Origin of the sequence: Nocardia sp. NPDC051030 (genome assembly GCF_040683015.1) — a bacterium.
Taxonomy (GTDB): domain Bacteria; phylum Actinomycetota; class Actinomycetes; order Mycobacteriales; family Mycobacteriaceae; genus Nocardia.
The window spans coordinates 1-95754 of the sequence record NZ_JBFBCD010000014.1; the positions used below are offsets into that span (position 1 = coordinate 1).

The window sequence follows — 95754 nt, forward strand, 5'->3', positions numbered from 1 at the left end:
CCCAGGAGGGTCGCAGCATCACCTTCATGGCCAAATACAATGAGCGTGAAGGCAATTCGTGCCACATTCACCTCAGCCTGCGCACTGACGCGGGCGGTCGAAAAGGGTCGCTACCAGCGCGGGCCGCGCTGGATCTCATCCACCTTGGGCCGCACGTCGGCCAGATACACGCCGGTGGCCACAATGGCGATAATGCTGAAAAGGCTCACCGGCACCTGCCCGATCCACAGCCCGACCAGTGCGGCCACCAGAATGCCGATCCAGGCCGGCTTGGTCAGCTTGTCGACAGCCGTGAAGGCATCGGGACGCTGCCGGATCGCGTGAATGAGCGCGAACACCGTCATACCGGCGGCAGCGAGTTGCAGTAGAAAAAGGACCGTCCCAGCTATCCCGTGCGTCACCGGACCCATCATACGAGAAAGCACAGCTGAACTGCCTTTGAACGACTGTGGCCCTCGCGCACGTCAGTACGCGAGGGCCACAAGCACGTTCGTGCCTGACGCTTTTTACTTCTTGGCGGCGGGCGCGGCCTTCTTGGCCGGGGCCTTCTTGGCCGGAGTGGCCTTCTTGGCGGCCGGAGCGGGCGCCGGAGCCGGAGCCGGGGCGTCGGCCGGAGCGGACTCGGTCTTCACGTCGACGACCTCGCCCTCGACGGTCTCGTCCTCGGCGTCGGTGGCGGTGCGGCCCAGCAGCGGCGCGACCTGGTCGGACACCTTGCCGATGACGTCCTGGGTCTGCGAGACGAGGTCGTTGTAGATGCTCTCGACCTGCTCGATGCGACCCTCGAGGGCCGGGTTGGCGCGCAGCTTCTCGACGGTCTCCTCGCCGCGGGCGGCCAGGTCGGCGTACAGGTCCAGCAGCTGCTGGTAGTAGGTGTCGACCAGCTTGCGCAGCTCGTCCGGGGTGGCCTTCTCGCGCAGCTCGGCCAGGTCCTCGGGCAGCTCGGACGGCAGCGCGGAGACGCGCTGACGGAGGGTCTCGACCTGCTCCTTGGCATCGGCCGGCAGGTTGGCGAAGCGCTCGCGGGCCTCTTCGACACGGCCGGAGACGTCGGTCGCGGCCGCGCGCTCGCGGATCTGCGAGACGGCGTCAAGGACGGCGGCGTAGATGGCGTCACCCGCGCCGACGGTCGCGTACAGCGGCTTGGTCACGGTGGTGGTGAGGTTCGTTTCGGTCATGGTTCTTCGCTCTCCTGGCGTGGCGGAACTTCGGTTGTGCGGTGCGGAACCTCGTTGTCCCTGTCTGAGGCTGCCTTGTCGAAAGAGGCGACCCGTTTTCCCCCGGGAACGCCCCCCATCGGGTCCGTCGCGTCCCCTTGCTCCTCGTTCGCGGCGTTTTCACGGCGGAACGATTCGTAGATGTCCAGGAGGACCTGCTTCTGCCGTTCGGTGAGCCCGATATCGGCCAGCAGTGCATCCCGGACGGGACCGTGTTCCCTCTGCTCGAGGTATCCGGCCCGCATGTACAAGACCTCCGAGGAGACCCGCAGACCCTTCGCGATCTGCGCGAGTACCTCGGCGGACGGGTTGCGCAGTCCGCGCTCGATTTGACTGAGATACGGATTGCTCACCCCCGCCAGCTGCGCGAGCTGGCGCAAGGAGACCTGGGCGGCCTCGCGTTGCGCCCGGATGAAGCCCCCGATGTCGTGTGCCGCGTTGGCTACGCGGCCCGCCCGATCTCCGGCGTCGATGGACGTCTCCACCTGTTCGCCTTCGGTCGGTTCGGGAACCTCGGGATCGTGTGTCATCACGCACCTTCCGGCGGTTGTACGGTCAATTCTAAAACCAGGTGCTAGCTATTGCAAGCACTCTGCTAGCACCATTCCGGCAACCGGTCGGCACCACTACTGCGGCCGAACGATCAACCGTTGAACAGCAAATGTGAAATGGCGTAGATCGTCAGCCCCGCCAGGGAACCGACCACCGTGCCATTGATGCGAATGAATTGCAGATCGCGGCCCGCGGCCAATTCGATCTTCTTACTGGCCTCATCCGCATCCCACCGGGCAACCGTATCGCTGACCAGCGTCGCGAACTCGTCGCCATAGTTGGTCACCAGATACCGGACCCCGCGCTCGAGCCACCCGTCCACCTTGTCGCGCATCTCCGGGTCTGTCGAGAGCCGCTCACCCAACTGCTGGACGTTCTCGGAAACCTTGCGGCGCAAGGTGCTGTCCGGATCGTCGGCCGACTCGAGGATCATGCGCTTGGCCACCCGCCAGGTGGTGTGCGCCATGCCGGTGATCTCCTGCCGGCCCATGAGCTCGGTCTTGATCTTCTCCGCCTTCTTGATCATGGCGTCGTCGAATTGCAGATCCCGGGCGAAATCCTCCAGGAATCGATTGGCCGCCAGCCGCACCTCGTGATCGGGCTGGGTGCGCACCTTCCAGGTGAATTCCACCAGTTCGCGATAGATCCGCTCGGCGAGCAGCGAATTCACGAACTTCGGCGCCCAGGACGGGGCGTCCCGGTTCACGATCCGGTCGAGCGTGTCCTGGCTGTCCAGGGCCCACTGGTGCGCGCGCTCGGTCAGCAGATCGACGAGCGGGGCCTGCCGGTTCTCGACAATGAGCTCCTCGAGGATCTTGCCGATCGGCGGCCCCCACAGCGGTTCGGCAATGCGTTTGACGATGGTCTGGTCGATGATCTGCTCGACGTCCTCATCGCGCAGCACCCCGACCACGGCGCGCAGGATGGTGGCGCTTTCGTCCGAGACGCGTTCGGCGTGGGCCGGATCCGCCATCCAGCGCCCTAGACGGAAGGTGATCTGGGCCGAGTTCACCTTGGTGGCAACGGCGTCGGGGGACAGGAAATTGGTGCGGACGAAATCGCCGAGGCCCGCGCCGAGCTGGTCCTTCTTCTTGCGGATGATGGCGGTGTGCGGGATGGGCAGGCCGAGCGGATGCCGGAACAGCGCGGTCACGGCGAACCAGTCGGCGAGCGCGCCGACCATGCCCGCCTCGGACGCGGCCTTCACATAGCCGACCCAGTTCCCGCCATCGCCGCGCGATTCGATCCACGCGCAGACGATGTAGACGACGGTGGCGAAGGCCAGGAAGGCGGTGGCGATGGCCTTCATCCGCCACAGGTCGCGCTTCTTGCCCTCTTCGTCCAGGAGATCGGCGAAGGCGCCACCCGCCGCTGCTGGTGACGCGCCCGCGGTGATGGCCTTCGTAGCCTTCGGCTCGTTCGACTCGAGTACCCCGGCACTGCCGGCAGGTTGCTCCATATGTTCCATTCTGCTGCTTAGTGTGACGAAGTCCCTGCCATCGGGGCCGTCCCGAACGGCGACGGCCGGTCGCATGGGAGGCTTAAGCTGAGTACATCCAGCACAAACCCGCGAACGAGGAGCCTCCGCTGACCACGAAGAGCACCGTGACCGCGGCTGTCGACGCTGCTTCTCCCCGCACCGGCCGTGTGGACGGTCGCAAGCGGCGCTGGCAGCAGCACAAGATCGACCGACGCGAGGAACTCGTGGACGGCACTCTCGCCGCGATCCGCAAGCGCGGCGGCGACGCCGGCATGGACGAGATCGCGGCCGAGATCGGCGTCTCCAAAACCGTGCTGTACCGGTATTTCTCGGACAAGCAGGATCTGACCCGGGCCACCATGGAGCGGTTCATCGAGACCACGCTGATGCCGCGCATCTACGAGGCGATCAGCGATGACCTCGATGAATACCAGCTGGTCCGCAATACCCTCGCCGCCTACGTGCACACCGTGGACGACGACACCGATGTCTATCGCTTCATCATGGGCAACGGCTCCTCCACCGACACCTCCACGCTCGCCGACTTCGAAAAGCTGTTCGCGCAGGTGGTTTCGGCCGTCATCGTGGACAAGTCCTTCGATCGCGGCGTGCAGACCGAGGGGGCGATGCTGTGGGCGTATGTCCTGGTCGGCGGCGTGCAGCTGGCGACGGACTGGTGGATCACCAACCGCACCATGTCCAGTGACGAAATGCTCGACTACCTGACCATGATGGCGTGGAGCGCCATCGAAGGCATGGTGCGCTCGGGCGGCGATCGCGAATGGTTCAACTCCCGGCAGCATGTGCTGCCCGACCCGGAGAACAAGCCTCAGCAAGTCGAGTGACCGACTGAAAACTCGGCGCTTGCATCAGCAAGCAGTACTGGTCCAGAGGTTCGGTGTGTGGTTAGGCTGAACCCCGGCGGTGCCGATCACGGGTTCCGTCGCGTCAGCACCAACGGGGGTGTTTGGCTCAATGGAGGGTCACTGATGGCGAAAGAGCTGCCCACATCCAGGCTCGCTCGGGGGACCAAGCTGGGCATGGCGGTCGCCGGTAATGCCTTGCGCGCTCAGAAGACTCGTCGCTCCATGCGTGGCCGTTCCGAGGCCGTGCGCGAGCGGATGGCCGAGGAATCCATGATCCGGGCGACCGAGCAGATGGTCATGGTGCTGGGCACCATGAAGGGCGTCGCCATGAAGCTCGGGCAGATGCTCTCGGTGCTGGACCTGGATCTGGTGCCGCCCGAGCATCGGGAGCGGTTCCAGCGGCGGCTCGCCGTGCTGCGCGACAGCGCGCCGTCGGTGTCGTTCGAGGTCATGCGGGCGGTCATCGAAGAGGACTTCGGCAAGACCCTCGAGGATGTCTTCAAGGAATTCAATCCGGAACCCATCGCGGCCGCCTCCATCGGGCAGGTCTACCAGGGCACGCTGCACGACGGCCGCGAGGTCGTGGTGAAGGTGCAGTACCCGGGCATCGACTCGGCCGTGCGCGCGGATCTGAAGAACCTGGCCATGTTCCGGCGCATCCTGCAGTCCGCCATGCCGTGGGTGACCCCGGCCGTGCTGGACGAACTGCGGTTGAACCTGGAGAGCGAACTCGACTACGTCGCCGAGGCCAATACCCAGAAACAGATCGCCGCCATCTACGCCGGGCACCCGTTCATCGTGGTGCCGGACACCATGCCGGAGCTGTCCACCACCCGCGTGCTGGTGAGCGAATACTTCCCGGGCCGCGGTTTCGAGGACATCCGGACGCTGCCCGCCGCCGAACGGAATCGAATCGGCGAGATCATCTACCGCTTCTACGTGGGTTCGCTGTTCACCTTCAACGAGTTCTGCGGCGACCCGCATCCGGGCAATCTGCTGCTGGGCGCGGACGGCAAGGTGGCGTTCCTGGATTTCGGGCTCTACAACCGGATGGATCCGGAGCATGTGGAGTTCGAGGCCACCTGCATTCGCGCCGCGGCCGAGGAACGCGCGGAAGACCTGCGGGACTTGATGGTCAAGCGCGGTGTCATCGACTCCCCCGACGAGATCACGCCCGAGGAATGCCTGGAATACGTGCTCGCCGCCTGTGAATGGGCACTCGTGGACGAGGATCTGACCATCACCCCGGAACTGGCCTCGGGTGCCTTTATTTTGGCGGTGGATCCGCGGGCGAGCGAGTTCACCGGCATGAAGCAGCAGAATCTGCCGCCGGAGCACCTGTTCTCGCGGCGCGCGGACTTCCTCACCTTCGGCATGCTCGGGCAGTTGGAGGCCACCGGGAATTGGCATCGCATCTCCCGGGAATGGCTGTACGGGGACGACCCGGCCACCGAACTCGGCCGGATTCATCACGACTGGCTGGCGACGCGGCCCGCGCCGAAGCCGACCACCGGCCCCGCGAAGAAGACTCGCAAACGCGCCGCCAAGGCGTGACCCTCTCTCGGACGGGAAAGATTCATGGCAGACAGGGAATTCGATATCGCGCTATTCGGCGCGACCGGTTTCGTCGGCAAGCTGACCGCGCAGTATCTGGTGGAGGCCGCACCGGCCGGGGCGCGCATCGCCCTGGCGGGGCGTTCGCCGGAGAAGCTGGCCGCGGTGCGTGCCGAGCTGGGGCCGCAGGCGGCGGAATGGCCGCTGGTGCAGGCCGATTCGACCGATCAGGAGAGTTTGAACGCACTCGCCGCGCGGGCCAAGGTGGTGGTCACCACGGTCGGCCCGTACCTGCGCTACGGCTTCCCGCTGGCGCAGGCCTGCGCCGAGAACGGTACGCATTACGCCGATCTCACCGGTGAGCCGCTGTTCATTCGCGACTGCATCGACCGCTTCGGTGAGCGGGCCGTCGAGACCGGCGCGAAGATCGTGAATTCCTGTGGCTACGACTCGATTCCGTCGGATCTGAGCGTGTACCAGCTGTACAAGCGGACCGTCGCGGACAATTCCGGCGAGCTCACCGACACCACCCTGGTGGCCTGGCTCAAGGGTGGGGCCAGTGGCGGCACCATCGATTCCGGCCGCGCCATGATGGAGGCCATCGCGGCCGATCCGAAGAAGGGCGCGATCATGTCGCACCCGTATTCGCTGAGCCCCGATAAATCCATGGACCCGGATGTCGGCCGCCAGAGCGATCAGGCCCTGGAGAAGGCGTCGAATATCGATGCGAGCCTGAACGGCTGGGTGGCGACCTTCATCATGGGCGCGCACAACACCAAGATCGTGCGCCGCAGCAATGGCCTGCTGGGCTGGCCGTACGGCAAGAACTTCCGCTACCGCGAGGTCATGAGCGCGGGCTCCTCCGCCACCGCCCCGCTGGTCGCGGCGGGCATCGCGGGCGGCATCGTGGCCACCATGGCGGCGGGCGCGGTGCTCTCGCGCGTCGGGGCCGGGCGCAGGCTGCTCGACCGCATCGTGCCCAAGCCGGGCACCGGTCCGAGCGAGAAGACCCGTCGCAGTGGCTGGTTCACCATGCGCACCTTCGCGCACACCACCTCCGGCGCGAAGTACGTGTGCACCTTCGCCGGGCAGGGCGATCCGGGCTATCAGGCGACGGCCGTCATGCTCGGCCAGTCCGGCCTGGCCTTGGCCTTCGATACCCTGCCCGAATTGGCGGGCATCCTCACGCCTGCCTCCGCCATGGGTGACGCTCTCACCGATCGCCTGCGCAAGGCGGGGCTGACGATCGAGGTCGAAGCGGCCTGAGGCCCTTACGGTTTCGCACCGTCGAACCCCCGCCCGACTTCGGTCAGGCGGGGGTTCGCTCCATCAGGGCGGTGGCCGCCGCGCGAAGTTCGGGGCGGGCGGCCTCGGAATACAGTTCGGCCAGGGCGGTTTCGGCGACCATGGCGACGATCAGCAGCGCCACGGCGGGGGCGTCGACCCATCCGAGAATGGTCAGGTCGGGCGCGATGAGCTGGGCGAACTGCTGATTGCGCGCGTGCACCTCGTCGAGCAGATCGGTCTCGGTGCGGGATTGGGCGAGAAAGGCCTTGGTGCCGCGAGTCGCCAGGCAAGCGTCGAGGTAGGCGGCGACTCCGATGCGCAGGCGTTCGGGGCCGGGTGTCATGCCGTCGATCGCGGCGAAGATGACCGCCGCCAATTCCTCGTGGTAGCGGCGGTGCAGCGCGACCACATAGCTGCGGCGGTCCGGAAAGTGGTGGTAGAAGGTGCCTTTGGCCATGCCCGCGGCGGCGACCACGGCATTGACCGAGAGCCCGCGCAGTCCGGTGCGGTTCGCGACCTCCACACCCGCGTCGAGCAGGGCGGTGCGGCCGGGTTCGGCGGGGCGCGGCATGACCGGTTGTCCTTTCTGAATTCTTCTCTTCCGGAAGGGTACACACGCGCGCTAACCTATGACCGACCGGTCGGTCACGCCTGACGCGAAGGGGGCGGCAGGGGTCCGGCCGGTCCGAAAACACAGGAGCGGCAATGCGATCGGCGACACTCTGCGCCTTACTCGCCCTCATTCCGGCGGTCCTCGCGGCCGGTCCGGCGGCGGCCGATGAACCGTCCTACAGCTATCCGAGCGGGCTGGCCGCCGAGCTGAGCGAGCCCGGCCAGTCCCCGCCCGGCGCGAACGACTGGCACTGCACACCGTCGGCGGCGCATCCGAATCCGGTTGTCCTGCTGCACGGCCTGAGCAATGACACGATCAGCTGGAACACCCTGTCGCCGGTCCTGGCGAACGCCGGATACTGCGTGTTCACCACCACCTACGGCGTCGGTCTGGCCGGTCCGCTCATCGGCGCGTTCGCCCCGGTCGAGGACAGTGCCCGCCAGATCGCGGACTTCATCGACCGGGTGCGGGCCGCGACGGGCACGGAAAAGGTTGACCTGGTGGGTCATTCGATGGGCGGTGCGGTGCCGTTCTATTACCTGAACCGGTTGGGCGGCGTCGGGAAGATCGATCACTATGTCGCCTTGGCCGCACCGCTGCACGGCACCACCGTGAGCGGTATCGCCTCCCTGCAACCGCTGCTCGAATCCACCGCGTTCGGGCGGGAATTGGTGCAGCAGTGCGGTCCGTGCAGCCTGTCGCCCGGCTCGCCGTTCCTGGACACCCTGAACCCGGACCCGGCGATCGCCCCCGATATCCGCTTCACGACCGTCGTCACGCGCTACGACGAGATCGCCACGCCGTATACGACCGGACTCATGGACGGCCCGAACGTTCGCAATGTGGTGCTTCAGGATCTGTGCGCGACCGATTTCACCGAGCATTACGAGCTGCCGTACGACCCGGTCGCCGTGCGCGTCGTGCTCAATGCCCTGGATCCGGCGCATGCGCAATCGGTCAGCTGCACAGTGGTGTTGCCGTTCGTGGGGCCCGTCGGGGGCTAACTCTGGTCGATCGACCAGAAGTTGTGCGAGAGGCGGCACCCGCAGAAACTCTCCGGTAGGGTCCCAACGGGACGGCGGGTCGTGCCGGAGAGAGGGGGTCGGCCAGGGTGAAATGGATCCTGACCCCGGATGAGTTCACGCTGGTCTGGACCCGTGAAACGGATCTGGAGCGCCGCCCCTATCCCCTCGATACGATCGCGCCCGCGCCGGAGAATCCGAGTGCCGCACCGCGATTGGCGCATCGGTTTCTGCGCCGCACCGATCCCGAGCTTGCGGCCGCACTTTCCCTGTGTGCCCGCACCGATACAACGACCGTCACCTTGTACGGGCAGCGCACCTCCGGTCCGGATCAGCATCGCATTCTCGCCTTCGCGGCGGTGGCGCAGCAGCGGGTCGGGATTCTGGTCGCACTGCCGGATTCGGTGACCGTAATGCTCTGCCCCGCAGACCAATTGGGGCGGGAGCTGGTGGAGATCATCGGTTCCGCACCGGCCGGTCAGGGTGCGGCCATGCGGGAATCGCAGCGGACGGTGCTCTATTCCGCGGAGCCGAGGCCCGAACCCGACACCGAGGAACCCGAACCCGACGAGGCCGACCGCTTCCGCCGCAAACTGCGCGAACCGGTGGACGGCCGCGGATTCATCACCGTCACGGTGGAACCCGCCAATCCACTGTCCCCGCCGACCCGCCACCGCACCTGGCTGGATTTCACCGGCGACGGCCGCTACCTGCTCACCACCGCCAATGATCTGACTCTCGCACCCGTCACCGACGAGGAATTGGCGGAGCATCTGGTGCGGCTAGCCCGTGTTTAGCGACAACTGATCTCGCAAGATCCGGGGTAACTCCAGGGGTACCCCCACAATCGGTTACGCACCTCATCGCACCACGCGTGCACGACAGCGAACGGCACTCTGCCGTGCGCTGAATATGCGGAGAGGCGGGACAGTTTCGGCGAGGTTGCTGACACGAAGCGCGACAGCGTGTTACCCATGTGGGATGGCGAAGGCGACATCCTGGTCGAAACCGGTCACCAAGGCTCTTCGGGCCGACGGTGTGAAGGTCAGCGATCTGAACACATCCGCGACTCCCGGCTTCAAGGGCGATAAGCGCGCCGGGGAAGCCCTGCTCGAGGAACGCAGCGCGGTGCTGTCGGATCTGCAGGAGAGGTTGTACGCCAATGGCCGCTCCGGCGATACCCGCAGCGTGCTGCTCGTCCTGCAGGGCATGGACACCGCGGGCAAGGGCGGCATCGTCCGGCATGTGATCGGCTCGGTGGATCCGCAGGGTGTGCGCCATGCGGCGTTCGGGGTTCCGTCCGCCGAGGAGAAGAAGCATCACTTCCTGTGGCGGATTCGCCGGGAGCTGCCCAAGGGCGGCCAGATCGGCGTGTTCGACCGTTCGCACTATGAGGACGTGCTGGTGGTCCGGGTGCACGAGTTGGTGCCGCCGGAGGTGTGGGGCAAGCGCTACGAGGAGATCAACAAGTTCGAGCGCAAGCTGGTCGACGAGGGCACCATCATTGTGAAGGTGGCCATGTTCGTCTCCCTCGACGAGCAGAAGAAGCGGCTCATGCAGCGGCTGGAACGGCCGGACAAGTACTGGAAGTTCAATCCGAACGATATCGACGAGCGCGCCTACTGGCCCGCCTACCAGGAGGCGTACCAGGCTGTCCTGGATGAGACCAATACCGAGTACGCGCCGTGGAATGTGCTGCCCTGCGATTCCAAGTGGTACGCGCGACTGGCCGTCACCGAACTGCTGATCGATGCGCTGCAGGGGCTGAAGCTGGATTGGCCGGCGGCCGATTTCGATGTGGAAGAACAGAAACGGCGGCTCGCCAAGGGGTGAACTTCCCCCCACCACGCTCCGCGATATCCCAGGTCGTCCGGGCTCGGGCCGCGAGCCGTGCGGTTTCACAAGGAATCTCTCAGGTTCGCGGGCGAAGATGAGCCCGACGATTCGTGACTACGGAAGGCGTGGTGAGCGCACACGTGAGCAACAAACCGGGTGACCGTAAGAACCCGCTTGCGAAGCCGGGCGACCGTTCGAACCCCCTCGCGAAGGCCGCGCGAGCCGACCGCAATCGCAAGATCTTGATCCAGGTCGGCGTGGCCGTCGTGCTGATCGGTCTGGTTGCCGGGATCGGCATCGGCCTGGCGATGAGGAAGTCCGACAAGGACAAGAACAATCCGACCAATACGGCCGCGGGGTTCGCGCCGGTCCTCACCCATGACGCGAGTGCGGGCCCGATCCCGGCCAATCTCACCTCGGGCGGCGCGATCCGCATCGGCAAGGCCGACGCCAAGGTGAAGGTCCAGGTCGTGGCCGACCTACAGTGCCCGGCCTGCCAGATGTTCGAGCACGCCAATTCGGCGGCGCTGGGCAAGGCCGTGACCGATGGTTCCGCGACGGTCGAATACAACATCATCTCGTTCCTGGATCGCGCCTCGGGCGGCAACCAGTACTCCACGCGGGCCGCCAATGCTGCCTATGTGGTGGCGTCGGCCGACCCGTCGAAGTTCCAGGCCTGGCTGGGCACCATGTTCGACAAGCAGCCCGCCGAGGGCGGCAGCGGCATGACCGACGATCAGCTCATCCAGATCGCCACCGAGGCCGGTTACACCGATCCGTCCATCGCACAGGACATTCGGGACAACAAGTACGCCGCCTTCGTGAAGGACGAGACCAAGGCCGTCTTCGACACCGGTCTCAAGTCCACCCCGTCGGTGTACGTGAACGGTGAGCAGGTGTCCGATCCCAAGGCGCTCATGAGCCCGAACGGGATCACCTCGGTGATCGAGGCCGCGGCGAAGTGATCGTCGCGGCTCCACCCCGCTCCGCGTGGCCACTGTTGCTGTGCGGCTTGATCGGCTTCGGCGCGTCGGTGACGCTCCTGATCGACAAGTTCAAGATCCTCACCGATCCCGGCTTCAAACCGCTGTGCAGCATCGACCAGGTGGTCGCCTGCACGACGGTGATGGAGTCGGATCAGGCCGCCGCGTTCGGATTCCCCAATCCGATCATCGGCGTGGTCGGCTTCGCGGTGGTGGTGACGCTCGGCGTGCTGGCCGTGGCGGGTATCGGCTTCCCGCGCTGGATCTGGGGCGGCCTGTGGGTCGGGCTGCTGCTGGGCATCGCGTTCATCGGCTGGCTGTTCTACAACGCCGTCTTCGAGATTCACGCGCTGTGCCCGTGGTGCATGGTGGTGTGGGCGGTGACGCCGGTCCTGCTGGCGATCGTGACGGGCCAGATCTGGGGCAAGTCCCGGGGTTTGGTGCAGATCGCGGTGGAGTGGCGCTGGACCGTGGTCGCGATCTACTACGCGGTCATGATCCTGATCGTCTACATCCAGTTCCAGGATTACTGGCGCGACAAGTTCTAATTCGGCGGGCCGACCGTGAGGACGACGGTCACGGTGCGTTGCGCGCCACCGGAATCGGTGACGTCCAGGCGCACCGCGTCCTCCGGTCTGTGCAGGTTGAGGGCGGCCTTGAGGGTCGTCGAATTGAGGATGGGGCGTCCGTCGAGGGCGGTGATGATCTCGCCGTCGACGAGGCCCGCCGCATAGGCGGGCAGCCCGTAGATGGACACGTCCACGCGCGCACCCGAAGGCTGCGCATCCGAGGTGAGGATGCCGAGCGTCGCGGTGGGGCCGATGTGGACGGTGTCCGTCGGTGTGCCGGAACGGATTTGGCGCACCACGGTCATGGCGGTGTCGATGGGGACCGCATAGCCTTCCGGGCCGCGGCCGAGCGCCTTCTGGAGATCGCCGGAGGCGGCGGTGACCACGCCCACGACCGCGCCGTAGCGGTCCACCAGGGCTCCGCCGGATTGGCCCGCGGCCACGGCCGCCCCCACTTCGATCAAGCCGTGCAAGGACTTTCGCGACAGGTCGGCGGCATTGCGGGCCACGATGGCACTGTCCAATCCGGTGATCGCGCCGCTCACGGCGGTGGGTGAGCCGGTGCCGCCCGCATTGCCGATGGCGAGGAGTTGATCGCCGAGTCGCAGGATCGCGGAACTGCCGACCCGGGCGACGGGAAGGTCACTCGCACCGGAGAGTTCGAGCAGGGCGATATCCGCGCCGGAGTCGTAACCGAGGACTGTGGCCGGATAGACCGCGCCGGTGCCGACATCCGTAACCGTCACGGTGTCAGCGCCTTTGATGACGTGGTGGCTGGTGAGGACCTGCCCGTCGGAGGTGAGCACGATGCCGGATCCGGCCGCGCCGAGACCGTAGGGCCGGATGGCGGCATTGATGTTCACCAGTGCGGGTTCCACCACGCCGGAGACCAGGGTGGCGTCGATCGGCGGCAGCGGCGGGCCGATCAGGGTGGCGGTGGTGGTGTCCTCATGGAAGGCGAAGCGGGGCAGATCGCCGCGATAGCCGAGGAATCCGGCGGCGGCGAGGACTGCGACGAAGAGCAGGATCAAGAAGCGGCGGCCCGCGTGGGAGGGCCCTCGGGCATCCCCCGGATGGGGGGCCGCGCCGCCCGGGTTCACTTCCATGCACCCTCCGACCGCTATTCGCCCGTCGGCTCGAGCGTCTTGTATCTACCGGTGTACCAGTTTCAGTGGCTGAGCGCGGCCACTGCCAACATGAATCCCACTCCGGCCAGGGTGCACAGCAGCGGCCACTTGGAGGGCTTCCCGGCGTGGGCTTCGGGGAGGATGTCGGCGGTGGCGAGGTAGAGCAGGAATCCGGCGAAATAGCCCAGGTACATACCTACCAGTTGGGCCGGAACTTGTACGAGGGTTCCGACGATCGCGCCGAAGACGGGCGCGACGGCATCCGCGCCGAGCAGGATGAGCGCCCGCCGATGCGCGTTCCCGTACAGCGTGGTGATGGTGAAGGTATTGAAGCCGTCCGCGAAATCGTGGCAGATCACCGCCAGGGCCACGGCCGCACCGACCGCCGCACCGGCTTGAAAGCCGAACCCGATGCTGAGCCCGTCCAGGAAACTATGGAAGACCAGCCCGCCCGCCGCCACCAGCCCGACCGAGGCGAAATCATGGTGGTGCGAACCGAATTCCTCTTCATGCCCCACATGCAGGGCCATGGACTTCTCGATGATGTGCACGGTGAAGAAGCCGACCACCGCGGCCAGCAGTGGCACCGGCACACCGAGCGCGATCCGGTCATCCTGCTCGAGCGCCTCCGGCATGAGATCGAAGGCCACCACGCCGAGCATGACGCCCGCCGCCAGGCCCAGCACCAGGCGTTTGCGATCGCCGATGCGGGCCGCGATGAGCCCGCCGATGAGCGTGGAGCACATCGAGACGAGCGCCAGCAGAATGGCCATCACTGCAGCATGCCGATCGGTCGCCGATTGATCGGCGCGCCGCGCCGAGCGTGGCATTCCGGACAAATTCTTGGTGAATCGGCACATGCGCAGGTAGGCATAGAGGCATGAGCACTGCTGCCGCCTATGCCGTCTCCACGCCCGATGGCCGATTCGAGAAGGTCGCGATCGAGCGGCGCGAACTCGGCCCCCACGATGTGCTGATCGACATCAAGTACGCCGGCATCTGCCACTCCGATATTCACACCGCCCGCAATGAATGGCACGGCACCTCCTACCCGTGCGTGCCCGGTCATGAGATCGCGGGCCTGGTCGCGGCCGTCGGCTCGGCCGTGACCAAGCATCGGGTCGGCGATCGGGTCGGCGTGGGCTGTCTGGTCGATTCCTGCGGGCAGTGCGACCCGTGCCTGGCCTCCGAGCAGCAGTACTGCCAGCGCGGCACGGTCTGGACCTACAACTCCCGGGTCCCCGAGGAACAGCAGGCCGGTGGTTACACGCTCGGCGGATACGCCACCCAGGTCGTGGTGACCGAGGGCTTCGTCCTGTCGATTCCGGAGGGCATCGGACTGGATGTGGCCGCGCCGCTGCTGTGCGCGGGCATCACGCTGTTCTCGCCGCTGCGGCATTGGAATGCCGGGCCCGGCAAGAAGGTCGCGATCATCGGCATGGGCGGGCTCGGGCATGTGGGTGTGAAGATCGCCGCCGCCATGGGCGCGGAGGTCACCGTGCTGAGTCACTCGCTGTCCAAGCAGGCGGACGGTGCTCGCTTCGGCGCACACCACTACTACGCGACCAGCGAGCGGCAGACCTTCAAGGATCTGCGCGGGAAGTTCGACCTGATCGTGAACACGGTGTCGGCGGACCTGCCCATCGATCACTACCTCAAGCTGCTCGATCTCGATGGCACGCTGGTGATCCTGGGCCTGCCCGATAAGCCCATGGAGGTCAAGGCCTCCACGCTGGCCGGATACCGGCGTTCGCTGTCCGGGTCCATGATCGGCGGGATCGCGCAGACCCAGGAGATGCTGAACTTCTGCGCCGAGCACGGCATCGGCGCGGAGATCGAGGTGATCTCGGCCGACCGCATCGACGAGGCCTACGACCGGGTGGTGGCCAGCGATGTGCGCTACCGCTTCGTCATCGACACGGCGACCATGTAGATCCCACGGTGAGTAGCACGGCGCGGTTACGTTGGCCGGGTGTCCGAGGATGAAAACCGCACGCCCACCGCGACCGACGAGACGGGGACCCCCGACAAGATCTCCGTCTCGTCGGTGATCCCCGCCTGGCTGCCGCGCGCCTACCTGCTGGCGGCGGCCACGGTCGCCGGAATCGTGGTCACCTTCTGGGCCCTGACCCAATTGAAGGGACTGCTCACCGTTCTGGTGGTGTCGCTGTTCCTGGCGTTCGCCATCGAACCCGCCGTGAACTGGCTGGCGGCGCGCGGCTGGAAACGCGGCCCGGCAACCGGGCTGGTGTTCCTCATCGTGACGGTGGTGCTGGTCGGATTCGTCTGGACCATGGGCGAATTGGTGGTCGATCAGGTCACCAATCTGATCAAGAACGCGCCGCACAATGCGGAGGACGCGGTCACCTGGATCAATTCGACCTTCCACACCGATCTTTCGGTCAGCGACGTCACCGAACGGACCTCGCAGTGGAGTTCGAAGCTGGAGTCCTGGGTGGTCGGAATGGCCGACGATGTCTGGGGCATCGGCACCAGCGCCATCGGCGTGCTGTTCCAGGCGCTGGGCGTGCTGCTGTTCACCTACTATTTCGCCGCCGACGGGCCGCGGTTCCGCAATGCGGTGTGCTCGGTGCTGCCACCCAAGCGGCAGCGTCATGTGCTGCGCGCCTGGGGTATCGCGGTCGAGAAGACCGGCGGCTACCTGTACTCCCGTGCGCTGCTGGCACTCTGCTCGGCCATCGCGCATTACGCGGCCATGCGGGTGCTGGGGATTCCGTCGGCGTTCGCGCTGGCGCTGTGGGTGGGCGTGGTCTCGCAGTTCATTCCGACGGTGGGCACATATCTGGCGGGCGCGCTGCCGGTGCTGGTGGCGCTGGCGCACGAACCGCGGGACGCGCTGTGGATTCTCGGGTTCATCGTGGTCTATCAGCAGTTCGAGAACTATGTGCTGCAACCGCGCATCACGGCCACCACCTTGGATATGCATCCGGCGGTGGCGTTCGGCGCGGTGCTGGCGGGGGCGGCCTTGTTCGGTGCGACCGGTGCGCTGCTGGCCATTCCGGTGACGGCGACCGCGCAGGCCTTCATCGGCGCGTACATCCGGCGCTACGAGGTGGAGACGCCCGGATAGCCCGATCCCGAAGTGTCGGCTCGGATACATTCGCAGGGTCTATCAGCTGACAGAGAATATCGGCGCTGACCAGCAGTATTGCTTGCACGGGAACAAATCCCGAGAGCCAAGCACAAGGAGCCGATCGAATGTCCATCACCGCCAAGCGCATTGTCACCGTCCTGGCCGCCGGCCTGTTCGCCCTCCCGGTGGGTGCGGGCGTCGCCGCGGCCGACAACCACCACAACAACAACGATCGCGGCTACCACTACTACTGCGACCGCGACAGCAGCGGCTGGGACTGGAACTACTGCTGGAACCACTACCGCAGCGAATGGCAGCGCGATCACGGCAATGACCGCGGCGACAACCACGGCAACGACAACCACAACGGCAATCACGGCTGGTGACCCGGCTACGGCCAGAGCAGATGAACCCGAAGACGATCGCAGCGCAGAGGCTGCGGTCGGTGACACCCCCGGTGTCACGAATGATGGTGCGGCAGTAACGGAGCCGACGGCAATGCGGCCGCCGGTCGCTCGATGGCCGAGCATGCCCGCTACTGCCCACCGATTAACGCGCCGGACCCGTCACCCGATTCTCAGTAGTTGGCCGTTCGGCCGGGGCGTACCCTTGCGTCAGCCGCTCGCGTTCGGGGGAGGTGGCCGCCGATGCGGTTGAAGCCGGGCGAAAGATTCGCCGGATATACAGTCGAACGCCAATTGGGCGCCGGCGGAATGGGTGTCGTCTACCTGGCGCGCCATCCCCGGCTCGAGCGCCTGGTCGCGCTGAAGGTCCTCAACGATGTCTTCGCCGACGACGAGAAAGCCCGCGCCCGCTTCGAACGCGAAACGGCGCTGATCACAGCCCTGGATCACCCCAATATCGTGCCCATCTACGACCGCAATTCGCCTGAGGACGAGGTGCTGTGGATCTCGATGAAGTTCATCGAGGGCGGGGACGCCGCGCACCTGCTCACCGCCTCCGGCGGACGGCTCGGCGGGATGCGCGCGGTGCATATGATCGCCGACGCCGCCCGCGGCCTGGACCACGCGCACCGCCACGGCATTCTGCACCGCGATATCAAACCCGCCAATCTGCTGGTGGAACAGGAGGGTTCCGAACGCGCCCTGGTCACCGATTTCGGCATTGCCCGCAGCCTGGAGGACACCGAGACCGGCTCCCGGGTCAGCGCCACCGTCGCTTATGCCGCGCCGGAACGGTTCGGCAGCGATCCGGTCGACCATCGCGCCGATGTCTATTCGCTCGGCTGCACGCTCTACAAACTTCTGACCGGCGACCCACCCTTCCCGCGGCGTGACGAGGCCGCCGTCATGGCCGCGCACTTGCATGCCACGCCGCCGCGGCCGACCGATCAGCGCCCGGATCTGCCCGCGGCCCTGGATGGTGTGCTCGCCACCGTGCTGGCCAAGAATCCCGCGGATCGCTATCCGGACTGCATCACCTTCGCGGACGCCGCCTGCCTCGTGGTGGATCCGAACTGGAAACCGATTGTGCGCGAACAGATGTACGGGACATCCGCCGCGGAAACGGTGATGTTCCCCCCAGTGCCCGCCCCCGAAGTCGAGACCATGATCGGGCTTCCGCCCACGGTGGAGTCGCCGCGGAGTGGGGCGTATCGGAACACCGGCGCGCATCGGCCGAATTCGGCCGGTGGACAACGGCTTCAGCCTCCCGGCGGACAACGACCGGAGTCGCTCGGCGGAACACGGTTCGAACCACCTGGCGCACAACGCCCCCGACCGCAGTCCGGGCAATGGCCGCCGCAGGGCGGGCAGCGGTTCGAGCAGGCAGGCGGAGAGCGTCCCCGATCACCCGATGCACCGGTGTGGCAGCCGTCCGGGCCACAGCGCGGGAGTGCCGATCCGGCGAGTGCCGGTGGACCGGATATCGGCGGGCGGCAGCGCTTTTCGCGTCGCCGCCTGCTGATCGGCGGGGTCGCGGCGCTGTCGGTGGGAGCGGCCGGAGCCGTCACGGCGGCGGTGACGCTGTCCGGCAATCGATCCGAGTCGAAGTCGAGCGGAAGTTCTCCCCAATCATCCACAGGCCCTGTGGAATTACAGGCGGGCACGCAGGTGCTGGCGCTGACATTCTCCCCGGACAGCAAGTTGCTGCTCACCGGCGGCAAGGACAATGCGGCACAGATGTGGGAGGTCGCCACCGGCAAGCAGGTGGGCAGTCCCGTTACCGGCCATAGCAATTCGATTCGTGCGGTGGCCATCAGTCCGGACGGGACGCTCTTCGCCACGGGCAGCGAGGACAATACGGCGCGACTGTGGGAGCTGGCCACCCGCCAGCCGGTCGGCAGTCCGCTGACGGCCCATACGAATGTGGTGCGTTCGGTGGCGTTCAGCCCGGACAATACGTTGCTGGCCACCGGCAGTGACGATGCCACGGCGCAACTCTGGACGGTGCGCTCCCGCATGCCCGACGGCACGGCGCTGACCGCGCACAGCGGTGCGGTGCGGTCGCTCGCCTTCGCCCCCGATGGCGTGCTGCTGGCCACCGGCAGCGCCGACAATACGGTGCGGCTGTGGACGGTTCGCACCCGCGAACCGTCCGGATCCGCCCTGGCGGGCCATAACAGTCAGGTACGCGTGGTCGCCTTCCATCCCGGCGGTACCCTGCTCGCCTCCTCGGGCGATGACGCCACCATCCGAATCTGGGATGTGCGCGCCCGCAAGGCGGCCGGGGATCCACTCAGCGGTCACGCCGAGCCGGTGCTCTCCCTCGCCTTCACTCCCGACGGCAGTCGTCTGGCCAGCGGCAGTCGCGATGGCACGGTCCGGGTGTGGGACACCACGACTCGCGCCCCCATCGGTAATCCGCTGACCGGCCACACCGGCCCGGTCCACTCGCTGGCCTTCTCCCCCGACGGCACCCTGCTCGCCACGGGCAGCGCCGACAACACCATTCGCTTCTGGAGAAACGCCGATATCCACTGAGCGCGGGCGACAGTGTTCTTGTAACCGATGCCGGTACTTACAGGGGAGACAACCTCCCCGAGTAGGCGGCAGTGGCGGAACCGGCGGCAGCGTGGCCGCCGGTCACTCAATCGGTCGAGTAATCCCCGCTACTGGCCAGCCTGCTCGTGCAATGCCTTCTTGGCCGCGTCCTGAACCTTGTCGACATGCTCGGCGTACTTGCCTTCGGTCTTCTGGTCCACGATGTCGCCGACCTTGTCCACCAGCGGATCCAGCTTGTCCACGTGCTGGCCCGCCAGATCGGCGGCCTTACCGGCGGCATCCTTCAGATTGTCGAACAGTCCCACGGTCGTACTCCCTGTCTCGAATCAACGTCGTCCACAGGCTAACCCGTGGCTGCCGGAAGTTCGGGAGCATGGAGCACGGCGTTGGTCACTCGTCAGCGGGAGGTCTTCCAGGGTTCGGTCGGGGGAATCCGATCGCCCTTGTCGTCGTAGGTGTCGCTGCCGTTCTTGGCGGTCGGCGGTGCGTCTACCGGCTGATCGCCCTTGCCCGTCGGATCCATGCTGCGCTCCTGTCTCGGGAAAACTTTCTTCGACAGGCTATTTCGCGCTTCATGACCAATTCGTGATCGGTACCCCGAACCGGATCGCGAAAACAGAACGGCGGCACGGGTTCTCGACCCGTGCCGCCGTATTGCTCAGTGCTGGTGTATTACTTGCCCGCCTGCTCGGCTTCGGCCCGGCGGCGGACGCGGCGCGCGGCGGCGACCATGTTCCGCAGGGACGGGTCGAGCTGCCAATGGTGGCGGGTCTTCAAGCCACCGTCGGGGTTGGCCCACAACCGCTGCGGGGTAACGGCTTTCGCCGCGGCGGTGAGCCTCTCGTCGAGCTCGTCGATATCGGGGATGCGCGCCGAACGGCTCTCGTACACGCCCGGGCCGATGCCGTGGGTGAGGCCGATGCCTTCGGCATTGTCCTCTTCGAGCGCATTGAGCACCCATTCGATGGAGCGGGTGGCGACAATGGCGGTCACATCGGCATCGAGTTCCTCGATGGCCTTCACCACGTCCTCACGGCTGGAATAGCCGATGTGGGTGTGGATCTGGGTCTCCGGCCCGACGCCGGAGGTGGCCAGCTTGAACGCACCGACCGCCCAGCGCAGGTATTCGGCCTGCCCCTTGGAGCGCAGCGGCAGCAGTTCGCGAATGGACGGCTCGTCCACCTGGATGATGGCGATGCCCGCCTTCTCCAGGTCCACGACCTCGTCCCGGATCGCGAGGGCCACCTGGTCGGCAGTCTCGTAGAGCGGCTGGTCCTGGCGCACGAAGGAGCGCGCCAGCATGGTGACCGGACCGGTGACCATGCCCTTGACCGGCTTGTCGGTCAGCGACTGGGCGTAGGTGGCCCATTCGACGGACATGGCCTTGGGGCGGGACACGTCGCCGTACACGACCGGCGGTCGCACGCAACGGGATCCGTACACCTGCACCCAGCCGAAGTGGGTGGTGGCGAAGCCGTCCAGGAGCTCCGCGAAGTACTGGATCATGTCATTGCGCTCATGCTCGCCGTGCACGAGCACATCGAGGCCGATGTCCTCCTGCAAGCGGATGGTCGACTCGATCTCGGCCTCGATGCGCTTGCGGTACTCCTCGTAGGACACTTTGCCCTGGCCGAGGTCGTAGCGGGCCTGCCGGATCGCGGTGGTCTGCGGGAACGAGCCGAGCGTGGTGGCGGGCACCAGCGGCAGTTTCAGCTTGGCCTGCTGCGCGATCCTGCGGGTCTCGTACGGTTCGCGAATGCGCATCTGCGGGGTGACGGCGTAAACCCGTTGCCGCACCGCGTGCTTCAGCTTGAAGTGCACCTCGCGCGGCGTCTTGCGCCACTTCTCCGAGGGGCCCTCGGTGAGCGCCTTGGCGAGCGAAACCACTTCCAGGACCTTCTGTTTCGCGAAGGCCAGGCGGTCGGCGACGTGCTCTTCGAGCTCATATTCGACGAGCAGGTCGTAGGGCACGTGCAGCAGGGTGGAACCGGTGGACACCACCATGTCCGGGCACACCTTGGCGAGCGCGTTCAGGTACTCGAGCGTGACGTGCCGGTCGGCGCGCCACACATTGGTGCCGCTGATGACGCCCGCGTACAGCCGCTTACGGGAGATGCCGGGGATCTTGGCCAGGTCCTCGGCGCTGATCCGGTAGCTGGCCAGGTCCAGGCCGATGGCCTCGACCTTGGTGCGCGCCAGGATTTCCAGGGCCTCACCGAAGTCGCCGTACTGGCCGGTGACCAGCATGCGCGGACGCAGCGCGGAGGTGGACAGGCGCTGGTAGGTCTTCTCGAACAGTTCGAGCGTGGACGGCGAGCGGTCGCTGGTGAAGCAGGGCTCGTCGAGCTGCACACAGGTGGCGCCGCGCTTGGCGAGGATCTCGAAGAGTTCCTCGTACACGGGCAGCAGCCGGTCCAGCAGTTCCAGCTTGTCGAATTCGGTTTCGCCGGGGACGTGTCCGGTCTTGGACAGCAGCAGCAGCGACATCGGGCCGAGCACGACCGGGCGCAGTTCGATGCCCGCGGCCTTGGCGCGATCGAATTCGTCGAGCAGAGCCTCGGGGTGCAGCGAGAACTGGGTGTCGGCCTCGAGTTCGGGCTGGCGGTAGTGGTACGGGGTGTTGAGCAGTCGCACCAGTTCCAGCGGCGGCAGGTCGGGGCGGCCGCGCGCCATCAGGAAGTAGAAGTCGAGCGGGTGCAGCCCTTCTCGCTCCGACTCGAACCGCTTCGGCACCGCACCGAACATGAGGGCGTTGTCGAGGATGTGGTCATAGAAGGAGAAGGTGTTGCCGGGCACCTGGGTGAGACCGGTGGCAGCCAACTCGAGGTACTGCGTTTCCTGAATGTCCCGGCCGACCGCGACCAGCTCGTCGCGGGACAGCGTGCCGTGCCAATACGACTCGAGAGCACGCTTGAGTTCCCGATGCGGTCCGATGCGGGGATAGCCCAGGATGCTCGATCCGAAGCCGTCGGTGACGTTGGCCATGAGCGCGCCACTCCTCCTTTAAGTCACCTGTGCGGCGCCCACCAACGAAGGGTGGACGCCGCACAGTTATGCGCCCTGAGTGCCGGGCGGAGTTCAACCCGGGCGGGCCGGCCGGTGTCACCGGCCCTGTTTGCAGCTTATGCCTGAGTCGGGTTCAGCAGAGCTGTACCCGCGTGCCAGTGCTTAGCGGTTGTACTGGTAGAAGCCGGTGCCGGCCTTCTTGCCCAGCAGGCCCGCCTCGACCATGCGCATGAGCAGCGGCGGGGCGGAGTACAGGGGCTCCTTGAACTCGGCGTACATGGAGTCGGCGATGGACTTCACGGTGTCGAGGCCGACCAGGTCGGTCAGGGCGAGCGGGCCCATCGGGTGGGCGCAGCCCAGCACCATGGCCTTGTCGACGTCTTCCTTGGTGGCGAAACCGGATTCGACCATGCGGATGGCCGAGAGCAGGTACGGCACCAGCAGCGCGTTGACCACGAAGCCGGAGCGGTCGGCGGAGCGCACGACCTGCTTGCCCAGCACGTCGGCGGCGAACTGCTCGGCGCGGGCGGAGACGGCCTCGGTGGTCTTGAGCGTGGTGACCAGCTCGACCAGCGGCAGCACCGGCACCGGGTTGAAGAAGTGCATGCCCACGACCCGCTCGGGGTTATTGGTGGCCACGGCGATCTTCATGATCGGGATGGAGGAGGTGTTGGAGGCCAGCACCGCGTTCGGGTCGGTGACGACCTTGTCCAGCTCGGCGAAGATGGCGGTCTTCACATCTTCGTTCTCCAGCACGGCCTCGACGACCAGCTGACGGTCGGCGAAGTCGGCGAGATCGGAGGTGAAGCGCAGCCGCCAGGCGGTCTGCTCACGCTCGCGCTCGGAGATCTTGCCGCTGGACACCGCGCGGTCCAGCGACCGCAGGATGCGGGCGCGGCCCGCGGCGGCGAGCTCACGAGTCTGTTCGAAGACAAGCACATCGACATGCGCCCGGGCACAAACCTCGGCGATGCCCGCACCCATCTGTCCCGCGCCGATGATTCCGACGCGCTGAATCTTTTCGCTGCTCACGTCCCGCTCCTGCTGTTGTTGGCCGTCGTGGCTGTGGTGAAGGCGTCGAACCCGGATACGACCCTGCGCCTTCTTAAGGTCTTGATTTCGTAATTCGAAGCTATAGGAAAATGCCCTCCCCGCCGGGGCTGTCGACGGGAAGGGCAGGTGAACTCCGTCGAGAGGGACTGCCATTCCTCTCTGCGGGGTTCGAGGTTCCCGGAGCGCTGGTTGCCCGGCGCTCCGGGAGGAGTTCCTCAGAACCTGTGCGGTTCAGTCAGAACCGGTGTGGCTCAGTGGAACTGGCCCTCTTCGGTCGAACCCTTCAGCGCAGCGGTGGAGGTGTTCGGGTCAACGGTGGTGGCGATGGTGTCGAAGTAACCGGCGCCGACCTCACGCTGGTGCTTGACGGCGGTGAAGCCACGCTCGGCGGCGGCCTTGAACTCGCGCTCCTGCAGGTCGACGAACGCGGTCATGCCCTCGCGAGCGTAGCCGTGCGCCAGGTCGAACATGCCGTAGTTCAGCGAGTGGAAGCCGGCCAGGGTGATGAACTGGAACTTGAAGCCCATGGCGCCCAGCTCACGCTGGAACTTCGCGATGGTGGCGTCGTCCAGGTGCGCCTTCCAGTTGAAGGACGGCGAGCAGTTGTAGGCCAGCAGCTGGTCCGGGAACTCGCTGCGAACCGACTCGGCGAACTTGCGCGCGACCTCGAGGTCCGGCACGCCGGTCTCCATCCAGATGAGGTCGGCGTAGGGGGCGTAGGCCTTGGCACGCGCGATGCAGGGCTCGATGCCGTTCTTCACGCCGAAGAAGCCCTCGGCGGTGCGGGTGCCGTCCAGGAACTCGCGGTCGCGCTCGTCCACATCGGAGGTGATGAGGGTGGCGGCCTCGGCGTCGGTGCGGGCGATGATGACCGACGGCACGTCGGCGACGTCGGCGGCCAGACGCGCGGAGGTCAGGGTGCGGATGTGCTGCTGGGTCGGGATCAGCACCTTGCCACCGAGGTGGCCGCACTTCTTCTCCGAGGCGAGCTGGTCTTCCCAGTGCACGCCGGCGGCGCCGGCCACGATCATGGCCTTCTGCAGCTCGTAGGCGTTCAGGGCGCCACCGAAGCCGGCCTCGGCGTCGGCGACGATCGGGGCCAGCCAGTTGGCGACCGAGGTGTCACCCTCGACCTTGGCGATCTCGTCGGCGCGCAGCAGCGCGTTGTTGATGCGACGCACGACCGACGGCACCGAGTTGGCCGGGTACAGCGACTGGTCCGGGTAGGTGTGGCCGGACAGGTTCGCGTCACCGGCGACCTGCCAACCGGACAGGTAGATGGCCTTGAGGCCCGCGCGGACCTGCTGCACGGCCTGGTTGCCGGTGAGGGCGCCCAGGGAGTTGATGTAGTCCTCGTTGTTGACGAGATCCCAGAGGATCTCGGCGCCGCGGCGAGCGAGCGTGTGCTCCTCGACGACGGTGCCCTGGAGCTTCACAACCTGCTCGGCGGTGTAGCTGCGGTCGATGCCCTTCCAGCGGGGGTTGGTGTCCCAGTCCTGCTGGATTTCCGCAGCGGTCTTCGGGGTGCCGATGGTCGACATCTGTGACTCCACTTCCTGATCTCGGTCGGTTGGCCCCACTGGTCGAATCTCTGCCGGGCCGAATGAACGGCCGGTGAAGTTCGAACACTGCTGGAGCGGCAATTTGCAGACTTGCTAGGCCCGCGAGGTGTACTTCCACACGATGGCACAGGAAAAAATGTGCGTCTACCTGTTGCAAGTGTGAATCCCCGCTAGCTTTCGCGAGTGTTTTGCTAACCCTGCGAAATTTGCTTGCGAATAGCAGCGGCGGAGCCTACTTGCGAGTAGCCCTGACGTGCAGTTTTGCATAACGCCCGTACTGTTTGCGTGATCGGGGCCACCGACACACGACGCGCCGAGATGCGCCGATGTGTGAGCACGTTCACAATCGATTGTGATCTTGATGGATGTGAGACATCCCACCGGGGTCCGCAATTGAGACCGGACGGTTGGGTCCTAGCCTGATCAGGAGGTCGCCTGAACGAGTACAAGGAGTAGCCCATGCGGCAACGCTGGATATCCACCACGGCTATGGCCGTGACCTCGATCGCGACCCTGATCGGCGCACCGCTCGCGGCCGCCGCACCCGCCCCGGGCACCGGCGAGTTCACCTCCGCCGAACCCCTGGCCGAGATCGCCACTCCGCCCGGATCGGTGAACTCCGAGCGCTTCCTCTACACCAGCACCACGGCACGCGACGCGCCTACAACCGCCAGTGCCGCCGTTTACTTCCCGCCCGGCGAAGCGCCCACGGGCGGCTGGCCGGTGATCGCCTGGGCGCACGGCACCATCGGGCTGGGCGACCAATGCGCGTATTCGATCGCCGGACCCGGTGCGCGCGACCGCGACTGGGCCTATCTCGGGGCTTGGCTGAAGCAGGGTTACGCCATCGTGGCCGCCGACTACGCGGGGCTGGGCACGCCCGGCGACCATCCGTATCTGAACGGAGTCGTCGAGGCGCACAACGTGGTGGACTCGGTGAAGGCCGCGACCAGCCACTATTCCTCGCTGTCGAAGAAGTGGGTGGTGGTCGGGCAGTCGCAGGGCGGCGGCGCGGCGGTCACCACCGCGCGCTACGCCACCGAGTTCGGCGGCCCGGACCTCGACTACCGGGGCGCGGTCGGCACCGGCGTGCCCGCTTATATAGAGAACATTCTGCTGCCGCTCGGACCGGGCGTACCGCCGATCAAGCTGGGCGCGCACACCACCGGGTATCTGCTGTACATCCTCGATGGGCTGCGGACCAGCTACCCGGAGCTGAATATCGAGTCCTACCTGAACGATTCGGGGCGCTACTGGCTGGACCGGGCCAATACCTCCTGCCTGGACGACCTCGGTAATGAACTGACCGCCGGGAATGTGGTGATCGGGAATCTGTTCTCGCGGCCGCTCGCTCAGATTCCCGACCTGCAAGGTGTGCTGACCCGCTACATGGGTGTCCCGGAGTCCGGTTACGACAAGCCGGTCTTCATGGGGCAGGGCCTGTTCGACACCGATGTGGTGACTCCGGCAACGCTGGCGTTCGCCGCGCGCTTGCGGGCCAATGGCCAGCCGGTCACGCTGCACACCTATCCGACCGATCACAGCGGCACGGTCAATGCCTCCCTGTCGGATTCGATCCCGTTCGTGCGCAACCTCTTCGGCTGATTCCGACTGAAATCTAGCAGCGCTAGACAAACTAACTGCGTGACTGTTATGGTTGCCTCTGTTCCTAGCGCTGCTAGATTTCAATAGGAAGAGGCACTCCAATGCTCACCGTCATCGGCCAGACCCTCGCCGCCCTCGCCGTTCTCGCCAATGCCGTCGTCTACGGCACCGACTGGTGTGCCGCCCTGATCACGCGCTCGGTCTACCGCAAGCTCGACGACGCCACCGTCACCGCCTCCGCCGGGTGGGGCCACTACTACGGCGACAAGCGCATGCCGATCTTCGGCGCGGGCGGTGTGGTGACCGCGCTACTGACTGTGGTCGTCGCCGCGATCGGCGGCCATCTCGCCGCCACCGTCGCGGCCGCCCTCGCGCTCGCCGCACTGCTGCTCTGGCTGGCCTTCTACGTCACCATCGCCAAGCCGATCAATACCGCCCAGACCCAGGCTGCCCAGACCGGTGTCATTCCCGCGAATGCCCGTGCCCTCCAGGACAAGTGGGACAGCATCCTGAAGTACCGCGTCACCCTCCAGACCGTCGCCCTGGTCGGACTGCTCGCCGCACTGGCCACCTTCTGAGCCGACCGGACCCGCAAGACCCCGCACCGATCGGTGCGGGGTCTGCGCGTATTCAGACCGGCGGGCCTGGGTGGATCTCGGCGGGGTGCTGGGTGGTGAGGAGTCGCCAGATGCGGTCGGCGGTCATGGGGAGGTGGTGGGGGCGAACGCCGATGGCATCACGGACGGCATTGGCCAGGGCGGGGGCCACCGGGTTGTACGGGGATTCGCTCATCGATTTCGCACCGAGCGGACCCAGGGGGTCGGACGTGTCGGCGAAGTAGACCTCGGTGTAGGGGACGTCGGAGAACTGCGGGATGTGGTAGCGGCGAAGGGTTTTCGTGGTGGGCTCGCCGTTGGTGGTGCGGACTTCCTCGTAAAGGGCGCTGCCGATGGCTTGGGCCACGCCGCCTTCGACCTGGCCGCGGCATTGGACGGGGTTGAGGACCGTGCCTGCGTCGGCGGTCTGGATGGATTGCAGGATGCGGATTTCGCCGGTGACGGGGTGCACGGCTACACGGAAGGCGTGCACATTGAAGGCGACCGAGCGGGGAGTGCCGTCGTGGGTGGCGGTGGTGCGGAGCGGGCCGTCGGCGGTGAGGTCGGCGGCCGTGAGTAGTCGATCCTGGCAGCGGATTCCGCCGGGTTCGAAGATGTGCAGGGGGGCGGGGAGACCGGTGAGGGCGACTGCGCGGCGCAGGATTCGAGTGCAGAGTTGTTCGGCGGCGGCGTGGGTCGCGCGTCCGGCGACGGTGATGCCGGTGGAGCCGAATGCGCCTGTGTCGTGGCCGGTTCCGTCGGTGTCGGCGTGGCGGATGTGGACGCGGGAGGGGTCGGTTCCGAGGACCGTGGCGACGAGTTGGGCGTGCACGGTCGTGGTGCCATTGCCGAATTCGGCGGTGCCTACGCGGAGTTCGTAACCGCCGTCGGCCAGGAGTTCGAGGTGGGCGGTGGAGCTGTGGCCGCGCGGGGGGATGGTGGCGATCATGGCGGGGGCCATGCCCTCGCCGATCAGCCATTCCGGGCCGGGGGCGGGGACGCCATTGCCGCGGCGCAGGGCTTGTTCGGCGAGGTCGAGGCATTGGTCGAGGCCGTAGCTGGCGATGTCCAGGTCGGGTTCGTCGTGGCAGAAACCGCCGATCAGAGGGTCGCCGGGGCGGACCACATTGCGGCGTCGAAATTCGAAGGGGTCCAGGCTGATTCGGCGGGCGAGCTCGTCGAGGGCGGATTCGATGCCGAAGATGACCTGGCCGAGTCCGTAGCCGCGGAAGGCTCCGGAGGGGACATTGTTGGTGTAGACGGCGCGGCCGTCAATGCGCTTGTTCGCGCATCGGTACAGTGCGACCGATTCGTTCATGCCGTGGAAAAGCACTCCGGCGCTGTGGTTTCCGTACGCGCCCGCGTCGGATAGCACGTCGACGGCGAGTGCGGTGAGCCGTCCGTCGGCGTCCGCGCCGGCGGTGACTTCCACTCGCATGGGATGCCGGACGGTGGTGAAGAATTCGTCGGTTCGGGTGAGCTCGTACTGCACCGGCTGCCCGGTGCGCAGGACCGCGAGGGCGACCAGGTCCTCGGTGAACATCTCCTGTTTACCGCCGAAGCCGCCGCCGACGCGGGCCGCGAACACTCGCACCCGGTCTCGTTCCAGGTCGAACAATCGGCATAGCTCGTCCCGCACCAGGAACGGCACCTGGGTGCTGGTCCGCAGGACGAGCCGCCCGGCCTCGTCGAGCCATCCGATGCTGCCGTGGGTCTCGAGATGCACATGCTGCACCCGCTGGGTCTGCCACACCCCTTGCACCACTTCCGAAGCCGCGCTCAGTCCGGCGGTCACATCCCCGGTTCGACCATGCACTTCGGCGACCAGATTTCGCTGCGCATCCGCGATCCGGGCCGACTCGGGCTTATCCACATGCAGCGTCGGCGCGCCGACCGCGAGCGCCTCGTCGGGCTCGAAAACAGCTGGCAGGACCTCATATTCGACTTTCAGGGCCCGGCATCCCGCCCGAGCGGCCGCCAGTGTCTCCCCCACCACGGCGGCAACTCGCTGCCCGATGAAACGCATAACGGGATCCAGCACCAGGGTGTCGTCCGGATCGTCTTCCCGAATCTGGTGCCGCGCTGTGGAAAACGCCAGGTTCGGCGAATCCGCATACGTCAATACCGCACGTACTCCCGGAATCGCTTCCGCCTCAGCGGTATCGATTCCCACGATTCGAGCGTGGGCATGCGGACTCCGCAGAACCTCCAGATGCAGTACCCCATCCGGTGGGAGGCTCGCCGTATCGTCCTCGGCTCCGGCAGGCGGTACGTCCATGGTGAATGGCTCTGTGCCGGTGACGATTCGAGGTCCGGCCAGCGCGCCAATCGAGGTTCCCGCGGCACCTGCGCGGTCACTCCCTGCTACGTCGGGGCGATTGGCGCGGTCGCAGAGACCGCTGTGGCAGGCGGTTCCGCACGACGCGGGCTCGGCCGAGTGGGCGGCGGTCAGGGCGTCGGCGATGGATCGGTAGCCGGTGCAGCGACAGAGGTTGCCTTTGAGGGTTTCGGGAAGGGTGGCGGGGTCGAGGGTGCCCGAGTCCGCGAGTTCGGTTGCGGTGATGAGCATTCCGGCGGTGCAGAAGCCGCATTGGAAGGCGGCGTTCTCGAGGAATCGCGTGTGCAGGAAGGTGGGGGCGTCGGTGGCGAGGCCGGTGGCGGTGGTGATGGTGTGGCCTTCGGCGCGGTGTGCCGGGTAGACGCAGGAGTGGACGGCGGTGCCGTCCACGAGGACGCTGCACGCGCCGCAGTCACCGGCATCGCAGCCTTTTTTGGGTGCGAGGTGGCCGGTTTCGCGCAGGAGGGTGCGCAGGCATTGGCCGGGGCGCGGGTCGGTGTCGACGGGGGTGCCGTCCACGATGATTCTCATGAGCGGTCTCCGGATGGGTTGGCTCCGGATAGTTCGGCGGTGACTTCCGCGGCGAGCACGGACGTGATGTGGCAACGCCAGTCCGGAGCGCCGTGCGGGTCGTCGTACCAGAGGTCGGGTTGGATGTCCGCGAGCGTTGCCGACAGTTCGCCACTGGTCGGAAGGTCCGGGAATTCGAGGACGACCGGGCGGGTGGTGGCGGCACTCAGGGTGAGGGTGAGCGCGCCGGAGCGGTCGCGTCGTCCCATGACGACGGAGCCGGAGCGCCCCTTGGGCGTGAGTGCGAGCTTGCGGAATGCGGTGCGGGACCGCAGGTTCGCGGCGGGAATGCGGAGGGCGCGCAGCACGTCCCCTTGGTCCAGGAGTGTCTGCCCGGGTCCGATCACGAAGCGGGAGACGGGAATCCATTCATCCCCGCCCGACCACCAGACCAGCGCGGATCCGCCCAGAGCGGTCAGCGCGGCCAGTACCGCGCCCGCGGGCAGGGCCAGACAGACATTGCCGCCGACGGTCGCCATGCGCCGAATCTTGTGCGAGGCGACCAGCGCCCCGCAGGCCTGCCCGAAAAGCCGGGTAGCGGGCCAGTGCGCCGGATACGCGGTATCGGCGAGCTCGGCCAGCGTGCACGTGGCAGCGATCTCCAGCCCATCATCATCGCTGGTCAGCGGCGTCCACCCGAGCCCGGTGATATCGACGAGCCGATCCAGCCGGTCCTGTGGTTCGGAATACAGCCAGGTCCCCCCGGCCAGCACGGCGCTGCCCGCCCCGAGTCCGGTCAGGTCCTCCCGTCCCCGTGCCATCACCACGTCGCGGATCGTGTCCAGATCCATCGCTATCACCGCTCTCACCCGCGGGCCGGTTGCAGCCTCAACCTCCACCTTAGGAGAGGAGAGTTGCGCGGAGGTTGCGGCAACCTCCGCGCTGTTTCTTGCTCGTTACTACCTGATCAGGTCACCGGCCGCTCGGTGGGCGTCCCGCAGAACGGGGCACAGTCGCCTGCAACGAGAGTTCCGGACGGGCTCGGCGGTCCCGGATCGGTCGCGATGTGCTCGCCGCAGCTGGTGACGACCACCAGCATGACGAGCAATGCGAACACCAGGACCGCGGCGAACAGCCCGAGGCACCAGGCCACGAAATTGAACATCATCGCCTCGCTTCCCGATGACCGCGGCCACCCCTCCGGGTCGCGGTCATCGAGTCGCAACGGCCCTGGGGCGTCCGCCAGGAACCGTTGTCTCCCTCGGCATCCCCGTCATCCGGGACACGCAAGGCCAACAGGCACATGGCGTCGGTGACGGTGAGGCCGAGAACTTCGGCGTGGAGCGCGGCGATCTCGCCGTCGAATTGCCCACCGGGGCGCAGTAATCCGATGAGAATCATTTCGGCCAGCACCACGCCGGCAATGGCCTGTTCTCGGTTCAATCGCAGCGAGGTGGGAAGGTAGGAGAGTATCCACCGTCCCCGCTGCGGTTCGGGTACGTCGACTCGGAATGCGACCTCGTGAGCCACATCGCTGGTGATGAGCCAGTCCGAAGCAGTGATTGCCATTGATCCAATCCTTTACTTCCGCTGGGACCAGTCCCCGTGGTCCTGGTTGGTGGATCAATGGTCGCGACAATCGGCGCGCGTCTCGATCCCAGCGGTAGCGGAAAATTCTTGGCACATCACGGGTGCTTGACCAGCCGAAATCCACGCGGTACCAAGGAAACATCACATTGGGGGGCGGATTTCTTGGGGCCGCGGAAATACGGGAGGCGCACCGTGTCACAAAACGGTGAAGCCGAGGATTTCGGCGTCGAAGCTCGCAAGGAACTGCGCAGGATTCTACTCGGTATCGGACTTCGTGAAAATGAGCTGCTGGCACTGATAGCCGCTGAATTACGGCATCGCGGATGCCGTCCGCGCAAGGCCTGGCGGCTGGCCAACGATCTCACCCAGCAGGAGGTGGCCGAGGAGCTGAATCGGCTCACCGGGAAGCCCACCGCACCCATGAAGGCCTCCCGTATCTCGGAATACGAGTCCTGGCCCGGACCGGAAGGCAAGGGACGCAATCGGCCCCGGCCCACCCTGGAGATGATGAAGAACCTGGCCGCCATCTATCGCACCTCATGGGATCAACTCGTGGATGTCGAGGATCTGACGTGCATGCCGAGTTCGGATGTGAAGGCCTTCCGGGATGCGGTGGCCGCCAACTGCACCACCGTGCACACCGCGATCGGCGGTGGATTGCCCGCGGGCCTGGTGCCTTTCGTCGGCCGGGCCAAACCGCAGCAGCAATTGCGCGAACGGGTGGAGGCGCATCTGAATCGGACGGGACCACCCGTGCATGTGATCAATGGCCTTGCGGGCGTGGGGAAGACGGCGCTTGCCCGGTCCGTGGTGCAGAACTTCGCGGAGCATTATCCGGACGGAGTGATCTGGGAGAACCTGCGCGGTCACACCGATGGCCGGCCACCGCGCACACCCGAGGGGGTGCTGGAGCAGCTGCTGCTGCGGATCGGCGTCCTGCCGGAGACCATCGAAACCGATATCGCACAGCGGGCCGCACGCTGGCGGCGTGAGATGCGGGATCGGCGCATGCTCATCGTTTTCGACAATGTGCTCGAGTCCACGCAGGTGCGGGCGCTGCTGCCGGATGCGCGCGGCTGCTTCGTACTGATCACCAGCCGGCACAAACTGACCGCGTTGAGTGGCAGTGTGCCACTGCAATTGGATGCCATGGAGCCGCTGGAATCGGAGGAAATGCTGGTCGAACTGGCGCATCTGCCAGCGGATTACGACGTGGAGGCGGCGCGGCGGGTCCTGCGCGCGGCGGGCGGGCTGCCGCTCGCCATCCGGCTGATCGCCGGTCAGATCGCCCATCACGGACCGGATCTGCTGAGCGCGGCGGCGGCGGAGTTCATGCGGCTCGCCGAGCGCATGCGACAGGGGCCGGAGGAGACCTCGGAGGAGTCGGTCGCGGAACGCGCCCTGGACTACTTCTCGGCAGAGGGCGAAACCCTGCGTGCCGCTTTCGAATTGTCGTACAAGCGGCTACCGGATCCGGAATTGCAGCGAGCGGTGCGACTGCTCGGCTGGTTCCCGAGCACCGAGATCACCGCGGAGACCCTCGCGCCGATGGCGGGGGTTACGCAGGCGCAGGCGTACGGGCTGATCCGGCAGATCTTCGAGGTGGGGTTGCTGGATCCGGCGGAAACCGGTCCGGGACAACGCTATCGGATTCACGACGTGACGCGGCTGTTCGCGCGGGTGCAAGCCGATGCGGAGGATGCGCAGAGTGAGCATCCGGCTGCCGTGGGGCGGCTGGTGCGGCACTGCCTGCGAGTGGCAGGGCAGGTGGGCGCACCCCGGCCATACGAGGCGGCGGGCAGTTTCCCGAAGGGACCCGGCGGGGATCCGAGCGGTGCGACGCTGCGGGCGCAGGATTGGCTGAACAGGGAGCGGGAACTGCTGCTCGGCTGCATCCGGGTAGGCGGGTCGGAAGCCGATACCGGGGAGTTGGCCCGGCTCCTCGGCGCGCATCTGTCCGAGCTGGGGCACTGGTCGGACGCGCGCTGGTTGTTCGTGCGCGCATTGGCGATCGCACGCGGCAACAACGACCGAACCACCGAATGTGATGTGCTGTTCGATCTGGGCAGCGTCTACCGCCGCTCCTGCGACTACGACACGGCCGCAAAGTGTTTCGAGGAAGCACACACCATATCCATCGAGCTGGACGACGCCCTTCGAATGGCCGCCTCGCTGTGGGGATACGCCGAAGTCCGCCGCCACATAGGCGATTTCGATCGTGCCCGCAGCGCGTACGCCGATGTGGTCGGCATAGCCAGAAGACTCGAGCACCGAAAGTTCGAGGGCGATGCCTTGCGCGGCCTCGGCCACATCGAACGCATGTCCGTCGACGACAAGGGCGGTGACTTGGAGATCGCCCACGGCTACTACCTGGATTCGCTCCGCATAGCCACCGAGATCGGCGACCCCTACAGCCTCGGCTGGTCGCTGTGGGGTCTGGGCTTCGTCTCCCGTGTCTCCGGTGAATACCTCACTGCTCGAGGCCATTTGGAGAAGGCCCACGCCATCAGCCTCGAGATGAACGACCGTATCCTGCAAGTCGACACGCTGCGCGGCCTCGGTCATATCGAACGCGCCGTCGGCGACCTGGATGCCGCCCAGGAGTACTACTCCGATTCTCTGGACCGAGCGCGCCGCAATCGCGACCCGCACGGTGAAGCCGACGCCCTGCGCTCCCTTGCCGATCTGGCTTTGATCGCAGGCTCCCAATGGCGTCCCTGCGACCTCTACTGCAAGGCCCTCCTGCTCTACGAGAGCATGGGCATGATGCTCGCCGACCAGGTCCGCGGAGAACTGGCCGAAGCCTTGGAGCGCTGCAAACGCAAGCGCGTGAAGCTCCCCGCCCGAGTTCAGGAAGACTTGCACCGCTTGGGCTTCGAGATCTGACGAGTGAGTCACCCGGCCTTCGCGACCAGCTTCGCCTGGGCGCGGGCCACCTCACGGCCGACCGCTTCCTCATCGATTGTCTGGATTACCGTGTTGCGCACAACTATCCGGCCGTTGACCAGGAGGGCGGCGAGGGGTGGTGCGGAGCCGAGGATGAGAGCGGCTATGGGGTCCTCGATACCGGCGTGGGCGAGGGTGCCGAGGTTCCAGAGGGCGAGGTCGGCCAGTTTTCCGGGTTCGATCGAGCCGATTTCCTTGTGGCGGCCCAGAACTCGCGCTCCGCCGAGCGTGGCGAGTTCGAGGGCGGTGCGGACGGAGAGGGCTTGGGGGCCGTTGCGCTGGCGGGCGAACAGGAGGGCGTTGCGGGGTTCCTCTATGAGGGAGCTGGATTCGTTGCTGGCGGCGCCGTCCACACCGAGGCCGATCGGGACTCCGGCGGCGTGCAGGTCGACGATGCGGGCGATGCCCGCGCCGATGCGGGCATTGGAGGTGGGGCAATGGGCTACGCCGGTGGCGGTTTTCGCCAGGGTGGCGATGGCGGTGTCGTCGAGGTGGATGGCGTGCGCCCACCAGACGTCGGACCCGACCCAGCCGAGCTGTTCCAGGTATTCGGCGGGGGTGCAGCCGTGGGTGCTGAGGCAGTACTCGTGTTCGTCGACGGTTTCGGCAGCGTGGGTGTGCAGGCGGACTCCGAGTTCCCTTGCCAGCAGCGCGGATTCGCGCAGCAGGTCGGCTGTGACGGAGAACGGGGAGCAGGGGGCGAGGCCGATGCGGAGCATCGAGTCGAAGGACTCGTCATGCCACCGGGACACGGCGTCGGCACTGGCCTTCAGAATGTCGTCGAGGGTCTCCACCACGGAGTCGGGCGGCAGGCCGCCCGCGCTGCGGCCCAGGTCCATGGATCCGCGGGTGGGGTGAAAGCGCAGCCCGACCTGTGCGGCGGCGTCGATCTCCGCGCCCAGCAGATCACCACCCTCGCGCGGAAAGACGTAGTGGTGATCGGTGGTGGTCGTGCATCCGGTGCGCGCCAGCGAGGCCAGTCCGCCGGTGGCCGCGACGCGCACGGCGTCCTCGTCGATGCCCGCCCACACCGGGTACAGCGTGGTGAGCCATTCGAACAGCGTGGCATCGGCGGCCAGCCCGCGCGTGACCCACTGGTAGAGGTGGTGGTGCGTATTCACCAATCCCGGCGTGAGCAGGCAACCCCGCCCGTCGATCCGGGTGGCTCCGGCGGTCTCGGGCGCGGGCCCGGACCCCACGGCCTCGATCCGGTTGCCGCGCACCACGACATGCCCGACCCGATATTCGGTGCCCGCCGCATCCACGGTGGCCACCGCGCAGCCTTCGATCACCAGCAGTGTGTCGTTCGAAGGAGCGCTCATACGGATCAACTACCTCGATAGGTGGAGTAGGCGAAGGGCGAGAGCAGCAACGGCACGTGATAGTGCCGCTCCCCGCTCAAGCATCCTCGGTGATCAACAGCCGCCGCAGCCGAATCCGATTGATCTTCCCCAATTCCTGCCGCACGATCCGCCTCTCGGTCTCGGCGTCATTCCCGATCCGTTCCATCAACACCGCCAGCAACTCCTCCGAAGTCCGCCCACTCGCACACACCAAATACACATGCCCGAACTTTGCCTCATACTCCTCATTCCCCACCGCAATCCCGACCCGCACCGCGTCGTCGGCATCGGCCATCCCCGCCTGCTCCCGAGCCGAGTTCGCATCCTCGGTCCGCTCCCCGATCCGGGGATGCCCCGCCAGCGCCCGATCCACCTCCCCCTCGCTCAACGCGGTCAATTCCGCGTCGGCGGCAATAAGCAATTCGTCAATATTCGAGTAAGGCCGCCGAGCCGCCACCGCCTGCGCCCACGCGGGCGAGGAGCAGCATGTCAGCAAGGTCTTCGCCGCCGCCGACTCCGTGAGCAGTGCGAATTCCGTCCAGCCGATCCTGTTGTCCGTCATCGCTTCCAGCATCGATCATGGCAACCCGCCCCGCCACTCGACGGGCGAAGATCACGGGGCGGGGTTACCCTGCCCGCATGACCCCCGATCGCTGTGACGGCATTGTGCTCGCGGCCGGTGCGGGCACCCGGTATGGGATGCCGAAAGTGCTGGCCGAGGATGGGGCTTGGCTGCGGACGGCGGTGGGGGCGCTGCGCGATGGGGGGTGCGCGCGGATCTTTGTGGTGTTGGGGGCTACTGGGCCTGCTTACTCTGTCGGGCCCGGGTCCTGGTGGGTGTCGCAAACCTCCCGCATCCCATTGCCTTCGGGGACGCAGCCGGTGTGGGCGTCGGATTGGGCGGAAGGGGTCAGTGCCTCCATGCGGGCTGGGTTGGCGGCGGCTGCGGGGGCGGGGGCGGGGGTGAGGGCGCGGCGTTCGGCGATGTTGTTCGGGAATGGAACCGGGGATCTACCGGGGCAAAGTATTGCTTCGTCGCGGAATATTGCTAGGCGGAATGCTGCGGCGGGGATTGGTGGGGTGGGGAATGCTGTGGGTGGGAACAGGGACGGAATGGGCGGATTCGTAGGTGGGCCCGCCGAATTCGTGGCGATCATGCCGGTGGATACGCCGGATGTCGGGGGTGCGGTGGTGGCTCGGGTTGTGGCGGCGGCGCGGGGTAGTGAGAGTCGGTTGGCGCGGGCGGTTTTCGAGGGGCGGCCGGGGCATCCGGTGGTGTTGGGGCGAGGGCATTGGGTGGGGGCGGCGCGGCAAGCGGAGGGGAATTCCGGGGCGGGCACTTATTTAAGGCAACGACCGGATATGGTGTGCGTCACGTGCGATGACCTCGCGACCGGTGTCGATCAGGACTATCCGGGTGGCAGCGCACGGTGAGCGGGAGCAATTGAATGCGGGATATCGTCGACGACCTATTGCGGGTTTGGCACAGCGGGCGCACCGGCGGATTGGCCACTCTGGTTCGGACACAAGGCTCGGTACCCATGCCAATCGGATCGGCCATGGTGGTGGATGCCGACGGACGGGCCTTCGGGTCGGTATCGGCCGGGTGCGCGGAGGCCGCGGCATACGAAGCGGCTATGACCGCCCTGCGGACCGGGCATCGCGGACTGCATCGGTTCGGGCCGGGCAGCGGCCTGGATGCGGGCATGGATTGCTCCGGCACCTTCGATATTTTCGCGGAACCGTTCTCGCGCAGGCATTTCCCGGAATTCCCGGATGTGGCCGCGGATATGGCGGCGCAGCGTCAGGTCACGGTGTTCACGGTGGTGTGGCATTCCGATCCGGATGTGATCGGCCAGCATCTGGTCACCGACCGTAAACATGCCACCGAACTGGTCTCGCTCCCGGATTCGGATGTGTTCGTCTCGTCGTTCACCCGCCCGCGCCGCCTGATCATCATGGGCGCCAATGCTTTCGCCTCGGCGCTGGCCGTTCAGGCTCGACTACTCGGCTACCGGGTAACGATCTGCGACGCCCGCTCCACCTTCGCCACGGCCGACGCCTACCCCGGCTGCGAGGTGGTGGTCGACTGGCCGCACCGCTACCTGAACACGCTCGCCTCGGCCGGTGAAATCGATTCCAGTACAGCGGTTGTCGTCCTCACCAATGACGCCAAATTCGAAATCCCCCTGCTCACAGTCGCTTTGCGACTACCCGACCTGGGCTTCCTGGCCGCGATGGGCTCCAGCAATGCCCACGCCCACCGCCTCGAAGCCCTCCAAGCGGGCGGCTTCGACGACGAAACCCTCTCCCGCCTCCACTCCCCCGCAGGCCTCGACCTGGGTGCCCAGACCCCCGCCGAAACCGCCCTCGCCATAGCGGCCGAACTCCTCGCAGCCCGCAACAACGCCACCGCCGAGCCCCTCTCCTCCCTCACCCACCGCCGCCCCTCCCTGGTGCCCTGACGACGAGGGATCCCTAACGACGAGGGAGCTCTCATGGCGGAATTCGGGAGGTAATTCCGCCACCAGAGCTCCCTGATCTTGTCGGGGACTACCCCTTCAGTTCGGGGTGTTCGGCGTAGAGCTCTTTGAGGATGGACATGTCGAAGAGCTTGTCCGCGGTGATGTCGATCTTGGATTTGCCGAGCGCGGCGATGTTCTTGGCGATGAGGTCGTCGGTCATGGTGAACAGGCCATTGGCCTTCGAATCGGCGGATTCGACCAGGCCGTTCTGGGCCATGGCTTCCTTTGTCTGTTCCGCGAGGTCCAGGCGCTGATCCTTGCCGTACACCTCGACGGCCAGGCGTGCGCCCTCGGCGGGATCGGCGATGACGTCCTTCCAGCCCTTGATATCGGCGGCGAGGAAGGCCTTCAGCTTGTCGCGCTCCTTGTCGATGGTGTGCTGGTGCACGGTCAGGGTCTCCGCGACCAGCGGGAGGTTGTAGTCGGCGAAGAGGAAGCTGTAGTTGGTGAATCCCTTGGCGGCGAGGGTGATCGGCTCATTGGTCACATAGCTGACCCAGCCGTCGACCTCGCCATTGGCGAGCGGTGTGGGATCGAATTGGGCGGGCACGATGGTGACGTCGCTGGGCGTCATGCCATTGGCGGTGAGCAGGGCATTGAAGATGAGCTGGTTGGTGTCCTGCACACCGATCTTGCGGCCCTTCATTTCCTGCGGGGTGCGGATCGGCTTATTCGCGGAGCTGACAATGCAGAAGGGGTTCTTCTGATAGGTGGTGCCGACGATCTTGGCGGGTAGGCCCTCGATGATGGCGGGCGCGGTGGTCTGCGGCGCGGACATGCCGATCCAGATCTTGCCGGTGCCGAGCCCGGCCTCCACCGAGGTGCTGGCCGCGCCGCCCGCGACCAGGTTCACCGTGCCGAAGCCGGCGTCCTTGAAGTAGCCCTTCGAGTCCGCGAAGTATTCGCCCGCGAATTCGATGTTCTTCAGCCAGGACAGCTGGACGGCGACGGTGCCGTACTTCGATCCGTCGGCGCTGCTGCCGTAATTGCTGGACCCGGAGGAGTCCTTGCCGCAGGCGGCGAGCAGTCCGGCACCGCCGATCACCGCGCCGGTGAGACCGGCGTAGCGGAGGAAGGATCGCCGATCGAGGGAAACTGGGGTGACCGGACTCGGCCGGGACATACGACTCATGCGCCGAATCTAGGGGTTTTCGGTTTCCGATATTTTGCTTTCGCGAGGGTATTTGTGTGCGCTGGGTTAACTCGTGACTTCAATCCCGCTCCCGGCCCGGTGCGAATCGGGCGAGGACCAGATTCTCGAGCACGCCGACGACGGCGTAGGCGAATACCGAAACCACCGTCACGAGCGCGATGGACGCCCACAAACGGTTGTATTGGAAGGTGGGTATGGCGCGGATCAGGCCCGCGCCCAATCCGGTGCCGCTGCCCAGCCATTCGCCGAGGAGTGCGCCGATCAGCGCGCCGGGGACCGAGATTCGCGCGGCCGCGAACACCGAGGGCAGGGCGGCGGGAACGGCCACCATGCGCAGCGCCGTCCATTGCGAGCCACCGTATGCCGCAACCAGTTCCATGGCTTGGCGTGGCGCGGATTTCAGCCCGGTCATGATCATGACCAGGGCGGGGAAGAACACCACGATGGCCGCCATGACGGTCACGCCCATCAGCCCGCGCCCGAAGACCAGCACGATGATCGGCGTGAGGGCCACCAGCGGCACGGACCGCAGCAGCATGGCGACCGGCAGGAATGCCTGCGCGATGGCGGGCACGCCGACGAACAGCGCGGACACCACGAGCGCCGCGCCCAGTCCGGCAATGAATCCGATGGTCGCATCGCGCAGGGTGATTCGCATTTCGGCGAAGATGACCTGCCGCGCGGCCCCGGAGGTCGGCCCGGTCACCAGGTAGTTCCAGACGTCGCCGGGGCTCTTGCCGACCAGTCCGACCTGCGGATACAGCTTCAGGAAGCCGTACCAGAGCGCCACCAGCAGGACCAGCGAAACCAGCAGCGGCAGCAGGAATCTGCCGATGGGCCGCAGCACATTCATGGTTGTGGCGAGCCCGCTCCGCGGCGGAACCTCGACCTGCGGTGGTTTGTTCAAGTTGATCTCGCTCATCACGCCTCCGCTCGTGCCCATGGCAAAGCGATCCGCGCCACGATTGCCACCAGCGCATACCCGAGTCCGGCGAGCGCGGCGGCCGCCAATGCCATGCCCCAGGTGCGTGGCACGTTGTAGGCGGTCTGCGCGGCGGTCAAGGCCACGCCGATGCCGCTGTCCACGCCGCCCAGGTACTCGCCGATGATCGCGCCCAGCACCGCCGAGGGTGCGGCGATCTTCAAGGCGGCCAGGGTGTTCGGCAGTGCCGCGATCAGTTTCACCCGGCGCAGTTGCTGCCATTCGCCGCCGCCGTACGCGCGGACCAGGTCGAGGCTGGTCCTGTCGGCGGAGCGCAGGCCGGTCACGGTGCCGACCATGGTGGTGAAGAAGCAGTACATGGCGGCCAGGAACACGGTCGGGGTGCGTCCACCGAACACCACCAGGATGATCGGCCCGAGCGCCAGCAGCGGCGTGCAGTAGCTGAGGATGGCCAGCTGGGTGACCAGCATTTCGATGGGCGGGATCAACACCACCAGAATGGCCAGCACGATGGCGAGGGCATTGCCCCACGCGAACCCTTGCAGCGCACCCCAGGCGGTCACCTTGAAGTTGGGGCCGTAGAGCGCCCAGCCGTCGGAGTACATGGTGTGCAGCACCTGCCACGGTCCCGGTACGGTGCCGCCCGCGACGCGCAGTGCGCCGAGCAGCCACCAGACCGCCAGCAGCAAGGCGATACCGGCGACTCCGCCGAGCTGCCGTGGTGACAGGCGTTCTCTGATTGCGCCCCAGTTCATTCCGTCACCACCCCGCCGTGCCCGCTCCGCCCGAACAGCAGTTCCGACAGGTAGTCGTGCAGTTTGTGGAATTCCGGGGTGCGCATCATTTCGGGGGTGCGCGGGCGCGGCAGGTCGATTTCCACGACCTCCACCACGCGGCCGGGGCGCGGGCTCATGACGGCGACCACGTCGGAGAGGAAGACGGCTTCGGCAATGCCGTGCGTGACCATGAGCGTGGTGGCGGGCTTTTCGGTCCAGATGCGCAGCAGTTCCAGGTTGAGCCGCTGCCGGGTCATATCGTCGAGTGCGCCGAAGGGTTCGTCGAGCAGCAGGATCTTGGGTTTCACCACCAAGGCCCGGGCGATCGACACGCGCTGCCGCATACCGCCGGACAGTTGCGCCGGTTTGGCCTTCTCAAAGCCTTCCAGGCCGACCAGGGCGATGAGGTCGGCGATCAATTTCGGGTCGGCGGGCAGTCCGGCGACTTGCAGCGGAAGTTTGATATTGGCTTCCACACTGCGCCAGGGCAGCAGCGCCGAATCCTGGAAGGCGATCCCGAATTCGTGCCGCCGTCGCAGTTCCTCCGGCGTTTCGCCATTGATGGTCGCGGTGCCCGCGCTGGGTGTGTCCAGCCCGGCGAGGATGCGCAGAATCGTGGACTTGCCGCAGCCGGACGGGCCGAGCAGCGACAGGAACGCGCCCTCTTTGGTGTGCAGGTCGACGGCGTCCAAGGCCTGCACGGAGCGCCGTCCCGACCGGAATGTCTTGCTCAACCCACTGATGTGAATGCCAGTTCCCGCGGGCACGTCTTCCGAACTCATAGGCTCACCGTAAAGGCAGGGAATTGCACGTAGATTGCGAATCGACAGACCAGATTTCGGGGTTGTTACGCGCCCCGCCGTTTCCCGAAGGCGGTTACCAGTCGTCGGGCTCGAACCAGTCCCGCGCCTCCCGCCGGAACAGCAGCACGATCACCGCCAGCGAACTGATCGGCCCCAATGGCCCCGGCGGATGCCCGTCGGTGATCGACGGCACCGTCCACAGCATGTTCAACGCGGCCAGCAGGATCGCCCCGATCCGCACGGATTGCCCCACCGACTGGAACGTCAAGGCCACCAGCCCCAGCATGAACGAGGGCAGGAGCGGCACCGCGGTCATGATCGCCGCCCGCCCGCCCAGCAGCCACCCGGACGACGCGGTACACAGCGCCCCCACCAGGGTCATCAACACAGCGATGAGCTGTGCCGCCCGCACCGCCCGCGGCATCCGATATGTGTCGTCGACGCCCGACCCCTGATCGGGCGGAATCCCAACGTCCGACATCCCTTGGACGGTACCAACCCCACCAGCCCCAGCCATGCCACCACGCCGCTCCCGCCCCACAGCCGACCGTCCGGCTTGCTTCGGTTACGGACGGACCGCGACGGATTCGAGTTCGCTTACTCGGACTGTGGGCATGAGGCGGTCGCGGAGGACGTGGTCTATTTCGCCTGCGACGGGGATGACCACGGCTGCGGCGGAAGTGGCGACGGCGTCCACGAGGAGGGTGGGCCAGTCGGGGTTCGGGTCGGCGGCGAGGGCGGCGACTATGGCTGCGACGGCGGCGTCACCGGCTCCGGTGGGGTTGCCCGCCAAGGGTTTGGGGAGGGCGGCGGACCAGGCGCGGGTGGGGGTCACGGCGACCATGCCCAAACCGCCTCGGGTGACCACGATCGCGCCGACGCCGGAGGTGAGGAGGGACTCCACGGCGGCCAGGATTTCGGGGATGGTGGTGGCGGGGCGGCCGGTGAGGCGTTCGAGTTCTTCGGTATTCGGGGTCAAGACGATGCCGGGGACGCGGGCGGCCAGTTCGAGGGAGGGGCCGTCGACATCGCAGACGGTGGGGATACCGGCCGCTATGGCGGTTTGCGCGAGTTCGGCGGGGAGGCCGGGGCAGACGCCCACGGGGAGTGATCCGGCGATGACCATGCCGTTCATATCGGAGAGCATGCCGCTGATCCGGACCCGCAGTTGATCGATGGCGTGCGGTTCGGAGATGCGCGGACCGGGTTCCCACAGCGCGGTGGCGGTGCCATCGTCGGATTCGCTGATCACCACCGTGCGCCGCACCCACGGCAGCGCGTGCACGAAGTCGACCGGCATCTCCAGTTCGGCGGCCGCCGCGAAGGCGTGATCGGAGAATCCGGTGGCGCGCGCGTATTTGCCCAGTTGGTTGAGGACCCGGGTGACATTGATGCCGCGCCCGCCGAGTCTCTGATCCACCGACCGCACCCGATGTTCCCGACCGCGCGCGAAATGCTCGACCCGATAGGTCATGTCGTAGGCGGGGTTCATGGTCACGGTGAGGATCACCAGTACCACTCTGCACGCCGCAGCCCCGGATGCAACCCCTCTATGGCTGGAACGGCAGCGAAAAAGGCAGGAGAGGCAGGGTTTTCGCGGCTGAGTCTACGCAAGAATGGCGCGCGCCGCTCAGCCCGCGAGCACCCGCAGATGGTGTTCGACGTCGTGCTGGATGCCGGTGCGCCCGGGACCCAGATACTTTCGCGGATCCGAGACGGCGGGTGCGTCGGCGAGCGCCGCGCGCACGGCCTCGGTGAGCGCGATATTGAGCCTGGTCCCGATATTGATCTTCACCATGCCGTGCCGGACCGCCGACCGCAACCCGGCATCGGGAACCCCCGAGGAACCGTGCAATACCAGCGGCACCGGCAGTTTCGCCGCCAGCCGGGCGATCAGCTCATTGTCGAGCGCGGCCGCCCGGACCCGCATGGCATGCGAGGAGCCCACGGCCACGGCCAGCGCGTTCACCCCCGTGGCGGCCACGAACTCCGCCGCCTCCTCGGGATCGGTGCGCGCCCCCGGGGCGTGTGCGCCATCCTTGCCGCCGACCTCACCGAGCTCGGCCTCCACGAACACGTTCCGGGCCTGACACCAGCGGGCGATCTCGGCGGTGGCGGCCACATTGTCCGCATAGTCGAGCACCGACCCGTCGTACATCACGGAGGTGATGCCGAGTTCGACTGCCTCCCTGATCAATCCGGCATCCGTCGCATGATCCAGGTGCACCGCGAGCTCCGCCGAACTGTCCGCCGCGATCTGCAGGCAAGCCCGCGCGAGCGGCTTCAAACTCCCGTGATACTTCACCGTATTCTGCGAAATCTGTAGCACCGCAGGTCTTCGCGCCACTTCAGCGGCAGCCGCGATCGCTTCCGCGTGCTCCAGCGTGACAACATTGAACGCACCGAGCCCACCCGGCCGCGCCAGATCGATGAGCTCGGGAACAGAGGTCAGGGCCATGATTTCTCTCGAAGTTCCGGCGTGCCCACGACTTCCACCCGGACGATCCGAGCCAGTCGCGCACGCAATTGATGGTCGATCTCCCCCGCCACCGGCACCGCGACCGCTGCGGCGGAAGTGGCCACGGCGTCGGCGAGCAGACCCGGCCAATCCGGCTCCGGGGGCGCACCGAACGCAGGGGCGGCGACCCGGGTGCCGTCTGAGGCCCGGACCTGACCGGCCGCATCGGTCGCCTGGGTGGCAAGGCCGGAGATCACCGCGGCGGCCGCCGCATCACCCGCGCCGGTGGGGTTTCCGCTCACCGGTTCCGGGATTCGCGCGGACCAGGCCCCGACCGCGGTGACCGCCACCATGCCGTCCGCGCCCCGGGTGGCGATGACCGCGCGCACGCCGCTCTCGAGCAGCGGGCGTACCACCGCCACCACCTCTGCGGGCGTGTGGGCTTCGACCCCGGTGAGCGCTTGCAGCTCATCGGCATTCGGCATGACCACCACTCCCGGCACCCGCACCGCGTGCCGCAGCGCCTCCCCATCCACATCGCAGATGACCGGCACCCCGGCCGCCACCGCGAGCCGCGCGAGTTCGGCAGGCAATCCCGGGTCCACACCCCTCGGTAATGAACCCGAAATCACCACGCCCCGGGCCTGCGGCAAGAGCTCGCCGACCCGAGTCTCGAGCTGCCGCACCGCTGTCGGATCGGCCAGCATCGCCCCCGGTTCCCACAGCCCCGTGGTCGTACCGTCCGCCGCGCTGACCACGAGGGTCCGCCGCACCCAGGGCAGCGCGAGCACGAAGTCGACCGGCAAGTCCCGCCCGGCCTCGGCAGCGAACGCCGCATCAGCGAATCCCGTTGCCACGGACCGCGTTCCCAAGCTGTTCAAGACCCGGCAGACATTGACCGACTTACCGCCCGCCCGCTGCTCCACACTCGAAACCCGCTGTGTCACCCCGACTTCGAGCCGCTCGACCCGATAGGTCACGTCATAAGCAGGATTCGCCGTCACGGTGAGGATCACGACAGCCACCGCCCCCGATAAAGCACCCGCCGCAACCGCAAATCGTCATCGACCACAACCAGATCCGCGTATCCCCCCGCCCTCAAATCCCCGACATCCGCCAGCCCGGCGGCCACGGCAGGCGTCAATGTCGCGGCCCGCACCGCATCCGACAGCGCCACACCGCATTCCCGCACCGCCCAAGCCAGACATTGCAGCAAATGCGAAGTCCCCCCGGCAATCGATCCACTGGCCACCCGGGCAACTCCCGCACTGACAATCACGTCCTGCGGCCCGAGCCGATACCTCCCATCCGGCATCCCCGCCGCCTGCATGGCATCGGTAACCAGTGCGACCCGATCCTTCGCGCTGGCAAAAACCATTGCCCCGAAACCTGAGTCGGCATGCACCCCGTCCCCGATCAACTCCACCACCGCGTCCCCCCGAGCCGCCGCCGTCAATGCGGCCGCCACGGGCCCGGCCGACCGATGATGCAAAGGCGGCATCCCATTGGCCAAATGCGTCACCGACGTCGCAACCCCCTTCGGCCGCAGCGCTTCCCGAAACACCCCGAACTCGGCATCGGTGTGTCCGAGCGAAACCGTCACGCCCCGATCAGCCAGCAGCCCCGCCACCCCCGCGAACCCGGGCAGCTCCGGTGCCATCGTCATCACCCGCAGGTGACCGCCCGCACCATCGATCAATCTCACGGCGAGATCCCGATCAGGATTCATGAGGTACCGCGGATCCTGCGCCCCACACCGCGCACCGGACAGAAACGGCCCCTCGGCATGAATACCGCCGATCACCTTGTCGTCGGCCAACTCCCGCAAGGCCACCACCTGCGCGACCATGTCGCCGGGCGCGGCAGTGACAATCCCCGCCAGCACAGTCGTAGTCCCGACCGACCGATGGTATTCCGCCGCAGCAGCAGCCTCCCGTTGATCAACAGTGTCGAACCGATGCCCCGCCCCGCCGTGGCAATGAATGTCCACCAACCCAGGCAGCACCGTCCCCACCTGTGGTAACTCATTCGATCCCGGATGCACGGCAACCCATTCGGCAAGAGTCCGGACAGCCTGGACCCGGTCCCCCGCAACGGATATCACTCCATCGTCGAGGCAATGGGTAGCAGACACGATCCGTCCCCGGATGTGCAGCACGCCGCTCTCTCCCCGGCTGCCGCTCGATGACCCAGTGCTCATAGCCGACACCACACCCCGATCGATGCCGGATCGTGGAGGCGCGGCAGCAGGGGGTGCACGGTTCGGGTGGGTGAGGTGGGGATCATGTGAGGGCGCCGTGGCGGGCGAGGAGGGCTGCGCCGGTCAGGCCTGCGCGGGGGCCGAATTCGCCTATGACTACTTGTGGGACGGGGGCTACTCGTAGGCGGGCGGTCAGGGCTTGATGGAGGGCTTGGGGGAGGGCGGGGCCTGCGCCGGTCAGGCCGCCACCCAGGACTATGAGTTCGGGGCAGACGGCGTGGATCACTCCGGATAGGCCGTCGGCCAGGGCGTTCATCGCGTCTGCGACTACAGCTTGGGCGGCGGGGTCATGGTCGAGCCGGGCGAAGACTTCGGCGGCGCTGTCGCATTCGCGGCCGGTGGTGTGGGCGTAGGCGCGGGCTATGTTGGTGGCTGAGGCGACGGTTTCCACGCAGCCGGTGTTGCCGCAGGGGCAGGGGAGGCCGTTGTCGTGACGGACGGCTATGTGGCCGTATTCGCCTGCTTGACCTAATGCGCCGCGGACGAATCTGCCTGCTACGGAGAGGGTTCCGCTTATTCCGGTGCCGATGACTACTACGCACACGGTGTCGTGATCGCGGCCTGCGCCGAAGCGCCATTCGGCCCATCCGGCCACCGCGACGTCGTGGTCGATGAGAACCGGCATCTTCCAGCGGTCCGTGAATCGGGTGCCCACCTTGACGTTTCGCCAGCCGACATTGCTGCTGAAGACGGCGATCGAATTGGCAGTGTCCACGAGGCCGGGCAGAACGACGGCGGCGCGCTCGACCCGGGCCCGGTCGGTGGCGGGGAGTCGGTTGAGCATGGCCTCGCCGAGGTCCAGCATGGCGTCGAAGGCGGCCTCACCCTGAGGGGTGGCGACAGCCGTGGCGGCCAGCACTGTGCCTGCGGCATCGGTGATTTCGGCCTTGATGGTGGAGCCGCCGACATCCATGCCGAGTACCAGCGCGTCGTCGCCCAGGACAGCCGGTGGCCGCGGGTCGAATGGTGGTGTGTTCAAGGGCGGGCTCCGCTCAGGAATCGAGTACTACGGAGCGACTCAGGCTACGGGGATGATCCGGATCCAGGCCCAGATCGGCGGCGCGGAGTACGCAGAGTCGGTGTACGCGAACGAGTTCGGCCATGGGGTCGAGGGTGCGGTGCTCGAAGTGTGCGCCGGTGGCGGTTACCGCGGGAGCGAGGCTCGCGGGGACTTCGCCGAGGGCCCAGACGGCGCGGCCGGGGGCGGCGATGCTGATGGGGCCGTGGCGGTATTCGGTGGCCAGGTAGGACTCGGTCCAGGCTTGGCATGATTCGCGGAGTTTGAGGGCGGCCTCTTCGGCGAGGGCGGCGGCGAAACCCATTCCGACGAACGTGATCTGGTCGACGCCGCAGACCGCGGCCAGCGCGTCGGCGGGGTCTTCGGCGAGGACGGCGCGGGCTTGTTCGATCACGGGTGCGAGGTCTTCGCCCAGGTGGCTGCGGAGGATGGCCAAAGTGGTGGTGGCGAAGCGGGTTTGGACCACGGATTGTTCGTCCGCGTCGGCAATGAGCAGGGCGTCGCCGAGGTCGAGGACGGGTGTGCCGGGGCTGGAGGTGATTACGGTGCGCGGCGCTCCAGCGGGGAAGGCGCGCATGGCATCCAGCACCTCGGTGGTGGTGCCCGATCGGCAGATCACCAGGTAGCGGTCGTATTCGCGGGCGGGTGGCTGTCCGGCGGGCCAGGCGTCGGTGAGCCCTTGCCCGGCTTGTTCGCGCAGCGCCGCGTAGGCGCGGGCCATGAACAGTGAGGTGCCGCAGCCGATTACGGCCACGCGCTCACCGGAGGCGGGCAGTAATGCGTGATGCTCGGCGGCTAACGCCCCGGCCCGCGCCCAGTGATCCGGCTGGGAATCGATCTCGGCGGCCAGGTGAGTGACGGGGATTTGCGATGCGGAGGTCAGCACCAGTCCAGCGTGAACCCGGTGATCGTTCATGTCAAATTTACAGCCAAAGTAGTCAAACTCGATCATTCCGTGAGCTAAATTCGACAACGATCACCCGATCGCCTTCATCATCCGCGTTTTGATCAGGGTGTGCGCACCGAAAGGCTCTACTCGTGAAAAGTCATCTCCATCGCGCGCTTGCCGGAGCCGCGATGCTCACCGCGGCCGTGCTCGCCGCTTCCTCGTGCGGCTTCGGCTCCGACGACAAGTCCGACAATGACCCGAACTCCATCAAACTGCTGGTCCCCTCCTACAGCGATGGCGACCACGGCACGAAAGCCCAGTGGGATGGCATCATCGCCGCGTTCCACGAGAAGAACCCCGACGTGAAGGTGAGCCTCCAGATCGAGTCCTGGACCGCCATCAACGATGTGGTGCGCACCAAGTTGCAGTCGCAGTCCACCACCCCGGACATCCTGAACATCGACGCCTACTCCACCTTCGCCGGCGATAACCAGCTGTACCCGGCCAAGGACATCGTCTCCGACGCCACCCTCGCCGATATCCAGCCCAGCTTCGCCAAGAACGCCACCATGGACGGCACCCAGTGGGCGCTACCGCTTTTCGCCTCCACCCGCACGCTGTACTACAACACCGACCTGTTCCAGAAGGCCGGTATCACCACGCCTCCGGCCACCTGGTCCGACCTGACCGAGGCGGCCAAGAAGATCGAGGCCCTCGGCGGCGGTGTGGCCGGGTACGGCCTGCCGCTGGGAAGTGAAGAGGCGCAGGCCGAAACCTCGGTCTGGACCTTCGGCGCGGGCGGTACCTGGACCGACGGCACCAATCTCACCATCGACACCCCCGCCAATCTGGAGGGCGTGAAGGCGATGAAGGAAATCGCCGCCGCCGGTGTCACGCAGCCCAATCCGGGTGCGACGAACCGGCTCGACGTGATCAACTCCTTCATCCAGGGCAAGATCGGCATGATCGAGGGCCTGCCGCCCACCATCAGCCAGATCGCCGACAAGAACCCGAGCCTGAAGTACGCGACGGCCCCGACGCCCACCAAAACCGGTGCGCCGGTGACACTCGGCGTGGCCGACCATCTGATGGCGTTCAAGAAGGACGGCTCGAAGCAGGCCGCGATCAAGAAGTTCCTGGACTACTTCTATTCGGCCGCCGTCTACGTCAACTTCGTCAAGAACGAGCACTTCATTCCGGTCACCACCAGCGGTCTGGCCGCGACCGCCGATGATCCGGTGACCAAGACGTTCGCCGCCACCTTGCCGGTCGCGCAGTTCTACCCGTCCAACAATCCCAAGTGGGCGGCGGCGCAGGGCGTGATCAAGCAGCAGATGGGCACCATCACGCAGGGCTCCGACCCCGCGGATGTGCTGAAGAAGGTCCAGCAGGCGGCGAGTTGAGCAGGGGTAGAAGCCGATTCACGACGGGGCTGGCCGCCCTGCCGTGGATCGGCCCCGTGCTGGCGCTGATCGCGGGGCTCGTGCTGTTCCCGGCCGGCTACATGGTGTGGACCAGCACCCGGAACCTGTCCGCGTACGGCCAGGATCGGGGCGGGGCGGGGACGGGCAACTACCGCACGCTGTTCCGCATTCCGGAGCTGGGTTCGGTGCTGTGGCACACGGCGATCTGGGTGGTGGCGGTCGTGGCCATCACCCTGGTGTTGTCGGCCGGGCTGGCGCAGTTCCTGAACAAGGATTTCCCGGGCCGGACGGCGGTGCGGCTGGCGGTGCTGGTGCCGTGGGCGGCGTCGGTGGTGATGACCACGACGGTCTTCTACTACCTGCTGAATCCGGATTACGGCCTGGTCAATCGGTTCCTGGTCGATATCGGCCTGCTGGATCGCGGGTATGGGTTCACCCAGCGGCCGCTGCCGGCGTTCCTCGTCGCGATCGGGGTGGCGGTGTTCGTCTCCGTGCCGTTCACCACGTACACGATTCTGGCTGGGCTGCAAGCGATTCCGGGCGATATCGACGAGGCGGGCCGGGTGGACGGCGCGAACTCGTGGCAGCGTTATCGGTATCTCACGCTGCCGCAGCTGCGTCCGGCGATCGCGGTCGCGACCATCATCAACATCATCAATGTGTTCAATTCGCTGCCGATCCTGCAAGTGCTCACGGGCGGTATCGCGGGCTTCGATGCGGACACCACGACCACGCTGACCTTCAAGCTCATCCGGCAGAACCAGCAGATCGATACCGCGGCGGCGATGAGCGTGCTGAACTTCGCGCTCATCGTGGTGATCATCGCGATCTATGTGAAGGTGGTCCGCCCGACCAGTCAGGTGGAGTCATGACGGCACTCGACACGACGACGCCGTCGACGGAATCCACTGAGCCACGGCCGAAACAGAAACGCTGGGGGCTGACCGCGGTCGGTGTCCTGATCGCCGCGATCTTCCTGCTGCCGTATATCGCGATGGTGATCGGCTCGCTCAAGTCGCGCGCCGAGATCCTGCACATCCCGCCCACCTATCTGCCGAAACAGTGGCATCCGGACAACTACTCCACCATGTGGAACACCCCGGAGACGCCGCTGTCGTTCAATCTGGTGAGCACGATCGTCATCTCGTCGTGTGCGACGGTGCTGGTGCTGCTGGTGGCGATTCCGGCCGCGTATTACACCGCGCGCCGCCGGTTCCCGGGCCGGATGGCCTTCCTCGGCCTGGTGCTGATCACCCAGATGCTGCAACCGACGGTGCTGGTGACCGGCTTGATCCGGGAGTTCTTCACGCTCGGCATCAATGACACCTGGCTGGCCATGATCCTGGTCAACTCGGCGTTCAATCTGTCGTTCGCGGTGTGGATCCTGCACAGCTTCTTCGCCGGGGTTCCGGTGGAGATCGAGGAGGCCGCGCAGTTGGACGGTCTCAGCCGCTGGCAGATCCTGACCCGGGTGAGCCTGCCGCTGGTGTGGCCCGGCATTGTCACGGCAACCATTTTCACGGTGGTGAACTGCTGGAATGAGTTCGCCGCCAGCCTGGTGGTGCTGACCACGCCGGAGAACCAGCCGCTGTCGGTCGCGCTGACCAAGTTCATCGGTCAGTACGACACGGCTTGGCAATATGTATTCGCTATCTCTACGGTCGGTGTCGTGCCCGTAGTCATCCTCTTCGCGCTGATCGAGAAGCGCCTCGTCGCAGGTCTCACCGCCGGAAGCGTGAAATGACCGCAGCGGCGGATCGACCGCAGCGCTGGAACCGGCTGCTGGAACTGCTCGCCGATACCGGGCGGCTGTCGGTGGAGGAGGCGTCCGAAGTGCTGGGCGTCTCCCCCGCCACCGTCCGCCGCGACTTCACGGCCTTGGCCGAGCAGCAGCTGGCGACCCGCACGCACGGCGGCATCGTGGCCTCTTCGGTGGCCTACGAGTTGCCCGCCCGCTACCGCCACGGCGATGAGGCCAAGCAGCGGATCGCCGAACACGCTGCCGCGCTGATCGATCCGGATGCCGTGGTCGGGCTCAATGGCGGCACCACCACGACGGCGGTGGCGCGGGCGCTGGCCGGGCGCATGGATCTGTCGCCTACCGGTGACGCGCGGCTGACCATTGTCACCAATGCGCTCAATATCGCGGCGGAGATGGTGTTGCGACCGCATTTGCGGACCATCTGCCTGGGTGGGATGGCCCGGCGCGAGTCCTACGAACTGCATGGCCCCTTGGCCGAGCGGTCCCTCGCCGAATTGCGGCTGGCCACGGTGATTCTCGGGGTGAACGCCCTCTCGGTGGAGGGCGGCGCGCAGTGCACGCACCTCGACGAGGCGGGCGTGAACGCCGAAATGGTGCGGCGCGCGGATCTGGTCATAGTGGTGGCGACGTCGGAGAAATTGCGGCGCAGCGCGCTGGCGCGGATCTGCCCGATCGAGCAGGTGCAGGTGCTGGTGACCGATGTGGACGCCGATCCGGATGCGGTGGCGGAGATTCGCGCCGCGGGCATTCGCGTGGATCTGGTCTAAGAATTCTTGCGAATCCCGCCTTCGGGCGGGGTTTCTTCACATTCAGGTGCGGTGATCGTTAATGATTGATTTCCGCGTAGACAGAGCATAAACAAGCATCTACTCTACGAGACAACCGATTTCAGAGGATGTCTCATGCTTGAACTCCCTGCGCCCGATCTCCTCGGCACACTCCTCGGATACCTGTTCATGTCACCGATGTCCCTCGCCCACAATCTGGGCGTGGTGCTGGGAGTCCTCCTGTGAGGCGGCGCGGGACCGCCCGAATCCTCGGTGCGCTGGCCGCGACCGGCCTGGTCGCGGCGGGCAGCGCGCTCTGCCTCCCGCCCGCGGCGGCCGTGCCCATCCCCGGCGGCCAGGCCACCACCATGTTCATTCCGGGCGCGGGCGGAATCCGGCTCAATGCGGTGATTACCGCACCGGCAGACATTGCCACGCATAGGAATCCGCTGGTCCTGCAACCATCCGGCTGGGGCATGCCCGCCGTCGGCAGCATCGGGTCTGCCTACAAGCTGTCCTCGGGCGAGAATTTCATCTCCATCGAATACACGGCGCGGGGCATGTACCTGTCCGAGGGCGAGGTGGATCTGCTCGGGCCCAATGACGCCGCGGACGCCTCGGCCGTGATCGATTGGGCCATCGCCAATCTGAATGTCGATCCCGAACGCATCGCCATTGCGGGCGGCTCGTACGGCGCGGGGATGTCACTGCTGGCGGCGGCCAATGATCCGCGGATCAAGGCCATTGTCGCCGATTCGCCGCCCGCCGATCTGGCCGATGCGCTGGCACCCAATGGCACTCCCAAGACCGGTGGCCCCGTGGCACTCGCGGTGTCCGGGGTCGCGACCAATCGCTTCAATCCGGATATGGTCGCGCGCGGCCTGCGACTGGCCTTCGATAATGACGGCGCGGCCTTCCGCGGCCTGCCCAATGAGACCCTGCTGGCCGATGCGATTCCGAAGCTCAATGCCTATGGCACCGCGGTGTTCCTGGCCCACGACTGGCAGGACAGCCTGCTACCGTCCGGGCCGGTCTTCACCCAATTCGACCAGCTGACCGGCCCCAGAATGCTGTTCATGCAGCCCGGCGATCACTCCACCGGCGGGGGCGCCGGGCAGGTCGCGGGATTGCCGAATCCGGTGTGGGACGCGGGGATTCGATGGCTCGACCACTACATCAACGGTGCCGATAATGGAATCGACCGGGAACCGGTGGTGAATATCGAACCCGCCGGGACCGGCCCGTACCGGCACTTCTCCTCGGTGGCCGAGGCGCTGTCCGAATACCGTTCGTTCCCGCTGTCCGCTCCGGCCGCCGGGGTGATGGGCACGGCTCCTGGCGAATCCTGGAGTCAGCCACTGCTTTCCGGCCCGGCCACGGCGGTGGCCGCGGTGCCCTATGTCAGCGGCGTGCTCGCTCAGCTGGGCTGGGCTCCGGCCATTCCGCTCGGCGGTGTCGACCGCAATCTCGCGGGAGTCTGGCGGAGCGAGCCGCTCGCGGGCGGCATCGTGAGTGGTGCGCCGCGCCTGAATCTCACTGTGACGCCGTCGAGCTCGGACCTCACCCTGATCGGCATCCTCTACGACGAGGGACCGGACGGCACCGGTAAGGAGATCACCTACTGGCCGCTCACCCGGCACGGGCTGCAGGCGGGCACGTCCACGGAGATGGATTGGGCACTCGCACCGTCGTATTGGGAGCTCACGCCGGGACATCGGCTGACATTGACCGTCACCTCCCAGGATCCGATCCCCTTCACCAGTTCGACGCCGCTGGGCAGTGTCGTCACCTTCGCTGCCCCGTCGACCGTGGACATCCCGATCACCGCGTGGTGAACCGAATGCTGCGCGCGCTGGCGATCCCCCTGTTCGCACTGCTGGCGCTGCCCGCACCGGCGGTGGGCGCGGATCCGGTGGTTACGCTGCCCGTGACGGTCCCCGCCGTGCGCCAATGGGAGCCCGGCACAGGACATTTCATGCTTGGCGATACCGCGCGCATTTCGGCCACGGGGGCCGCCATACCGATCGCCGGACTCCTGGCCGGCGATCTGACTCGTGCCGGGCACCCCAGCGAAGTGGTGTCCGGCACGGTCGCTCCCGGCGATGTGGTGATCCGCATCGATGAATCGGCGCCACCGCAGGCCGAGTCCTATCGCATCGACATCGGCGACACGGTGACCGTCTCGGCCCGCTCCGAACAAGGCGCGATCCATGCGACGCAGACCTTGCTGCAATGGTTTTCGCAGGCGACGGTGCTGCCCGCCGGGAGTGTGACGGACTGGCCGGATTACGCCGAGCGCGGCCTCCTGCTGGATGTCGGGCGTGAATTCATGACCGTTCCGTGGATCGAGCAGCGCATTCGCGAGATGGCCTACTACCGGATGAACCTGCTGCACCTGCATCTCTCGGACCACTATGGCTTCCGGCTCGAGAGCAGCAGCCACCCGGAGATCACCTCGCCGGAGCACTACAGCAAGGCCGATATCGCCAAGATCGTCTCCTATGCGGGCAGATACGGCATCGAAGTCGTTCCGGAGATCGGGTTTCCGGGCCATATGAACGCCATCCTCGCGGCGTATCCCGAACTGATCTTGCATCCGGCCAGCACCGGCCCGGTCGATGCGATCACCGACACTCTGCTGGCGGGTAATGCGGAGGGCCGCATCGACTTGACGAATCCCCGTGCGCGCCAATTGATCGAGGATCTGCTGCGCGAGTTCGTGCCCCTGTTCCCCGGCCGCTATTTCCATATCGGCGGCGACGAGTACGTCAGCGACTACAGCCGCTATCCGCAGCTCGGGGAGTACGCGCACACCGCGTTCGGCTTGGATGCCGTGCCGCAGGATGCGGTGGCGGATCTCGTGAACCTGGCCAATGGCATCGTCCGTTCCTATGGCAAGACCGCACGCATCTGGAATGACGGAATCCCGTACGGCACGACCATTCCCGTGGATCGCTCGCTCATTGTCGAGCATTGGACCAGCGGTGGCTTGCTTCCCTGGATCGGCACCGAGAACGGGCCTGAACAGCTGGCCGATCAGGGCTTCACCCTCGCCAATGCGTCCTTCACCCCGACCTATTACGCCACCGGCGGCTACGCCAACCCGTTGAACGCCCCGCCGGAACTCCTGTATGCCTGGGACCCCGGGCTTTTCGTGAACGGCACCCGCCTGCGTGCCGATCAGTCCGCTCGCCTGCTCGGCTCGAAGCTCTCCGTTTGGTGCGATGACCCCAATGCCATGACCGAGGCGCAGATGATCGCGCCGATCCGCGCGCGGCTGCCGATCATGGCGCAGCAACTATGGTCCGGCACTCGCGCATTCGGCTATCCGGAGTTCACGGACCGGGTGCGAGCGACCGGTCTACCCGCAGGTTGACGCGAAACCCGGACCGTGTCGCACAAAGATCTGCCGGTCGATCCGACCGTGATCAACTGGATCAACCGACCAGCTCGCGACGGCCGGTTGATCCGAGCGAATTTCGTTGCCGTTCGGAGATATTCGGCGGGCAAACTGGCCGCCGTGCATCCGCTCCCACCGAAACAGCTGCTGCTTCAGGCCTGCCGCGGCCTTCCCCCCGAAGATCATCCCGTATTGCGCTCCGCCGGCTTACTCGCGGACCTGCACGAGCGGAGGCTGACGGCGGAGGCGGGCGCCACCGCCCCCATCGACCATGACCGCGTCAGACTGGTGCTCGATATCGACCGGTGGGTGGCGGCCGAACTTCCGAAGGCCGACCGCGACGCCCACCTGCACACCGAAACCGTCGGCACGGTGGTGGATCGCCTGGCCCAATTCTCCGCACTGGCCTACCTGACCCTGGCCATGTCCCCCGACGACGCGATTCAGGAAGCCGCACAACGCCTCACCGAATTGGCCATTGCCTACGAGCATCTGGCCGGTGATCTAGCCGCGGGCCGCCGCCGCCTCCCCAACCTGACCGGAAACCGCGAATACGAATACTGAATCGATGTCGGCGGCGCCCGACGAGGGGGCGGGGCGCCGCCGACAGCACGGATGGATCATGCGCAATCCACCGTCGCGGCCCCGGCCGAGCGGTACGAACCCGGTATCCGCGGGGAGTGTGCGGAGGCAGTAACCAGGCCCGTCACCTGACAACCACCCGATCCGAAGCAGCGACACCCCAAATCCTGCGCCCCATTCCTCGGAACGAGCCATGTCTCCGCTGTGAATCCGCTGTGAGCCAAGCCGATCCGGCAGGAGAGCTGAGCGGCCCGATGCTCCGGCAAGTACTCAGCCGGAATCCCGCCGGACAGCCCATGTCTCCGCGGTGAGCCCACCTGATCCGGCCGGAGAGCGAATCCCGCCGGGTGGAGTGGATTCCGGCCACAGGCACGCTGGGATGACGGGTGTTTTTGATGACGGGTGTTGTTCCGTCGAGTGCTCAGACCTCCGCGGATTCGGTAGGGAGTGTGGGGGATTCGGGGAGGAGGGCGCGGATGGCGTCGATGGTGTCGGCCTCGGCGGGTTCCTTGTCGGGGCGGTAGCGGACTACTCGGGCGAAGCGGAGGGCCGCGCCGCCGGGGTAGCGGGGGCTGGTTTGGACGCCGTCTATGGCGATTTCGACCACCAGTTCGGGGAAGAGGTAGACGGTGGTGGCGTCGCGTTCGCGTTCGTGGCGGGGGAATTCCGCGGTCTGCCAGGCGAGTAGGGCGTCGGTGAGGCCCTTGAAGGTCTTGCCGACCATGATCGGGTCGCCGCCCTCGGGGTCGCGCGCGCCGAGATGCAGATTGGAGAGGTAGCCGGTGCGGCGGCCGTAACCCCATTCCGCGCCGAGGACGATCAGGTCGAGGGTGTGGGTGGGTTTGATCTTCTGCCAGGCGCGGCCGCGACGGCCCGCGGCGTAGGGGGCGTCCAGGGATTTGATCATGATGCCCTCATGGCCCGCGGCCAATGCGCCGTCGAAGTATTCGGCGGCGGCCTCCGCGTCGGGGGCGATGAGGGCCGGAATACCCAGACCGTTCACCACTTTCGCGAGGGCGGCGCGGCGCTCACGCAGGGGTGCGTCGAGCAGGTCGGTGCCGTCCAGATGCAGGCAGTCGAAGAAGTACGGGTGCAGCAGCAGTTCCTGGGCGGAGGCCGCACCGAAGCGGCTCATGGTCTCCTGGAAGGGGCGGGGTCGGCCGGAATCATTGAGCGCCAGGGTTTCCCCGTCCAGCACCACGCTGGTGCAGTCCATTCCCCGCACCAATTCCACCAATTCAGGCACGCTGGCGGTGATATCGCGCAGGGTGCGGGTGAACACCCACACCTTGTCACCGTCCCGATGCACCTGAATGCGCGCGCCGTCCATCTTGATCTCGACGCTCACCTCACCGCCGAACTCGGCCATGGCGGCATCCAGCGCCGCGCCCGGCGAGGCCAGCATGGGTTGAATCGGCCGCCCGACCTCCAGCTTGAAGTCGGCCAGCGCCGCCGCCCCTCCGGTGCGGGCCGCGAGCGCCGTCACCGGTAGTCGCCCGGACAGCATGTGCGCCCGCCGCACCTGCTCGACCGGCACCTCGAAGGCCACCGCCACCGCCTCGGCCACAATCGCGGTGAGCGCTCCCTGCCGCATCTCCCCGCCTAGTAATCGCACCAGGAATTCGTGCTCATCCTTGGTCGCGGCCGTGAACAAGGACCCGAGCAGTTCCTTGCGCCGCGCCGTCGACCCATTCCCGGAGACCGCCGCGAGCTCGGTGAAGACCCGATCGACCTCCCCCACCGGCAGCGTGGCCGCCTCCGCCGGAGCGACCTCCATCGCCATGAGCGTCCGCCACCCGGTCCCGATCCGCCCTTGCGGCAGTTCACCCGAAACCCAGGCCACGACCTGCGCCAATTCCCCGGGCTCGGCCCGGCGCAATAGCTCGGCGAGCACGGCGATCTTCTTTTTCCGCGAAGACGTCGCGCGCACACTCTGCGAGGCTTCGACCACATCGGACAGCAGCACGTCCCGACCGTAACCCGGCCATCCGACATCTCTGTGACTCATCGCTCAACAGCGATGTTAATTTCCTATTGGCAGGTTTGCGAAAACCCTCATAAGCTGGGCGCATGGCCAAGACTTTCGTCGGCGCGCGGCTTCGCCAGCTGCGTACCGAACGCGGGCTGAGCCAGGTCTCCCTCGCCAAGAAGCTGGAGATATCGGCAAGCTATCTCAACCAGATCGAGCACGATGTGCGCCCGCTCACCGTACCGGTGCTGCTGCGGATCAGCGAGGTGTTCGGCGTCGACGCGGGCTTCTTCTCCTCCCAGGACGACACCCGGCTGATCGCCGAACTCCAGGAAGTCGTGATGGATCAGGAGCTCGGCATCGAGGCCGACGCGCAGGAGATCGCCGAAATGGTTTCCGCGCACCCGGGTTTGGCGCGCGCCATGGTGAATATGCATCGCCGCTACCGCAATACGACCGCGCAGCTGGCCGCGGCCACCGAGGACCGGTTCTCCGACGGCAGCGGCTCCGGCGCCATCTCCAAACCGCATGAGGAAGTCCGCGACTATTTCTATCAGCGGCAGAACTACATTCACGAATTGGATACCGCCGCAGAGGAACTCGCCAATCGCATGCGATTCCACGGTGGCGACCTGAAGCGTGAGATCCCGCGCCGTCTCACCAGCGCGCACGGCGTCCAGATCGTCGAACGCATCGACCTGGGTGACGGCCTGCTGCACCGCTACGACAACGAAACGCGTCGCCTCGAAATCGCCCCCCACCTGTCCGGCGGTCAGCGCGTCTTCAAACTCGCCGCCGAACTCGCCTATCTGGAATGCGGCGACCTGATCGAAAAGATGGTCGAGGAAGGCAATTTCTCCAGCCCCGAATCCCGAGTCCTGGGGAAACTGGGCCTGGCCAACTACTTCGCGGCAGCGACTGTCCTGCCCTACACCCACTTCCACGAAATGGCCGAGGATTTCCGCTACGACATAGAACGCCTCTCGGCCTTCTTCACCCAAAGCTACGAAACCATCTGCCACCGCCTCTCCACCCTGCAACGCCCCAACCTCCGAGGCGTCCCCTTCTCCTTCGTCCGCGTGGACCGCGCCGGCAATATGTCGAAACGCCAGTCCGCCACCGGTTTCCACTTCTCCTCCAGCGGCGGCACCTGCCCCCTCTGGAATGTCTACGAAACCTTCGCCTACCCCGCCAAAATCATGACCCAGATAGCCCAAATGCCCGACGGCAGAAAATATCTCTGGGTAGCCCGAACCGTAGAACGCCGAGCCACCCGCTACGGCGAACCCTCAAAGATCTTCGCCATAGGCCTGGGCTGCGAACTCCGCCACGCAGGCCGAGTCGTCTACGCCGACGGCCTGGACCTCAACGACCCCAAACCCACCCCCATCGGCGCAGGCTGCCGAGTCTGCGAACGCTCCAACTGCCCCCAACGAGCCTTCCCCCCACTAGGCAAACTCCTAGACATAAGCGAACACCGAAGCTCCATCTCCCCCTACGTAATCCAGTAATCGATCACGGCTCGAACGGCGCCCACAACCACCAATTCAGGTACGTATAGTCGAAACTGCGCCCCGGCCAAGAGACCTCGACCAGCATTGTCTGGTCACCGGATTTCACGTCCTTGCAGGTCGCCATGGTGAACGGAGCGGCTGGATCGATGGGCCGGTACAGCGCCACCGACTTCCTCCCAACCTCCTTGTCACGAACCCGCACCGTGTGAGCATCGAGATACTTCTGCATATCGCCGGGAGTGGCGTATTGCGTGTACCAGGTGGCGACGTCGTGGTCATCGGTGCAGGTAATCTGCCGAACCGGCACCGGATCACCCGCCTGCACCACAATCGTGCCTACTGCCGAACACCGTGCACCCATATAGCCGGTGCCCGCCGGATCTCGCGGAATCAAGCTGAGAAAGGAATACGCGATAGCGGAATGCTCGCCCCACGACGCCTGCGTCGGCCGCGGCCTATGGTCCCCTGCGCGAAGGAATTTCCAGTAGAAGCCCGCCGCCCCCACACCTATGACAGTCACCAGCGTCAGCACCATCAACACAATCGAGAGCGTTCGCCAGCTGGACGGCACTTGTCCCGGCGGCGGAAGCTGAGGCGGCCGCATCCCGGGAGGGGGCATCCGATACCCCGGCGGTGGAGTCATCGCTGCTCGAATGGGGCGGGCTGCCACCACTGGTCGCGCACCTCATCGAATGTGTGTCCCGGCCAAGAGACTTCGACCAGGTTCGTCCGAGCCTGGAGCAGCACATCCTTGTAGGTGGCCAGCGCGAAAGGAGCCGCCGGGTTCGTGGGTCGGTGCAGTTGCAGCGGCAATGGGCCTCCGGTCCCGCCCGAGACGTCCCGCTCCTCGACCCGCACCGTGTGAGCGGCAAGGTAGTTCGTCAGATCGTCGGGGCGGGCGTACTCGGTGTACCAAGCGGTGACACCATCCGGCTGGGTGCAGGTGATCTGACGAACGGGCACCGGATCGCCTTCCTGCACGACGATGGTGGCCACGGTCGAACAGTGCGCCCCACGCCAACCCGTACCCGCGGGATCGTTGGGAATCAGTCCAGCGAAGGAGTACGCGAGCGACGTGTACGCACCCCAGGGCAGCGGATTCGGACCGTGCGGGCGGAAGAACTTCCAGTAGATCCCGGCCGCACCGGCGGTGGCCACCAGTGCCAGGACCATCAGCAGGACCGAGACGGTCCGCCAACTGGAGGACACCTGCCCCGACCGGGAGGGCCGAGACGGCGGCAATGGATGTGGTGGTAACTGATACGCGATGGTCGGCTGCGCTGGTGGTTGCGCGGGTGGAGGCACCGGCACGGCCGACAGCAGGGGTGCGGCCGCCGGGTAGGGCGGCGTGATCGGGGGCTGCCTGATGAGGGCCTGCTGTGCCGCGTCGGCGAATTCGATACAGCCGATGAATCTTTCGTCCGGGTTCTTGGCCATCGCCCGCGCGATCACCGCATCGATCGCCGCGGGCAGGTGCGGCACCACCAGGCTGGCCCGCGGTACCGGTTGGGTGAGGTGCGCGGCAACCATTGCGCCGGGATTGGTCGCCGTGAAAGGCACCGCACCGGTGAGGAGCGTGAACAGGGTGCAACCGAGCGCATACTGGTCGACGCGGTGATCCACCGGCTTTCCCGAAAGCTGTTCCGGCGCGGCATAAGCCAAGGTGGCCAGGAGGTCACCGGTTTTGGTCAGCTGGTTGCGATCATCGCGGAGGCGGGCAATACCGAAGTCGCCCAGCAGGACTCGATCGCCACCGCGCCCGGCGGTCAGCAGGATATTGGCCGGCTTGACATCCCGGTGCAGCACACCACGCTCGTGCGCGTAGTCCAAGGCGTCCGCGGTCTGCCGCACGATCTGCACCGCCCGCATCGGCTCCAGCGGATGCCCGGCGAAGTCCGCCGCGTCGGAGCCGTCGACGTACTGCATCGAAATCCACAGCTGCCCGGCATCGGCCCCGCGATCCAGCACCGAAACAATATTCGGATGGTCCAGGCGGGCAGCCACATCAGCCTCGCGCTCGAACCGGCGGCGCACATCCTCGTCCGCATACAGATCGCGATTGAGCAGCTTCAACGCGACCATCCGAGGTAGCCGCGGATGCCCGGCCAGATACACGGTGCCCATTCCGCCGCGGCCGAGCTCCCGTTCGATCCGATACTCGGCGAACACCGCGCCGGCAACGAGCCCCGCCCCTTGCATCACAGCACCTTTCCGCACCAGCCGATCGAACGGCTCCACCTTACGGAGCCACATTCAACCATCCGTCACCCTCAGGACGGCTGGGTGTACACGCCGGACTGCTACGGCCAGGAACCGTATCGCTACTGACGTCAGTAGCGGGAAGCTATTGGAATCGGGCCGGTCTCAGCGTTGTTGGGGCCGGTCCGAGTGGTGTGAGGGGAAATTCATGTCGCGGAAACATCGGCAATCGGAGGTTCATCGAGAGTCATTCCGGCGCAATACTTCCCGTTTACCGTTCCCCCCACGAATACCCCGTTGTATACGCGGCGGTATTCGCACGCGGCGCAGTTGGCGTCGCCGGAGACCGTGTAGTGAGAAGGGCCCGACCACATGCAAGATTTCTTCCGCCGGGGCAGTAACCGGCGTCTGATGCAGGCGATCACCATTCCTACCGCGCTGGCGCTGTCCGCTGTGCTGGTCGCCGGATGTGGTTCGCGGGACAGCGATACGGCGGCGGGGTCGAACGCCAAGTCCTGCGTTGATACGTCGAAGGACACGATCAAGATCGGGTCGCTGCACTCGCTGACCGGCACCATGGCCATCAGTGAGGTCACTGTCGCCAATTCCACCAAGCTGGCGGTCGATCAGATCAATGCGGCCGGTGGGGTGCTCGGTAAGAAGGTCGAGCTGGTGCTCGAGGACGGGGCATCCGATCCGAAGACGTTCGCGGAGAAGGCCGAGAAGCTGATCAGCTCTGACTGTGTCGCGGCGGTGTTCGGCGGCTGGACCTCCTCCAGCCGTAAGGCCATGAAGCCCAAGTTCGAATCGCTGAACTCGCTGCTCTACTACCCCGTCCAGTACGAGGGCCTGGAGGACAGCAAGAACATCTTCTACACCGGCGCCACCACCAACCAGCAGATCATTCCGGCGCTGGACTACCTGAAACAGAAGGGCATCACGTCCCTCTACCTGGTCGGCTCCGACTACGTGTTCCCGCAGACCGCCAACCGCGAGATCAAGGCCTACGCCAAGGCCAACGGCATCGAGATCAAGGGCGAGGACTACGCGCCGCTCGGCTCGACCGACTTCTCCACCATCGTGAACAAGGTCCGCAATGCCAAGGCGGGCGCGGTCTTCAACACCCTCAACGGTGACTCCAATGTCGCGTTCTTCCGCGAGTACGCGAATGCCGGACTGAATGCCAAGGATATGCCGGTGGTCTCGGTATCCATTGCCGAGGAAGAGGTCGGCGGTGTCGGCGTGCAGAACCTCGCCGGTCAGCTGACCGCCTGGAACTACTACCAGACCGTCGACTCCCCCGCGAACAAGGCGTTCGTCGACGCGTACAAGGCCGCCTACGGCGCGGGCAAGCCCACCTCGGACCCGATGGAGGCCGCGTACACCTCGGTCTACCTGTGGAAGAACACGGTCGAGAAGGCGAAGTCCTTCGCGGTGGCCGACATTCAGAATTCCGCCGACGGCGTCAGCTTCGACGCGCCGGAGGGCACCGTCACCATCGACGGCTCCAACCACCACATCACCAAGACCGCGCGCATCGGTGAGATCCGCCCCGACGGCCTCATCTACACCGTGTGGGATTCCGGCAAGGCCGTGCAGCCCGACCCGTACCTGAAGTCCTACGACTGGGCCAAGGGCCTGAAGTAAATCGGTAGCCGGGCTGATGAGGGGCGGCCGGTGCGAGATCTCCTGGATCAGCGGGGATTTCGAACCCGCCGCGCGGCAGGCATCCACCGATCCGAGGGAGACGCGCCGCTCGCCGGGCGGGGCGCGAACGAACAACAGAGGTATTCACAATGGAAGTCGCTGTCGGACAGCTGTTCACGGGCTTGAGTCTCGGCTCGATCCTGCTGCTCGCCGCGCTCGGCCTGTCGCTGACCTTCGGTCAGATGGGCGTGATCAATATGGCGCACGGCGAGTTCATCATGGCAGGCTGTTACACCACATATGTTGTACAGCAGACCATCTCGTCCACCGGGGTGGCATTGATCGTCTCCCTGTTCGTCGGCTTCCTGGTCGGCGGCCTGCTGGGCGCGGCCCTGGAAATGGGCCTGATCCGCTGGATGTACGACCGACCGATGGACACCCTGCTGGTCACCTTCGGCGTCGGCCTGGTGCTACAACAGGCCGCGCGCAATATCTTCGGCGCGCCCGCTAAGAACGTCGTCACCCCCGACTGGTTGACCGGCGGTCTCTCCATCGCGGGAACCGTCGTCCCCAAAACCCGCATCTTCATCATGGTGCTGGCCGTGGCCGCGGTGATCGCGCTCGCCACCGCCATGAAAACCACCCCGCTGGGCCGCCGCATTCGCGCCGTGGTGCAGAACCGCAGTCTCGCCGAAACCTCCGGCGTCTCTTCACGTCTCACCGATATCAGCACCTTCTTCATCGGCTCCGGCCTAGCCGCGGTCGCGGGCGTGGCGCTCACCCTGATCGGGTCGACCAGCCCCACCATCGGACAGTCCTACCTCGTCGACGCCTTCCTGGTGGTGGTGATCGGCGGGCTCGGGCAGATCAAGGGCACCGTCATCGCGGCCTTCGGCATGGGCCTGGTGAACTCGTTCGTCGAATACTCGACCACCGCCTCGGTCGCCAAGGTGATCGTCTTCGTGGTGATCGTGATCTTCCTGCAGGCGCGCCCGCAGGGCCTGTTCACCGTCCGGACGAGGAGTCTGGCATGACCATCGTGCAGCGCCTGCGCGCTACCTCACCCCTGAAAACCCTGGGCGGCTTCGCCATTGCGGCGCTCGTACTGTTCGGCCTCGCCCCCGCTATGCTCAGCGACTTCCGGTTGAGCCTGCTCGCGAAGTTCATCTGCTTCGCCATTGTCGCGGTCGGTATCGGCCTGGCGTGGGGGCGCGGCGGCATGCTGGTCCTCGGACAGGGCGTGTTCTTCGGCGTCGGCGCGTACATCATGGCCATGCATATGCAGATGGCCGATGCCGTCAAGGCGCATGAGGACGTGCCGGAGTTCATGACCATCGCCGGAATCTCCGAATTGCCGTCGTACTGGCAGCCTTTCGCCTCCGCACCGGTCGCCCTGCTGGGCATTCTGATCGTGCCCGCGCTGATCGCCGCCGTGCTCGGATTCGGTGTGTTCAAGCGGCGGGTCAAGGGCGCGTACTTCTCCATCCTGAGCCAAGCGCTGGCGGCGGCCATGGCGATCCTGCTGACGGGGCAGCAGACCATCGGCGGATTCACCGGGCTGTCGGACTTCAAGACGTTCTTCGGGTACCGGCTCGATGATCCGATCAACCGCCGCATGCTGTTCTTCATCGCGGCGGGGGCCCTGCTGGTGGTGGTCGCCATTGCGCGACAGTTGATGAACAGCCGGTATGGCGAACTGCTGATCGCGGTGCGCGATCAGGAGGAACGCGTGCGATTCCTGGGTTATGACCCGGCCAATATCAAGATCGTCGCGTATGTGGTGGCGGCGTTCTTTGCCGGTATCGCGGGCGCGCTGTTCACTCCGATCGTCGGTATCATCTCGCCCGCGGATATCGGCGTGGTGCCGTCCATCGCGTTCCTGATCGGCGTCGCCATCGGCGGCCGCACCACCCTGCTGGGTCCGGTGCTGGGCGCGATCGGCGTGGCCTGGGCGCAGACCTCGTTCTCCGAGCACTTCCCCTCCGCGTGGACATACCTGCAGGGCGCACTGTTCATCGTGGTCGTCGGCTTCATTCCGGCCGGACTGGCCGGATTCGGTCCACTGGCAAAGCAATTGCTGGAACGCGTGCGGCCCGCCAAGGAAGAGGCGGCCGGACCGATCGTCGCGACCGAGCCGACCACCGAAGCCCCGGCGGCCGAGCCCGAACCCGCGAGCGAAGAGAAGGTGGAAGCACGATGACCGCACCCGTGCACGAACCCAAGCTCGGCGGCAATGCCGGGATGGACAGCGAATACCTCGAAATCCGCGGTCTCTCCGTCAGTTTCGATGGCTTCAAGGCCGTCACCGAGGTGGATCTCACCGTCCTGCAAGGCGATCTGCGCTTCCTGATCGGCCCGAACGGCGCGGGCAAGACCACGCTGATCGACGCCATCACCGGCCTGGTCTCCGCCACCGGTTCGGCGCAGAAGTCCGGCGCGGAGCTGATCGGCAAGAAGGTGCATCAGATCGCCCGCCTGGGCGTGGGCCGAACCTTCCAGACCGCCAGCGTCTTCGAGCAGCTCACCGTATTGCAGAACCTCGATATCGCGGCCGGGTCGGGTCGGTCCGCGCTCACCCTGCTGCGCAAACGCAAGTCGGTGCTGCCCGCCATCGAGGAGGCCCTGGAAACCACCGGCCTCACCGCACTGCGCGACAAGCCCGCCGGTGTCCTCGCGCACGGCCAGAAGCAGTGGCTGGAAATCGGCATGCTGCTGGTGCAGAACGCGGCGGTGCTACTGCTCGATGAACCCGTCGCGGGCATGAGCGCCGAGGAACGCGAGGAAACCGGAAACCTCTTGCGCCGCATCGGCAGTGAGCGCGTGGTCATTGTCGTGGAACACGATATGGACTTCATGCGCGCCTTCGCCAGCTCGGTGACGGTGCTGGCCGGCGGCCGAGTCCTCAGCGAGGGCACGGTCGAACAGGTGCAAGCCGATCCCAAGGTGCAGGAGGTCTACCTCGGCACCGCCGCGGCGGGCGAACTGCCGCCGGTCGAAGCAGAACAGGAGGGCGTCGATGCTGGAGATCACTGACCTACGCACCGCGTACGGCCGCACCCAGGTGATTCACGGTGTGACGCTGCGGGTTCCGGACGATGGCGTGGTCGCGATCATGGGCCACAATGGCGCGGGCAAGACCTCGCTGCTGCGCGCGGCGGTGGGGCTGCTCCCGGCGAAATCCGGGAAGATCACCTTCAATGGGAACGACATCACCAAGATGTCGCCCTCCCGGCGGGTGAAACGCGGCATCGCCTATGTGCCGCAGGGGCAGCAGTCGTTCCCGCAGCTGTCCACCATGGAAAACCTCCAGGTGGTGGCCGACGGCCGCACCCGCGGCAAGGAACTCATCGCCGAATCCCTGGACCTGTTCCCGGCATTGAAGGAACTGCTGACCCGCAAGGCCGGTCTGCTCTCGGGCGGCCAGCGGCAGCAGCTCGCCATCGCCCGCGCCCTCATCACCGAACCCACACTGCTGATCCTCGACGAGCCGACCGAGGGCATCCAGCCGTCGGTGGTGGCCGAGATCGAGCGCACCATCCTCGATCTCACCAATCGCGGTGGCTTGAGCGTGCTGCTGGTCGAACAGCACATCGGGTTCGCGTTGCAGGCCGCGAACCACTACTACGTGCTGCAGTCGGGCCGCGTGACCTCCTCGGGTGCGGGCGGTGCGGGCGCGGAATCCGCCGTCCGCCTGGCCATGGCGATCTGATCGGACGACCCGTGAACGCGCGCAGGGGGCGTATTCCATTGTCCGAGCGGGTCTATCGAGCATTGCAACGGGATCTCGCGGCGGGGACGCTGGTGCCGACCGAACGACTCGGTGAGGAACGCCTCGCCGAAACGTACGGCGTCTCCCGCACTCCAGTCCGCGAGGCCCTGGCCCGCCTCTACGCCGACGGCCTGCTGGAACGCCAGCCCGACGGCTTCTACCCGTACCGGCCCCGAGTGGACGAACTCGGCGACCTGTACGAACTCCGAATCGTGCTGGAAGCCAGGGGAATCCAGCGGCTGCTGCATACTCCGTCTGCCGTCGCCGAGCCCCTCGAACCGACACGCCTCACCGCCAACGGGGCTGGAAGCACACCGATCACCAGCGGAACAACCACCGGCACAGCGCGATCCACCGGCTCGGCCGCGTCAGGGCGGACCATATCGAGCGGTCATGGCCACGACACCGCCGCCATCGAACAGGAACTCGACACCTGGCGTCACCTGCGAGCCAACCCGCCGGAGCCCGGAGCTGCCCTCATAGCGGCCGACGAGCAGTTCCACACCAGAATCCTCGTGGCAGCGGGCAATACGGCCCTCGCCGACGCCCTCACCACGGTGCACGCCCGAGTCCGTCCCGTCCGCGCCCTCGACATGCCCACTCCCGAACGCATAGCCGCCATGACCGACGACCACATAGCCATCGCCGAACACGTCCTGGCCGGAGACCTGGATTCCGCCCTCCGCACCCTCCTCGCTCACCTCACCAGCTCCCGAGCCCACGTCCTCACCCGGGCCCGCCGCGCCCTGGAACTCACCAAACTCGCCCGGGCCGTCCGGGAGTAAGGCCGAGCTTTCGGGCGGACGGGGGCAAGGGTTGGCGTAATCGGTGCTGGTTGGGGGTTGGCGTGGGCTGTTAGCGTGAGGCCATGGTGTCGACGCAGCCACGTATCGCACCCGGGCGACTCCGGGAGCTCGGACCGGTCAACTGGGTTGTCTGGCAGGTGCTTTCTCGCGCGGCGGGGACCGATGACGCGCATTTGTTCAGCACGCTGGGACGGACCAAGGGTTTGTTCCGGGGGTGGCTGCACTTCTCCGGCAAGCTCATGCCCGGGGGGAGCCTGCGGCGGTACGAGTCCGAGCTGGTGATTCTGCGGGTGGCTCACCTGCGGGCTTGTGACTACGAGATGGACCATCACATTCGGCTGGGTAAGCGGGCGGGCGTGACGCAGGAGATCCTCGAACGCCTGAAGGCCGGGCCCGACGCGCCGGGATGGTCCGACAAGGAGCGTGCGCTCCTGACCGCCGTGGACCAGCTGGTCGCCACCCGCGATCTCGACGACACCGCCTGGCAGACCCTCTCAGCGCACTACGACGAGCGGCATCTCATCGAAATCGTGCTGCTGACAAACCAGTACGAGGGCCTCGCCAGCACCATCACCGCCCTGCGGATCCAAACCGACCACTGACCCGCACCGCCGCGATCGAAGGCATCTCCTCGGTCGCGGCCCGCGAATTCCCGTTGTCCCGAAGCGATTCGGCCTCCGCCGCTTCTCCCGGCCAATCCCCTCGCACCCGCGCGTGCATATGCATGTCATGCCACCCGTCCTCGTGTAATGCCGAACTCCGGTTGACGCCCTCCAGCGCGAACCCGGACTTCGACGCCACCCGGCAGGACGGCGAATTGTGCACCGAATGCTGCAATTCCAGCCGATGGAATCCGGCCACCTCGAACGCCCACGCACTCAAGGCCCGTACCGCCCGCGGCGCGATCCCGCGCCCCCGAGCCGAGGGCACCACCCAATAGGCGACCCCCGCCAATCCCTCATGTAAATCCATGTGCCGCAATGCGACTCGCCCCGCGATCCGCCCCGATCGACTGTCCGCCACCGCCCAATGGGCGTCCACACCCCCATCCCAGGCCTTGGCCCAGGTATCCACCCAATCCCCCGCCTCCTCCACCGATTCCGCCGTCCGCGCATGCCATCGCTGAATCGCCGGATCCTGAAACGCCGCGAATACCTCCGGCCCGTCCCGCCGCAGCCAAGCCCGCAACACCAGCCCATCCCCCACCGGCAGCACCGGCTGCACCCCCCGGGCAAAAAACTCAGCGGCAACGATCGCCGATGTCGAGCGCGGCATAGCTGGAATTCTGCCTGCACACCCCCACCCCCGCACCGCTATTCCCAGCTCCCATTTCAGATCGTGAACCCAGCACGGGTTCACACCCCTACCGTTCGGCACGCACCCCTCGCCGAACGCCCGCGAGGGGTGCCGAACCGAAGAATGTGAACCCTGCGCGGTGTTACGGGCCTAACTGGGTGTGGGACGCTTTGTCCGGTTTCCCATCGGTAGGATTGCTGGTTCGAGCAGATCCGCCTCAGGAGGTCCCGGATTGCCGCACCAACGCCCGGAACGGCCCCGGCTGTGGGAGCAGCACTGCTGCCTGCCGCTGCTGCCGTCCGCGGACATCACCGATTTGGCGCGGTATCCGCTCGGCTCGTATCTGTCGGTGAACGTGGGGTATTCGCTGCACTCCCTGCGGGATTCCCTCGAAATGGTGGATCAGTTCCGGCGGGATGCGTTGGCGGACGGGCGGTTCCGTATCGTCGACACGATCGATGACGCCTGGCCCGATGCGGCGCAGGAGGATTCGGATCGATCGGATTCGGACGCGACCATCGCGCTCGCCTTCGACCTCGAGGATTCCGGCCCGCTGGAGGGCGATCTCGACAATGTCCAGGTGTTCTACGACCTGGGTGTCCGGTCATTGCTGCCGACCTACAACTACGCGAATGCCGCCGGGTGCGGCTGCCTCGATACCGAGGACACCGGCCTCACCGCCTACGGCCGCGACCTCGTCCGCACGCTGAACCAGGTCGGCATGTTCGCCGACGGCTCACACTGCTCCCCGCGCACCGGCCTCGACATCGCCGAGATCAGCAGCGCTCCGATGATCTACAGCCACTCGAATTTCGCGGCGCTGTGGGAACATCCGCGCAATATCACCGATGAGCAGGCCTGCGCCTGCGCCGCCACCGGCGGGGTGATCGGCATCAATGGCGTCGGAATCTTCCTGGGCCGCAATCGGCCCGCCGAGCGCGCGGAGCGGGTCGCGGCCATGGCGGATCACATTGCCTACGGCGTGGAACTGGTCGGCATCGACCACATCGGCGTCAGCTCGGACTTCTCCTTCGACGGCGACCAGTTCAATGAGGAGGTCGCCGAGAACCCGCAGGCCTTCTCCGAGGACTTCACCCGCTGGGGCCCGCTGCAATGGACGCCGCCGGAGGACCTGCTCGGCGAATCCGACGTACCGGGATTGCACGAGGTGCTGGCGGACCGCGGCTTCACCGCCGCCGACCGGGCCGCCATATTCGGCGGCAACTTCGCCCGGCTGGCGCGGAAGGTCTGGCGCTGAACTCGGTCCCGCTGCCCGATCTCGACCGCGTGGCGCTTCACCGTCCGCGACGGCCTGATCAGCCGTTTTGAAACCGGACAAGCGTGATCTCGGCATTCGTGCTCGTCCCGGCGGGTCGTGATCGCCGCGCCGAGTGTCCGCGGTCTCACCGACCAGGGGGATGGATGCGTGCGATCGGGGCGACAGGGTTAGGCTCGCAGGCGTGACTTCCCACTACGATGTCGTCGTTCTCGGCGCTGGTCCCGGCGGTTACGTCGCCGCGATCCGTGCCGCTCAACTCGGCCTGCGAACAGCAATTGTCGAGCAGAAATACTGGGGTGGCGTGTGCCTGAACGTAGGCTGCATCCCCTCCAAGGCACTGCTGCGAAATGCCGAACTGGCCCATATCTTCACCAAGGAGGCCAAGACCTTCGGCATCAGCGGGGAGGCCAGCTTCGATTTCGGTGCGGCCTTCGATCGCAGCCGTAAGGTCGCGGACGGCCGGGTCAAGGGCGTCCACTTCCTGATGAAGAAGAACAAGATCGACGAGTTCGACGGCCTCGGCTCGTTCGTCGACGCGAACACCCTCTCGGTCGCGCTGACCAAGGGTGGCAGCGAGACCATCACGTTCGACAATGCGATCATCGCGACCGGCACCGTCACCAAGCTGCTGCCGGGCACGTCGCTGTCGGCGAATGTGGTCACCTACGAAGAGCAGATCATGACCCGCGACCTGCCGGGTTCGATCCTCATCGTCGGCGCGGGCGCGATCGGCATGGAGTTCGGTTACGTCCTCAAGAATTACGGCGTCGACGTCCGCATCGTCGAATTCTTGGATCGCGCGCTGCCGAACGAGGACGCCGACATCTCCAAGGAGATCACCAAGGCGTACAAGAAGCTCGGCATCACCATCTCCACCGGTGCGGCCGTGCAGTCCATCGACGACGACGGCTCCAAGGTCACCGTCGCGATCAAGGACAACAAGACCGGCAATATCGAGACGGTCACCGTCGACAAGGTGTTGCAGGCCGTCGGCTTCGCCCCGCGTATCGACGGCTACGGCCTGGAGAACACCGGCGTGCAGCTGACCGACCGCGGCGCGATCGCGATCGACAATGTCATGCGCACCAACGTCCCCCATATCTACGCCATCGGTGACGTCACCGCGAAGCTCCAGCTCGCGCACGTCGCGGAGGCGCAGGGCGTCGTCGCCGCGGAGACCATCGGCGGCGCGGAAACCCTGCCGATCGACGACTACCGGATGATGCCGCGCGCCACCTTCTGCCAGCCGCAGGTCGCCAGCTTCGGCCTCACCGAGCAGCAGGCCCGCGACGAGGGCTACGACGTCAAGGTCGCCAGCTTCCCGTTCCAGGCCAATGGCAAGGCGCACGGCCTCGGCGATCCGACCGGTTTCGTGAAGCTCATCTCCGACACCAAGTACGGCGAACTCCTCGGCGGCCACCTCATCGGCCCCGACGTCTCCGAACTGCTCCCCGAGCTGACCCTGGCCCAGAAGTGGGACCTCACGGTCAACGAACTGGCCCGCAATGTCCACACCCACCCGACCCTGTCGGAGGCCCTGCAGGAAGCCATCCACGGCCTCGCCGGCCACATGATCAACTTCTGATCGGACAACTTGCAGCCAAATCCCGAGACCGGCCCGGCCCCAGCGGAAACGCTTGGCGCCGGGCCGTTTTCGTACCCACCATCGAGTGTTCATCGGTGCAGGCATCGTGCGGGAAGAGCCCAGCACCAATGGACACTCGTTTACGGTCCCGGGGGATCAGTCGCGGTGGTAGGCGTCCTGGGCGGCGACGATCGATTGGATATTGGATTCCAGGATTTCGATCAGGCCCATGAGCTGGTCGGCGACTTTTTCGCCCAGGTCGGTGAGGGTGTATTCGACGTGCGGGGGGATGGATTGCTGGACCTCGCGGTGGACCATGCCGTCGCGTTCGAGGGTTTGCAGGGTTTGCGAGAGCATGCGTTCGCTGATGCCGTCCACTCGGCGGCGGAGGGCGCTGAAGCGGAAGGGGCCCTCGCGCAGGGCGGCCAGGGCGAGGACGCCCCAGCGGCTCGCGACGTCCTGTAGCACCGGGCGGGAGGAGCAGTTCCGGGCGAAGACGTCGGCTTCGAGGGTGGGGTCGGTCGCGAAGGCCTGGGCGGAGTCCTGGCCGGGACCGGGATCGGGCCGCGTGCTCATGGGATCGAGGTTACCTAACGCTGTGGGTTGTAGTGCGGAATAGTCTGTGCTTACTATTAGTAAGTACAGTCCGATAGAGCAGTTCATTCCCCAACCTGGAGGTAGTCATGACCGTCGCGGTCACCGGAGCAAGTGGTCAGCTGGGTCGTCTCGTCGTCGAGTCGCTGCTGCGGGAGGGCGTCCAGCCGGTCGCCATCGTCCGCGATCCCGCCAAGGTGGCCGATCTGGCCGAGCGCGGAGTGGACGTCCGGCAGGCGAGCTACGACGATCCGGCCGCCCTGGATCGCGCCCTCGAGGGCGTCGACCGGGTGCTGCTGATCTCGGGCAATGAATTCGGCAAGCGAGTAGCCCAGCACACCAATGTGATTCGCGCCGCCGAGCGCGCCGGGGTGGAACTGCTGGCCTACGCGAGCATCCCGAACGCCGAGCGCAACCCGCTCATCCTGGCCCAGGAGCACATCGGCACCGAAGCCGTGCTCGATGCAGCCACCGTCCCGAACGTGCGCCTGCGCAATAGCTGGTACTGGGAGAACTACACCAACGGCCTCGCCCACACCGTCGAAGCCGGGGTCAAGTACGGCTCCGCCCGCGAAGGCCGCGTGGCCGGTGCCGCCCGCGCCGACTACGCCGAAGCCGCCGCCAAGGTCCTCACCACCGACGGCCACGCCGGACAGGTCTACGAACTCGGCGGCGACCGCCTCACCTACGTCGAACTGGCCCAAGCGATCTCGGACGCCGCAGGCAAGCCGGTCCGCTACCAGGACGTCCCCCAGGCCGACTACGCCGCCGCCCTCGAAAACGCTGGCCTCGACGCCAATTACGCCGCCGTCCTAGCCGACGCCGACGCGGGCATCGCCGAAGGCATCCTCGACGTCGACTCCGGCGACCTCGAAAAACTCCTCGGCCGCCCCGCCACCCCCGCCGTCGAAGTCTTCCGCGCAGCCCTCAACTGATCACCCCAGGCGTCTCGTTCAAGATCAGGGAGCTGTGGTGGCGGGAATTCGGGCGTGAGAGCGCGCTGACAGCTCCCTGATCTTGATTCGCGCCGTCCGAGCGCTCTAGGGCGCTGCTCGTCTCTGGCACCGGATCAACCTTCACGCGGGCTGGATTCTGTTGCGGTGTTGTCGCATTCGCGAGCGCGGGCGTGAAGTAGTGCTTTCTCGCTTGCGTTGGTGGTCAGCTTTGCGGCTCGGAGGAATTCGTCGCGCGCTTCGACGTGGCGGGCCAGTCGGGCGAGCAGGTCGCCTCGGACGGCGTGCAGTAGGTGATAGTCGTCGAGGGTGCCGGTGGCGGCTACGGCATCGGTGAGTTCGAGGCCAGCGGCCGGGCCGTGCAGCATGGTGACTGCTACGGCTCGGTTCAATTCCACGATCGGGGACGGGAAGCGTTCGGAGAGAACGGCGTACAGGCCTGCTATGCGTCGCCAGTCGGTTTCGGGGGCGGTGGGGGCCATGGCGTGTACGGCGGCGATCGCCGCTTGGAGGGCGTAGCGGCCGGTCGGCAGGTCGTGGATGCGGCTGGCGGTGTGGGCACGGGCCAGGGCGGCGAAGCCGCGGCGGATGTAGAGGCGGTTCCAGCGGGAGCGGTCTTGGTCTGCCAGGAGGACCAGGGTGTTGGCGGGGTTGCTGCGGGCGGTCAGGCGGGAGGCTTGGAGTTCGAGCAGGGCGGCGAGGCCGTGGGTTTCCGGTTCCTCGGGGAGGAGGGCGGTGAGGATGCGCGCCAATCGCAGTGCGTCCTCGCATAATTCGGTGCGGGCCCAGCGGTCGCCCGCGGTGGCGGTGTAGCCCTCGTTGAAGATCAGGTAGATGACCTCAAGGACCGACGTCAGGCGGGCGGCCAGCTCCTCGCCCCGCGGTACCTCGTAGGGGATCCGCTTGGTGGCAATGGTGCGTTTGGCGCGGACGATGCGTTGCGCCACAGTCGGTTCCGGCACCAGGTAGGCGCGGGCGATCTCTGTGGTGGTCAAGCCGCCGACCATGCGCAGCGTCAAGGCCGCGCGGGCCGGTGGCGACAGCACCGGATGGCAGGCGGTGAAGATCATCCGCAAGAGATCGTCCTCGATGCCGGAGTCCGGCTGCGGTGCGGGCTCTTCCGCGGTGAGCAGTTGATGCCCGAGCAGCGGGAGCTTGCGGGCGAAGGCGGCATCGCGCCGAATTCGGTCTATGGCACGGTGTTTCGCGGTGAGCATGAGCCAGCCGCCGGGGTTGGGCGGTACGCCGTCGCGCGGCCACTGCTCCAGGGCCGCGACGTGGGCGTCCTGGGCGAGCTCCTCGGCCGTGCCGATATCGCCGACCAGGCGGGTCAGCCCGGCGACCAGCCGAGGCCACTCGATCCGCCAGGCCGCCACCACCGCCCGCCGCGCCCGCTCCCCGGGCGGCTGCTCACTCATCGGATTCCGCTCAGTCCTCCACCGCGAGTTGCCGGACCTCGACCTCGATATCCCATTCCGGGCCGTGCACCCGCAGGAATCGCGATGCCCATTCCACCGCCTCCTCCGACGATCGAGTCTGTAGCAGGCAGTATCCGCCGATGAACTCCTTGGATTCGGTGAACGGCCCGTCGAGGACGGTCTGCACGCCGCCGGTCTGCCGGATGCGGGTGCCCTCCTCGACCGGTCGCAAGCCATTGGTGTCGAGCAGCACGCCCGCCTTGGTCATTTCCTCTATGAGCGTGTTCATCTCGGCCATCAGCTGCTCGTCGGGCCCGCTGTCGGGCACGGTCGCGGGGTCGAGGCGGATCAGCACCATGTGTCGCATGTTCGGATTCTCCTTCTCAGGCAAGGCGGTAGCGGAGGTAGACGGCACCCCAGTCGAACGATTTCGATTCGAGCAGGTCCAGGTCGAGCTTGGACTTGTCGGGGAACAGCGGCGTGCCGGAGCCGATCGTGACCGGGTGCACGATGATTCGGAATTCGTCGATCAGGCCGGTGTCGATGAACCAGTGCACCAGTTTCGGGCTGGCGTAGATGGCCAGTGTGCCGCCCTCTTTCGCTTTGAGTGCCTGAATCTGAGCCGCGGCGTCGGCGGCGATGATGCGCGTGTTCTCCCAGCCGGGGGTGTCCAAGGTCGTCGAGAAGACGAGTTTGTCGACGCCCGTGACCCATTCGGCGTGGGCGCGTTCCGCGGGCGTCGCCTCCGGATTGGCGGGCACCGTCGACCAGTAGTCCCGCATGCCCTCGAAGGTCCGGCGGCCGTAGACGGCGGTGTCCACGTCGGCTCGGACGTGCTGATTGCCGAAGTCGTTCACCTCGGGGCTGTATGCCCGGTATGTCCACTCGAAACCGATGCCGGTCTGCGAGTCGACGTACCCATCCAGGGTCATGTTCTCTATAGCTACTACTTTTCGCATTGCGCGTCTCCCGTTCGGCGGGCCGCGTTTCGGCCCTACCTGTATGCCTCGAACGGGAGTGCGCGGAATCGACACGGTCGGCGAAAGTTTCTTCCGGGACCGTCGGATCGGGTCAGTACCAGTGGTGGGCTTGCCAGAAATCCCAGGCCGCGGCGGGGCTGCCGTAGCGCTGGACCATGTAGCGGTAGGCCCAGCGCAACTGGGTGATCGGATTGAACAGCCAGTCCGGGCCCTCGGTGAACATCTTCTCGGCGGGCAGGGCTTGAGCCAGACCGTATGCGCCGGAGGTCGGGTTGACGGCGAAGACCCGCCACCCGCTTTCCCGGGTGATGATCTCGTCGAACGCCCCGAACTGATCGAGCGGAACGATGGTGAGCGCCACGGTCTTCAGCGCCGGGGCCGGGTAGGAGAACCGGGGCTCCAGCACGTGGGCCAGGCCGACGACGACGCTCGACGAGAGCCCGGAGGACAGGCTCGCGTATACCTCGGGCAAGGCCCCGGACAGCTCCGCCAGGATCGCTTGATCGATCGGAGGGGGTGCTGCCTGCGCGGTAGGGGCGGCGCAGCCGATTGCCACCGGCACGAGCGCGCCCATCAGCAATGCGAACGCTTTCACGACTATGTGGAGCGAATGGTGTCAACGGAAACGGACCATACGACATTTCACATTCGCGGGCCCGGCAGTGACACGGCGAGTCGTAGACTTTCTCGCGACCCGCCGGTCAGCCGTCCGTGCTGATCAGGGCCTTTCTCGCCCGCTCAGACCCACTGCACGAGCTGAATGACGATGCCATTGGGGTCAACCGTCTGGAAGTACCGCTCCCCCCAGGGCTCGGTCTCGATCGGCGTCACGATCTCCACCCCCTCGCCGCGCACCCGCTCATACTCCGCGTCGATGTCCTCGACCACGAACACCACGAGCGTCCCCTGCCCGGCGTGCCCCGCGATCCGCTCCGGCTTGAAGGTCGACAGCCCGGTCCGCAGATAAATGACATTGAGCCCGGCATCCGCCCGACTCAGCGATACGAACCCGTCCGCCGACATCTCCTCGGCAAACCCGAAGTGCTCGACCAAGAATTTCGCCGAAGCCCCGGGATCAACCACATTCAGCGAGAGCGCGCAACCGGTGATCTTCATAGTTCCTCCTGCATGCCGAAAACTCCGTACGTTGTACGCCATACTTTGTACAAAACCTCGACGCGGCCTGCACTATGACGCACGTCACCGAATGAACCGGTGCTCGATGCGCGGCGTACCGGGGTGGCGGTCCGACTCGGCTGAAAGCCCGGCACCGGTTCGGCAACAATGTGGGGCATGACCGGTGTTGGAGAGAGCGTGACGGATCCCTACCTGTGGCTCGAAGAGGTCACCAGTGAGAGCGCCCTGGATTGGGCGCGGGCGCACAACAAGGTGGTGATGGACCGGTTCGCGTCGTCGGACCGGTTCACCGGCCTGGAGTCGCGCATTCTGGCCATGCTCGACACCGATACCCGCATCGCCTACCCGGGGCGGCGCGGGCAGTGGCTGTACAACTTCTGGCGCGACGGCGATCACGCGAAGGGCCTGTGGCGGCGCACCACCTTCACCGAATACGCCAAGGACGAACCGGCCTGGGAAGTACTCATAGACCTGGACGCGCTCGCCGAGACCGAGGGCGAGAACTGGGTGTGGGGCGGGGCCGCGGTGCTACGACCGGAGCAGTCCCGGGCGCTGATCAGCCTCTCGCGCGGCGGTGCGGACGCCAAGGTGGTGCGCGAATTCGATATCACCACACAGACATTCATCGCGCCGGAGGACGGCGGCTTCCATCTGCCGGAGGCGAAGTCGGAGATCCGCTGGATCGATATCGACACCGTCTATGTGGGAACCGATTTCGGCGACGGCTCGCTCACCGATTCCGGCTATCCGCGAATCGCCAAGCGCTGGAAGCGCGGAACGCCGCTGACCGACGCGCAGACCGTATTCGAGGGCGAGGCGGGCGATGTCGCGGTCTCGGCCGGATACGACCGAACCCCCGGCTATGAACGGCATTTCATCGGCCGAGCCACCGACTTCTTCAATGAGGAGGTGTACCTCCTCGAGGAGGACGGTGCGCTCCGCCATATCGAGGTGCCCACCGACGCCTCCGAATCCTGGTACAAGGATTGCCTGCTGGTGCGGCTCAAGACGCCGTGGGAAGTCGCCGGGAAGACGTATCCGGCGGGCGGCCTGCTGGCCATCGACTTCAATGAATTCCTCGCCGGGTCACGCGATTTCGAGGTGCTGTTCACCCCCGACGAGCACACCGCGCTGCACGGTTACGGCTGGACCGAGAACCATCTGATCCTGATCACCCTGCAGGATGTGCAGACCAAACTGCACGTGCTCACCCAGGGCCCGGACGGCTGGGCGCGCGAGGATCTCGCCGATGCGCCGCCCATGGCCACCACCAGCGTCATGAACCTCGACCCGCTCGAGGGCGGCGATGAATTCATGCTCTCCACAAGCGGTTTCACCAGCCCCACCACGCTGCTGTCGAGTTCGGTGGGCGGCCCCACCGAGGTGCTCAAGCGCGAGCCGGAGTTCTTCGATGCCGCGGGCGTGGAGACCGAGCAATTCTTCGCCCGCTCCGATGACGGCACCATGGTCCCGTATTTCGTGATCCGCCACCGCGATACCAAGGGTGCGCCCGCCCCGGCCATCATGTCCGGCTACGGCGGTTTCGAGGTGTCCCGTACACCCGCCTACAGCGGCGCCTCCGGCATGGGCTGGCTGGAACGGGGTGGCACCTGGGTGATGACCAATATTCGCGGTGGCGGCGAATACGGGCCGCAGTGGCATACGGCCGCGCAGAAGGCCAACCGCCACAAGGTGTATGAGGACTTCTCCTCGATCGCCCGCGATCTGGTGGCGCGCGGCATCACCACGCATGAGCAGCTGGGTGCGGTCGGCGGCAGCAATGGCGGCCTGCTCATGGGTGTCATGCTCACCCGATACCCGGAGTTGTTCGGGGCCATCGTGTGCCAGGTGCCGCTGCTGGATATGAAGCGCTATCACCTGCTGCTGGCGGGCGCGTCCTGGATCGCCGAATACGGTGACCCGGACAAGCCGGAGGAGTGGGAGTACCTCTCGAAGTACTCCCCGTACCAGAACACCAGCGCGACAGCGGATTACCCGCCAATCCTGCTGACCACCTCCACCCGGGACGACCGCGTGCACCCCGGTCACGCCCGGAAGATGGCCGCGCTCTTGGAATCCCAGGGCCATCCGATCTGGTACCACGAGAATATCGAGGGCGGTCATGGCGGTGCGGCGGACAATAAGCAGTCCGCGTTCCAGGCCACGCTGATCTACGAGTTCTTCACCCAGATGCTCATCGAGGATCGCAAGCGCCCCTGACGCGTTCGGATCAGCGGTCCCGCAGCCACTTCTCGACCTGGTCGACGGTGCTCTCGGGATCGCTGATCCATCCGTTGTGCCCCAATGGAGCCGGATTGTGCCAGGTGCTGATCTCGGCATTGGGCAGCTTGTCCAGCAGATGCCGCGCGGAGGTCGGCGGTGTCAGGTCGTCGCCGGTCATGGTGATGGACAGGACCGGCAGCTTCAGCCGCGCGATCCGCTCCTCGTAATCGATATCCGCACCGGCAGGTTCGAATCGCCCGCTGCGCGCCAGTCTGGCCCAATCGGCGATGAGCACCTTCGACTGCCGTCCGAAGCCGCCCGCCGTGATCTTGTCCCCCGGCCAGAATCCGGCCAGGCTCGCGGTGAGCGAGACCGCGGCGCTGCCGAGCAGGAAACCCGGCGCGGCCAGCCCCCGATATCCCCGGTGATACGGCGTCCCCGAGGCGATCAGGATCAGCCCGCCGAGCCGCCCCCGGATCCGCGAGGCGTACATGACCCCCAATTGCCCGCCCATGCTGTGCCCCAGCAGATATGGCGTGCTCTCCGGAAACCGTTCCCGCACCACTTCGAACATGGCCGGGAAATCCACCGACACCAGTTCCTGATACCCGTAGGTGCTGGAGGCGCTGGGTTTCGGCTTGCTGCTGCCGTTTCCGCGCATCTCCAGCAGCGCGACATCGAATCCGCGTGCCGCCAAGGGCTCCCCGAAGAGCGAATAGAACTCCCCCGGTACCCCGAGCCCCGGCGCGATCACCACCACCGGCCGTGGCGCATCGGCCGTAATCGAATGCCGATGCGTCCCTTTCGCCGGAATCAACCGCACCGGCACCGTCGTCCCGTCCGGCATTTGAATCGGCACAGTCTCCATGGCGCCGACGCTACCGCCTGCACGAACAGGACCGCCGTCGGCGCGGCACCGAATTCGAGATTCGGTGTGGCCGACGGCGGTTGGGGTCGGGGGGGGTTAAGCGCTGACAGCGCCCATGATGATGCGGCGGAGGACGCGGATCACGTCATCCAGGGGTTGGCGGGGTTCCGAGCCGCTCCAGGCGTCGACCACGTAATTGACCGCGCCGATAATGGCCAGGACGCGCATCTCGTAGTCGCCGGGCGGGATTTCGCCGTGCATGGCGGCATCCTCGGCGGCGCTGGCGAGCAGGGCGCCCCAGGCACGGCGTAGTTCGAGGCGGAACTTCTCGACCTTCGGCCCGGCCCCGACCACCTCGACGAGTGCGACGCGCGCCTTGCGCGGATCACGTCCGATCGACTCGATGTAGGCGCGGACGGCCGCATCGATGATGTCGATCGCGCTGGCGTCGGTTTGCTCGGCGATGGTGGCCGCCACGGCTTCCCGTGATTCGCGGTCGATGGTTTCGTAGAGCTCGAGCAGCAGCGATTCGCGCCCGGTGAACTCCTCATAGAACTGGCGTGAGGAGAGACCGGCGTCCTTACAGATGGCGCCGACGGAACTGTTTGCGTATCCGTCGCGCGCGAACACCGTCAGCCCGGACTCCAGAAAACGCGCACGACGCTGCCGTTGCCGGTCTTCTACGGGCTGCCCGGCGTACATTCTTCCCGCGTTCGTTTCCTGAGACATTGCGCCAGACAATACCGAAGGGCCCGATCCCCTCGTCATGGATCGGGCCCTTCGTTTGCACCTTCGGTATACCGCGCGATAGCCGAAAGTTGGCTCAGTGATTCGAAACGCCGCGACGCACCCGGGAACGGCAGGTATTAGGCAGGGGAACCGCCCGGGATCGGAACGCGGATCCGGGGGGAGACTCGCGGCCCGATGTCGCATTGACCCGAAGATCACTGATCGTTTGCCGTTCAACACGATACAGAGACCCAGAACCGGACGGAATACTTTCCTAGGATATTTTTAGAATTTATTCCGCGTGCCGCGGCGACGTGCATGCCGACCAGCGCGATACCGGGCAAGTCGGGTCACTCGACCCGGAATATGAAGAAGGACCCGATCCCCTCGTCAAAGATCGGGTCCTGCGGCACCTCCTCGGCTTCCGCGCAGTAGCCGAAAGGTGGCACTCGCGTGGCTACTTGGCCGAACCGCTCGCCGAGCCGGTCGCCAACAGCTTCAGGATGGTCTGCACGAGGACATCCGAGAGGAGGTTGGTCATGGTGGTGCTCCGATCTAACAAGGCCTGTCAGTGCTGTCACTGACCGTTTGCCATCGGGACGATACCCAGCCTCCAGCCGCCAAGGGAAGCTTTTCCAGGAAAAATCTAGAATTATTTCGATAGCCCGCTAGACCGGGGCCTACCTGCGGTTTCTCCGAACTTCGGGAGCAACCCCGAAGCCCGGTGACCGGGACGCCCGCACCCGCGGGCACCCCTCATCTTGCGGTTGCCGAAACGCCGCCGCAAGTCACTTCGAGGAAGGAACCTCGGGCTCGCCGAGCGTCAGCATGAGCCGATTCGCCCAGGAGAACGAGGCCGCTGACAGGACGAGATCATGAATTTCGGCATCCTCGAAACCCAGCTCCCGGAGCCGCCGAATATGCGACCGGTCGGCACGCGGCGGATTGGCGGCCAACGCGTCGACGAAATCGATTATGGCGTCCCATCTTTCATCGATGCGGACACTGTTTCCCTCGTCCAGCAAACGCTGCACATCGTCGCCGCGCTTGGACAGGGCGGTGGTGAAACGGGAATGCACGGAGGCGCAATATTCGCAGCCATTGTGGCGTGAGGTCACGGTGGCCGCGAGTTCCCGTTCGGCACGGGCCAATCCGGCGCGGCCGTAAAAGATCTCCTTGTCATTGGCGCTGCGATGCGCGAGCACCCCGGCATTTCGGGCAAGCACGCGGAAATACGGACCGATGCCCCGATCGCCTTCCAGCAACGGCCGCTGTTCCGCATCGGCTTCGGCCAGCAGAATCGGCTCCACCCATGGCACCCAGTCGAGGTGTTCCTGAGTGAATCCCGGTGGCCGACGGTCGATTTCGACGCTGCGGACCTCACTGGTCGCCGCGGTGTCACTCATGTTCGGCTCCGATCAGGGCGAGACCGGCCAGCAGCCGGACCTGGTAATGCACGAATCCGATGAGCTGACCCACCGTCACGATGTCGCGCTCGGACAGCCCGACGGCGGTCAGCGCGTCGATATCGTCCCGCGTGAGTGACGCGGGCGCGGTGCTCACGCGGGCCGCATGCCGCAGAATGGCCGCCAGCACCGGATCGCCTTCCGCCGGTGCGGTTCCCAGGCCCGCGTAGTGCGCCGCCAGCTCCGGTGCGCCCGCCAGCTCCGCGACAGCTACCGCCGCCGCGATCAACCGTTCCCGGCCCACCGATTCCGCGGCGGGCCCATTCAACAGCGCCTCGTACACACCCTGCGTGTGTTCCACCACCGCCGGTCGAGACCGGCGCAACTCTTGCACGGCACCGGCATTCGCGCCGAGCACCGTGTCGATCACATCCGTCACGTGCTTCCCTTCCCTAGCGGTCGCGCCAACCCAGTTGTGGCGCAACCTTCGTGGCAATGAGTTCGATCGAGCGCAGCGTGGCCTCGTGACCCGGATCGACCGGGTGCACCTGCACGATGAAGTCGGTGGAACGCAGCAGCGCGGTATCCGCGGACAGCTGCTCGACCACCTCGTCGGGGGTGCCGATATAGCAGTCGCGGAGCACCTCCTCGACGGTGTGCGCCAGGTCGGGACCGCCATTGCGGCGCAGCTGCTCCAGGAAGCGCACGGCACCCCGTTCCGCCGCGGCGCGGGCTCGGTCGTGGTCGTCGGCCACGAAAACGCCTCGGGAAGCGCCGATTCGCGGTGCCACCTCTTGGGGCAGCGCCTCCAGGTAGGCATCGACCAGCGGCTGCTGGATCTCCCACAGCGTCGCCTCGGGGGCGGCGGGATCGCGCGGCTGCGCCTTCGACAGCAACAGTCCATCACCGGCCAACCCCGCGCGCCGTGCACCCGAGGCCGAGAAGGTGGCCTGCCACAGCCGATTACGCAGCCCGGTCGCGGGCGGATTCAGCCCGCGGCCGTCGACCAGTGGCGCACCCGCCAGGGCCTCGGAGACCTTCGCCAATTTGGCCGCGTACAGCTGTTGCCGATCGGCATCGGCCAGCTCGAACAATTCGAAGGCATGCCTGGAACCGCCCGCGCCGAAACCCAATTCGAGACGGCCACCGCTCAGCGTGTCCAGCACGGCCGCATCCTCGGCGACCCGCACCGGATCCTCCAGTGCCAGAGTGACAATCGCGGTGCCGAATCGGATGCGCGGATTCCTGGCCGCCGCATGCGCCAGGAAAACGAACGGCGATGGCAACCCGCCCTCCGCCGGATCCAGGTGATGCTGTGCCACCCAGGCGGTGTCGTAGCCGAGCCGCTCGGCGAGATCGAACTGTTCCAGGGCCTGCCGGTAGACGGTGGCCGAGTCCTCGCTCTCATCGGTGCGCACCAGCCGCGTGAAGAACCCGAGATTTCGAATGGTCATGCTGTTTCCTTCCCACATGACCGGGGGCGCTGCGTGATTACGCGGGCTCCCGCCTCCGCGCCTGACCCGCTCATGTGACCGCCTTTCCCAAGTAGGCGTCCCGCACCGCCGGATTGTCGACAAGCTCCCCCGCCGGTCCGTGCAGCACGATCTCACCGGTGCGCAGCACATTCGCGGTGTGCGCGATGCTCAATGCCAGCTCCGCCTGCTGCTCGACAATGAGGATCGCGAGCCCCAATTCCTGATTGAGCCGGGCGATTTCATCCAGCACCCGATCCACGAACAGCGGCGACAACCCCATGGTCGGCTCATCCATGCAGATCAGCCGCGGCTTGCTCATGAGCGCCCGCGCGAAGGCGAGCATCTGCTGCTCACCGCCGGACAGGGTGCCCGCCCGCTGTTTCCGCCGCTCCGCCAGACGCGGAAAATGCTCGAACATTTCCGCGGCCCGGGCGACCAGCACCCCGCGCCGCTCCTTGCGGATGTACCCGCCGACGAAGAGGTTCTCCTCGACCGTCATGGCCGGAAACACCCGTCGCGCCTCCGGCACCGACGCCAGCCCAGCCGCGATCCGCGCCGACGCCGGTGTCTTACTCACGTCCACCCCGTCGATCCGCACCGCCCCGGAGGACGGCTTGATCAGCCCGAGCGCCGTCTTCATGGTGGTCGATTTCCCGGAGGCATTGCCGCCCAGCAGCGACACGATCTCCCCGGGCCGCACCGTCAGCGACACCTCGTGCAAGGCCCGCGAGTGGCCGTAATGCACTGTGACCCGGTCGAATTCCAGGATTGGCGGGACGGTGTCGTCGAAGGCAGCGCGGTCAGTGCCCGACATCGGCGGTCACCTTCCCTTCGGGCTGCTCGGCACTTGTTTCCTCGTCCCGGGCCGCGTCGGCTCCGGTCGGAGGGGCCTCAACGTTCTCGCCCGCGCCTGTCTCGGTTCCGGCCTCGCCACGCTGACCGGCTCGGCTGCGGCCGAGGTATGCCTCGATCACGCGGTGGTCCCGGAGTACTTCATCGGGAGTCCCCTCGGCGATGACCCGGCCCTCGTCCAGCACCAGCACCCGGTCGGAGAGGTCATGGACCAAGTCCATCTTGTGCTCGACGAGCAGGACGGTCTGCCCCTGTGCCTTCAATTCCGCCAGCTGCCTGCCGATTTCGGCGGTCTCGGTCTGGTTCATTCCGGCGGCGGGTTCATCGAGCAGCAGCAGGTCGGGTTCCAGGGCCAAGGCGCGGGCGATCTCGGTGCGGCGGCGGTTTGCGTAGGAGAGGGTGTACGCGGAATTCTCCGCACGCGGTGTGAGCCGTTCACCGAAGCGGGCCAGTTGTGCGTCGATGCGGGCCGTCGTCTCACGACGCTCTGCACGGACGCCCCGTGTGGGGACCAGTGCCAGTGCAAATTCCGCGAGCAGCGGAACCCAGCGCAGGACCGGCAGCCCGGCCAAGCCCTGCCATGGCCGCGACGCCCGGAGGGTGGTGTGCAGGCCGACATCCACGTTCTCGCGGACCGTCATATTGCCGAACACCCGCCCGTTCTGGAAGGTGCGGGCAATGCCCGCGGCCGCCGCGGCCTCCGGCCGTCCGGGGCGAATCCGCTTGCCCCGCAACAGCACTTCCCCGCCATCGGGTTTCAGCACGCCCGAGATGAGATTGACCGTCGTCGACTTCCCCGACCCGTTCGGCCCGATGATCGATACGAATTCCCCCGGCGCGATGGTGATGTCGACCCCGCCGACGGCTTGTACGCCGCCGAACGCACGCCGCAATCCGCGCACCTGCAGGACCGGATCAGACTGTGACCGCGACACGTTCCCTCCTCACCAGAATTCCCTGCGGCCGGAACCGCACCACCAGCAGCAGCGCCAGCCCGTAGAGCACGATCCGCAGCTCCGGCGCGAGCCGCAGCGCCTCCGGCACCCCGATCAGCACGACCGCGCCGAGCACCGCGCCATACGGCGACGAGGTGCCGCCGACCACCAGAATCGTCACGACCAGCAGCGACATCGGCAGATTGAATACGGTCGGATCGATATACGAGTACTGGTGCGCGAGCAGCGACCCGCCGATGCCGGAGAAGAACGCGGCAATGGCGAAGGCCAGGGCCTTGTAATCGCGCACCGGCACCCCGGCCGAGCGCGCCGCGACCTCATCCGCGCCGATGGACCGAATCACCGTGCCCAGCCGCGACCGCTGCACGCCGACGATCACCGCAAGCACGATCGCCAGCACCACCAGTTCGAGCCGGAATACCTGTGTGTGCGTGGTGAATTCGAATCCGAACAAGGACGGCGCGGGAATCCCGAAGATGCCGTAACTGCCGCGCGTCACCGGCTCCCAATTGCGAATCAACGCCACGGTCACAATGCCGATGCCCAGGGTGGCGATCGCGACATAGTGCCCGCCCAGCCGCCACAGCGGCGCGGCCAGCACCGAGGACACCACGGCCGCAACGATTCCCGCCGCGATGATTGCGGGCAGGAACGCCCAGCCGTGCGAAACCGTCAGCACCGCAGAGGTATACGCGCCGATCGCGATAGGCCCGGCCTGCCCGATGGCAAGCTGCCCCGCCGACCCGGCCACCAGCGTCATGGAGACGGCGATGATCGCGTAGGCCACGATCTGCGTGCCCACCGATATCCCGTAGTCGTCGGAGATCAACGGAATCACCAGCCCCGCAATACCGAACGCGATCAGCGCATGCCACCAGCGCACCCGCAGGTCGCGTCCCGCACCGAGGAAGGTCCCGGTCAGCGGTTCGGATTCGATGGCGGGCGGCCGGGCCAGGAGCCCGCCGGGCCGCAGTACCAGGAACACCACCAGCAGTCCGAAGGTGATCAGATCCCGGTAGCCGTCCCCGAACCAGTAGATGCCGAACGCCTCCACCAGCCCGAGCACGAACCCGCCGACCACGGCGCCCGGAATCGATCCGAGCCCGCCGACGGTGGCCGCCACGAACCCGGTCATGCCGACAATGCTCCCGCTGGTCGGCGAGATATTGGAGTTGTAGAGCCCGACGAAAATGCCTGCCAGCCCGCCCAATCCGGACGCGATGGCGAAGGCCAGCGACTGGATCCGGCCCACGCCGATCCCCATCTGCGCGGCGGCATCCGGGTCCTGCGCGGTGGCGCGGATCGCCAGCCCGTACCGGCTGAACCGCAGGAACGCCCACAGCCCGGCCATGACCGACAGGGTGATCACGAACATCACCACATCGGAGGTGCCGAAACGCACCCCGCCGACCCGGAAGTTATTGGTGGACAGCACCTGTGGGAATGGCCGGGTATCCGGCCCGAACACCAGGGCCACCACATTCTCGATGATCAGCCCCACGGCCACCGTCGCCAGGAGCGCGGCAATCGCGGGGGCGCGGCGTAGCGGCCGCACCGCCAGCACATCGATGCCCACTCCGACCAGCGCGGTCACGGCGACGACCGCGATCAGCGCCGCCCACAGCGGCACTCCGTGCTCGGCGATCAACCACCAGCCGAGCACCGACCCGAAGGCGAAGATCGCCCCGTGCGCGAAGTTGATGACATTGCTGACCCCGAAGATCAGGGTGATGCCGACGGCAATGAGCGCATACGCATTGCCGTGCACCAGACCCGCGATGAGCGTGTCGAACATCCCGGTTACTTACTGCCGGTCGGCACGAATTTGCCGTTCTGCAACACCAATTCGATCGGCTTCACACCGGTCGGCCGCCGCGTCTGCTGATCGAAGGCGAACGAATCGCCCAGGCCGATACCGCTGAAGTCCTTGACCTCACGCAGGCCCTTCAGCACGCCGTCGCGGGTGGCTCCACCGTGCTTGGCGGCCTTCACCAGCACGTTCAACGCGTCATAGGCGTAGACATTGAAGTCGCCCGGATCGGTGTCGAACTTGGCCCGGAACTTCGTCACGAAGTCCTGCACCTTCTTGCTGGTATCGGCCGGGGTGAAGACGCCGTTCACGATGTCGCCCTCGGCCGACGTGCCCGCGAGGGAGATGAACTGCGGTGTGTTCTGCCCGCCGAAGAACTGGCCGTCGAACCCGACATCGCGCAGCTGCTTCACGATGAGCGCGCCGTCCGGGCCATAACCCAAGTGCACGAAGGCATCCGGGTGCGCATCGCGCCCCTTGATCAGCACCGGCCGGAAGTCCTGCGATTCCGGCAGAATCGGCGAATCGTAGGCGATCTCGATGCCCTTTTCCTTCGCGTACTGCTGGAAGTACTTGAAAGCCTGTTTACCCCAATCGGTTTCGAGGTAGACCACCGAAACCTTCTTGGCCTTCGCCGACACCCACTGGACATTGCGCTCCTGGTACACGTCCAGGGTGATCGAGGGACTCCACGAGTAGTCGCCGCCCTTGGTGAAATCCACCGCCGAATTGGTGAACCCGTACTGCACCAGCTTGCCCCGGTTGTACACCGGCGAGGCCGCGATCGACGCCGGGGACGAGAAGTCGCCGAGCTCCGCGATAATGGAGTTGTCTCCCACGAACTTGGTGGCGATCGGCACGGTCTGCTTGGGGTCGGATTGCGAATCCTCCCACTTCAATTCGACCTTCTTGCCGTCGATCCCCCCGGCCGCATTGATTTCGTCCAGGGCCAGGTCGAAGCCCTGCTGCCAGAGCCGCCCGTACTCCGCCGAGTTCCCCGACTTCGGCCCGGACACCCCGAAATACACCGTGTCCGACTTGCCGCTCGTACTCCCCCCGCACGCCGTCACCAGCCCGGCCACCAGGGCCGCCGACGCGACACCCACCACCCACCGCAGCCGACGCGACCGGGACAACTTCTCGCTCATCTGATTCCTCTGCAACTCGCCACGCCACGGCCGGGCGCAGCAGCGCTGACCGTGGGCGCAACGGTATCGACGGTTTTCCGGCGGAAACACCGTTCGAATCACCGTGAAGTCAAAGGAAAGTCGACGAAATCAGCTACGCGGTGTGGTGATTCTCGAACCAGGCCGGGAATTCGGTGAGGTCGGTGAGCACGATATCCGCGCCCTCGGCCGAGAGTTCCTCGGCGGAGTACGGCCCGGTCGTCACCGCCACGGAGAAGGCGTCGGCGGCCTTCGCGGCGCGGACATCGCCCAGGTGGTCGCCGACATAGATGGAGCCGCCGTGCTCGCGCAGCACCGCACCCTTCTCCTCGGCCCAGACGCCGCCGACCAGATCGTCCACGTCCAGCCCAAGGTGATCCAGGTGCAGTTGCGCCTGCGGACCGTTCTTCGCGGTAATGACCAGCACCTTGCCCCCGGCCTTGTGCACGGCCGCCAGGGCGTCCACGACTCCGGGCAGATGCTTGCTCGGCGCAATGGCCAGGTCCGGGTACAGCGCCCGATATCGGGCGACGATCTCGGGCACCCGCTCCTGCGGAAACCATTCCGCCGCCTCCATGGCCAGCGGCGGGCCGAGCCGCGACACCGCCAGCTCCGAATCGATGGGGACCCCGGTCTCCACCGCCACCGCATCCCACACCGCGGCGATGCCGGGCCGGGAGTCGATGAGCGTCATATCCAGGTCGAACCCGACTACCAGGCCGTTCCGGCCATCCGCCTGCTGATCATGAGCCACCCTCCGACCATACGACCCCGTCACCGAGCCCTCGACACCGGACAAAATGGGGCGACTCGGCACTATGGCCCGTTCTAGGCTCGACGGCATGACAGGCGATGGCGGTCCACTCTTCTGCGGCATCGAGCTCGGCGCTCGCATCGAGAGGGTCGAGACCGAGCTCATCGCCACCGCGAGCGCGGCCACGCAGGCCCGGCTCGGGGAGGCCGCGGGATTCGCCCTCCCGATCGCGGGCGGCATCGCCTCCTTCGCCGAGGACGATTCACCGCTCAATAAGGTGGCGGGCCTGGGTTTCGCGGGAGTTCCGGACACGGACGAATTCGAGGAGCTGGAAAGGCAATTCGCCGCACGCAAGTCCGCCGTACAGGTCGAACTCGCCAATCTCGCCGACCCGGTCATCGGTGAACTACTCACCGAACGCGGATACCGGCTCGTCAATTTCGAGAACGTACTCGGCCTCGCCCTCGACGGCACGCCCGAAGTCATCGAGCCCGATGGCGTGCGGGTACGCCCCAGCGCGGACAGCGAATTCGACGTCTGGCTCGATATCGCCGTCGAGGGCTTCGCCCACCCCGATGCCGAGGGCGTCCCCTCCCATGAGGAATTCCCCCGCGACATCCTCGATCGCGCCATGCGCGATATCACCGCCGCCTCCGGCGTCCAGCGCTACGTCGCGGTCCACGAGGGCCAGGTGGCCGGATCCGCCAGCCTGCGCATATCCCAGGGCGTAGCGCAATTGACCGGAGCGGCAACACTTCCCGCGCACCGTCGGCACGGCATCCAGAGCGCGCTGCTCTCGACCCGCCTCGGTATCGCCGCCGCGGCGGGCTGCGATATCGCCGTCATCACCACCCAGCCGGGATCCAAATCCCAGCAGAATGCCCAGCGCCGCGGCTTCTCCCTGCTCTACACCCGCGCCATCCTCGTCAAAGGCTGAGTGATCAGCCGCATCCACGGTTGAGTATCAGCCGCGGCGTAGCGCCTCGGCTTCCAGGGCGGCGAAGGTCAGCGGCATATCCGCGCGCATCCCCTTCTCCCAGACCCGCTTGAACAGCAGCCCGAAAATCCCATGCACCTCGACCTGCTCGGCCACCTTCACCTTGCCCTCGCCGACCACCTCATAGGTGCGATGCCCGCGTAGCTTCCCGAACGGGATCCCCGCCTCACTGGTCCACGACTTCCCCGGCTCGACCGCCACGATCGTGAACGGCCCGGCCGGTGCGCCCTTCGGCTTCACCCAGCCCTTGGTGCCCGCCTCGAACGGCCCGTCGATGCGCGATTTCTCCTCATGCGGATCCCAGTCCGCCCAATGCGCCACATCGGTGGCCACCGCCCAGATCTTGTCGATATCGCCGCTGATCACAGCTTCTTCGATGAACGAGTACTGCATGCCTGCCTCCACACCCCGATGATTCGAACAGAGCGTAAGCCCACACACCGACAACTTCAGGGCAACGCGACAGTGGCCCGGCCCCTCCGAGGAAGAGCCGGGCCACCATTGTTCACCTGGCCGGGGCGTAGCCGAGCGGCCGCGTGGTGAACGTGCCGCGCCCCTGCGTCCGGCTGCGCAGGCTGGTCGCGTAGCCGAACAGCGCCGCCAGGGGCACCGCGGCGGTGATCACCGCGGTACCGCCGCGCACCGTCGAACCGGAGACCCGGGCGCGGCGCGCGCCGAGGTCACCCAGCACCGTGCCGACACCGTCCTCCGGCACCGTCACCGTGAGCTCGACCTCCGGCTTGAGCAGCTGCATGACGCTGGCGCGCAAGGCTTCCCGCAGCGCCAGCCGACCCGCCGTCCGGAAGGTCAACTCCGAGGAATCCTTCGGATGGGTGGCCCCATCGGTGAGCGTCACCCGGACACCCGTGACCGGATGCCCACCCAGCGGACCCTCGGCCAGCGCATCGCGGCAACCGGCTTCGACGGCGCGCACGTACTCGCGGGGGACCGCCCCGCCCACCACGGTGGAGGCGAACTCGAATACCGCTGTGCCATCGTCGGATTCGCCGAGGGCGAGCGGCTCGACAGTCAGCACCACATGCGCGAACTGGCCCGCGCCGCCGTCCTGCTTGACGTGCCGGTACAGCAGCCCGGACACCCCGCGCAGCAGCGTCTCCCGATACGCCACCTGCGGACGACCGACCGACACCACCAGGCCACGGTCACGGTGCAACTTCTCCACCGCCACCTCCAGGTGCAGCTCACCCATGCCGGAGAGCAGGGTCTGCCCCGTCTCCGGATCGGTGCGGACCACCAGCGCCGGGTCCTCCTCCACCAGCCGAGCCAGCGCGATGGCCAGCCGTTCGGTATCGGCGCGACTCTGTGCCTCCACCGCGACCGACACCACCGGTTCGGTCCGGGTGGGCCGTTCCAGCAGCACCGGCGCGCCGGGCGCACACAGCGTGGTGCCCGCGGCCGCGGCCTTGGGCCCGATGAGCGCGACAATATCCCCGCTCACCGCCTGTTCCACCTCCTCGTGCCTATCCGCCTGTACTCGCACGATGCGAGCGACTCGCTCACGCCGACCGGTACCGGCATCGAGAATCGTGTCGCCCTTGGCCAGCGTTCCCGAGTACACGCGCACGAACGTGAGCCTGCCGGTCCCCGTCGCATGCACCTTGAACGCCAGTGCCGCAAAGGGTTCCGCCGGATCGGGCGCACGCAACACCTCGGCATCGCCGACGCCGTGCACCGCCGGACGGTCCGCCGGTGACGGCAGATACGCGACGGCCGCATCCAACAAAGGTTCGATGCCGATATTGCGGTACGCCGCACCGCACAGCACGACCACGACATCACCGGCGAGGGTGAGCGCGCGCAGCGCCGCCGTCAGGGTGTCGTCGGACAGCGCCGAGTGCGCGATGAACTCCTCCAGTGCCGCCGAATACCGTTCGGCCACAGCCTCTTCCAGCTCCCGCCGCGCAGCCTGCGCGGCCGATGCCAGATCATCCGGAATCGGGCCCGCGGTCAGCGCGCCACCCGTCCAGACCAGCGCGCGCATCCGAACCAGATCCAGCACACCGGTGAAATCGTTCTCCACACCGATGGGCAGTTGCACCGCCAAGGGCACCGGATGCAGCCGCTCCCGAATCGAGGCCACGGCCCGTTCGAAATCCGCGCCGACCCGATCCATCTTGTTCACGAACGCAATCCGCGGCACCCCGTACCGATCGGCCCGCCGCCACACCGATTCGCTCTGCGGCTCGACGCCCGCGACGGCATCGAATACCGCCACCGCGCCGTCCAGCACGCGCAGCGACCGCTCCACCTCATCGGAGAAGTCCACGTGCCCGGGGGTATCGATCACCGTGAGCCGGTGACCATCCCAGTGGCAGCCCACCGCGGCCGCGAAAATCGTGATCCCACGTTCGCGCTCCTGAGAATCGTAATCGGTCACGGTGGTGCCGTCATGCACCTCGCCGCGTTTATGAATGACACCAGCCAGGAACAGCATTCGCTCGGTGACGGTCGTCTTCCCCGCATCCACGTGCGCGAGAATTCCGAGATTACGAACGGTTGCCAGAGTCTGACGAGAAATATTGGTACGCACAGCCATCGGTCCTTCGATCCGATCCGAAAAACGACAGCGCGATTACCGGACACGGGCGGCACACAGCAGCCCGAAACCCACTACGGGTAAAAAGTCCGGTCTCAGTACCGACCGCGCAGCCGGCACCGAACCGGCGAAGACACCAGAATCACCTCGAAAGGCGAGCGGGCGGCAATAACGACGCGAAGACCACGCATCACCGGCTCCCTTCCTGGCGGAATACGGGCCACTCGGCCTCGCGATCACCAACCTAACAGCGTTCACGCATCCGGTCACCCGAATTAGCTGTCCCGCACCCCGATTCGCGCCACCGCCCGCTCGGCCTCCGCGACGATCGTGGTCACCAGGTCCGCGGCGGACTCCACGGACCTGATGAGCTCGACCCCCTGACCGGCCCACACCGGAATCACTCCCATATCGCCGCGCGCGGCAGCCTCCCGATACTTCTGCTTTGCTTCATCGTCCGCGCGCAGCTCGTCCTCACGGCCCCGCCAGTCATCGAGGAACTCATTGCGCAAGGTCCGGGCCGGATAGAGATCCGGCCAGGCCGCACCTCGAGCGATATCCAGCACCCGATTCCGATCGGTATCCCCGCTCCGGGCCGCGAGCAGCGCCTTCACGCTCTCCGGCTCGAGAATGGCCTCCGGGCTCGCCTGAAACCGGGTCCCCATGAGAACGCCCGCCGCACCCAGCGCCAGCGCCGCGGCAAGTCCACGCCCATCCACGATCCCGCCCGCCGCGAGCACCGGCGTCTCCCCCGCCACATCCACCACCGCCGGAACGAAAGACATGGTGCCGATGGGATTTCGGCCGCCATGCCCACCATGATCACCGCCCTGGGCAATGATCACGTCCGCCCCCGCATCCACGGCGCGGCGGGCCTCATCCACCTCGCTGACCTGAAGCAGCAGCTTCGCCCCGGCAGCGCGGATCGATTCGGCGTATGGAGTCGGATCGCCGAAGGACAGCAGTACGGCATCGGGCCGGAATGCCAGGGCCCGATCGACCACCTCCTGGTCGATTCCCCACGTCCACAGGCCGATTCCCCACGGCGCGGTCGTCGCCGCCCGGGCTATCGCGACCTCACGTTCCATCCACTCGCGATCTCCCCGCGCCGCGCCGATCAAGCCGAGACCGCCACCCCCGGAGACCGCGGCCGCCATCCTGCCGCCCGCCGAACCGCCCATGGGGGCCAAGGCAATCGGGTGCCGAATCGACATGCGTTCCGTGAAAGCTGTCCGCAGGACCATCACTGAATTCTGTTACACCAGCGGCAATGTCGACGGGAGTTCCGGCACTTCGACTACCCGGCCGGTGTCTCGCGCACGAATCGCACCAGGGCGCGCAGGCCGGACATCAGCTCCTGCTGGTCCGTCACGCCGTTCAGGGCAGTGTCGAATCGCGTGATCATCGCCGCGATTCGTCGGTCGACCTCCTCGGCGCGGGACAACAAATCGGAGTGATCGCGCGCCACGGTTTCCCGCATCGACCGCTGTTCCTCACGCGCCCGCTGATCCTGGCGGCGCACCTCGTCACGCAGTTCGTCGATCTGCCGTCCATCCGATTCCTGCCAGGCCGCCAGGTTCGACCGCGTCGCATCCAGGTTCCCGGCCACGGCAACCAGCTGTTCCCGCAACTCCCGCACATCATCCGGGGGATACGCGATATCCCGCGACATGGCGGCGATCCGGGCACGCAGATACCCGAAATACGCTCCCGCAGGCCGGAATACGATGCTCGCCAGGAAGAACCCGGCCACGTAGTAGCCGATCACATACCCCGACAGGAGTGCGACCACGGCGGCCGCCACCGCCGACACCACATGCGCCCCGACCGCCAGTACGAGCAGCCGCCTGGCCAACGTTCTGACCTCGCCCTCCCGCGCGGGCGGAACCGGAATCTCCCGCTCGCGGGCGGCATTCACCCGATGCCCCGCCTGCAAGGTGGCGAAATAGAGATTCCACGGCACCGTGACCACGACGACGAGCCAGAAGAACGCCACGAATCCCAGACCCGCACCGATCGCCGTTTCGGCATTCACATCGGCCCAGATAGCAAGCGCGGCAACCACAATCACCAAAGCAGTTGCCGCCCAGAACAACCCCCAATATTTCTTCATCAGGTCAGCCTGCCCGGAGGTACGGGACCGCAACACCGTACGACTACTCGAGCGGAACCCCGAAGTGGGCGAGGAGACTCGATGACAAAGCCCAGAAACGCGAAAACCCCCCTGACCGAAGTCAGGGGGGTTCTGCGAATGATGTTCCGGCGGTGTCCTACTCTCCCACACCCTGTCGAGTGCAGTACCATCGGCGCAGACAGGCTTAGCTTCCGGGTTCGGAATGGGAC

At 66.5% G+C, this 95754-nt stretch carries 91 protein-coding genes, 1 rRNA gene and 1 pseudogene; 38 read left to right on the forward strand and 55 right to left on the reverse strand.

Annotation, left to right across the window (positions count from 1 at the left end; translation table 11 throughout):
• Positions 1-110: 110 nt before the first annotated feature.
• The 4 genes from AB0N05_RS36960 to AB0N05_RS36975 form a co-directional block, all read right to left on the reverse strand.
• Positions 111-410, reverse strand: a complete 300-nt coding sequence (locus AB0N05_RS36960; protein ID WP_364703513.1) for a DUF2516 family protein — start codon at positions 408-410, stop codon at positions 111-113.
• A gap of 96 nt (positions 411-506) precedes the next feature.
• Positions 507-1178, reverse strand: a complete 672-nt coding sequence (locus tag AB0N05_RS36965; RefSeq protein WP_364703278.1) for a heparin-binding hemagglutinin — start codon at positions 1176-1178, stop codon at positions 507-509.
• Positions 1175-1747, reverse strand: coding sequence for a helix-turn-helix transcriptional regulator (locus AB0N05_RS36970; RefSeq protein ID WP_364703281.1), 573 nt, complete (start codon positions 1745-1747; stop codon positions 1175-1177). The genes AB0N05_RS36965 and AB0N05_RS36970 overlap by 4 nt, the downstream gene beginning before the upstream one ends.
• 113 nt (positions 1748-1860) lie before the next feature.
• A complete protein-coding gene (locus AB0N05_RS36975; RefSeq protein WP_364703516.1) occupies positions 1861-3078 on the reverse strand; it encodes a DUF445 family protein in 1218 nt (405 codons plus the stop codon).
• A 296-nt stretch (positions 3079-3374) separates the two neighbouring features.
• Between AB0N05_RS36975 and AB0N05_RS36980 the strand changes: the two genes are divergently transcribed.
• The 3 genes from AB0N05_RS36980 (at position 3375) to AB0N05_RS36990 (ending at position 6935) form a co-directional block, all read left to right on the forward strand.
• Positions 3375-4094: a TetR/AcrR family transcriptional regulator gene (locus tag AB0N05_RS36980; protein ID WP_364703284.1), complete on the forward strand. Its 720-nt coding sequence runs from the start codon at positions 3375-3377 to the stop codon at positions 4092-4094.
• 144 nt (positions 4095-4238) lie between these two features.
• Positions 4239-5669 carry an AarF/ABC1/UbiB kinase family protein gene (locus AB0N05_RS36985; RefSeq protein WP_364703287.1) on the forward strand — a complete coding sequence of 477 codons (1431 nt, stop codon included), beginning with the start codon at positions 4239-4241 and terminating at the stop codon, positions 5667-5669.
• A gap of 24 nt (positions 5670-5693) precedes the next feature.
• Positions 5694-6935, forward strand: a complete 1242-nt coding sequence (locus tag AB0N05_RS36990; RefSeq protein WP_364703289.1) for a saccharopine dehydrogenase NADP-binding domain-containing protein — start codon at positions 5694-5696, stop codon at positions 6933-6935.
• Between the two features lie 43 nt (positions 6936-6978).
• Here AB0N05_RS36990 and AB0N05_RS36995 read toward each other — a convergent pair whose 3' ends face one another.
• Positions 6979-7527 (reverse strand): TetR/AcrR family transcriptional regulator, encoded by a 549-nt coding sequence (locus AB0N05_RS36995; RefSeq protein ID WP_364703292.1) that lies wholly within the window; start codon positions 7525-7527, stop codon positions 6979-6981.
• Positions 7528-7661: 134 nt separating this feature from the next.
• On the opposite strand from AB0N05_RS36995, the gene AB0N05_RS37000 reads away from it, so the two are divergent.
• From AB0N05_RS37000 to AB0N05_RS37020, 5 genes are all read left to right on the forward strand, one after another.
• Positions 7662-8573, forward strand: coding sequence for an alpha/beta fold hydrolase (locus AB0N05_RS37000; protein WP_364703294.1), 912 nt, complete (start codon positions 7662-7664; stop codon positions 8571-8573).
• A 107-nt stretch (positions 8574-8680) separates the two neighbouring features.
• Positions 8681-9388 (forward strand): ESX secretion-associated protein EspG, encoded by a 708-nt coding sequence (locus AB0N05_RS37005; protein WP_364703296.1) that lies wholly within the window; start codon positions 8681-8683, stop codon positions 9386-9388.
• A gap of 184 nt (positions 9389-9572) precedes the next feature.
• The gene (locus AB0N05_RS37010; RefSeq protein WP_364703299.1) at positions 9573-10424 is read left to right on the forward strand and encodes a polyphosphate kinase 2 family protein; all 852 of its coding nucleotides are present in this window, start codon (positions 9573-9575) and stop codon (positions 10422-10424) included.
• A 143-nt stretch (positions 10425-10567) separates the two neighbouring features.
• On the forward strand, positions 10568-11392 hold the full coding sequence (locus AB0N05_RS37015) for a thioredoxin domain-containing protein (RefSeq protein ID WP_364703301.1): 825 nt from the start codon (positions 10568-10570) through the stop codon (positions 11390-11392).
• Positions 11389-11958 carry a vitamin K epoxide reductase family protein gene (locus AB0N05_RS37020; RefSeq protein WP_364703303.1) on the forward strand — a complete coding sequence of 190 codons (570 nt, stop codon included), beginning with the start codon at positions 11389-11391 and terminating at the stop codon, positions 11956-11958. The genes AB0N05_RS37015 and AB0N05_RS37020 overlap by 4 nt, the downstream gene beginning before the upstream one ends.
• Here the strand turns inward: AB0N05_RS37020 and AB0N05_RS37025 are convergent.
• A complete protein-coding gene (locus AB0N05_RS37025) occupies positions 11955-13085 on the reverse strand; it encodes a trypsin-like peptidase domain-containing protein (RefSeq protein WP_364703306.1) in 1131 nt (376 codons plus the stop codon). The two genes, AB0N05_RS37020 and AB0N05_RS37025, sit on opposite strands and share 4 nt — an antisense overlap.
• Before the next feature lie 62 nt (positions 13086-13147).
• Entirely contained in the window at positions 13148-13879 is a 732-nt protein-coding gene (locus AB0N05_RS37030) for a ZIP family metal transporter (protein WP_364703309.1), read from the reverse strand.
• A 107-nt stretch (positions 13880-13986) separates the two neighbouring features.
• Between AB0N05_RS37030 and AB0N05_RS37035 the strand changes: the two genes are divergently transcribed.
• From AB0N05_RS37035 to AB0N05_RS37050, 4 genes are all read left to right on the forward strand, one after another.
• Positions 13987-15039: an NAD(P)-dependent alcohol dehydrogenase gene (locus AB0N05_RS37035; RefSeq protein WP_364703312.1), complete on the forward strand. Its 1053-nt coding sequence runs from the start codon at positions 13987-13989 to the stop codon at positions 15037-15039.
• 39 nt (positions 15040-15078) lie between these two features.
• Entirely contained in the window at positions 15079-16197 is a 1119-nt protein-coding gene (locus AB0N05_RS37040; protein ID WP_364703316.1) for an AI-2E family transporter, read from the forward strand.
• A 128-nt stretch (positions 16198-16325) separates the two neighbouring features.
• The gene (locus AB0N05_RS37045) at positions 16326-16586 is read left to right on the forward strand and encodes a hypothetical protein (protein WP_364703319.1); all 261 of its coding nucleotides are present in this window, start codon (positions 16326-16328) and stop codon (positions 16584-16586) included.
• 261 nt (positions 16587-16847) lie between these two features.
• Positions 16848-19142: a protein kinase gene (locus AB0N05_RS37050; protein WP_364703321.1), complete on the forward strand. Its 2295-nt coding sequence runs from the start codon at positions 16848-16850 to the stop codon at positions 19140-19142.
• Positions 19143-19270: 128 nt separating this feature from the next.
• On the opposite strand, the gene AB0N05_RS37055 is transcribed toward AB0N05_RS37050, so the two are convergent.
• The 5 genes from AB0N05_RS37055 to aceA form a co-directional block, all read right to left on the reverse strand.
• Positions 19271-19468, reverse strand: coding sequence for an antitoxin (locus AB0N05_RS37055; protein ID WP_364703324.1), 198 nt, complete (start codon positions 19466-19468; stop codon positions 19271-19273).
• A gap of 92 nt (positions 19469-19560) precedes the next feature.
• Positions 19561-19686 carry a hypothetical protein gene (locus tag AB0N05_RS37060; RefSeq protein WP_364703327.1) on the reverse strand — a complete coding sequence of 42 codons (126 nt, stop codon included), beginning with the start codon at positions 19684-19686 and terminating at the stop codon, positions 19561-19563.
• A gap of 149 nt (positions 19687-19835) precedes the next feature.
• Complete coding sequence (gene metE / locus AB0N05_RS37065; protein WP_364703330.1) at positions 19836-22148, reverse strand: 5-methyltetrahydropteroyltriglutamate--homocysteine S-methyltransferase; 2313 nt, start codon at positions 22146-22148, stop codon at positions 19836-19838.
• Between the two features lie 183 nt (positions 22149-22331).
• A complete protein-coding gene (locus AB0N05_RS37070) occupies positions 22332-23201 on the reverse strand; it encodes a 3-hydroxybutyryl-CoA dehydrogenase (RefSeq protein WP_364703332.1) in 870 nt (289 codons plus the stop codon).
• 272 nt (positions 23202-23473) lie between these two features.
• Entirely contained in the window at positions 23474-24763 is a 1290-nt protein-coding gene (gene aceA, locus AB0N05_RS37075) for an isocitrate lyase (RefSeq protein ID WP_364703334.1), read from the reverse strand.
• Positions 24764-25243: 480 nt separating this feature from the next.
• On the opposite strand from aceA, the gene AB0N05_RS37080 reads away from it, so the two are divergent.
• Both AB0N05_RS37080 and AB0N05_RS37085 read left to right on the forward strand, forming a co-directional pair.
• On the forward strand, positions 25244-26389 hold the full coding sequence (locus AB0N05_RS37080; protein ID WP_364703337.1) for a lipase family protein: 1146 nt from the start codon (positions 25244-25246) through the stop codon (positions 26387-26389).
• A 101-nt stretch (positions 26390-26490) separates the two neighbouring features.
• Complete coding sequence (locus AB0N05_RS37085; protein WP_364703340.1) at positions 26491-26967, forward strand: DUF1772 domain-containing protein; 477 nt, start codon at positions 26491-26493, stop codon at positions 26965-26967.
• Between the two features lie 52 nt (positions 26968-27019).
• On the opposite strand, the gene AB0N05_RS37090 is transcribed toward AB0N05_RS37085, so the two are convergent.
• The 4 genes from AB0N05_RS37090 to AB0N05_RS37105 all read right to left on the reverse strand — a co-directional run bounded on the left by AB0N05_RS37090 (position 27020) and on the right by AB0N05_RS37105 (position 31402).
• On the reverse strand, positions 27020-29854 hold the full coding sequence (locus AB0N05_RS37090) for a molybdopterin cofactor-binding domain-containing protein (protein ID WP_364703343.1): 2835 nt from the start codon (positions 29852-29854) through the stop codon (positions 27020-27022).
• Positions 29851-30684, reverse strand: coding sequence for an FAD binding domain-containing protein (locus tag AB0N05_RS37095; protein ID WP_364703346.1), 834 nt, complete (start codon positions 30682-30684; stop codon positions 29851-29853). The genes AB0N05_RS37090 and AB0N05_RS37095 overlap by 4 nt, the downstream gene beginning before the upstream one ends.
• A 116-nt stretch (positions 30685-30800) precedes the next feature.
• Positions 30801-31001, reverse strand: coding sequence for a hypothetical protein (locus tag AB0N05_RS37100; RefSeq protein WP_364703349.1), 201 nt, complete (start codon positions 30999-31001; stop codon positions 30801-30803).
• Entirely contained in the window at positions 30998-31402 is a 405-nt protein-coding gene (locus tag AB0N05_RS37105; RefSeq protein ID WP_364703351.1) for a hypothetical protein, read from the reverse strand. The genes AB0N05_RS37100 and AB0N05_RS37105 overlap by 4 nt, the downstream gene beginning before the upstream one ends.
• Positions 31403-31615: 213 nt before the next feature.
• Here AB0N05_RS37105 and AB0N05_RS37110 point away from each other — a divergent pair, with 213 nt between their 5' ends.
• On the forward strand, positions 31616-34309 hold the full coding sequence (locus AB0N05_RS37110) for a tetratricopeptide repeat protein (RefSeq protein WP_364703354.1): 2694 nt from the start codon (positions 31616-31618) through the stop codon (positions 34307-34309).
• A gap of 8 nt (positions 34310-34317) precedes the next feature.
• On the opposite strand, the gene AB0N05_RS37115 is transcribed toward AB0N05_RS37110, so the two are convergent.
• From AB0N05_RS37115 to uraD, 3 genes are read right to left on the reverse strand one after another with little or no spacing between them, the layout of a single operon-like run.
• The gene (locus AB0N05_RS37115) at positions 34318-35691 is read right to left on the reverse strand and encodes an 8-oxoguanine deaminase (protein ID WP_364703357.1); all 1374 of its coding nucleotides are present in this window, start codon (positions 35689-35691) and stop codon (positions 34318-34320) included.
• A gap of 5 nt (positions 35692-35696) precedes the next feature.
• Positions 35697-35747, reverse strand: coding sequence for a hypothetical protein (locus AB0N05_RS37120; protein ID WP_364703518.1), 51 nt, complete (start codon positions 35745-35747; stop codon positions 35697-35699).
• A 20-nt stretch (positions 35748-35767) separates the two neighbouring features.
• Positions 35768-36274, reverse strand: coding sequence for a 2-oxo-4-hydroxy-4-carboxy-5-ureidoimidazoline decarboxylase (gene uraD, locus AB0N05_RS37125; RefSeq protein ID WP_364703359.1), 507 nt, complete (start codon positions 36272-36274; stop codon positions 35768-35770).
• Between the two features lie 77 nt (positions 36275-36351).
• Here uraD and AB0N05_RS37130 point away from each other — a divergent pair.
• From AB0N05_RS37130 to AB0N05_RS37140, 3 genes and pseudogenes are all read left to right on the forward strand, one after another.
• Positions 36352-36648: pseudogene (locus AB0N05_RS37130) on the forward strand (NTP transferase domain-containing protein); the annotation flags it as partial.
• 177 nt (positions 36649-36825) lie between these two features.
• Positions 36826-37146, forward strand: a complete 321-nt coding sequence (locus AB0N05_RS37135) for an NTP transferase domain-containing protein (protein ID WP_364703521.1) — start codon at positions 36826-36828, stop codon at positions 37144-37146.
• A 14-nt stretch (positions 37147-37160) separates the two neighbouring features.
• Positions 37161-38177, forward strand: coding sequence for an XdhC family protein (locus tag AB0N05_RS37140; protein WP_364703362.1), 1017 nt, complete (start codon positions 37161-37163; stop codon positions 38175-38177).
• 88 nt (positions 38178-38265) lie between these two features.
• On the opposite strand, the gene AB0N05_RS37145 is transcribed toward AB0N05_RS37140, so the two are convergent.
• The 11 genes from AB0N05_RS37145 to AB0N05_RS37195 form a co-directional block, all read right to left on the reverse strand.
• Positions 38266-39360, reverse strand: coding sequence for an ABC transporter substrate-binding protein (locus AB0N05_RS37145; protein ID WP_364703524.1), 1095 nt, complete (start codon positions 39358-39360; stop codon positions 38266-38268).
• Positions 39361-39448: 88 nt separating this feature from the next.
• Complete coding sequence (locus AB0N05_RS37150) at positions 39449-40312, reverse strand: ABC transporter permease subunit (RefSeq protein ID WP_364703365.1); 864 nt, start codon at positions 40310-40312, stop codon at positions 39449-39451.
• A complete protein-coding gene (locus tag AB0N05_RS37155) occupies positions 40312-41088 on the reverse strand; it encodes an ABC transporter permease subunit (RefSeq protein ID WP_364703368.1) in 777 nt (258 codons plus the stop codon). The genes AB0N05_RS37150 and AB0N05_RS37155 overlap by 1 nt, the downstream gene beginning before the upstream one ends.
• Positions 41085-41891 carry an ABC transporter ATP-binding protein gene (locus AB0N05_RS37160; protein WP_364703371.1) on the reverse strand — a complete coding sequence of 269 codons (807 nt, stop codon included), beginning with the start codon at positions 41889-41891 and terminating at the stop codon, positions 41085-41087. Before AB0N05_RS37160 ends, AB0N05_RS37155 begins: the two co-directional genes overlap by 4 nt.
• A 94-nt stretch (positions 41892-41985) precedes the next feature.
• On the reverse strand, positions 41986-42393 hold the full coding sequence (locus AB0N05_RS37165; protein ID WP_364703374.1) for a hypothetical protein: 408 nt from the start codon (positions 42391-42393) through the stop codon (positions 41986-41988).
• An 84-nt stretch (positions 42394-42477) separates the two neighbouring features.
• Positions 42478-43422 carry a hexose kinase gene (locus AB0N05_RS37170; RefSeq protein ID WP_364703377.1) on the reverse strand — a complete coding sequence of 315 codons (945 nt, stop codon included), beginning with the start codon at positions 43420-43422 and terminating at the stop codon, positions 42478-42480.
• Between the two features lie 120 nt (positions 43423-43542).
• Entirely contained in the window at positions 43543-44370 is an 828-nt protein-coding gene (locus AB0N05_RS37175) for a class II fructose-bisphosphate aldolase (RefSeq protein WP_364703380.1), read from the reverse strand.
• Entirely contained in the window at positions 44361-45386 is a 1026-nt protein-coding gene (locus tag AB0N05_RS37180) for a hexose kinase (protein ID WP_364703382.1), read from the reverse strand. The genes AB0N05_RS37175 and AB0N05_RS37180 overlap by 10 nt, the downstream gene beginning before the upstream one ends.
• Complete coding sequence (locus tag AB0N05_RS37185; RefSeq protein WP_364703385.1) at positions 45383-46375, reverse strand: amidohydrolase family protein; 993 nt, start codon at positions 46373-46375, stop codon at positions 45383-45385. Before AB0N05_RS37185 ends, AB0N05_RS37180 begins: the two co-directional genes overlap by 4 nt.
• A gap of 277 nt (positions 46376-46652) precedes the next feature.
• Positions 46653-47609 carry an ROK family protein gene (locus tag AB0N05_RS37190; protein ID WP_364703388.1) on the reverse strand — a complete coding sequence of 319 codons (957 nt, stop codon included), beginning with the start codon at positions 47607-47609 and terminating at the stop codon, positions 46653-46655.
• Between the two features lie 13 nt (positions 47610-47622).
• Entirely contained in the window at positions 47623-48534 is a 912-nt protein-coding gene (locus AB0N05_RS37195; RefSeq protein ID WP_364703390.1) for a sugar isomerase, read from the reverse strand.
• Positions 48535-48686: 152 nt separating this feature from the next.
• Here AB0N05_RS37195 and AB0N05_RS37200 point away from each other — a divergent pair, with 152 nt between their 5' ends.
• The 7 genes from AB0N05_RS37200 to AB0N05_RS37230 all read left to right on the forward strand — a co-directional run bounded on the left by AB0N05_RS37200 (position 48687) and on the right by AB0N05_RS37230 (position 56454).
• A complete protein-coding gene (locus AB0N05_RS37200; RefSeq protein WP_364703393.1) occupies positions 48687-49940 on the forward strand; it encodes an extracellular solute-binding protein in 1254 nt (417 codons plus the stop codon).
• The gene (locus AB0N05_RS37205) at positions 49937-50833 is read left to right on the forward strand and encodes a sugar ABC transporter permease (RefSeq protein WP_364703395.1); all 897 of its coding nucleotides are present in this window, start codon (positions 49937-49939) and stop codon (positions 50831-50833) included. Before AB0N05_RS37200 ends, AB0N05_RS37205 begins: the two co-directional genes overlap by 4 nt.
• Positions 50830-51705, forward strand: a complete 876-nt coding sequence (locus AB0N05_RS37210; protein WP_364703398.1) for a carbohydrate ABC transporter permease — start codon at positions 50830-50832, stop codon at positions 51703-51705. The genes AB0N05_RS37205 and AB0N05_RS37210 overlap by 4 nt, the downstream gene beginning before the upstream one ends.
• Positions 51702-52490, forward strand: a complete 789-nt coding sequence (locus AB0N05_RS37215) for a DeoR/GlpR family DNA-binding transcription regulator (protein WP_364703400.1) — start codon at positions 51702-51704, stop codon at positions 52488-52490. Before AB0N05_RS37210 ends, AB0N05_RS37215 begins: the two co-directional genes overlap by 4 nt.
• A gap of 242 nt (positions 52491-52732) precedes the next feature.
• Entirely contained in the window at positions 52733-54325 is a 1593-nt protein-coding gene (locus AB0N05_RS37220) for a CocE/NonD family hydrolase (RefSeq protein WP_364703403.1), read from the forward strand.
• 5 nt (positions 54326-54330) lie between these two features.
• Positions 54331-55866 (forward strand): family 20 glycosylhydrolase, encoded by a 1536-nt coding sequence (locus tag AB0N05_RS37225; RefSeq protein ID WP_364703406.1) that lies wholly within the window; start codon positions 54331-54333, stop codon positions 55864-55866.
• A gap of 15 nt (positions 55867-55881) precedes the next feature.
• Entirely contained in the window at positions 55882-56454 is a 573-nt protein-coding gene (locus tag AB0N05_RS37230) for a DUF4254 domain-containing protein (RefSeq protein ID WP_364703409.1), read from the forward strand.
• A gap of 439 nt (positions 56455-56893) precedes the next feature.
• Here the strand turns inward: AB0N05_RS37230 and AB0N05_RS37235 are convergent, their stop codons facing one another.
• Positions 56894-58438 carry an ATP-dependent DNA ligase gene (locus tag AB0N05_RS37235; RefSeq protein ID WP_364703412.1) on the reverse strand — a complete coding sequence of 515 codons (1545 nt, stop codon included), beginning with the start codon at positions 58436-58438 and terminating at the stop codon, positions 56894-56896.
• 104 nt (positions 58439-58542) lie between these two features.
• On the opposite strand from AB0N05_RS37235, the gene ramB reads away from it, so the two are divergent.
• Positions 58543-59952, forward strand: a complete 1410-nt coding sequence (ramB, locus tag AB0N05_RS37240; RefSeq protein ID WP_364703414.1) for an acetate metabolism transcriptional regulator RamB — start codon at positions 58543-58545, stop codon at positions 59950-59952.
• Between the two features lie 4 nt (positions 59953-59956).
• Here ramB and AB0N05_RS37245 read toward each other — a convergent pair whose 3' ends face one another.
• Positions 59957-60496 carry a hypothetical protein gene (locus AB0N05_RS37245; RefSeq protein WP_364703417.1) on the reverse strand — a complete coding sequence of 180 codons (540 nt, stop codon included), beginning with the start codon at positions 60494-60496 and terminating at the stop codon, positions 59957-59959.
• Between the two features lie 98 nt (positions 60497-60594).
• On the reverse strand, positions 60595-62154 hold the full coding sequence (locus AB0N05_RS37250; RefSeq protein ID WP_364703420.1) for a serine/threonine-protein kinase: 1560 nt from the start codon (positions 62152-62154) through the stop codon (positions 60595-60597).
• Positions 62155-62565: 411 nt separating this feature from the next.
• Between AB0N05_RS37250 and urtA the strand changes: the two genes are divergently transcribed.
• From urtA to AB0N05_RS37285, 7 genes are all read left to right on the forward strand, one after another.
• A complete protein-coding gene (urtA, locus tag AB0N05_RS37255; protein ID WP_364703527.1) occupies positions 62566-63801 on the forward strand; it encodes an urea ABC transporter substrate-binding protein in 1236 nt (411 codons plus the stop codon).
• A 149-nt stretch (positions 63802-63950) separates the two neighbouring features.
• Entirely contained in the window at positions 63951-64835 is an 885-nt protein-coding gene (urtB, locus tag AB0N05_RS37260; protein WP_364703422.1) for an urea ABC transporter permease subunit UrtB, read from the forward strand.
• Entirely contained in the window at positions 64832-66001 is a 1170-nt protein-coding gene (gene urtC / locus AB0N05_RS37265; RefSeq protein ID WP_364703425.1) for an urea ABC transporter permease subunit UrtC, read from the forward strand. Before urtB ends, urtC begins: the two co-directional genes overlap by 4 nt.
• Positions 65998-66834, forward strand: coding sequence for an urea ABC transporter ATP-binding protein UrtD (gene urtD / locus AB0N05_RS37270; RefSeq protein ID WP_364703428.1), 837 nt, complete (start codon positions 65998-66000; stop codon positions 66832-66834). Before urtC ends, urtD begins: the two co-directional genes overlap by 4 nt.
• Positions 66818-67510 carry an urea ABC transporter ATP-binding subunit UrtE gene (gene urtE, locus AB0N05_RS37275; RefSeq protein ID WP_364703431.1) on the forward strand — a complete coding sequence of 231 codons (693 nt, stop codon included), beginning with the start codon at positions 66818-66820 and terminating at the stop codon, positions 67508-67510. Before urtD ends, urtE begins: the two co-directional genes overlap by 17 nt.
• 11 nt (positions 67511-67521) lie before the next feature.
• Positions 67522-68355 carry a GntR family transcriptional regulator gene (locus tag AB0N05_RS37280; RefSeq protein ID WP_364703434.1) on the forward strand — a complete coding sequence of 278 codons (834 nt, stop codon included), beginning with the start codon at positions 67522-67524 and terminating at the stop codon, positions 68353-68355.
• An 83-nt stretch (positions 68356-68438) separates the two neighbouring features.
• Positions 68439-68978 (forward strand): carboxymuconolactone decarboxylase family protein, encoded by a 540-nt coding sequence (locus AB0N05_RS37285; RefSeq protein WP_364703436.1) that lies wholly within the window; start codon positions 68439-68441, stop codon positions 68976-68978.
• Here the strand turns inward: AB0N05_RS37285 and AB0N05_RS37290 are convergent.
• Entirely contained in the window at positions 68947-69651 is a 705-nt protein-coding gene (locus tag AB0N05_RS37290) for a GNAT family N-acetyltransferase (protein WP_364703438.1), read from the reverse strand. The genes AB0N05_RS37285 and AB0N05_RS37290 overlap by 32 nt on opposite strands.
• A gap of 253 nt (positions 69652-69904) precedes the next feature.
• Between AB0N05_RS37290 and AB0N05_RS37295 the strand changes: the two genes are divergently transcribed.
• Together AB0N05_RS37295 and lpdA are read left to right on the forward strand one after the other, a co-directional pair.
• Positions 69905-70930 (forward strand): membrane dipeptidase, encoded by a 1026-nt coding sequence (locus tag AB0N05_RS37295; RefSeq protein WP_364703441.1) that lies wholly within the window; start codon positions 69905-69907, stop codon positions 70928-70930.
• A gap of 202 nt (positions 70931-71132) precedes the next feature.
• Complete coding sequence (gene lpdA / locus AB0N05_RS37300) at positions 71133-72536, forward strand: dihydrolipoyl dehydrogenase (protein WP_364703443.1); 1404 nt, start codon at positions 71133-71135, stop codon at positions 72534-72536.
• Between the two features lie 156 nt (positions 72537-72692).
• Here lpdA and AB0N05_RS37305 read toward each other — a convergent pair whose 3' ends face one another.
• Entirely contained in the window at positions 72693-73112 is a 420-nt protein-coding gene (locus AB0N05_RS37305; protein ID WP_364703446.1) for a helix-turn-helix domain-containing protein, read from the reverse strand.
• 107 nt (positions 73113-73219) lie between these two features.
• Between AB0N05_RS37305 and AB0N05_RS37310 the strand changes: the two genes are divergently transcribed.
• Positions 73220-74065: an SDR family oxidoreductase gene (locus AB0N05_RS37310; RefSeq protein ID WP_364703449.1), complete on the forward strand. Its 846-nt coding sequence runs from the start codon at positions 73220-73222 to the stop codon at positions 74063-74065.
• Between the two features lie 134 nt (positions 74066-74199).
• On the opposite strand, the gene AB0N05_RS37315 is transcribed toward AB0N05_RS37310, so the two are convergent.
• The 5 genes from AB0N05_RS37315 to AB0N05_RS37335 form a co-directional block, all read right to left on the reverse strand.
• A complete protein-coding gene (locus AB0N05_RS37315; protein WP_364703452.1) occupies positions 74200-75501 on the reverse strand; it encodes an RNA polymerase sigma factor in 1302 nt (433 codons plus the stop codon).
• Positions 75502-75511: 10 nt separating this feature from the next.
• Positions 75512-75868, reverse strand: a complete 357-nt coding sequence (locus tag AB0N05_RS37320; protein ID WP_364703455.1) for a YciI family protein — start codon at positions 75866-75868, stop codon at positions 75512-75514.
• A 16-nt stretch (positions 75869-75884) separates the two neighbouring features.
• Positions 75885-76460, reverse strand: coding sequence for a dihydrofolate reductase family protein (locus tag AB0N05_RS37325; RefSeq protein WP_364703458.1), 576 nt, complete (start codon positions 76458-76460; stop codon positions 75885-75887).
• A 112-nt stretch (positions 76461-76572) separates the two neighbouring features.
• Entirely contained in the window at positions 76573-77076 is a 504-nt protein-coding gene (locus AB0N05_RS37330) for a lytic transglycosylase domain-containing protein (RefSeq protein WP_364703461.1), read from the reverse strand.
• Between the two features lie 143 nt (positions 77077-77219).
• Entirely contained in the window at positions 77220-77597 is a 378-nt protein-coding gene (locus tag AB0N05_RS37335; protein ID WP_364703464.1) for a VOC family protein, read from the reverse strand.
• Positions 77598-77774: 177 nt separating this feature from the next.
• Between AB0N05_RS37335 and AB0N05_RS37340 the strand changes: the two genes are divergently transcribed.
• The gene (locus tag AB0N05_RS37340; protein ID WP_364703466.1) at positions 77775-79838 is read left to right on the forward strand and encodes a prolyl oligopeptidase family serine peptidase; all 2064 of its coding nucleotides are present in this window, start codon (positions 77775-77777) and stop codon (positions 79836-79838) included.
• Between the two features lie 10 nt (positions 79839-79848).
• Here the strand turns inward: AB0N05_RS37340 and AB0N05_RS37345 are convergent, their stop codons facing one another.
• The 10 genes from AB0N05_RS37345 to AB0N05_RS37390 form a co-directional block, all read right to left on the reverse strand.
• On the reverse strand, positions 79849-80709 hold the full coding sequence (locus AB0N05_RS37345) for an alpha/beta fold hydrolase (RefSeq protein ID WP_364703469.1): 861 nt from the start codon (positions 80707-80709) through the stop codon (positions 79849-79851).
• Between the two features lie 96 nt (positions 80710-80805).
• On the reverse strand, positions 80806-81438 hold the full coding sequence (locus AB0N05_RS37350) for a TetR/AcrR family transcriptional regulator (RefSeq protein WP_364703472.1): 633 nt from the start codon (positions 81436-81438) through the stop codon (positions 80806-80808).
• Between the two features lie 788 nt (positions 81439-82226).
• The gene (locus AB0N05_RS37355; RefSeq protein WP_364703475.1) at positions 82227-82844 is read right to left on the reverse strand and encodes a peroxidase-related enzyme; all 618 of its coding nucleotides are present in this window, start codon (positions 82842-82844) and stop codon (positions 82227-82229) included.
• Positions 82837-83283 (reverse strand): hypothetical protein, encoded by a 447-nt coding sequence (locus AB0N05_RS37360; RefSeq protein WP_364703478.1) that lies wholly within the window; start codon positions 83281-83283, stop codon positions 82837-82839. The genes AB0N05_RS37355 and AB0N05_RS37360 overlap by 8 nt, the downstream gene beginning before the upstream one ends.
• A gap of 13 nt (positions 83284-83296) precedes the next feature.
• Positions 83297-84298: a putative FMN-dependent luciferase-like monooxygenase gene (locus AB0N05_RS37365; RefSeq protein WP_364703481.1), complete on the reverse strand. Its 1002-nt coding sequence runs from the start codon at positions 84296-84298 to the stop codon at positions 83297-83299.
• Between the two features lie 70 nt (positions 84299-84368).
• Complete coding sequence (locus AB0N05_RS37370; protein WP_364703484.1) at positions 84369-85133, reverse strand: ABC transporter ATP-binding protein; 765 nt, start codon at positions 85131-85133, stop codon at positions 84369-84371.
• Positions 85120-86106, reverse strand: coding sequence for an ATP-binding cassette domain-containing protein (locus AB0N05_RS37375; RefSeq protein ID WP_364703487.1), 987 nt, complete (start codon positions 86104-86106; stop codon positions 85120-85122). The genes AB0N05_RS37370 and AB0N05_RS37375 overlap by 14 nt, the downstream gene beginning before the upstream one ends.
• The gene (locus AB0N05_RS37380) at positions 86087-87922 is read right to left on the reverse strand and encodes an ABC transporter permease (protein ID WP_364703490.1); all 1836 of its coding nucleotides are present in this window, start codon (positions 87920-87922) and stop codon (positions 86087-86089) included. The genes AB0N05_RS37375 and AB0N05_RS37380 overlap by 20 nt, the downstream gene beginning before the upstream one ends.
• A 5-nt stretch (positions 87923-87927) precedes the next feature.
• Positions 87928-89085, reverse strand: a complete 1158-nt coding sequence (locus tag AB0N05_RS37385; protein WP_364703493.1) for an ABC transporter substrate-binding protein — start codon at positions 89083-89085, stop codon at positions 87928-87930.
• Between the two features lie 133 nt (positions 89086-89218).
• Positions 89219-89857 carry an HAD family hydrolase gene (locus AB0N05_RS37390; protein ID WP_364703496.1) on the reverse strand — a complete coding sequence of 213 codons (639 nt, stop codon included), beginning with the start codon at positions 89855-89857 and terminating at the stop codon, positions 89219-89221.
• 88 nt (positions 89858-89945) lie between these two features.
• Here AB0N05_RS37390 and AB0N05_RS37395 point away from each other — a divergent pair, with 88 nt between their 5' ends.
• Positions 89946-90794, forward strand: coding sequence for a GNAT family N-acetyltransferase (locus tag AB0N05_RS37395; RefSeq protein WP_364703499.1), 849 nt, complete (start codon positions 89946-89948; stop codon positions 90792-90794).
• 27 nt (positions 90795-90821) lie between these two features.
• Here the strand turns inward: AB0N05_RS37395 and AB0N05_RS37400 are convergent, their stop codons facing one another.
• From AB0N05_RS37400 to rrf, 5 genes are all read right to left on the reverse strand, one after another.
• Positions 90822-91247, reverse strand: coding sequence for an SRPBCC family protein (locus tag AB0N05_RS37400; RefSeq protein ID WP_364703502.1), 426 nt, complete (start codon positions 91245-91247; stop codon positions 90822-90824).
• A gap of 112 nt (positions 91248-91359) precedes the next feature.
• The gene (gene fusA, locus AB0N05_RS37405; RefSeq protein WP_364703505.1) at positions 91360-93411 is read right to left on the reverse strand and encodes an elongation factor G; all 2052 of its coding nucleotides are present in this window, start codon (positions 93409-93411) and stop codon (positions 91360-91362) included.
• Between the two features lie 275 nt (positions 93412-93686).
• On the reverse strand, positions 93687-94655 hold the full coding sequence (locus AB0N05_RS37410; RefSeq protein ID WP_364703507.1) for a nitronate monooxygenase: 969 nt from the start codon (positions 94653-94655) through the stop codon (positions 93687-93689).
• Between the two features lie 53 nt (positions 94656-94708).
• Positions 94709-95524 carry a hypothetical protein gene (locus AB0N05_RS37415; protein ID WP_364703510.1) on the reverse strand — a complete coding sequence of 272 codons (816 nt, stop codon included), beginning with the start codon at positions 95522-95524 and terminating at the stop codon, positions 94709-94711.
• Positions 95525-95668: 144 nt separating this feature from the next.
• Positions 95669-95754 (reverse strand): 5S ribosomal RNA (gene rrf / locus AB0N05_RS37420); the annotation flags it as partial.

Bases quoted from the DNA above. Each gene is read 5' to 3' on its own strand.
- AB0N05_RS36960 (WP_364703513.1), bottom strand. From the start codon at position 410: ATGGGTCCGGTGACGCACGGGATAGCTGGGACGGTCCTTTTTCTACTG.
- AB0N05_RS36965 (WP_364703278.1), bottom strand. From the start codon at position 1,178: ATGACCGAAACGAACCTCACCACCACCGTGACCAAGCCGCTGTACGCG.
- AB0N05_RS36970 (WP_364703281.1), bottom strand. From the start codon at position 1,747: ATGACACACGATCCCGAGGTTCCCGAACCGACCGAAGGCGAACAGGTG.
- AB0N05_RS36975 (WP_364703516.1), bottom strand. From the start codon at position 3,078: ATGAAGGCCATCGCCACCGCCTTCCTGGCCTTCGCCACCGTCGTCTAC.
- AB0N05_RS36985 (WP_364703287.1), top strand. From the start codon at position 4,239: ATGGCGAAAGAGCTGCCCACATCCAGGCTCGCTCGGGGGACCAAGCTG.
- AB0N05_RS36990 (WP_364703289.1), top strand. From the start codon at position 5,694: ATGGCAGACAGGGAATTCGATATCGCGCTATTCGGCGCGACCGGTTTC.
- AB0N05_RS36995 (WP_364703292.1), bottom strand. From the start codon at position 7,527: ATGCCGCGCCCCGCCGAACCCGGCCGCACCGCCCTGCTCGACGCGGGT.
- AB0N05_RS37000 (WP_364703294.1), top strand. From the start codon at position 7,662: ATGCGATCGGCGACACTCTGCGCCTTACTCGCCCTCATTCCGGCGGTC.
- AB0N05_RS37010 (WP_364703299.1), top strand. From the start codon at position 9,573: ATGGCGAAGGCGACATCCTGGTCGAAACCGGTCACCAAGGCTCTTCGG.
- AB0N05_RS37025 (WP_364703306.1), bottom strand. From the start codon at position 13,085: ATGGAAGTGAACCCGGGCGGCGCGGCCCCCCATCCGGGGGATGCCCGA.
- AB0N05_RS37030 (WP_364703309.1), bottom strand. From the start codon at position 13,879: ATGGCCATTCTGCTGGCGCTCGTCTCGATGTGCTCCACGCTCATCGGC.
- AB0N05_RS37035 (WP_364703312.1), top strand. From the start codon at position 13,987: ATGAGCACTGCTGCCGCCTATGCCGTCTCCACGCCCGATGGCCGATTC.
- AB0N05_RS37045 (WP_364703319.1), top strand. From the start codon at position 16,326: ATGTCCATCACCGCCAAGCGCATTGTCACCGTCCTGGCCGCCGGCCTG.
- AB0N05_RS37050 (WP_364703321.1), top strand. From the start codon at position 16,848: ATGCGGTTGAAGCCGGGCGAAAGATTCGCCGGATATACAGTCGAACGC.
- AB0N05_RS37060 (WP_364703327.1), bottom strand. From the start codon at position 19,686: ATGGATCCGACGGGCAAGGGCGATCAGCCGGTAGACGCACCGCCGACC.
- metE (WP_364703330.1), bottom strand. From the start codon at position 22,148: ATGGCCAACGTCACCGACGGCTTCGGATCGAGCATCCTGGGCTATCCC.
- aceA (WP_364703334.1), bottom strand. From the start codon at position 24,763: ATGTCGACCATCGGCACCCCGAAGACCGCTGCGGAAATCCAGCAGGAC.
- AB0N05_RS37080 (WP_364703337.1), top strand. From the start codon at position 25,244: ATGCGGCAACGCTGGATATCCACCACGGCTATGGCCGTGACCTCGATC.
- AB0N05_RS37085 (WP_364703340.1), top strand. From the start codon at position 26,491: ATGCTCACCGTCATCGGCCAGACCCTCGCCGCCCTCGCCGTTCTCGCC.
- AB0N05_RS37090 (WP_364703343.1), bottom strand. From the start codon at position 29,854: ATGAGAATCATCGTGGACGGCACCCCCGTCGACACCGACCCGCGCCCC.
- AB0N05_RS37095 (WP_364703346.1), bottom strand. From the start codon at position 30,684: ATGGATCTGGACACGATCCGCGACGTGGTGATGGCACGGGGACGGGAG.
- AB0N05_RS37100 (WP_364703349.1), bottom strand. From the start codon at position 31,001: ATGATGTTCAATTTCGTGGCCTGGTGCCTCGGGCTGTTCGCCGCGGTC.
- AB0N05_RS37105 (WP_364703351.1), bottom strand. From the start codon at position 31,402: ATGGCAATCACTGCTTCGGACTGGCTCATCACCAGCGATGTGGCTCAC.
- AB0N05_RS37115 (WP_364703357.1), bottom strand. From the start codon at position 35,691: ATGAGCGCTCCTTCGAACGACACACTGCTGGTGATCGAAGGCTGCGCG.
- uraD (WP_364703359.1), bottom strand. From the start codon at position 36,274: ATGACGGACAACAGGATCGGCTGGACGGAATTCGCACTGCTCACGGAG.
- AB0N05_RS37135 (WP_364703521.1), top strand. From the start codon at position 36,826: ATGGGCGGATTCGTAGGTGGGCCCGCCGAATTCGTGGCGATCATGCCG.
- AB0N05_RS37140 (WP_364703362.1), top strand. From the start codon at position 37,161: ATGCGGGATATCGTCGACGACCTATTGCGGGTTTGGCACAGCGGGCGC.
- AB0N05_RS37145 (WP_364703524.1), bottom strand. From the start codon at position 39,360: ATGTCCCGGCCGAGTCCGGTCACCCCAGTTTCCCTCGATCGGCGATCC.
- AB0N05_RS37150 (WP_364703365.1), bottom strand. From the start codon at position 40,312: ATGAGCGAGATCAACTTGAACAAACCACCGCAGGTCGAGGTTCCGCCG.
- AB0N05_RS37155 (WP_364703368.1), bottom strand. From the start codon at position 41,088: ATGAACTGGGGCGCAATCAGAGAACGCCTGTCACCACGGCAGCTCGGC.
- AB0N05_RS37160 (WP_364703371.1), bottom strand. From the start codon at position 41,891: ATGAGTTCGGAAGACGTGCCCGCGGGAACTGGCATTCACATCAGTGGG.
- AB0N05_RS37165 (WP_364703374.1), bottom strand. From the start codon at position 42,393: ATGTCGGACGTTGGGATTCCGCCCGATCAGGGGTCGGGCGTCGACGAC.
- AB0N05_RS37175 (WP_364703380.1), bottom strand. From the start codon at position 44,370: ATGGCCCTGACCTCTGTTCCCGAGCTCATCGATCTGGCGCGGCCGGGT.
- AB0N05_RS37210 (WP_364703398.1), top strand. From the start codon at position 50,830: ATGACGGCACTCGACACGACGACGCCGTCGACGGAATCCACTGAGCCA.
- AB0N05_RS37215 (WP_364703400.1), top strand. From the start codon at position 51,702: ATGACCGCAGCGGCGGATCGACCGCAGCGCTGGAACCGGCTGCTGGAA.
- AB0N05_RS37225 (WP_364703406.1), top strand. From the start codon at position 54,331: ATGCTGCGCGCGCTGGCGATCCCCCTGTTCGCACTGCTGGCGCTGCCC.
- ramB (WP_364703414.1), top strand. From the start codon at position 58,543: ATGGCCAAGACTTTCGTCGGCGCGCGGCTTCGCCAGCTGCGTACCGAA.
- AB0N05_RS37250 (WP_364703420.1), bottom strand. From the start codon at position 62,154: ATGCAAGGGGCGGGGCTCGTTGCCGGCGCGGTGTTCGCCGAGTATCGG.
- urtA (WP_364703527.1), top strand. From the start codon at position 62,566: ATGCAGGCGATCACCATTCCTACCGCGCTGGCGCTGTCCGCTGTGCTG.
- urtB (WP_364703422.1), top strand. From the start codon at position 63,951: ATGGAAGTCGCTGTCGGACAGCTGTTCACGGGCTTGAGTCTCGGCTCG.
- urtC (WP_364703425.1), top strand. From the start codon at position 64,832: ATGACCATCGTGCAGCGCCTGCGCGCTACCTCACCCCTGAAAACCCTG.
- urtD (WP_364703428.1), top strand. From the start codon at position 65,998: ATGACCGCACCCGTGCACGAACCCAAGCTCGGCGGCAATGCCGGGATG.
- urtE (WP_364703431.1), top strand. From the start codon at position 66,818: ATGCTGGAGATCACTGACCTACGCACCGCGTACGGCCGCACCCAGGTG.
- AB0N05_RS37285 (WP_364703436.1), top strand. From the start codon at position 68,439: ATGGTGTCGACGCAGCCACGTATCGCACCCGGGCGACTCCGGGAGCTC.
- AB0N05_RS37290 (WP_364703438.1), bottom strand. From the start codon at position 69,651: ATGCCGCGCTCGACATCGGCGATCGTTGCCGCTGAGTTTTTTGCCCGG.
- AB0N05_RS37305 (WP_364703446.1), bottom strand. From the start codon at position 73,112: ATGAGCACGCGGCCCGATCCCGGTCCCGGCCAGGACTCCGCCCAGGCC.
- AB0N05_RS37310 (WP_364703449.1), top strand. From the start codon at position 73,220: ATGACCGTCGCGGTCACCGGAGCAAGTGGTCAGCTGGGTCGTCTCGTC.
- AB0N05_RS37315 (WP_364703452.1), bottom strand. From the start codon at position 75,501: ATGAGTGAGCAGCCGCCCGGGGAGCGGGCGCGGCGGGCGGTGGTGGCG.
- AB0N05_RS37320 (WP_364703455.1), bottom strand. From the start codon at position 75,868: ATGCGACACATGGTGCTGATCCGCCTCGACCCCGCGACCGTGCCCGAC.
- AB0N05_RS37325 (WP_364703458.1), bottom strand. From the start codon at position 76,460: ATGCGAAAAGTAGTAGCTATAGAGAACATGACCCTGGATGGGTACGTC.
- AB0N05_RS37335 (WP_364703464.1), bottom strand. From the start codon at position 77,597: ATGAAGATCACCGGTTGCGCGCTCTCGCTGAATGTGGTTGATCCCGGG.
- AB0N05_RS37340 (WP_364703466.1), top strand. From the start codon at position 77,775: ATGACCGGTGTTGGAGAGAGCGTGACGGATCCCTACCTGTGGCTCGAA.
- AB0N05_RS37345 (WP_364703469.1), bottom strand. From the start codon at position 80,709: ATGGAGACTGTGCCGATTCAAATGCCGGACGGGACGACGGTGCCGGTG.
- AB0N05_RS37350 (WP_364703472.1), bottom strand. From the start codon at position 81,438: ATGTCTCAGGAAACGAACGCGGGAAGAATGTACGCCGGGCAGCCCGTA.
- AB0N05_RS37355 (WP_364703475.1), bottom strand. From the start codon at position 82,844: ATGAGTGACACCGCGGCGACCAGTGAGGTCCGCAGCGTCGAAATCGAC.
- AB0N05_RS37365 (WP_364703481.1), bottom strand. From the start codon at position 84,298: ATGACCATTCGAAATCTCGGGTTCTTCACGCGGCTGGTGCGCACCGAT.
- AB0N05_RS37370 (WP_364703484.1), bottom strand. From the start codon at position 85,133: ATGTCGGGCACTGACCGCGCTGCCTTCGACGACACCGTCCCGCCAATC.
- AB0N05_RS37380 (WP_364703490.1), bottom strand. From the start codon at position 87,922: ATGTTCGACACGCTCATCGCGGGTCTGGTGCACGGCAATGCGTATGCG.
- AB0N05_RS37385 (WP_364703493.1), bottom strand. From the start codon at position 89,085: ATGAGCGAGAAGTTGTCCCGGTCGCGTCGGCTGCGGTGGGTGGTGGGT.
- AB0N05_RS37395 (WP_364703499.1), top strand. From the start codon at position 89,946: ATGACAGGCGATGGCGGTCCACTCTTCTGCGGCATCGAGCTCGGCGCT.
- AB0N05_RS37400 (WP_364703502.1), bottom strand. From the start codon at position 91,247: ATGCAGTACTCGTTCATCGAAGAAGCTGTGATCAGCGGCGATATCGAC.
- fusA (WP_364703505.1), bottom strand. From the start codon at position 93,411: ATGGCTGTGCGTACCAATATTTCTCGTCAGACTCTGGCAACCGTTCGT.
- AB0N05_RS37410 (WP_364703507.1), bottom strand. From the start codon at position 94,655: ATGGTCCTGCGGACAGCTTTCACGGAACGCATGTCGATTCGGCACCCG.
- AB0N05_RS37415 (WP_364703510.1), bottom strand. From the start codon at position 95,524: ATGAAGAAATATTGGGGGTTGTTCTGGGCGGCAACTGCTTTGGTGATT.